96 protein-coding genes and 2 pseudogenes are annotated in these 109,767 nt (G+C 66.9%); 45 read left to right on the plus strand and 53 right to left on the minus strand.

Features of this window, described 5'->3' with window-relative positions:
• From G369_RS0131275 to G369_RS0131290, 4 genes are all read left to right on the plus strand, one after another.
• Window positions 1-656: LLM class flavin-dependent oxidoreductase (locus G369_RS0131275; RefSeq protein WP_026346790.1), on the plus strand; the 656-nt coding region annotated here is incomplete at its 5' end.
• Between the two features lie 24 nt (window positions 657-680).
• Window positions 681-1,469, plus strand: coding sequence for an SDR family NAD(P)-dependent oxidoreductase (locus G369_RS0131280; protein WP_038116495.1), 789 nt, complete (start codon window positions 681-683; stop codon window positions 1,467-1,469).
• 8 nt (window positions 1,470-1,477) lie between these two features.
• Window positions 1,478-1,846 (plus strand): VOC family protein, encoded by a 369-nt coding sequence (locus tag G369_RS0131285; RefSeq protein ID WP_038116479.1) that lies wholly within the window; start codon window positions 1,478-1,480, stop codon window positions 1,844-1,846.
• A complete protein-coding gene (locus G369_RS0131290) occupies window positions 1,843-2,799 on the plus strand; it encodes a flavin reductase (RefSeq protein ID WP_019658024.1) in 957 nt (318 codons plus the stop codon). The genes G369_RS0131285 and G369_RS0131290 overlap by 4 nt, the downstream gene beginning before the upstream one ends.
• A 10-nt stretch (window positions 2,800-2,809) precedes the next feature.
• On the opposite strand, the gene G369_RS0131295 is transcribed toward G369_RS0131290, so the two are convergent.
• Entirely contained in the window at window positions 2,810-3,847 is a 1,038-nt protein-coding gene (locus G369_RS0131295; RefSeq protein ID WP_019658025.1) for a tyrosine-type recombinase/integrase, read from the minus strand.
• Between the two features lie 448 nt (window positions 3,848-4,295).
• Complete coding sequence (locus tag G369_RS0131300; RefSeq protein ID WP_019658026.1) at window positions 4,296-5,192, minus strand: helix-turn-helix transcriptional regulator; 897 nt, start codon at window positions 5,190-5,192, stop codon at window positions 4,296-4,298.
• Window positions 5,193-5,368: 176 nt separating this feature from the next.
• Between G369_RS0131300 and iaaH the strand changes: the two genes are divergently transcribed.
• Genes iaaH through G369_RS0131325 form a run of 5 tightly spaced genes read left to right on the plus strand, consistent with a single transcriptional unit; the run spans window position 5,369 to window position 11,203 of the window.
• Complete coding sequence (gene iaaH / locus G369_RS0131305; RefSeq protein ID WP_019658027.1) at window positions 5,369-6,775, plus strand: indoleacetamide hydrolase; 1,407 nt, start codon at window positions 5,369-5,371, stop codon at window positions 6,773-6,775.
• 19 nt (window positions 6,776-6,794) lie between these two features.
• Complete coding sequence (locus G369_RS0131310) at window positions 6,795-7,946, plus strand: substrate-binding domain-containing protein (protein ID WP_019658028.1); 1,152 nt, start codon at window positions 6,795-6,797, stop codon at window positions 7,944-7,946.
• Window positions 7,947-7,948: 2 nt separating this feature from the next.
• Complete coding sequence (locus G369_RS0131315) at window positions 7,949-8,806, plus strand: branched-chain amino acid ABC transporter permease (RefSeq protein WP_020723392.1); 858 nt, start codon at window positions 7,949-7,951, stop codon at window positions 8,804-8,806.
• Window positions 8,784-10,520: a branched-chain amino acid ABC transporter ATP-binding protein/permease gene (locus G369_RS0131320; protein ID WP_019658030.1), complete on the plus strand. Its 1,737-nt coding sequence runs from the start codon at window positions 8,784-8,786 to the stop codon at window positions 10,518-10,520. The genes G369_RS0131315 and G369_RS0131320 overlap by 23 nt, the downstream gene beginning before the upstream one ends.
• Window positions 10,517-11,203, plus strand: a complete 687-nt coding sequence (locus G369_RS0131325; RefSeq protein ID WP_019658031.1) for an ABC transporter ATP-binding protein — start codon at window positions 10,517-10,519, stop codon at window positions 11,201-11,203. The genes G369_RS0131320 and G369_RS0131325 overlap by 4 nt, the downstream gene beginning before the upstream one ends.
• A gap of 42 nt (window positions 11,204-11,245) precedes the next feature.
• On the opposite strand, the gene G369_RS0131330 is transcribed toward G369_RS0131325, so the two are convergent.
• Window positions 11,246-12,148, minus strand: coding sequence for a LysR family transcriptional regulator (locus G369_RS0131330; RefSeq protein ID WP_019658032.1), 903 nt, complete (start codon window positions 12,146-12,148; stop codon window positions 11,246-11,248).
• A 118-nt stretch (window positions 12,149-12,266) separates the two neighbouring features.
• Between G369_RS0131330 and mdlC the strand changes: the two genes are divergently transcribed.
• The 7 genes from mdlC to G369_RS36615 all read left to right on the plus strand — a co-directional run bounded on the left by mdlC (window position 12,267) and on the right by G369_RS36615 (window position 21,403).
• On the plus strand, window positions 12,267-13,898 hold the full coding sequence (gene mdlC / locus G369_RS0131335; protein ID WP_019658033.1) for a benzoylformate decarboxylase: 1,632 nt from the start codon (window positions 12,267-12,269) through the stop codon (window positions 13,896-13,898).
• A gap of 68 nt (window positions 13,899-13,966) precedes the next feature.
• Window positions 13,967-15,415: an aldehyde dehydrogenase gene (locus tag G369_RS0131340; protein WP_019658034.1), complete on the plus strand. Its 1,449-nt coding sequence runs from the start codon at window positions 13,967-13,969 to the stop codon at window positions 15,413-15,415.
• A 146-nt stretch (window positions 15,416-15,561) separates the two neighbouring features.
• Complete coding sequence (locus tag G369_RS0131345; RefSeq protein WP_019658035.1) at window positions 15,562-16,539, plus strand: Bug family tripartite tricarboxylate transporter substrate binding protein; 978 nt, start codon at window positions 15,562-15,564, stop codon at window positions 16,537-16,539.
• Window positions 16,540-16,550: 11 nt separating this feature from the next.
• Complete coding sequence (gene pobA, locus G369_RS0131350) at window positions 16,551-17,741, plus strand: 4-hydroxybenzoate 3-monooxygenase (protein WP_019658036.1); 1,191 nt, start codon at window positions 16,551-16,553, stop codon at window positions 17,739-17,741.
• A gap of 145 nt (window positions 17,742-17,886) precedes the next feature.
• A complete protein-coding gene (locus tag G369_RS0131355) occupies window positions 17,887-19,320 on the plus strand; it encodes an MFS transporter (protein ID WP_019658037.1) in 1,434 nt (477 codons plus the stop codon).
• The gene (locus G369_RS0131360) at window positions 19,317-20,240 is read left to right on the plus strand and encodes a ketopantoate reductase family protein (protein WP_019658038.1); all 924 of its coding nucleotides are present in this window, start codon (window positions 19,317-19,319) and stop codon (window positions 20,238-20,240) included. The genes G369_RS0131355 and G369_RS0131360 overlap by 4 nt, the downstream gene beginning before the upstream one ends.
• 17 nt (window positions 20,241-20,257) lie before the next feature.
• Window positions 20,258-21,403, plus strand: a complete 1,146-nt coding sequence (locus tag G369_RS36615) for an alpha-hydroxy acid oxidase (RefSeq protein ID WP_019658039.1) — start codon at window positions 20,258-20,260, stop codon at window positions 21,401-21,403.
• On the opposite strand, the gene G369_RS0131370 is transcribed toward G369_RS36615, so the two are convergent.
• Entirely contained in the window at window positions 21,392-22,396 is a 1,005-nt protein-coding gene (locus G369_RS0131370) for an AraC-like ligand-binding domain-containing protein (RefSeq protein WP_019658040.1), read from the minus strand. The two genes, G369_RS36615 and G369_RS0131370, sit on opposite strands and share 12 nt — an antisense overlap.
• 273 nt (window positions 22,397-22,669) lie before the next feature.
• Between G369_RS0131370 and G369_RS0131375 the strand changes: the two genes are divergently transcribed.
• From G369_RS0131375 to G369_RS0131400, 6 genes are read left to right on the plus strand one after another with little or no spacing between them, the layout of a single operon-like run.
• Entirely contained in the window at window positions 22,670-23,983 is a 1,314-nt protein-coding gene (locus tag G369_RS0131375) for an ABC transporter substrate-binding protein (protein WP_244164409.1), read from the plus strand.
• Between the two features lie 9 nt (window positions 23,984-23,992).
• Window positions 23,993-24,736 carry an ABC transporter ATP-binding protein gene (locus tag G369_RS0131380; RefSeq protein WP_019658042.1) on the plus strand — a complete coding sequence of 248 codons (744 nt, stop codon included), beginning with the start codon at window positions 23,993-23,995 and terminating at the stop codon, window positions 24,734-24,736.
• Window positions 24,723-25,415, plus strand: a complete 693-nt coding sequence (locus G369_RS0131385) for an ABC transporter ATP-binding protein (RefSeq protein WP_019658043.1) — start codon at window positions 24,723-24,725, stop codon at window positions 25,413-25,415. Before G369_RS0131380 ends, G369_RS0131385 begins: the two co-directional genes overlap by 14 nt.
• Window position 25,416: 1 nt before the next feature.
• On the plus strand, window positions 25,417-26,283 hold the full coding sequence (locus G369_RS0131390; protein ID WP_019658044.1) for a branched-chain amino acid ABC transporter permease: 867 nt from the start codon (window positions 25,417-25,419) through the stop codon (window positions 26,281-26,283).
• Complete coding sequence (locus G369_RS0131395; protein ID WP_019658045.1) at window positions 26,280-27,281, plus strand: branched-chain amino acid ABC transporter permease; 1,002 nt, start codon at window positions 26,280-26,282, stop codon at window positions 27,279-27,281. The genes G369_RS0131390 and G369_RS0131395 overlap by 4 nt, the downstream gene beginning before the upstream one ends.
• A 44-nt stretch (window positions 27,282-27,325) precedes the next feature.
• Window positions 27,326-28,339, plus strand: coding sequence for a nitrilase (locus G369_RS0131400; RefSeq protein ID WP_019658046.1), 1,014 nt, complete (start codon window positions 27,326-27,328; stop codon window positions 28,337-28,339).
• Between the two features lie 75 nt (window positions 28,340-28,414).
• On the opposite strand, the gene G369_RS0131405 is transcribed toward G369_RS0131400, so the two are convergent.
• The 4 genes from G369_RS0131405 to G369_RS0131420 form a co-directional block, all read right to left on the minus strand.
• Window positions 28,415-28,792 carry a nuclear transport factor 2 family protein gene (locus tag G369_RS0131405; RefSeq protein ID WP_019658047.1) on the minus strand — a complete coding sequence of 126 codons (378 nt, stop codon included), beginning with the start codon at window positions 28,790-28,792 and terminating at the stop codon, window positions 28,415-28,417.
• A gap of 13 nt (window positions 28,793-28,805) precedes the next feature.
• Window positions 28,806-29,654, minus strand: coding sequence for a fumarylacetoacetate hydrolase family protein (locus G369_RS0131410; protein ID WP_019658048.1), 849 nt, complete (start codon window positions 29,652-29,654; stop codon window positions 28,806-28,808).
• Between the two features lie 150 nt (window positions 29,655-29,804).
• On the minus strand, window positions 29,805-31,316 hold the full coding sequence (mhpA, locus tag G369_RS0131415; RefSeq protein WP_020723395.1) for a bifunctional 3-(3-hydroxy-phenyl)propionate/3-hydroxycinnamic acid hydroxylase MhpA: 1,512 nt from the start codon (window positions 31,314-31,316) through the stop codon (window positions 29,805-29,807).
• Window positions 31,309-31,866: a VOC family protein gene (locus G369_RS0131420; protein WP_019658050.1), complete on the minus strand. Its 558-nt coding sequence runs from the start codon at window positions 31,864-31,866 to the stop codon at window positions 31,309-31,311. The genes mhpA and G369_RS0131420 overlap by 8 nt, the downstream gene beginning before the upstream one ends.
• Before the next feature lie 145 nt (window positions 31,867-32,011).
• Between G369_RS0131420 and G369_RS0131425 the strand changes: the two genes are divergently transcribed.
• Window positions 32,012-33,001 (plus strand): Bug family tripartite tricarboxylate transporter substrate binding protein, encoded by a 990-nt coding sequence (locus tag G369_RS0131425; protein WP_019658051.1) that lies wholly within the window; start codon window positions 32,012-32,014, stop codon window positions 32,999-33,001.
• A 343-nt stretch (window positions 33,002-33,344) separates the two neighbouring features.
• Here G369_RS0131425 and G369_RS0131430 read toward each other — a convergent pair whose 3' ends face one another.
• On the minus strand, window positions 33,345-33,653 hold the full coding sequence (locus tag G369_RS0131430) for a hypothetical protein (protein ID WP_019658052.1): 309 nt from the start codon (window positions 33,651-33,653) through the stop codon (window positions 33,345-33,347).
• 419 nt (window positions 33,654-34,072) lie between these two features.
• A complete protein-coding gene (locus G369_RS0131435; protein WP_026346792.1) occupies window positions 34,073-35,017 on the minus strand; it encodes a LysR family transcriptional regulator in 945 nt (314 codons plus the stop codon).
• Window positions 35,018-35,059: 42 nt separating this feature from the next.
• On the opposite strand from G369_RS0131435, the gene G369_RS0131440 reads away from it, so the two are divergent.
• Together G369_RS0131440 and G369_RS0131445 are read left to right on the plus strand one after the other, a co-directional pair.
• Window positions 35,060-36,193, plus strand: a complete 1,134-nt coding sequence (locus tag G369_RS0131440) for an NADP-dependent oxidoreductase (protein WP_244164410.1) — start codon at window positions 35,060-35,062, stop codon at window positions 36,191-36,193.
• Between the two features lie 5 nt (window positions 36,194-36,198).
• On the plus strand, window positions 36,199-36,552 hold the full coding sequence (locus G369_RS0131445; RefSeq protein WP_019658055.1) for a hypothetical protein: 354 nt from the start codon (window positions 36,199-36,201) through the stop codon (window positions 36,550-36,552).
• Window positions 36,553-36,673: 121 nt separating this feature from the next.
• Here G369_RS0131445 and G369_RS0131450 read toward each other — a convergent pair whose 3' ends face one another.
• From G369_RS0131450 to G369_RS0131460, 3 genes are all read right to left on the minus strand, one after another.
• Window positions 36,674-38,869, minus strand: a complete 2,196-nt coding sequence (locus G369_RS0131450; RefSeq protein WP_019658056.1) for a TonB-dependent receptor — start codon at window positions 38,867-38,869, stop codon at window positions 36,674-36,676.
• 201 nt (window positions 38,870-39,070) lie between these two features.
• Window positions 39,071-39,559: an AtaL-like protein gene (locus tag G369_RS0131455; RefSeq protein WP_019658057.1), complete on the minus strand. Its 489-nt coding sequence runs from the start codon at window positions 39,557-39,559 to the stop codon at window positions 39,071-39,073.
• Between the two features lie 39 nt (window positions 39,560-39,598).
• A complete protein-coding gene (locus G369_RS0131460; RefSeq protein ID WP_019658058.1) occupies window positions 39,599-40,480 on the minus strand; it encodes an SDR family oxidoreductase in 882 nt (293 codons plus the stop codon).
• A 99-nt stretch (window positions 40,481-40,579) separates the two neighbouring features.
• Between G369_RS0131460 and G369_RS0131465 the strand changes: the two genes are divergently transcribed.
• The 3 genes from G369_RS0131465 to G369_RS0131475 all read left to right on the plus strand — a co-directional run bounded on the left by G369_RS0131465 (window position 40,580) and on the right by G369_RS0131475 (window position 43,832).
• Window positions 40,580-41,476, plus strand: a complete 897-nt coding sequence (locus G369_RS0131465) for a LysR family transcriptional regulator (RefSeq protein ID WP_019658059.1) — start codon at window positions 40,580-40,582, stop codon at window positions 41,474-41,476.
• Between the two features lie 147 nt (window positions 41,477-41,623).
• The gene (locus G369_RS0131470) at window positions 41,624-42,793 is read left to right on the plus strand and encodes a PDDEXK nuclease domain-containing protein (protein WP_019658060.1); all 1,170 of its coding nucleotides are present in this window, start codon (window positions 41,624-41,626) and stop codon (window positions 42,791-42,793) included.
• Window positions 42,794-42,917: 124 nt separating this feature from the next.
• Window positions 42,918-43,832 carry a LysR family transcriptional regulator gene (locus G369_RS0131475; RefSeq protein WP_019658061.1) on the plus strand — a complete coding sequence of 305 codons (915 nt, stop codon included), beginning with the start codon at window positions 42,918-42,920 and terminating at the stop codon, window positions 43,830-43,832.
• Between the two features lie 127 nt (window positions 43,833-43,959).
• Here the strand turns inward: G369_RS0131475 and G369_RS0131480 are convergent, their stop codons facing one another.
• The 16 genes from G369_RS0131480 to G369_RS0131560 form a co-directional block, all read right to left on the minus strand.
• Window positions 43,960-44,391 carry a VOC family protein gene (locus G369_RS0131480; protein WP_019658062.1) on the minus strand — a complete coding sequence of 144 codons (432 nt, stop codon included), beginning with the start codon at window positions 44,389-44,391 and terminating at the stop codon, window positions 43,960-43,962.
• A gap of 245 nt (window positions 44,392-44,636) precedes the next feature.
• Complete coding sequence (locus G369_RS0131490; RefSeq protein ID WP_157773835.1) at window positions 44,637-45,200, minus strand: zinc metalloprotease; 564 nt, start codon at window positions 45,198-45,200, stop codon at window positions 44,637-44,639.
• A 54-nt stretch (window positions 45,201-45,254) separates the two neighbouring features.
• Window positions 45,255-46,763, minus strand: coding sequence for a sensor domain-containing diguanylate cyclase (locus G369_RS0131495; protein WP_038116484.1), 1,509 nt, complete (start codon window positions 46,761-46,763; stop codon window positions 45,255-45,257).
• Between the two features lie 276 nt (window positions 46,764-47,039).
• Window positions 47,040-48,317, minus strand: a complete 1,278-nt coding sequence (locus G369_RS0131500; RefSeq protein WP_019658066.1) for an NAD(P)/FAD-dependent oxidoreductase — start codon at window positions 48,315-48,317, stop codon at window positions 47,040-47,042.
• Between the two features lie 48 nt (window positions 48,318-48,365).
• Entirely contained in the window at window positions 48,366-49,271 is a 906-nt protein-coding gene (locus tag G369_RS0131505; protein WP_019658067.1) for a GNAT family N-acetyltransferase, read from the minus strand.
• Window positions 49,272-49,279: 8 nt separating this feature from the next.
• Complete coding sequence (locus tag G369_RS0131510) at window positions 49,280-50,605, minus strand: NAD(P)/FAD-dependent oxidoreductase (protein WP_019658068.1); 1,326 nt, start codon at window positions 50,603-50,605, stop codon at window positions 49,280-49,282.
• Between the two features lie 77 nt (window positions 50,606-50,682).
• Window positions 50,683-52,170 carry an aldehyde dehydrogenase family protein gene (locus G369_RS0131515; RefSeq protein WP_020723397.1) on the minus strand — a complete coding sequence of 496 codons (1,488 nt, stop codon included), beginning with the start codon at window positions 52,168-52,170 and terminating at the stop codon, window positions 50,683-50,685.
• A 46-nt stretch (window positions 52,171-52,216) separates the two neighbouring features.
• Window positions 52,217-52,570 (minus strand): cupin domain-containing protein, encoded by a 354-nt coding sequence (locus G369_RS0131520; protein ID WP_019658070.1) that lies wholly within the window; start codon window positions 52,568-52,570, stop codon window positions 52,217-52,219.
• A gap of 177 nt (window positions 52,571-52,747) precedes the next feature.
• A complete protein-coding gene (locus G369_RS0131525; RefSeq protein WP_019658071.1) occupies window positions 52,748-54,226 on the minus strand; it encodes an NAD-dependent succinate-semialdehyde dehydrogenase in 1,479 nt (492 codons plus the stop codon).
• Between the two features lie 46 nt (window positions 54,227-54,272).
• Window positions 54,273-55,361, minus strand: a complete 1,089-nt coding sequence (locus G369_RS0131530; protein ID WP_019658072.1) for a tartrate dehydrogenase — start codon at window positions 55,359-55,361, stop codon at window positions 54,273-54,275.
• Between the two features lie 130 nt (window positions 55,362-55,491).
• Entirely contained in the window at window positions 55,492-57,108 is a 1,617-nt protein-coding gene (locus G369_RS0131535; RefSeq protein WP_019658073.1) for an ABC transporter ATP-binding protein, read from the minus strand.
• Window positions 57,109-57,228: 120 nt separating this feature from the next.
• A complete protein-coding gene (locus G369_RS0131540; RefSeq protein ID WP_020723399.1) occupies window positions 57,229-58,143 on the minus strand; it encodes an ABC transporter permease in 915 nt (304 codons plus the stop codon).
• Window positions 58,144-58,159: 16 nt separating this feature from the next.
• A complete protein-coding gene (locus tag G369_RS0131545) occupies window positions 58,160-59,116 on the minus strand; it encodes an ABC transporter permease (RefSeq protein WP_019658075.1) in 957 nt (318 codons plus the stop codon).
• 171 nt (window positions 59,117-59,287) lie between these two features.
• A complete protein-coding gene (locus G369_RS0131550; RefSeq protein WP_019658076.1) occupies window positions 59,288-60,910 on the minus strand; it encodes an ABC transporter substrate-binding protein in 1,623 nt (540 codons plus the stop codon).
• A gap of 83 nt (window positions 60,911-60,993) precedes the next feature.
• Window positions 60,994-62,286 (minus strand): NAD(P)/FAD-dependent oxidoreductase, encoded by a 1,293-nt coding sequence (locus G369_RS0131555; protein WP_019658077.1) that lies wholly within the window; start codon window positions 62,284-62,286, stop codon window positions 60,994-60,996.
• A gap of 43 nt (window positions 62,287-62,329) precedes the next feature.
• Window positions 62,330-62,995, minus strand: coding sequence for a haloacid dehalogenase type II (locus tag G369_RS0131560; RefSeq protein ID WP_019658078.1), 666 nt, complete (start codon window positions 62,993-62,995; stop codon window positions 62,330-62,332).
• 604 nt (window positions 62,996-63,599) lie between these two features.
• Between G369_RS0131560 and G369_RS0131565 the strand changes: the two genes are divergently transcribed.
• The 7 genes from G369_RS0131565 (at window position 63,600) to G369_RS0131600 (ending at window position 71,504) form a co-directional block, all read left to right on the plus strand.
• Window positions 63,600-64,478, plus strand: coding sequence for a GNAT family N-acetyltransferase (locus G369_RS0131565; RefSeq protein ID WP_019658079.1), 879 nt, complete (start codon window positions 63,600-63,602; stop codon window positions 64,476-64,478).
• A 12-nt stretch (window positions 64,479-64,490) separates the two neighbouring features.
• Window positions 64,491-65,429: a 2-hydroxyacid dehydrogenase gene (locus G369_RS0131570; protein WP_019658080.1), complete on the plus strand. Its 939-nt coding sequence runs from the start codon at window positions 64,491-64,493 to the stop codon at window positions 65,427-65,429.
• A 185-nt stretch (window positions 65,430-65,614) separates the two neighbouring features.
• A complete protein-coding gene (locus G369_RS0131575) occupies window positions 65,615-67,018 on the plus strand; it encodes an aspartate aminotransferase family protein (protein WP_019658081.1) in 1,404 nt (467 codons plus the stop codon).
• 74 nt (window positions 67,019-67,092) lie between these two features.
• Window positions 67,093-67,587, plus strand: coding sequence for an Lrp/AsnC family transcriptional regulator (locus G369_RS0131580; RefSeq protein ID WP_019658082.1), 495 nt, complete (start codon window positions 67,093-67,095; stop codon window positions 67,585-67,587).
• Window positions 67,588-67,803: 216 nt separating this feature from the next.
• Window positions 67,804-70,203, plus strand: a complete 2,400-nt coding sequence (locus G369_RS0131590) for a DNA polymerase II (protein ID WP_019658083.1) — start codon at window positions 67,804-67,806, stop codon at window positions 70,201-70,203.
• A gap of 194 nt (window positions 70,204-70,397) precedes the next feature.
• The gene (locus G369_RS0131595; RefSeq protein WP_208604414.1) at window positions 70,398-70,955 is read left to right on the plus strand and encodes a hypothetical protein; all 558 of its coding nucleotides are present in this window, start codon (window positions 70,398-70,400) and stop codon (window positions 70,953-70,955) included.
• Between the two features lie 93 nt (window positions 70,956-71,048).
• Complete coding sequence (locus G369_RS0131600) at window positions 71,049-71,504, plus strand: hypothetical protein (protein WP_019658085.1); 456 nt, start codon at window positions 71,049-71,051, stop codon at window positions 71,502-71,504.
• Between the two features lie 28 nt (window positions 71,505-71,532).
• Here the strand turns inward: G369_RS0131600 and G369_RS0131605 are convergent, their stop codons facing one another.
• On the minus strand, window positions 71,533-72,435 hold the full coding sequence (locus tag G369_RS0131605; RefSeq protein WP_019658086.1) for a DMT family transporter: 903 nt from the start codon (window positions 72,433-72,435) through the stop codon (window positions 71,533-71,535).
• An 88-nt stretch (window positions 72,436-72,523) separates the two neighbouring features.
• Here G369_RS0131605 and G369_RS39755 point away from each other — a divergent pair, with 88 nt between their 5' ends.
• Together G369_RS39755 and G369_RS0131615 are read left to right on the plus strand one after the other, a co-directional pair.
• Window positions 72,524-73,375, plus strand: coding sequence for a LysR substrate-binding domain-containing protein (locus G369_RS39755; protein ID WP_019658087.1), 852 nt, complete (start codon window positions 72,524-72,526; stop codon window positions 73,373-73,375).
• Window positions 73,376-73,582: 207 nt separating this feature from the next.
• Entirely contained in the window at window positions 73,583-75,625 is a 2,043-nt protein-coding gene (locus G369_RS0131615) for a TonB-dependent receptor (protein WP_019658088.1), read from the plus strand.
• A gap of 10 nt (window positions 75,626-75,635) precedes the next feature.
• Here G369_RS0131615 and G369_RS0131620 read toward each other — a convergent pair whose 3' ends face one another.
• The 4 genes from G369_RS0131620 to G369_RS0131635 are packed head-to-tail and all read right to left on the minus strand — an operon-like array spanning window position 75,636 to window position 79,845.
• The gene (locus G369_RS0131620; protein ID WP_038116512.1) at window positions 75,636-76,799 is read right to left on the minus strand and encodes a HupE/UreJ family protein; all 1,164 of its coding nucleotides are present in this window, start codon (window positions 76,797-76,799) and stop codon (window positions 75,636-75,638) included.
• Window positions 76,786-78,012, minus strand: a complete 1,227-nt coding sequence (locus G369_RS0131625; protein WP_019658090.1) for a tetratricopeptide repeat protein — start codon at window positions 78,010-78,012, stop codon at window positions 76,786-76,788. Before G369_RS0131625 ends, G369_RS0131620 begins: the two co-directional genes overlap by 14 nt.
• Window positions 78,013-78,017: 5 nt before the next feature.
• A complete protein-coding gene (locus G369_RS0131630; RefSeq protein WP_019658091.1) occupies window positions 78,018-78,320 on the minus strand; it encodes a hypothetical protein in 303 nt (100 codons plus the stop codon).
• 13 nt (window positions 78,321-78,333) lie between these two features.
• Window positions 78,334-79,845, minus strand: a complete 1,512-nt coding sequence (locus tag G369_RS0131635) for a DUF4331 domain-containing protein (protein ID WP_026346800.1) — start codon at window positions 79,843-79,845, stop codon at window positions 78,334-78,336.
• A gap of 298 nt (window positions 79,846-80,143) precedes the next feature.
• On the opposite strand from G369_RS0131635, the gene G369_RS0131640 reads away from it, so the two are divergent.
• The gene (locus tag G369_RS0131640; RefSeq protein WP_019658093.1) at window positions 80,144-80,788 is read left to right on the plus strand and encodes a carbonic anhydrase; all 645 of its coding nucleotides are present in this window, start codon (window positions 80,144-80,146) and stop codon (window positions 80,786-80,788) included.
• 663 nt (window positions 80,789-81,451) lie between these two features.
• On the opposite strand, the gene G369_RS0131645 is transcribed toward G369_RS0131640, so the two are convergent.
• From G369_RS0131645 to G369_RS0131700, 12 genes are all read right to left on the minus strand, one after another.
• The gene (locus tag G369_RS0131645) at window positions 81,452-82,591 is read right to left on the minus strand and encodes an LPD7 domain-containing protein (protein WP_019658094.1); all 1,140 of its coding nucleotides are present in this window, start codon (window positions 82,589-82,591) and stop codon (window positions 81,452-81,454) included.
• A 69-nt stretch (window positions 82,592-82,660) separates the two neighbouring features.
• Window positions 82,661-84,619 (minus strand): type IV secretory system conjugative DNA transfer family protein, encoded by a 1,959-nt coding sequence (locus tag G369_RS0131650; protein ID WP_019658095.1) that lies wholly within the window; start codon window positions 84,617-84,619, stop codon window positions 82,661-82,663.
• Complete coding sequence (virB11, locus tag G369_RS0131655) at window positions 84,585-85,751, minus strand: P-type DNA transfer ATPase VirB11 (RefSeq protein ID WP_347876457.1); 1,167 nt, start codon at window positions 85,749-85,751, stop codon at window positions 84,585-84,587. Before virB11 ends, G369_RS0131650 begins: the two co-directional genes overlap by 35 nt.
• A complete protein-coding gene (virB10, locus tag G369_RS0131660; RefSeq protein WP_026346802.1) occupies window positions 85,699-87,048 on the minus strand; it encodes a type IV secretion system protein VirB10 in 1,350 nt (449 codons plus the stop codon). Before virB10 ends, virB11 begins: the two co-directional genes overlap by 53 nt.
• Window positions 87,045-87,884, minus strand: a complete 840-nt coding sequence (locus G369_RS0131665; protein WP_019658098.1) for a TrbG/VirB9 family P-type conjugative transfer protein — start codon at window positions 87,882-87,884, stop codon at window positions 87,045-87,047. The genes virB10 and G369_RS0131665 overlap by 4 nt, the downstream gene beginning before the upstream one ends.
• On the minus strand, window positions 87,881-88,603 hold the full coding sequence (locus G369_RS0131670) for a VirB8 family type IV secretion system protein (protein ID WP_026346803.1): 723 nt from the start codon (window positions 88,601-88,603) through the stop codon (window positions 87,881-87,883). Before G369_RS0131670 ends, G369_RS0131665 begins: the two co-directional genes overlap by 4 nt.
• 151 nt (window positions 88,604-88,754) lie before the next feature.
• Window positions 88,755-89,807 carry a TrbL/VirB6 family protein gene (locus G369_RS0131675; protein ID WP_019658100.1) on the minus strand — a complete coding sequence of 351 codons (1,053 nt, stop codon included), beginning with the start codon at window positions 89,805-89,807 and terminating at the stop codon, window positions 88,755-88,757.
• Window positions 89,808-90,067: 260 nt separating this feature from the next.
• Complete coding sequence (virB5, locus tag G369_RS0131680; RefSeq protein WP_019658101.1) at window positions 90,068-90,802, minus strand: P-type DNA transfer protein VirB5; 735 nt, start codon at window positions 90,800-90,802, stop codon at window positions 90,068-90,070.
• Entirely contained in the window at window positions 90,795-93,302 is a 2,508-nt protein-coding gene (locus tag G369_RS0131685; RefSeq protein ID WP_019658102.1) for a VirB4 family type IV secretion/conjugal transfer ATPase, read from the minus strand. Before G369_RS0131685 ends, virB5 begins: the two co-directional genes overlap by 8 nt.
• A complete protein-coding gene (locus tag G369_RS36620; RefSeq protein WP_019658103.1) occupies window positions 93,290-93,691 on the minus strand; it encodes a VirB3 family type IV secretion system protein in 402 nt (133 codons plus the stop codon). The genes G369_RS0131685 and G369_RS36620 overlap by 13 nt, the downstream gene beginning before the upstream one ends.
• A gap of 11 nt (window positions 93,692-93,702) precedes the next feature.
• The gene (locus tag G369_RS0131695) at window positions 93,703-93,993 is read right to left on the minus strand and encodes a TrbC/VirB2 family protein (protein ID WP_020723402.1); all 291 of its coding nucleotides are present in this window, start codon (window positions 93,991-93,993) and stop codon (window positions 93,703-93,705) included.
• Between the two features lie 6 nt (window positions 93,994-93,999).
• Window positions 94,000-94,572 carry a hypothetical protein gene (locus G369_RS0131700; RefSeq protein ID WP_019658105.1) on the minus strand — a complete coding sequence of 191 codons (573 nt, stop codon included), beginning with the start codon at window positions 94,570-94,572 and terminating at the stop codon, window positions 94,000-94,002.
• A 126-nt stretch (window positions 94,573-94,698) separates the two neighbouring features.
• On the opposite strand from G369_RS0131700, the gene G369_RS36625 reads away from it, so the two are divergent.
• A complete protein-coding gene (locus tag G369_RS36625; protein ID WP_019658106.1) occupies window positions 94,699-95,490 on the plus strand; it encodes a ParA family protein in 792 nt (263 codons plus the stop codon).
• Window positions 95,487-96,383, plus strand: a complete 897-nt coding sequence (locus tag G369_RS0131710) for a ParB/RepB/Spo0J family partition protein (protein ID WP_019658107.1) — start codon at window positions 95,487-95,489, stop codon at window positions 96,381-96,383. Before G369_RS36625 ends, G369_RS0131710 begins: the two co-directional genes overlap by 4 nt.
• A gap of 12 nt (window positions 96,384-96,395) precedes the next feature.
• On the opposite strand, the gene G369_RS36630 is transcribed toward G369_RS0131710, so the two are convergent.
• Window positions 96,396-97,328 (minus strand): GlxA family transcriptional regulator, encoded by a 933-nt coding sequence (locus G369_RS36630; protein WP_019658108.1) that lies wholly within the window; start codon window positions 97,326-97,328, stop codon window positions 96,396-96,398.
• Window positions 97,329-97,702: 374 nt separating this feature from the next.
• On the opposite strand from G369_RS36630, the gene G369_RS0131720 reads away from it, so the two are divergent.
• Window positions 97,703-98,413, plus strand: coding sequence for an autoinducer binding domain-containing protein (locus G369_RS0131720; protein ID WP_026346805.1), 711 nt, complete (start codon window positions 97,703-97,705; stop codon window positions 98,411-98,413).
• 44 nt (window positions 98,414-98,457) lie between these two features.
• Here G369_RS0131720 and G369_RS0131725 read toward each other — a convergent pair whose 3' ends face one another.
• The 4 genes from G369_RS0131725 to pabB all read right to left on the minus strand — a co-directional run bounded on the left by G369_RS0131725 (window position 98,458) and on the right by pabB (window position 102,185).
• The gene (locus G369_RS0131725; protein WP_019658110.1) at window positions 98,458-99,060 is read right to left on the minus strand and encodes an acyl-homoserine-lactone synthase; all 603 of its coding nucleotides are present in this window, start codon (window positions 99,058-99,060) and stop codon (window positions 98,458-98,460) included.
• A gap of 161 nt (window positions 99,061-99,221) precedes the next feature.
• Window positions 99,222-100,085, minus strand: coding sequence for a DMT family transporter (locus G369_RS0131730; protein ID WP_244164412.1), 864 nt, complete (start codon window positions 100,083-100,085; stop codon window positions 99,222-99,224).
• Window positions 100,082-100,213, minus strand: coding sequence for a hypothetical protein (locus G369_RS39760; RefSeq protein WP_019658112.1), 132 nt, complete (start codon window positions 100,211-100,213; stop codon window positions 100,082-100,084). Before G369_RS39760 ends, G369_RS0131730 begins: the two co-directional genes overlap by 4 nt.
• A complete protein-coding gene (pabB, locus tag G369_RS36635) occupies window positions 100,197-102,185 on the minus strand; it encodes an aminodeoxychorismate synthase component I (protein ID WP_208604415.1) in 1,989 nt (662 codons plus the stop codon). Before pabB ends, G369_RS39760 begins: the two co-directional genes overlap by 17 nt.
• 624 nt (window positions 102,186-102,809) lie before the next feature.
• Here pabB and G369_RS0131740 point away from each other — a divergent pair.
• The 3 genes from G369_RS0131740 to G369_RS38850 all read left to right on the plus strand — a co-directional run bounded on the left by G369_RS0131740 (window position 102,810) and on the right by G369_RS38850 (window position 107,327).
• Window positions 102,810-103,493, plus strand: a complete 684-nt coding sequence (locus G369_RS0131740) for a hypothetical protein (RefSeq protein WP_157773836.1) — start codon at window positions 102,810-102,812, stop codon at window positions 103,491-103,493.
• Between the two features lie 369 nt (window positions 103,494-103,862).
• On the plus strand, window positions 103,863-106,298 hold the full coding sequence (locus tag G369_RS0131745; RefSeq protein ID WP_157773837.1) for a hypothetical protein: 2,436 nt from the start codon (window positions 103,863-103,865) through the stop codon (window positions 106,296-106,298).
• A 3-nt stretch (window positions 106,299-106,301) separates the two neighbouring features.
• Window positions 106,302-107,327, plus strand: coding sequence for a hypothetical protein (locus G369_RS38850; RefSeq protein ID WP_157773838.1), 1,026 nt, complete (start codon window positions 106,302-106,304; stop codon window positions 107,325-107,327).
• A gap of 284 nt (window positions 107,328-107,611) precedes the next feature.
• On the opposite strand, the pseudogene G369_RS37890 reads toward G369_RS38850, so the two are convergent.
• Both G369_RS37890 and G369_RS38855 read right to left on the minus strand, forming a co-directional pair.
• Window positions 107,612-107,725: pseudogene (locus tag G369_RS37890) on the minus strand (transposase domain-containing protein); the annotation flags it as partial.
• Window positions 107,701-108,258: a hypothetical protein gene (locus G369_RS38855; protein ID WP_019658116.1), complete on the minus strand. Its 558-nt coding sequence runs from the start codon at window positions 108,256-108,258 to the stop codon at window positions 107,701-107,703. The gene G369_RS38855 and the pseudogene G369_RS37890, both read right to left, overlap by 25 nt.
• 332 nt (window positions 108,259-108,590) lie before the next feature.
• Between G369_RS38855 and G369_RS36645 the strand changes: the two are divergent.
• A pseudogene (locus G369_RS36645) lies at window positions 108,591-109,737 on the plus strand (IS3 family transposase).
• Window positions 109,738-109,767: the final 30 nt, after the last annotated feature.

The following is a 109,767-nucleotide window of genomic DNA, read 5'->3' on the forward strand; positions in this document are numbered from 1 at the left end:
AGGGCCTGACGCAGAAGATCGTGGCGTACGACGGCGAGCACCTGAAGCTGCCGCCGAGCTCGATCGCGGTGCGCTGCCTGCAGGACCCGATGCCGCCGCTGTGGATCACCTCGGGCAACCCGGTCACGCTGGGGCGCGGGGTGCGCGAGGGCCACAACCTGTTCGTGACCGCGCTGCTCAAGGGCAACGATGCCATCGGTGAGCTGCGCCAGAGGCTGGACAAGGTCGCGGGCGACAACGGCAAGGACCTGGACCGCGACGTGAAGTTCGGCTTCCTGCGCTGTGCGTACGCTTCGGACAGCAAGGCGGAGATCGATGCGTACCTGGACTGCGCGCGCTTCCAGCGTCGCATCTCCGAGAGCCTGAAGTTCCGTCGTTCGCAGTCGGACGACGGCTACATGATCAAGGAGGTGCCCTCGGAGACGGACCCGACGATGGAGCAGCTGCGAAAGAACCTGCCGGTGGGCTCGGTCAACGAGGTCATCGACAAGATGCTGGAGGAGATCAGCATCCTGCGCCCGAAGCACATCGCGCTGCAGACGCAGCTGGGCGACTTCGACCAGAAGACGATGCTCAGGCAGATCGAGCTGTGGGGCGAGAGGATCATCCCGGCGATCCGCAAGGAGGTCGAGTCGATGAACGCCGTGGCAGCCTGAGGCACGCACTCGCACATGTCGAGCATGACTGTTTTCGACGGCGCTTCGCTGCGCGGCCGCGTGGCCGTGGTCACGGGCGCCTCCAGGGGGATCGGCCTTTCGATCTGCGAGCACCTTCGCGCCATGGGTGCGCAGGTGGTGCAGCTGGACGTCCTCTTTCCCGAAGAGTCCGAAGTGCCGGTCGAGGCGAACGGCATGCTCGCGATGCGCTGCGACGTGGCCGATCCCGCGTCGGTCGCCCTCATGGCTTCGAGGGTGCGCACGGCCTTCGGTCGCTGCGATGTCCTGGTCAACAACGCCGGCATCACCGCGTCGCCCGCGGCGCTCGAGGACTTTCCCATCGACGAGTGGGACCGCGTGTTCCGGGTGAACCTGCGTGGCGCGCTGCTGTGCGCCCAGGCGCTGGTGCCGATGATGTTCGAGGCGCAGGCCGGCAGCATCGTCAACGTGGCATCCATCTCCGCCCGCTCGCCGACGCGCGCAGTCGCCTATGGCGCGACCAAGGCCGGTCTGCGCGCACTGACGCAGCAGATGGCGGTGGAGTGGGGACCGCGCGGCATCCGGGCCAACTCGGTGAGCCCGGGGATGATCCGCACGCCCCTCTCTGAGGTGCACTACAGCCAGGAGGGCATGCTGGAGAGCCGGGTCTCGAAGATCCCGGCGCGCCGCATCGGCCGGCCGGAGGACATCGGCGGCATCGTGGCGTTCTTCGCCAGCGATGCGTCCAGCTACATCAACGGCGAGGACATCGTGGCCGATGGCGGCTTCCTCAAGGCCTCGCTCAACAACCTTTACAACAACCCCGCACAGTGAGCCCAGCCATGGAATCGCCAAAGCGCCTGCAGAACGTGTTCGTGGTGGCCGAGCGGCCGGCCGAACTCCATTCCTTCTATGAGTCCGCGCTGGGACTGCAGCTGAAGTTCCGTGACAAGGATCGGTGGATCCAGTACGGCGTCGGCAACACGAGCGTCGCGCTCGCCTGCCGCGAAGAAGCGGCGCCCGCCGTCTCGGGCATGGTGATGGTGTTCGAGGTGGACAGCTTCGACGGCGCGCACGAGCGCATCGCGGCCAGCGGCGGCGAAGTGCTGGGAACGCGCGACATGGGCGCCCACGGCGCCGTGCTGTCGCTGCGCGACCCCGAAGGCAACATCGTTCAACTCTTCAAGCGCCAGGGGACGCCGACGCCATGAGCCTCGCCATGCCACAGGCCGATGAGGCCATCGACCCCAAGTTGTTCCGCCAGCTGCTCGGCTGCTTCCCGACGGGGGTGGCCGTCGTCACCACCTGCAAGGCCGATGGCAGCCCTGCGGGCTTGACCTGCAATTCGTTCAGCTCCGTCTCGCTGGAGCCGCCCCTGGTGCTGTTCAGCCTGCGCAAGGCCAGCAGCCTGCTGCCGACCTTCGTGGAATCCGGCGCCTTCGCGATCAACATCCTGTCGCAGAGCCAGGACGCACTCTCGGGCCGGTTTGCGTCGAGCAGGATCGCCGACAAGTTCGAGAGCGTGGCCTGGCGCAGGGGCCCGCTGGGCACGCCGCTCGTCGACGACTGCCTGGCCAGCTTCGAATGCAGCGTGCATGCGCGGCACGAGGCGGGCGACCATGTGATCTTCATCGGCGAGGTCAGGCACATGACGCCGGGCTGCTCCGACCATGCCCTCGTGTTCTACAAGGGCGCCTACATGATGCTGGCAGAGTCGCTGCGCAAGCTCGTCGTCGACGGCAAGCTCGGCACCGCCGACATCGACGAGGCCTACCGTGCGCTGTACGGCACGCTGCTGCGCCTGGCGTGCGAGCGGGCCACCGACGCCGAGGTGGATGCGATCGAGGCCGCCGTCGACGGCATCGAGAAGCACCAGGACGTCGGCGCGCTGCCGCAGCGCATCGATGCGATGGCGAGCTTCTTCTCGTCGATCGCGCAGGCGGGGCACAACGAGGCACTGCGCCTCATGGCCCAGACGATGACCGCCGTCTTGCGCGAACGCATGACGCACGTGATTCCGGCGCATCCACGCCCCGACGTGTTTCCGCTTCGGCGCAAGGTGGTGCAGCGCCTGCGGGCGCGCGATGCGGATGGCGCTGCGGGGGCGCTGGACGAACTCATCTTCGTGCTGCGCAAGGGGGATGGCGCGCAGCTGGCGTCTTGACGACCTTCGCTCAAACGACGTCGATCACTCCGGGCAGCACCCGCTCGTAGCGCTTCATCTTCGCCGCCTCGATCCCCAGCCAGGCTGCCACCTGCTGCGGCGACGTGCCCCGCCGCAGCTGCCGCAACGCGAAGGTATGCCGCAGCCGGAACGACCCGCCCTCGCGCGAGTCCATGCCTGCTTCCTCGAGCACGCGTTTTGCGCACTCGTATTGGGAGGGCTTCTGCCACTGTTTGCCGGTGCGCGTGGAAGGGAAGATGAATGGGCCCGTGATGCCGGCGTCTGCACGCACGGTGAGCCAGTGCTGAAGCAGTTCTCCGGCCCAGGGGGCGATGGGGGTCTCGCGGGCAGGTGAATTGCCGTTGCCAGGCACCAGCAGCTTCCACGGGCGTTCACTCACGCGGCCGGCATGCGCGATCACCGACTCCAGCGTCAGCGCGCGCACGTCCCCTGGCGTCAGGCCTGCGCCCAGCTGCAGGGCAACCGAAGCCCTGTTGCGCACTTCCTGCCACGTCATCGCGGCCAGTGCGTCTCGCGACGCTCCTGGCCGCGGCCGCGCTGCAGACAGGAATGCGATGAGCTGCCGGGCCTCTCCCACCGAGAGGTAGTCGGGCAAAGGATCGGCGTGCGCGGCATCGGCGTAGCGCATCTCGGGGTTCGCCTTGATCCAGTCCGCTGCTGCCGTGTTGGGTGGGGTTTCGTTGCGCGAGGCATGGTGGCGCAGGACCCGGTCGATCAGGCGCATCAGGCGCAACGCATAGCGCGGCGTGAGCGACAGGTCGGAGGTCTTGCGACCGAAGCGCGCCGCCTGGAAGGCCTGCAGGTCGGCCAGATCGAGCGAGGGCAGGGCGACCACCGGCGACTGGCCAAGGCACCATGCCGCGAACGCCTCCCACATGTCCTCGTACACGGCGACCGAGCCCTCGCGGCGAAGCAGCCCGGATCCACGCTGGTCTGCCAGCCAGGCCTCGAAGGCTTCCTTGAACACGGCCGCGTGCCGAGGCGGCGGCGCGTCATCGAAAAGGGAGAAGGTCAGGCCTGCCGGCATAGGGATGGGGGCGTCTTTCGGATAAACATACTAACGGCAGGCGTTTATTGGGTGGAAGTTGGATTGCCGTTTTGGGATGAGCAGCTTGTCTTTGGGTGTTCGACTAACTGTGTGTGCCGTTAGTCTAATTATTAGTGCCGCAGAGATGAGAACAGGTGATCCAGGGGCTTGGAAAGCACTCAGGAGAGGGTCGAGCCACACAACACGCAGTCAGAGCCGATCGGCAGGCAATGACACGCCCACGAGACCATCTCTGTCTTCGTATATCGATCGCTCCGACAGTGATGCGTGTGCAGTGGCCTTCGCACCAGTGCTTGCTGGCGGCCCTCTTCGACGTACACGCGCCCGGGGCATCACCGTGCGAACGAGTGCTGCCCAGCGACACGCAGCACCGTCAAGCCGATGCACGACCTGGCACCCGGGCCTGCGCCACACCAGGCGCAAGAGATCAGTTGGGGCGAATCTGTTGTGAGGCGCTGCGCTGTCGCATCACCTGCGTCGCGAATGCGGAAGGGGTCGCAAGGTCTTCTGCTGGCGCGGCAGGCATCGGCATGTCTGCCGCCGCGGCTCCATGCTCCTGGTGAGCCAGCAGCGCCCGAACCCGGCCGACGAGCGCCGATCGATTGGCCACGCGCAGTTTCTTGAACGCGTTGCCCAGATGGAAGCGGACCGTTGGATATTCGAGCCCGAGCCGGCTCTGGATCTCCTTGTCGGGACAGCCGCAACTGACCAGCCACGCCACCTCGGCCTCGCGCTTGCTCAGGCGTCCTTCGCGCTGCAGTGTTGCCTCTGCGGATTCACCTTGCTCGATGGCAGGTGCGGACTCCTTCCAGCCCAGCCGTGAAAGCGCGGCGGTGATGGCCGGCTCGACGAGGTTCAGGATCTCGATCTCGCCCGCATCGAAGTTCCCCCGCTCCCGATTACGCCAGATGCGAACGTCCCCGACGCACCGCTCGCGATCGTAGAAATAGACGTTCACTCCCCAGTACATGCGGTCGCGACGAAGGAAGTCGTTGAAGAACTCCGTGCGCGACAGGTCTGTCTGGCAGAGCACCTGCGTTGCCAGGGTCGGCTTGCGGCGCTGCATCATGGGGTAGGTCAGCGGGTCCACGAAGCGGAAGTAGTCGTCCCAGGACCTCAGGTTCTCCTCGGACATGTTGAGCGCGGTCGTCCGGCCGAAGCGCTGCCTTTCGCCGTCCCACACCATCGACACGTAGGTATCGGCACGAAGGAGATCGAGCATCGGCAGCGCCATGCGCTCGCGCAACTCGTCGCCGTCGGTCGCGTTCGCGACGAGGCGCATGAGGTCCGACAGGGCCCTGGTCTGGATGGTGGAGAGGTGCATGGTCGATTCCAAGCAAGCTTCATGCGCGGGGCGCCAATGCTAGGCAGCGCTGTGGTTTTCGCCAGTCGGGTCTGACCCTATGCTCCGCGCGGCGAGCGGCCCCCCTAACGATTTCTATAGGTCCCCGACAAAACCCCGCTGCGTACATTGAATCGTCACCAAACGCTGAACGAGCCATGCACGCGATCGACCTTCCTCTCTCTGCCATTCGCAAGCTCCTTGATGGAGCATCCGTTTCAAGCCTGGATCTGGCCGAGGCCTGCATCGCACGGTCTCAAGCCTTTAGCGACCTCAACGTGTGGGTCAGCTTCGATCCCGAGGCGTTGCGAAAAGAAGCACGCGACGCGGACCGCCGTCTTGCCGCCGGCGAGCGCCTCCCCCTGCTGGGCATTCCCATCGCGCTGAAGGACAACATCGAGGCGGCCGGCATGGCCTGTGGGGCCGGTACGGCGTCATTGAACGGAAAGCAGCCCCGGGCGGATGCGGAGCTGGTCGCGCGCCTTCGGGCCGCAGGAGCCGTGATCGCGGGCAAGGTGGGCATGCACGAGCTGGCGTTCGGCATCACCACCAACAACGCGGTCACCGGAGCCGTCAGAAACCCCTGGGACCGCACCAGGATCCCCGGCGGCAGCAGCGGAGGGTCGGGTGCCGTGGTCGGCGCGCGCATCGTTCCCGCCTCCATCGGAACGGACACGGGCGGGTCGGTCCGCGTCCCGGCGGCCCTCTGCGGGGTCAGCGGCTTCCGGCCGACGGTCGGGCGCGTGCCGGCCCTGGGCATCGCACCAATTTCGCTCACTCGCGACACTGCCGGGCCGCTGGCCTACACCATGGCGGACTGCGCCCTTCTCGACGAGGTGATGACAGGCGCCAAGGACGGCCGGATGAAACTGACGCTCCAGGGGCTGCGCCTTGGCCTCCCGAGGCGTCCGTTCTGGAACGACCTGGAGCCCGCAGTGGAACAGGTCGCCGAATCCGCGCTCGATACGCTGCGGCAGGCCGGTGTCGAACTCGTGGATGTCGACATGTCCGCCCTGAGCGAGCTCAATGCCAGTGTCAGCTTCCCGGTGGTGTTCTTCGAGTTCGTGCGTGACATGCGCAAGTATCTCGAGGCGCGCGGGCGCGGCGTCACGCTCGAGGAGATGATCGCAGCCGTCGGCAGTCCTGACGTGCGCGGTGCCGTCGGTACCCTCCTGACCGGCGGCGGCATTCCCGAGGACGTCTACGAGAGCGCTCTCCAGGCGAGGGCGAAGATGCAGGCGCTCTACGCGCAGGCATTCGAATCGCACCGGATCGAAGCGCTGGTGTTCCCCACGACGCCGCGGGTTGCTGCCCTCGTCGGCGAAGACGAAACGGTCGACCTGAACGGCACGCAGCAGCCCACCTTCGGGACATTCATTCGCAACACAGACCCCGGCAGCAACGCCTCGTTGCCCGGCGCGACCATCCCGCTGGCACTTGCGAACAACCTGCCGGTGGGCCTCGCGCTCGACGGCCCCATCGATTCCGACCGCCGGCTTCTGGCGATCGCCGAAGCCGTCCAGTCCGCGCTTGCGCCTGCCCCTCAACTCACAACGCCCAACTGAAATCCCGAAGGAGCATTCCATGGATCGTCGTCATTTCCTGCAAGCAACGCTGGCCGCAGGGGCAGCTTCCGCACTGCCCACGGCCTTCGCGGCCGACCCGCTCAAGGTGGCCGTGATGATTCCCCAGAGCGGGCCCGGGGGCTTGTTCGGTCCGTCATGCAAGGCATGCGCCGAGATGGCCGCTACGGCCCTGAACGCGCGAGGCGGTGTGCTGGGCCGCAAGATCGAGCTTCTCTACGGCGACGCGGGCCTCGCGCCTGCGGAAGCGGGCCAGGCTGCGCTGAAGCTCTGGAAGGGTCAGAAGGCGGGTGCCGTCATCGGCATGCACGACAGCGCAGTGCGCGGTGCGCTCGTGGGCCTCTTCAAGGGCCAGGTGCCGTACTTCTACACGCCCGTCTACGAAGGCGGGGAGTGCGCGAAGGGTACCTACGTCAAGGGCGAGACGCCGCAGCAGCAGCTCGAGCCCGTGATCCCATGGCTGGCGGCCGAACGCAAGCCGACCAAGTGGTACATGATCGGCAACGACTACATCTGGGGGCGCAACACCAACGCCACCGCCAGGGCCTACATCGAGAAGACCGGCGCCAAGGTGGTCGGGGACGAGTACCTGCCCTTCACCGTCGACAACTTCGATGCGAGCCTCGCGCGCATCCGCGACAGCGGCGCCGACGCCGTGCTCGTGTCGCTGGTCGGTGGCGCTTCGGTGACCTTCAACAAGTCGTTCGCGAGCTTCGGCCTTTCGGACAAGGCGATTCGCCTGGGCACGTTGATCGACGAGAACACGCTGGCAGGCATCGGCTTCGCCAACGCGCGCAATCTCTATTCGAGCTCAGGCTACTTCGCGAACATCGACACGCCCGCGGCGAAGGCCTTCGCCGCGGACTATGCCAAGGCCAACGGCGCGAACGCGCCGGCATTGAACGGCCTTGCCGAATCGACCTACGAAGGCTTCCTGATGCTCGAAGCGCTCGCGAAGAAGGCAGGCAGCCTGGAGCCGGCGAAGCTCGATGCCGCCTCCGAAGGAACGACCTACAGCGGTCCGAGGGGCGCGGTGACCGTCAAGGCGCGCCACGTGGAGCAGGACATCTACGTGGCCGACGTCACGGACAAGGGCTTCCGCGTGGTGAAGACCTTCCCGAAGGTCGGCGCGGGCCAGACGTGCAAGGTCTGAACATGCTCGATGGCAACATCCTGCTGCACGGCCTGAACCTGGCCTACGAACTGGCCACGCTCGCACTCACGACGCTGGGCCTGGCGATCGTCTTCGGCCTGCTCGGCGTCATGAACATGGCGCACGGGGAGTTCGTGATGCTCGGGGCCTATTCGGTGGTGACGGTGCAGAAGCTGGGGCTGCCGCTGGTGGCAGCGGTTCCCCTGGCGGTGGTGGTGTGCGGCACGCTCGGGTACGTGGTGGAGCGCTGGCTCATACGGCCGCTCTATTCGCGGCCCTTCGACACGCTGCTCGCGACCTGGGCGCTGGCCATGCTCCTGAGAAAGCTGGTCGAAGCAGTCTTCGGCAGGGAGTACCGGAACGTCGAATCGTCGCTGACCGAACCGATGATGGTCTTCGGTTCGCAGTACCCGGCCTATCGCCTCGCGCTGATCGCTCTGGCAGTGGTCGTGATGGCGGGGCTCTTCCTCTGGTATCGGCGCAGTGCGGCCGGGCTTCGAGTGCGCGCCATGACGGCGAATCCCGTTCTTGCGCAGGCGCTGGGCATCAATACCCGGCGGCTCGCTTCGCAGGCCTTCGTCATCGGGGTCGTGTTCGCCGGCCTTTCCGGCGTGCTGCTTGCGCCGCTGATCCGCATCGAACCGGGCATCGGTGTCGACTACCTGCTGGACGCCTTCTTCGTGCTGGTCGTCGGCGGGCTCGGGACCTTGGGCGGCATGTTCGGCGGCGTCGGAATCATCGGCGGCTCGCAGGCCATCGTCAGCAGCGTGGCAGGGCAGACCAGCGGCTACGCGGTCGTGCTGATGCTCTCAATCCTCTTTCTGTGGCTCAAGCCCAATGGCCTTTTTTCGCGACGCTAAATCGGCGGCCTTCCTGGCCGCGGTCCTGGTTGCGCTGCCGTTCGCGTCCAGCGAGTTCGTGGCGTACCAGATCGCCCTGTTCCTGATCTACGGGATCGCTGCGCAGGGCGTGGCCCTCTGCTGGGGGCGCCTCGGATTCCTGCCCCTGGGGCACGCGCTCTTCTTCGGGCTGGGTGCCTACCTGTTCGGCGGAATGCTCAAGGGCGCGGAGTCGAACCCCGCCCTGTACCTGGCGCTGCCGCTCGCCGTGGTGGCGCCGGCCTTGCTCGCCTACGTCATCGCGCGCCTGGTCTTCGCCAGAAGCTCGCGCAGCGGCCCCTACTTCTCGCTCATCACGCTTGCGCTGACGATGCTGGGCTTCCTGGCGGCGCAGCAGTGGAGCGGCCTCACCGGCGGCTTCAACGGCATGACGGACATTCCCGACATTCCCGGCACGGCCCGCTACGAGACCTTGTACTGGCTCGTGGCGGCGGTCGCGGTCATCTCGACGCTCGTTCTCGCGATGCTGGCGGCCCGGCCCATCGGGGTGATCTGGGAGGCGGTGGCGCAGAACGAGGAGCGGCTTCAGCTGCTCGGGTACGCAACGGACCGGGTCAAGGCGAACGCCTATGCGTTCTCCGGCTTGCTCGCTGCAGCGGCAGGTGCATTGTTCTCCGCCCACCAGGGCATCGTGACCCCGCAGGCGATGAGCTTCATCCTCTCGACCGAGTTCGTGATCTGGGCCGCCGTCGGAGGGAAGGGGAGTTCGCTGGGGCCGTTGCTCGGTGCCACCGTGGTCGGCTACGCGTCCGCCGAGCTTCGTGAGCAGTTCCTCTACTGGGAAGTCGCCGTGGCGGCCCTCTTCATCGTCGTGGTGCTGTTCCTGCCGAACGGCGTCGCCGGTCTGCTGAAGCGCCGGGCCGATCCGCGCCACAGCGAAGATTCACCCGCCCCCGCCACGCATGAAGCAGCCACGACCACGGCGCCCGTCTCCCTGACCCTCGATGGGGTGAAGACGGCCCAGTCGGGCGTGACGATTCTCGACGGGCTTTCCCTGGCCCTCAGCGGGCCCGGCATCCGCTGCGTCATCGGTCCCAATGGCGCGGGCAAGACTTCCTCGTTCAACGTCATCACAGGGCGACTTCCGCTTCTGGGCGGAGGCGTCACGCTCAACGGCCACGATATCGGCGGGTTGTCTGCATGGCGCGTGGCGCGCAAGGGCATCGGACGCAAGATGCAGGTGCCATCGGTCTTTCCCGACCTCACGGTGCGCGAGAACCTGGGCCTGGCCGTGTGGGCCGGACGGGCATCCGCCGTCGACACGCTGAGACGGGCCACGCTGGGGTGGCACACCAGCCTTCTCGCCGAGATCCTGCAGGAGTTTCCCGCCCTCGCGTCGCAACTCGACGCACCGGCCGGCACTCTGGCGCAAGGGCATCGGCAAGCGCTGGAACTGGCGATGACGCTACTTCCCGAGCCGAAGCTGGTGTTGCTGGACGAGCCCTGCGCGGGCCTGTCGCCCGGCGAGACCCATCAGATGATCGATGCCATCAAGGCCCTGGTGAGCCGGATCGGTGCGGCTGCGCTGCTGATCGAGCACGACATCACGGCGGTGGATGCCATGGGCGGCGACGTGTATGTGCTGCACCAGGGGCGCCTTCTCGACAAGGGTTCGCTCGCGGACATCCAGGCCAGCGCAGCGGTGCGGGCGGTGTATGCGGGAGGTCGCAAATGACTCTGGTCTTCAAGGAATTGGTATGCGGCTACGGCGACACCGTCGTGGTCCGCGGAGTGTCCGGAGAAATCCGGCCCGGTCATGCGCTCGCCATCGTGGGAAGAAACGGCGTCGGCAAGAGCACGCTGATGAAGGCCCTGGCTGGCCAGTTGCCGCTCACGAGCGGCGATATCGAATGGAAAGGCCAGGCTCTCGGCGACCGGCCGCTGCACGCGCGCCTCGGCCTGGGAATCGCATTCGCGCCGCAAGAGAACGTCGTGTTCGGCGAGCTGACGGTGGCGGACAACCTGTGGCTGCACCTCGACGACCGGAAGGCCGAACGGTACGAGGAGGTCTTCCAGCACTTCCCGCTGCTTCAGCGCCGGCTCGCCCAGCGGGCGGGCTCGCTCAGCGGCGGCGAGCGCAAGCTGCTGTCCTTCGCACGGACCATGGGACTGCAGGCCAGGCTCTCGATGCTCGACGAACCCACCGAGGGCGTCCAGCCGGAGAACATCGACCGGATGGCCGCGATGGTCAATCGCAGGAAGGCCGCCGGCGATTCATTCATCATCGTCGAGCAGAACCTGGAGTTCGTGGCGGCCTTTGCCGACTCGGTGCTGGTGCTGGACCACGGCGAGGTCGTCCTGCAGGGCAGCTTCGCCGCCCTGGGCCGCGAGCGGATCGAGCAGCACATGGTGGTGTGAGCGTCCTTGCTCGAGGCGCGACGCGTGTTGCCTACTGTTTCTTCAGGCTGCCGTCAGCGCGCGAAGCTCCTCGAGCAGCTTGACGGAGGGGCCCGGCAGCATGCCGGAGCGCCTGCGAAAGGCGGTCAGCATTCTCCTGTCGCTCGCGCCCGGAATGTCGAGCGCATCGATCAGCCCGGCCTTTCGCTCGGCGTCATACATCGGCGCCGGCATCCAGCCGAGAAAGCCCGAATGCCCGATCAGGCTCTTGAGCGCCATGACCGAGCGCGTCTCGACGACCACGTTGGGCAGCGCCAGGTTCTGCCGTGCGAACACGCTCTTCATGTGCTCGAACGGCCCCGTTCCCTTCGGAAGGATCGCCCAGCGCTCGCCCAGGGTGTCTGACAGCTTGAGCTTGCGTTTCTTGCGCAGCGGGTGGTGGCGGCCGGCCACGACGTAGCTGGTGTCCTCCCATCTGCAGTCCTTCACGGCAACGATCTCGGCCGTGTCCTCCGTGTCGACCCCGAGCGCCAGGTCGATCTCGTGCGAGACGAGCGCGTCCGCCAGCCGGTCCCAGACGCCTTCGATGATCTGGACCTGAAGGTTGGGCCACTTGCTGCAGGTCCGGCCAATGGCCGAAGGCAGCACGAGGCAGGCGATGCTGCCGACCGCGCCGACGCGGATCGTGCCCTTCGCCAGCCCGAGCATGGCCTTGATGTTCTCGCTCGCGTGCTCCGATTCGCGCTGCAGCAGCAGCGCATGCGGCTGCAGCGCGCGGCCCACGTCAGTGAGCTGCATCCCCTTCGAGTGGCGCTCGAACAGCGGCGCCCCGGCCTGTTCTTCCAGCCTGCGGATCGTGCGGCTCAGTGCGGGCTGGGTGATGTTGAGCGCGTCGGCCGCTCGCCCGAGGCTTCCCGACGAAACGATGGCGTTGAAGGCGACGAGTTGCTGTAGATCGAAAGTCATGCCAAACGGTAATGACTTTTTCTCGAAAAGGCAATTTTCAAGATGGGAGCGCGATTCCACACTCCCGCCATCGAGACAGCATTGCGAGTTCGCGGTGCACAGCAGGAAGAAACACGCAATGACCGGATCCGCACCGCACGCCGCTGCCGCGACGCCCGCACACCCCACCACCGCCGCGGGCAGCATCACCGTTCGCGAGGCCGTGTTCGACCTCATGCGCCGCTTCGGAATGACCTCCGTGTTCGCGAATCCGGGGTCGACCGAGCTGCCGATGTTCCGCGACTTCCCCAGCGATTTCCGCTACATCCTCGGCCTGCAGGAGGCCTGCGTCGTGGGCATGGCGGACGGCTACGCGCAGGCGACCCGGAACGCGTCGTTCGTGAATCTCCATTCGGCGGCCGGCGTCGGCAACGCCATGGGCAACATCTTCACGGCCTTCAAGAACCGCACGCCGATGGTGATCACCGCCGGGCAGCAGGCGCGTTCGATCCTTCCGTTCGACCCGTTCCTGTCGTCGGCCCAGGCCACCGAGCTGCCGAAGCCCTACGTCAAATGGAGCATCGAACCGGCCCGCGCGCAAGACGTGCCGCTCGCGATCGCCAGGGCCTACTACCTGGCCATGATGCCGCCTTGCGGTCCGGTGCTGGTGTCGGTGCCCGTGGACGACTGGGACCAGCACACCGAGCGGGTTCCGACCCGGGCCGTGAGCACCCGGACACGTCCGGAGCCCGAGCTCATCGCCCGGATCTCGGCCGCGCTGGAGGCAAGCGAGCGCCCGGCATTCGTGGTGGGCGCCGCCGCCGATCGGGACGGCGCGTGGAACGAAGTCGTCGCATTGGCGGAAGCCCACAACGCCCGCGTGTGGGTCGCGCCGATGTCCGGACGCTGCAGCTTTCCGGAAGACCATCGCCTGTTCGCCGGCTTCCTTCCCGCCATGCGCGAGCGCATCGTCGAACTGCTCGAAGGCCACGATCTCATCCTCGCCATCGGCGCGCCGGCCTTCGCCTATCACGTCGAAGGCGCGGGCCCTCATGTGCCCGCCGGCGCAGCGCTGTGCCAGTTGACCGAGGACCCGGACACCGCGGCCTGGGCGCCCGTCGGCATCTCGGCCGTCGGCAGCATCCGGCTGGGATTGCTGGACCTGCTCGCCGTGCCGCCGAAGAAGACGCGTCCTCTGCCCCCCGCGAGAAAGGCCGCAGCGCGTGCGGAGCCGACGCCGCTGATGTCGGTCGCCTACGTGCTGCAAACGCTCGCGGAAGCAAAAAAGCCGGAACACATCGTGGTCGAAGAGGCGCCGAGCGCACGGCCCGTGATGCAGGCCCACCTGCCCTTCACCCGCAGCGAGACCTTCTACACGATGGACAGCGGCGGCCTCGGCTACGGCATGCCTGCGTCCGTGGGCGTTGCATTGGGCAAGCCCGGCAGCCGGGTCATCTGCCTGATCGGCGACGGATCGAGCATGTACTCCATCCAGGCGCTCTGGAGCGCTGCTCAGAACAAGCTGCCGATCACCTTCGTGATCCTGAACAACCGGCGGTACGCCGCCCTGCAGGACTTTGCGCCGGTGTTCGGCTTCTCGCCCACCGACGTCGTGCAGGGCACCGAACTGCCCGACCTCGACTTCCCGTCGCTCGCCAAGGGAATGGGATGCGCCGCAGTGCGCGTGACCGACCCGGCCGATCTGCGCAAGGCGCTCGACGAGGCCCTGGCCAGCGACGTGCCCTGTGTCGTGGAGGTCCGGGTCGCCTGACCTTGCCGATCGTTCCCGCGTCCAAAGGCGGGAGGAATTTTTTCAAACCATCCTACGGAGACAAGCCGATGAAGATTTCGATGTTGATCAATGGCGAGCGCACGGACGCCCGCGACGGCGCAACCTTTGAGCGGCGCAACCCTCTGGACGGCAGCGTGGCGACGATCGCACCCGCGGCGACGACGCAGGACGCCATTGCCGCGGTGGATGCCGCAGCCGAGGCCTTCAGGACCTGGTCGACCACCGGCCCCAGCGAACGCAGGGCGCTGCTCATGAAGGCTTCGCACGCGCTGGAAGCCAAGGCCGAGGCCTTCGCCGCGGCCGTCGCCGCCGAGACCGGCGCATCGGCCATCTGGGCAGGTTTCAATGTCCACCTCGCCGCAGGCATGCTGCTGGAAGCCGCATCGCTCACCACCCAGATCAGCGGCGAGGTCATCCCCTCGGACGTGCCGGGCAACATGGCCATGGCCGTGCGGCAGCCTGCGGGTGTGGTCCTCGGCATCGCGCCCTGGAACGCGCCGGTGATTCTGGCCGTGCGAGCCATCGCGACGCCGCTGGCCTGCGGCAACACGGTGGTTCTCAAGGGCAGCGAGATCTGCCCCGCCACGCACGGGCTGATCATCGAGGCGCTGCAGGAGGCGGGGCTTCCCAAGGGCGTGGTGAACTTCGTGACCAACGCGCCCGCGGACGCCGCCGCCGTCGTCGAAGCGATGGTGGCGCACCCCGCGGTCCGACGCGTCAACTTCACGGGCTCGACCCACGTCGGCAAGCTCATCGCAGCCACCTGCGCCAAGTACCTCAAGCCGGTCGTGCTCGAACTCGGCGGCAAGGCCCCGCTGGTCATCCTGGACGACGCCGATGTCGATGCTGCCGTCAACGCGGCGGTGTTCGGTGCCTTCGCCAACTCCGGACAGATCTGCATGTCGACCGAGCGCATCGTCGTCGACGAGAGCATCGCCGACGAGTTCGTCGCCAAGCTCAGCGCCCGGGCCGCCAGCCTGCCGCTGGGCGATCCGCGGCAGGGGCCCGTGGTGCTCGGTTCGGTGGTCGACCTGAGCACGGTCAATCGCTGCAACGAACTGATCGACGATGCGCTTGCCAAGGGCGCCAAGCTCATCATCGGCGGCAAGGCGAAGGACACGCTGATGCCCGCGACGCTGCTCGATCACGTCACCTCGGAAATGCGCATCTTCCGGGAAGAGGCGTTCGGCCCCGTGAAGGGCATCGTTCGCGTCCGCGGTGTGGAAGCAGCGGTTGCCTGCGCCAACGACAACGAGTACGGCCTCGCAGCCGCGGTGTTCGGCCGCGACGTGGCGCGCGCCATCCAGGTGGCGGGGCGCATCGAGTCGGGCATCTGCCATGTGAACGGCCCCACCGTCCATGACGAAGCACAGATGCCGTTCGGCGGCGTCAAGGGCAGCGGCATCGGCCGCTTCGGCGGCAAGGCCGGCGTGGAGGCGTTCACCGAGCTGCGCTGGCTGACGGTGCAGACCACGCCGCGCCAATACCCCTTCTAGGACACGCACAGGCGCGCAAGCGCACAGACGCGCCGGCGTCATCGCCGGGCGTCATCTCACCGTCGGCAAAGCGCCGAGGTGAACGAGCGAAAGCATGCGGCAGCGACACCGCCGCACCCCGATTCCTAAAACCGGAGACAAGAGAAATGAAGTTTGCTTCGATGAGCCGCCGGGCACTCGCCTGCGCCCTGATCACCCTGGCCGCCGCACCCGCCGTGGCGCTCGCACAGGATCAAAAGCCGATCGAATGGGTCGTCGGCTATGCCGCCGGCGGCGGCTCCGACACCGTGGCGCGAACGATCGCCGAGGAGATGGGCAAGTCGTTGAAGCGCACGATCATCGTGAGCAACAAGCCCGGTGCCGCAACGAACATCGCCGCCGACTACGTGGCGAAATCGAAGGACTACGGGAACATCATGTTCACCGCCGACTTCGCCACGCTGGCGGCCAACCCGGCACTGTTCGCCAAACTGCCGTACGACGCGGAGAAGGACTTCGTGCCGGTGGGCATGCTCGCGAGATTCCCGCTGCTGCTGGTCGTTCATCCGAGCAACCCCGCGAACAACCTGAAGGAGTTCATCGCGTGGGTCAAGGCCAACCCCAACGGTGCGAACTTCGCATCGGCGGGAGCCGGCAGTCCCCAGCACCTGGCCGCGGAACTGTTCAAGGAACGCACCGGGCTCGCGCTGCAGCACGTGGCCTACCGCGGCGGCGCGCCGGCGGTCATCGATCTCGTGGGAGGCCAGATTCCGTTCGCGCTCATGGACAGCGCCACGGTCCAGCAATACGTGGTGTCGGGCAAGCTCAAGGCACTGGGCGTGGCCAGCAAGGAACGCCTGAAGAATTTCCCCGACGTTCCCACGCTCTCCGAGCAGGGCCTGAGCGGCTTCGATGCGTCCGCCTGGCAGGGGCTGGTCGTTCCCAAGGGGACTCCGCCCGAAACGGTCGCAGCACTGAACAAGACGCTGCAGGCCGCGCTCGCCTCCACGCCGGTGAAGGCGCGGCTGGAAACGCTGTCGCTCGAAGCACTGCCCGGCACGCCGCAGCAGATGACTTCCTATGTGCATGCGGAACGCGAGCGCTGGGGCGCGCTGATCCGCAAGAACCAGATCCGCCTCGACTGAAGGTCCACCTCATGAAAACGCAAGTCGCCATCATCGGCGCAGGCCCCGCGGGGCTGATGCTCTCGCAGATCCTCCACCTCCAGGGCATCGAGTCGATCGTCCTGGAAACGCGCAGCCGCGAGGCGATCGAGGCCACGATCCGCGCCGGCGTGCTGGAACAGGGGACCATCGATCTCATGACGGAAATCGGCGCGGGCGCCCGCATGCAACGCGAGGGCTTCCGGCATGAAGGAACGATCCTGCGTTTCGACGGCATCGACCGCCGCATCGATTTCCCGGAGCTGACCGGCGGCAAGGCCGTGATGGTGTACGCGCAGCACGAAGTCATCAAGGACCTGGTGGAGGTGCGCCTGGCATCGGGCGGCGACATCCGGTTCGAAGTGTCGGACGTGAGCCTGCACGGGCTGGACTCCACCTCGCCGAGCGTTCGCTTTCGGCAGCCCGGCGGCGAGCTGCAAACCATCGAGGCCGACTTCATCGCCGGCTGCGACGGCACACAGGGCGTCAGCCGGCCCTCGATTCCCAGGGGCGTGTTGAAGGGCTTCGAGCGGCTCTATCCGTTCGGCTGGCTCGGCATCCTCTGCAAGGCGCCGCCTTCCTCCGACGAGCTGATCTACGCGCTGAGCGATCGCGGCTTCGCGCTCGTCAGCACCCGTTCGCCCGAAGTGCAGCGCATGTACCTTCAGTGCGAGCCCACGGACAAGATCGAGAACTGGTCGGACGACCGCATCTGGAGCGAACTGCGCGCGCGCCTGGCCACCCGCGACGGCTGGGCGCCCATCGAAGGCGAGATCTTCAGCAAGACCGTCGTCGGCATGCGCAGCTTCGTGACCGAGCCGATGCAGTACGGCCGCCTGTTCCTGGCGGGGGACGCGGCGCACGTGGTGCCCCCGACCGGTGCGAAAGGCCTGAACCTGGCGGTCGCCGACGTGCGCGTTCTCGCTCGTGCGTTCGGGGCGTTCTACAAGTCGGGCCGCGAAGACCTGCTCGAACGCTATAGCGACATCGCGCTGCGGCGCATCTGGAAGGCGCAGCGCTTCTCCTGGTGGATGACCTCGATGCTGCATCGCTTCCCGGGTGCCGACGAATTCCAGCACAAGGTGCAGATCGCGGAACTCGACTACATCACCGGCTCGCGCGCCGCGTCGACCGCATTGGCGGAGAACTACGTCGGCATGCCGTTCGACGAACCCGCCCATTGACCCGTGCACGACCGTTCGCCAAGAAGCGGAAGCGGAAAGAGTCGACCCACCCCTGGGCGCCAGGCCATGCCGAACGCCCGACATGGAGACAAGACATGAACCATCACTTCCCTTCGGCGAATGCCGCCGGCTCGGGGGGGCGCCCATGAATGCCACTGCTGCGGCCTTCAAGGGCAATGCCGACATCGGCCGGCTGCTGGACGACGGCCCCTACACGACCATGCAGAAGCTCGTGGTCTTCCTGGCCGCCCTCTCGATCGTGATGGATGGATTCGACGGCCAGCTCATCGGGTTCGCGATTCCTTCGATGATCAAGGAGTGGGGCATCACGCGCGAAGCCTTCGTTCCGGCGGTGGCGGCGGGCCTGATCGGCATGGGCATCGGAAGCGCCTGTGCGGGGCTGTTCGCCGATCGCTTCGGCCGCCGCATGGCCGTCATCGCGAGCGTCTTCCTGTTCGGCGCGGCCACCTGCGCGATCGGCCTTGCGCCCGACGTGCTGACCGTGGCGGTGCTTCGATTCATTGCCGGCCTGGGCATCGGCGGTGCGCTGCCGAGCTCGACCACGGTCACGGCCGAGTTCACCCCGGCGCGCCGAAGGACGCTCGCCGTCACGGCCACGATAGTGTGCGTGCCCCTGGGCGGCATGCTGGCGGGCCTCTTCGCCGCACAAGTGCTGCCGGCCTTCGGATGGCGCGCGCTCTTCTTCATCGGCGGCACCTTCCCGATGGCCCTGGCGGTGCTCCTGTTCTTCACGCTGCCGGAGTCGCCGCGCTTCCTTGCCCGGCATCCGGCGCGCTGGGGCGAACTGGGCAGGCTGCTCGCGCGCATGGGTCGCCCCATGGCGCGAGACGTCCGCTATACCGATGCCACCGAGCAGGCCGCGGAGACAAACGCAGAGAAGAGCGCCGGCTTCGGCGCGCTCTTCTCGAACGGCCTGGCCCGCGACACGCTCGCGACCTGGGCTGCGTTCTTCATGTGCCTGACGGCCGTCTACAGCGCCTTCAGCTGGCTGCCGACGATGCTCGCCTCGGAGGGGCTTTCGATGAGCGTCGCCGGATCGGGACTGACCGCCTACAACCTGGGCGGCGTGATCGGCGCGCTGGGCTGCGCGGTGGCGATCTCCCGCTTCGGATCGCGCTGGCCGCTGGTCCTGTGCTGTGCAGGCGCGGCCGCCAGTGCGTTCGCCCTGCAGACGCTGAACGTCGGAAAGGAGACCAGCCTGCTCATCTTCGGATTCGGCGTGCACGGCATGTTCGTGAACGCGGTGCAGTCCACCATGTACGCGCTGTGCGCATTCATGTACCCGACCAGCGTCAGGGCGACGGGCACTGCATCCGCACTGGCCTTCGGGCGCCTCGGCGCCATCCTGAGCGCCTTCGCAGGGGCGGCCGTGATCACGGCGGGCGGGGCCACGGCGTATCTGGCGCTGCTGGGCTCGGCGATGTTCCTCGCCATGGTCGCGCTGCTCATCGTGCGCCGGCACATTCCCGGGCGCGACGTGCTGCTGCAACGCGGTCGAGGCCAGAGCCTGCCGGGCGTGTCGCCGCCGCAAGGAATTTCACAGAAGAGGTCATCATGAAAATCTCGATCGTCGGCGCGGGGGCGATGGGCTCCCTTTTCGGCGGCCTGCTCGCCGAGTCGGGCAACGAAGTCACGCTGATCGACGTGAACGACGCGCACATCGATGCGGTCCGCACCCAGGGGCTTCGCCTGGCGACCGACGGCGGTGACCGGCAGGTCACGGCGCTGAAGGCCGTGCGACCGGAAGACGCCACCGGCTTCCCCGATCTGCTCCTGGTGTTCACCAAGACACTGCACACCGGTGCGGCCCTGTCCGGGGTGAGGCACCTGATCGGACCGGGGGTGCATGTGCTGTCGCTGCAGAACGGCCTGGGCAATGTCGAGAAGATCGCGGAGTTCGTGCCGCTGGAGCGGGTGCTGATCGGCGTCACCACATGGCCAGCGGACATGGTCGGTCCCGGCCACGTGCACTCCCACGGCCAGGGCGTCGTGCGGCTCATGGCGGCCGACGGCGTCGAGCGCTGCTTCGTGTCCCAGGTCGCCGAAGTGCTCACGAAGGCCCGGCTCGATTGCACCTCCGACGGTACCGTGTGGGCGGCGATCTGGGAGAAGGTCGCCTTCAACGCCGCGCTGAACAGCATCTGCGCGGTCTCCGGCTGCACGGTCGACGAACTCGGCAGGTTGCCCGACGGCAGCCGCCTCGCGAACGAGGTCGTCACGGAAGTGCTGTCCGTCGCGCTGCGCCTGGGCATCGACGTCGACGCCGCCAAATGCCGGGCCAATGTGGCGAGCGCCATCGACCACCACAGGGGACACAAGCCCTCCATGCTGCAGGACGTGCTGGCCGGCCGCCGTACCGAGGTGGAGAGCATCAACGGTGCCGTCGTAGAACTGGCCGGCCCGCTGAACATCAAGCTGCCTGTCACGGAGACCCTGCTGTCTCTCGTTCGCCTCGCAGAAGCACGCTCCGTCGCCTGACGCCGCAATCGAATCCCATGCTGTTGAACATCGAAGACTATCGGCGCGCAGCCCGCGCGGTACTGCCGCGATTCGTCCATGACTACATCGAGGGCTCTGCCGACGATGGCCATTGCATGCGTCGAAACGCGGGCGATCTGTCGGCCATCGAACTCACGCCGCGCGTGCTGCGCGACACCACGCAGGTCGACACATCCGTCGAGGTCTTCGGCCGGAAATGGGCGCTGCCCATCGGCATTGCGCCGACGGGGCTCAACGGCCTGGTCCGGCCGGAGGGCGACCGGCTGCTGGCGGTCGCGGCTGCCGATGCGGGCATTCCCTTTTCACTGTCGACTGCTTCCAACATGCGGCTGGAGGATGTGCGCGCGGCCGCGCCAGACGGCGTGCAGTGGATGCAGCTTTACGTCATGCACCGCGAGATGGCGGGCCAGATCGTCGAGCGGGCCCGGGCGGACGGCTACCAGGCGCTGGTGCTGACGGTGGACGTTCCCGTCAGCGGCAACCGCGAGCTCGACCTGCGCAACGGATTTCGCATGCCATTCCGGCCGACACCTCGCCTGGCCTGGGACCTGGTGAGCCACCCCCGGTGGTCGCTTCGGATGGCACCTCGCGGCGCGCCGGATTTCGCCAACCTGACGCCCTCCGGCAGCGGCGCGGGTTCGACCAGCATGCAGGCGGCCTTGCTGGCGCGCGCCATGGACCGGTCGCTCGTCTGGGAATCGCTGGCGTGGCTTCGTGGAATGTGGAAGGGGCCGCTGCTTCTCAAGGGCGTGCTCCATCCGGACGATGCACGCATGGCGCTCGACCACAGCATCGACGGCCTGATCGTGTCGAACCATGGCGGCCGCCAGAACGATGCGTCGCCCTCGGCGATCTCCGCGCTGCCGCGCGTCGCGGGTGCGGTCGCCGGGCGCATCCCCGTGTTCATGGACGGCGGGATTCGGCGCGGCGGCGACGTCGCGAAGGCCCTGGCCCTGGGCGCCACGGCAGTGTTCGTGGGTCGGCCCACGCTCTACGGCCTGGCGGTGGGCGGGCAGCAGGGCGCAGCGGCCGTGCTCAAGATCCTGGCCGACGAGCTGGTGCGCAACATGACCCTGCTCGGCGCCACCACGGTGCGCGATCTGCCCGCGCGCCGGTTGGCGGTCAACGCTTCAGGCGGCTGAAGCCGTCGACGCCCCCGAGGCGATGCCGCTGGCGCGGTAGGCGCGGGGCGAGAGGTCGAACCGTTGCCGGAATGCCCGGCTGAAGTGGCTCAGGTCGTTGAATCCGTGCGCCATCGCGATCGCCGAGATGCCGAGGCCGGCACGCGCCGGATCCTGCAGGTCGGCCGCCGCACGCTCCAGGCGCCGGCGCCAGATGTACCGCGTCAGGGATGTGCTCTCGGCTTCGAACAGCTTGTTGATGTAGCGCGGCGACAGGTTCAAGGCGGTGCTCACCATGGCCGTGTCGAGTTCGCACACGTCGAGGTGGCGCTCCACGAAGTCCCTCACGCGCATCAACGCGGTTGCGCGGTATTCGGACAGCGGCAGCGGTGAGGCCAGGATGACTTCGTCGAGGGCTGCGGCCAGCAGCTCGGTGAAGTTCCTGACCACCTTCTCCGAGGCAGCGGGCGGCAGGAGCGATGCCTGCTTGCTGAAGCTCACCAGGTAGCCGAAAAGGATCGGGCACATCTGGCTCGATTCGCCGAAGCTCGTGGCCGTGATGCGATGGATGCTGCCGGCGCGGTGCGCGGTGGCCGAGCGCGCCAGCTTGATCGTGATGATCTTGAAGGTGTCGTCGAACCTGAGCGAGTAGGGCCGCTGTGCGTCGCAGACGGCGCCGTCTCCCGCCCTCAGCACCACGCTTCTTCCGTCCTGCTGCGCCATGGCCACGCCGGAGAGCACGAAATTGAAGATCAGCGACTCTTCGCTGGCACGCGCGATGGCCGAAGGCTGGCGCTCGACGCGGTGCGCCGAAGCTTCGATGCGGGCAACGCTCAGGCCCTCCAGGCGAGAGCCCTCGACCGAAGCCTCGAAGGCCATGCCGCTCATCGGCCGGCACTCCAGATCGACCAGCGCACGGCACACGACGTCCTGCCAATAGCCGAACTTGTCGTGCTGACGGAGGCCGGCGGTGGAAGCGAGGATCGAGGTCGAGGTGACGGTGGAGGTCGACATGGCGGCCCGCCTTGGGGCTGACGTTGCACTTGCTCGGTGCCCGGGCAGCGCAGGCCCGGTGCATGAGTCCGGATGCCCGGAGTTTGAGCGAAATCACGCAAGGTTGATGCCAAGAAAACCCTAGGTCGCGCCACGGTGGCGCAGGCGTTTCGGGCTCTGGGCAGGGCCGTTCCAGTCAACTTTTCCGGCCGCGCCAGCAAAGTCGCACGCGCCGGAAAAACGCAAAGTTCGGCCAGGCCTTCGCGGAGGGCTGTAACCGCAACGGAGCGCACCTTGAAGACATTCACTTACATGCACAACGCCGGCTCCACCGGCCTCCTCGGCGGCCGCCGCCAGCTGCTTCGCGGCGCGGCGGCGCTCGGCGCGGTGGCGGCCCTTGGCCAGGCCGGCAAGGTCTGGGCAGCCGACAAGGACACCATCAGGATCGGCTACATCAGCCCGAAGACGGGGCCTTTCTCTCCCTTCGCCGAGGCCGACGACTTCATCCTCGACCAGGTGCGCAAGTCGCTCGCGGACGGCCTCACCGTCGGCGGCAAGAAATACAAGGTGGAGATCCTGGCGCGCGACGACCAGAGCAGCCCCGACCGGCAGTCCAACATCGCGGCCGAACTCATCAACAAGGAGAACATCGACCTGATGCTGGCGCAGGTGGCGATCGGCCCCAACGCATCGCAGCAATGCGAGCTGAACGGCGTGCCCTGCATCTCGACGGTCGGCCCGTGGCAGGCGTGGATGTTCCCGCTCAAGGGCGATCCGGCCAAGGGCTTCAAGAGCGTATTCCACTTCTTCTGGGGCCTCGAGGACATCTCCGACGTGTACCTCGACATCTGGTCGGCCGTGCCGTCGAACAAGGCGGTCGGATCGGTCTTCAGCAACGACGTGCCGGGCAACGCCATGGGCGACATGAAGCTCGGCATGCCCGGCGCCTTCGCCAAGGCGGGCTACAAGGTCGTGGACATCGGCCGGTTTCCGGTGGGCGCCGACGATTTCTCCTCCTACATCCAGGCGTTCAAGAAGGACAACGTCGAGATCGTCACCGGCCTGTTCAACCCGCCCGAGTGGGCATCGTTCGTCAAGCAGTCCGCGCAGATGAACTTCAAGCCGAAGGTCGCGACGGTCGCCAAGGCCCTGCTCTTCCCGGGCGGGGTCGCAGCGCTCGGCCCGCGCGCCGACGGCATGTCCACCGAGATCTGGTGGACGCCCGCCTATCCGTTCAAGTCGAGCCTCACCGGCCAGACGGCCAGGCAGTTCGCCGATGCCTACACCGCCGCCACGAAGCGCGAGTGGACGCAGCCCATGGGCGTCGTCCATGCGCTGTTCGAAGCGGGCATCCAGGCGCTCAAGGCGAGCGGCAATCCCAAGGACCCGGTCAAGGTGGCCGACGCCGTGCGCGTGATGAAGCACGACACCATCATCGGCAGGCTCGACTTCACGTCCAGCGGCATCAAGAACGTCTCCAAGATGCGTGTCGTCGGCGGCCAGTGGCGGGTGAGCGCGGCCGGCAAGCCCGAGCTCTTCATCACGAACAACAAGACGGCGCCGGAGATTCCCGTGCAGCGCAAGTTCGAACTGCTGAAGCTGGGCTGAGGAACGGCCATGCTGCTCGAACTGCGCGACACGACCAAGCGCTACGGCGACATGATCATCATCCCGAAGCTCTCGCTTTGCGTCGAGGAGGGCGACTTCATCGGCGTGATCGGCCCCAACGGCGCCGGCAAGAGCACGATGTTCGGGCTCATCTCCGGCAGCACGCGCTGTGACGGCGGCAGCGTCTTCCTCGACGGCATGGACGTCACCGCGCTGGATGCGGCGCAGCGTTGCCGCGCCGGCATCGGGCGCACCTTCCAGATTCCGCAGCCGTTCGAGGGCATGACCGCCTACGAGAACGCCCTGGTCGCGGCGACCTTCGGCAGCAATGGAAACCGCAGCGCCGCACAGGCCCTGGCGGTGGACGCGATCGAGCGCTGCGGCCTCGCGCCCGTCGCGGACAAGCTGGCGGGCACGCTCACGCTGCTGCAGCGAAAGCGCCTCGAGCTCGCGCGTGCGATCGCCACGCAGCCGCGCCTGCTGCTGCTCGACGAGGTGGCCGGCGGGTTGATCGACGGCGAGATGCAGCAGCTGCTGCAGCTGATCGTCACGATCCATCAGAGCGGCGTCACCATCCTCTGGATCGAGCACCTGGTGCACGCCCTGGTGTCGGCGGCCGACCGTCTCGTGGTGCTTGCCAGCGGCGCCGTCATCTGCGACGGCGACCCCGGATCGGTCATGGGCGACCAGACCGTGAGGGACACCTACCTCGGCTCCGACATCGGCGAGGAGGTCGGCCATGCTGCGCACTGACCGTCTCGATGCGTACTACGGCCTGTTCCAGGCGCTGTTCGGCTTCACGTTCGAGGTCAGGCCCGGCGAGACCGTCGCCCTGATCGGATCGAACGGGGCAGGCAAGTCGACGCTGCTTCGATCGATCGTCGGTTCGGTGCGCACTCGCGCGGACGGGGTCCTGCTCGACGGCCGGCCCGTGGGCGGCGAGCCGGAGCGCAAGCAGCTTGATCGCGGCATTGCACTGGTGCCCGAAGGCCGGCGGCTGTTTCCCAGCCTGACGGTCCGCGAGAACCTCCAGCTGGCGATGCGCAACGGTCGCAAGGGGCCATGGACCGTGGAGCGGCTGATGAAGGAGTTCCCGGTGATGCAAGCGTTCCAGCACCGTCCGGCGACGGCGTTGTCCGGCGGCCAGCAGCAGCTCGTGGCCCTTTCGCGCGCGCTCGTCTGCAATCCCGACTACCTGCTGTGCGACGAGATCTCGCTGGGCCTGTCTCCGGTCGCCGTCAACGAGGTCTATGAACTCCTCGGCCGTGCACGCAGGGACGGCCTGGCGGTCGTGCTGGTGGAGCAGAACGTGAAGCGCGCGCTCTCCGAGTCCGACCGCTTCTATTGCATCCAGAAAGGGCGCGTGGTGCTGGAGGGCAGCTCCGAGCATGCGGACCACGCGCAAGTTGCCCACGCCTACTTTGGAATCTGACATGCAGGCACTCATCGAAACCATCGCGGGCGGGCTGATGCTCGGCGCGCTCTATGCACTCTTCGGGCTCGGCCTCAGCCTGAGCCTCGGCGTGATGAAGATGATCAACATCGCGCATGGCGACCTGATCGTGCTGGGCGCCTACCTGTGCAGCACGGTGATGCAGTTCCTGGGCATCGGGCCGTTCGTCTCGCTGCTCGCCGTGGTCCCCATGATGTTCGTCATCGGCTATGGGCTGCAAAGGGTGTTGCTCAATCGCGTGGTGGGCAGGGGCGCGCTTTCGCCGCTGCTGCTCACGTTCGGACTCTCGATCGTCCTGCAGAACGTGCTGCAGGAGTTCTACACGGCCGATACGCGCAGCCTTCAGGCTGGCGAGTTCGCGCTGCAGGGCTTCGACCTGGGCGGGGTGTCGATCGGGCTGCTTCCGCTCGTCTCGACGGTGATCAGCGTGGCGATCTTCGCGGGCACCAGCTGGCTGATCGGCCACTCGCACCTGGGCCGGCAGGCGCGCGCCGTGGCGGACGACCCCGGCACCGCGCGGCTGGTCGGCGTCAACGACCGCAACTTCTTCGCGCTGGTCACCGGCTTCGTGCTCGCCGTGATCGCGCTGGCGTCGGTGATGTACGGCATCAGGACGCCGTTCTCGCCCACGGCGGGGCCCGAGCGCCTGCTGTACTCGTTCGAGGCCGTCGTGCTCGGTGGCCTCGGCAATGTGTGGGGCACGTTCGTCGGTGGCTTGATCATCGGCGTGGCGCAGCTCCTCGGTGCCAAGGTGTCGTCGGGCCTCGGCCCGTTCTTCGGACACCTGGTGTTCCTGGTCGCGCTGCTGGCGCGTCCGCAAGGGCTTTTCGGAAAGGGTTCGCGATGAACTCGCTCGCATTGATGGAAGAGGCCAGGCCACGCAAGGCGGGCAGGGCGGCAGTCGGCGTGGTCCTGCTCGCCGTGCTCGGCGCCCTGGCCGTGGCGCCGTGGTTCACGAGCTTCGCAACCCAGCGGCTCCTCGTGGAGATCTTCACCGTCTTCGCGATGGCGCTGGCCTGGAACCTGCTCGCGGGCTACGGCGGCCTGGTGGTCGTGGGGCACCAGATGTTCGTCGGCGTGGGGGCCTATGCGCTCTTCGCGCTGTCCAACAGGCTGGGAATCAACCCGTGGATCATGCTGCCGCTCGCGACGGCGGCGACCGCGCTCTTCGCATTGCTGAGCGCGCTGCCGATGTTCCGCCTCAGCGGTGCGCATTTCGCGGTGGGAACATGGGTTCTCGCGGAGATGCTGCGGATCCTGACGCTCAACAACGAATGGCTGGGCGCGGGGGGCGGCATGCCGCTGGAGGCGCTCGCGAGCTTCGATCGCTGGACGCGCAACGCAGGTGTCTATTGGTCCGCGCTGGTCACCGGCGTCGGCGCGCTCGTCATCGCGCGCCTGATGCTCAGGGGCAAGCTGGGCCTGGCGCTGATGAGCGTGAGGGACTCGGAGGCTGCGGCGGCCGCATCCGGCGTTTCGATCCAGCGGGCCAAGCTCGCGCTGTGGGCCATCGCGGGCTCCATCACCGGACTTGCGGGCGCCGTGGCCTACATGAACACGCTGCAGGTGACGCCCGATGCGACCTTCTCGCTGAACTGGTCCGCCGCGGCCATCTTCATCGCAGTGCTCGGCGGCATCGGAACGCTGGAAGGCCCCATCCTGGGAACGATCCTCTACTTCGTCCTGCGCGAGTCCTTCGCCACGTACGGCTCGTGGTACTTCATCGGCCTCGGCTCGCTCGCCATCGCCACCATGGTGTTCGCACCCGGCGGAGCCTGGAGCCTCGTCACGCGGCGATGGGCCATCAATCCATTCGGCGTGCGGCGCGACATGCCCCGCCGCTGAGCCCCTTCCTCTTCACCCATTCACTCACAGTCAAGGAAATCCAGATGTCCGAAACAGCTTTCAAGGTCGCCGTCGTCCAGGCGGCCCCGGTGTTCCTCGATGCGAAGGCGTCGACGGAAAAAGCCATCGGCCTGATCGCCGAGGCGGGGGCCAACGGTGCGAAGCTCGTGGCGTTTCCGGAGGTGTTCATCCCGGGCTACCCCTGGTGGCTCTGGCTCGGCGCGCCGGCCTGGGGGATGCAGTTCGTCTCCAGGTACCACGCCAACTCCCTGCGGGCCGACGGGCCGGAGCTGGCGGCGATCGCCGCGGCGGCCAAGAAGTCGGACATCAACGTCGTGATCGGCTTTTCCGAGATCGAGGGCGGATCACTGTACCTCAGCCAAGCCCTCATCAGCGACAAGGGCGAGATGGTGTTCAAGCGCCGAAAGCTCAAGCCCACGCACGTGGAGCGCACCCTGTTCGGCGAAGGCGATGGTTCCGACTTCCGGGTGGTCGACACCAGCGTCGGCCGTCTTGGCGCGCTGTGCTGCGCGGAGCACATCCAGCCGCTTTCGAAGTACGCGATGTACGCCATGCACGAGCAGGTGCACGTGGCGTCCTGGCCGTCGTTCACGCTGTACCGCGGCAAGGCCTATGCGCTCGGGCACGAGGTCAACCTGGCCGCCAGCCAGATCTATGCGCTGGAGGGGGGCTGCTACGTGCTCCACTCGAGCGCGGTCACCGGACAGGACATGTTCGACGCGCTGTGCGACACGCCCGAGCGCGTGGCGCTGCTCAACGCGGAAGGCTGCAAGCCCGGCGGCGGCTACTCGATGATCTTCGGGCCCGACGGACAGCCCCTGGTGCCGCACATGCCGCAGGACCAGGAAGGCCTGCTCTACGCCGACATCGATCTCGCCGACATCGCCGTGGCGAAGGCGGCGTACGACCCATCGGGCCACTACGCGCGCGGCGATGTCGTGCGCCTCATGGTCAACAGGAACCCGCGCCGAACCTGCGTCGATTTCGGGGAAGGCGTGACCGACGGGGCGCAATGGACCGAAGCGAAGGTCGAGTGAGAACATCTCAGGCCGCAAGGCCCCGCGCTGCCGATCCGTGAGAGGCCTTAGCAAGCGTCACGCCATTGCGCGGTTTCAGCCGGCGGGCAGGGCGGTGCCCTGGCAGGCGGCCAGCTGCCAGCGCCGGTCCTGGCGCCGCCAGACGGCCAGGTAGCTGCTGCAGACCTGCCGCAGTTCGCCGCCACGCAGCACCTGTGCCCGCATCTCGCCCGCCACGATGAGCGCGTCGCCGCACGGCGTCACGGTGAGCGGCGCGAGCTCGAGCTCCCGGTAGGCGATGGCGCCGGCGGCGAGCTTGTGCAGCAGGCTGTCGCGCGAATCGACCGTGCCGGTGGAGTGCACATAGCGCAGCTCGGGCGCGAGCAGCTCGCCCAGGGCGAGCACGTCGCCGGCCAGCATGGCGTCGCGACGGCGCGCCTCCAGCGCGTGCAGTTCCTCGTCGGCAGCGCTCAAGGGGCGCGGCGCGTCATTCGTCGCGGATGCCGTTGCGCAGCACGCCGATGGCATCCACCTCGATCTCGCACACGTCGCCCGGCTTCATGAACACCTGGGGCGTGCGCTTGTTGCCCACGCCGCCCGGCGTGCCGGTGACGATCACGTCGCCGGGCTCCAGCGGGACGAAGGCCGAGATGTAGGCGATCTGGCGCGGGATGCTGTGCACCATCATGTCGGTGGTGGCGCGCTGCATCTCCTGGCCGTTCAGGCGTGTGACCAGCGTCATCTTCTGGTCGGGCGCGATCTCGTCGGCCGTCACCATCCAGGGGCCGAAGGCGCCCGTCTTCCAGAAGTTCTTGCCGGGCGCCCATTGCGAGGTGTGCAGCTGCCAGTCGCGCACGCTGCCGTCGTTGTAGCAGCTGTAGCCGGCGATGTGCGACCACGATTCGGCTTCGCCGATGTGCCGGCCGCCCTTGCCGATGACGATGGCGATCTCGCCCTCGTAGTCCAGCCGCTCGGAAACGCGGGGGCGCACGATGTCCTCGCCATGGGCCAGCTGCGAATCGGCCACGCGCAGGAAGATCACGGGCTTCTCGGTCACCTCCTTGCCGGTCTCGCGGATGTGCTCGCCGTAGTTCAGGCCGATGCAGAAGATCTTGCCGGGGTTGGGAATGACCGGCAGCAGGCGCACCTCCGACAGCGGCAAGGTGGCTCGCGCGGCATCGACCTGCGCCGCCGCCTTGGCGGTCAGTCCCGCGGCGATGAAGGCCTTGAGGTCCGGCGCCTGCGCGCCGAAGACTTCGCGCAGGTCGACCACGCGGTCGCCCACGACAGCGCCGTAGCTGTCCTGGCCGTTGTACTGGTAGCTGATGAGTTTCATGGTGGTTCCTTTGGATTGAGAAGGTGGGAGGCCAGGCCGTCCGACACGGGCACTGCGATCAGGCGGACTTTTTTCAGGGTCGACGCCCGCTCGGCGCAGAAGATCGAACGCGAGGAAGACGGACCGGGCGGATCACGGCGGCGTGGGTCGTCATGGCGCCACCGGCAGGTGCCGGGAGATGCGGTCGAGCTCGGCCTGCGTGCGCGCCACGCCGACGATGTAGCGGTCGGGCCGCAGGATCACGGCCTGCGCCTCGTGGCTGCGCAGCCACGCGTCGAGTTGGGCGTCGGGCCGGTCGATGACGAGCGCCTCGCTGCGGGCCCAGCGCTCGGCGGTGGCGGGCGCCGCGCGCGCCAGCAGTTCGCGCCGGCCGATGACGGCGCTGCGCCGGCCGAGCAGTTCGTCCAGCAAGCGGCCGTCGTCCAGGCGCGGCTGGGGGAAGGGGCGGCCGGCCAGGTCCTGCTGCTGCGCATCGAACGCGCCCTGGCCCAGCAGCTGCGGCGGAAGCTCGAAGACTTCGGGTTCGCCCTCGGCGAAGCGCGCGTCGCGTTCCTCCGCGGCGGCCGGATCGGTGGTCTGGATGATGCCGCCCAGGCGCACGGCCAGCTCGATCAGTGCGCGCACGTGCGGCTTGCGCTCGGATTCGTAGGTGTCGAGCAGTGATTCGGGAGCGCGTCCGGCGATCACCGCGTCCAGCTTCCAGGCCAGGTTGGAGGCATCGCGGATGCCCGCGCACATGCCCTGGCCCAGGAAGGGCGGCGTCTGGTGGCAGGCATCGCCCGCCAGGAACAGCCGGCCCTGGCGCCAGCCGTCGGCGATCACCGAATGGAAGGTGTAGATGGCCGCGCGCTCCAGCCGCGCCTGCGCAGGGCTGACCCAGGGGGCCACCAGCTTCCAGAGACTGTCGGGCTGCACCAGCGCCTCGCGGTCGTCGTCGGGCAGCACCATGATCTCCCAGCGGCGGCGATCGCCCACCACGTTGCAGTAGGTCATGGGCCGGCGCGGATCGCAGTGCTGCACCGTGTGCGGCGGCAGGTCGAGCGCCTCGTTCAGCACCACGTCGAACACCAGCCAGGGCTGGCGCAGGCCGAGGTCGACCATCGGGCTGCCGATGTGCTCGCGCACCGGCGAGCGTGCGCCGTCGCAGCCGACCACCCAGCGCGCGCGGGCCTCGAACGCCGGGCCGCCATTGCCGTGGCTGTCGCCCTCCCGGCAGTGAAGCGTCGCGCCGTCGTCGTCCGCTTCGATGGCGCTCAGCGTGGTCCGCAGCCGGACGTCCACCCGCGGGAAGCGCGCCAGGCCTTCGCGCAGCACCGCTTCGAGCTCGGGCTGGTGGAAGTAGTAGTTGTTGGCGCAGCCATGCGGCCCCAGTGCCGCGGTCCCGCCGCGGATCAGCAGGGTCTGCCCCGCGCCGTTGACGAAATGCATGCCCTGCGTGCCCGGCCGCGAGATGGCCAGCACCTGCTCGCGCAGCCCCGCCGCCTGGAAGATGCGCAGCACCTCGCCGTCGTAATGGATGGCCCGCGGCAGCGGAAAGATGCCAGCTTCCTTCTCGATCACCAGCACCGAGCGGCCGGCCGCCCCCAGCAGATTGGCCAGCGTGGCGCCGGTAGGCCCCAGGCCCACGATGGCCACGTCGTACACGGGCGGCCGCTCAGACATGCTGGTCTTCCTGCATGCGGCGGGCGACCTCGGCCTGCCACTCGGCACGGCTCATGAACTTGGGGAAGCGCTTCGCAATGGCTTCGGCCCGCGCCAGGATGGCCTCGTCGGACTGGGCCAGGTCGATCGGCTCGCGCAGCGGCTGGTCGCAGTACCAGGGCGTGTCCATGAACAGCTCCAGGCGGTTGCCCTCCGGGTCGCGGCAGTAGACGGAGACCGCGTTGCCGTGCGTCACGGGTTGCATGTCCGTGGCGCCTTCGTCCAGCAGCCGGCCATGGAAGGCACGCAGCGTCGCGAGGTCGGGCACCCGGAAGGACAGCTGGTTGACCACGTTGAAAGCCATGTCCGCGGGCCGGCCGGTGGCCAGCACCAGCTGGTGGTGCTCGCTCGGGTCGCGGCTGAGGAAGACCAGCTGCACCGGGCCCAGGTCGCCCGCGTCGGTCTGGGTGAATCGCAGGGCGCGCTTGTAGAAGCCGGCCATGCGGTCCAGGTCGGTCACATACAGGCCGATATGGCTGAACTGCAGCTGGAGGGGGAAGTTGGGTGGCATGGATTGTCGTCTTTCGATAACGGGGCGCAGCTTGTCTGGCTTCGAAGAACAAATAATATCTCAATTATCTTATTTTGATAATTGGCATGTTTTTCGTATGATCCGCCCGCGTGCAGCCTGCCCGCATTCGCAAACGGAGACATTCATGACCCCCATCCAAAAGCTCGCCGCGGCGGCCGCGGCCCTGCCGCTGGCGGCAGTGCTGGCGCTGTCGGGCACCGCCGCCAGCGCCCAGCCCGACTACCCCACCAAGCCCGTGCGCATCATTGCCCCCTTCCCCGCGGGCAGCGGACCCGACGCCAACGCCCGCGAACTGGCGGCGGAGCTGACGAAGATCCTGGGCCAGTCCTTCTACGTGGAGAACCGTCCGGGCGCCTCGAACATCATCGGCACCGAGGTGGCGGCCAAGGCGCCCAACGACGGCTATTCGCTCTACATCGGCACCACGAGCTCGCTGTCGGTGGTGCCGCACCTCTACGGCAAGCTGCCCTTCAATGCCGAGCGCGACTTCGCGCCCATCAGCCTGCTGGGCGTGCTCAACACCGGACTGATCGCCACCCCCTCGGTGACGGCGAAGGACGCGCGCGAGCTGATCGCGCAGCTCAAGAGCAGGCCCGATTCGATCAACGTGGCCACGCAGGGCATCGGCAGCTATTCGCACCTGTCGGCGGCGTGGTTCAACAGGGAGGCCGGCGTGAAGTCCAACCTGGTGCCCTACAACAGCAACAGCCCGTATGCCGACCTGCTGGCAGGGCAGATCCAGCTGATGTTCGACGGCCTGCCCGCCGCGGCCACCAACGTGCAGGCAGGCAAGCTCAAGCTGCTGGCCATCACCGGCCGCGAGCGGCATCCGAGCTTCCCCAGCGTGCCCACCTTCGCGGAGCAGGGCCTGCCCGAGTACACACCCATCGCCTGGCAGGGCCTGCTGGCGCCGGCAGGCACCGCACCGGCCATCCTGGAGAAGCTCAGCGGCGCGATGGCCAAGGTGTGCCAGTCGCCCGAACTGGCGAAGAAGTGGCGCGACTACGGCGGCGAGTTGCGCTGCAACACGCCGGCCGAATTCGCCGCCTTCATCCAGGCCGACCGGGCCATGTGGGGCAAGGTGATCCGCGCCGCAGGCGTCAGGCTCGACTGAGCGACCGCGGGCCTGGCTTCGGCCGAGCGGGCGGCGACGAAGTGCTGATCGACGCGGCCTTCGCCCGCGTCAACCGACACGACTGCAACCAGCGCGGGCGCGGGCCCACGCCCGCGCACAGCGACGTGCCCACTGGGAGTCAGCCGCATCATGTGTTGAGCCAGTGCGCGCGCCGAGGGCCTGCGCGCGGGCGATGCGGTGTGCACGCTGGAGCCGGCCCACGCCCGGCTCGAGTCGGGACAGGCGATGGCCCAGCTGGTGCTGGCGATGAAGGCGCGCTGACGACGCGCCGAGGTCACGACGACGGCGTGCCGGCGGTCCAGCCCGCGGCGCGGGCCCGCGATCAATACCGGTAGTGGTAACGGTAGCCGTAGTAGACGGGCGCCCCGTAGTAGACCGGGGCCGGCCGGTAGTAGACCGGAGCGGGCCTGTAATAGACCGGCGGAGGTGGTGCGTAGTAGACCGGGGCCGGCGGCACATAGACCGGCGCGGGCGGGTAGTACACCGGGGCCGGCGCGACGGCGACGCCAGGTACTCCGACACCGATGGACCAGCTGACGCCGGCCGTGGCTGCTGACCCCGCCAGCAGCGCCGCGGCGGCGATGACGCCGCCCACCATGTATTTCGAAAACTTCGAACGATCGAGGCTCATCTGAACTTCCTATCTTGAACAGACCCGATCCCCCTCCTTGACCGGTATCCAACGCCGCGGGCGCGCCGCTGGCCTACACGATCTGGTGACGATCGTTTCCAATCGTCACTGCGCCTGCAGCCCGCCGCGATGTGACGACCGGCCTGGCACTCCCAGTGATGGTCTGCATAACGCGTCGGCAACCGAGACCGATCGCGCAAATGCCTGGATCAGCGTCTGGCAATTCGCGCATGCCCACTTGCCTCGAACGTGCCGCCAGACGGTGGACACGCCGGCAGGCTGGCCTGGGCCGGATCGAGCTTCTTGCTGGCGTGCCCGGGCACAGGCGTCTCGAAGACGCGCGAACATCGGTGACGCGCGCGCACTCCAACAAGCCCGGAGACGCAAAGTTCAGCGAACACGCGCCGATAACGAGTCGATCACGACTCCGCGCTATAGGCAGTCGCTGGCGGTACAGGCGACGGAAACACCTCCTCCAGAAACGAGAGGAAAGCCTTGAGGTTCGGGCTCGCATGCCGGTTCCCGGGCCAAACCGCCGTGATCGGTGCGCCGTCGACGGCATATTCGGCGAGCAAGGGCAGCAGCAGTCCCCGCTCAACATACGGGGCCGCGATGAACGATGCCAGCATGCCGACCCCGCCACCGGCGGCGAGCACCTCGGCGACCGCATCGCTGGCATCCACCACGATGGCCGCATCGGGTGTGAGTTCGATCGCTCTGTTCCCGATTCGGAAACTCCAGGCCAGCGTCTGCCCCGACGCCTGGTACCGGAAATTCACGCAATCGTGATCCTTGAGTTGGTCGGGATGGCCGGGCGCGCCACGCGCTGCCAGATAGGCCGGTGAGGCGAATGCGCTGATGCGGGTTCGTGCAAGCCCTCGCGACATCAGGTTCGAGTCGGCGAGGTTCCCGATGCGAATCGCCACGTCGATCCCTTCCTCGACGAGATTGACGAAACGGTCATTCAAGCGAAGGTCGACGTGGAGCCTGGGATACCGGCGACGAAACGCAGGCAGCGCCGGTGCGAGCAGGCGTATGCCGATGGGCAGCGGCGCCGCGACTTTCAGCGTCCCGGAGGGCTCGGACCGCACCGCCGCAGCCGATTGGACGACGTCCTCGGCAGCGCGCAGCAGCAGCAAGGCCCGGCCATGCAGCTCTCGCCCCTCAGGCGTCAACACGAGGGAGCGCGTGGTCCGAGTGAAAAGGCGCACGCCCAGCCGATGCTCGAGGCGCTGGATCGTCTTGCTGACGGCCGAGGGCGAGACGGACAGCGATTGCGCCGCCGCAGTGAAACTGCCATAGGACGCCGCACGCGCAAACGCGACGACGCCGGTCAGGCTCTCCAGACTGATTTGTTCCTTCATGGCATCAAACAAGTGACTTGTTGATGGATTATCAAATACCCAATGAAGATCGACACTCCTATCGAGCAAGCCGCGGCACCCGGCTGCGTAGAGGGCGAGGCGCCGCACATCCATGGCTGGCGCTTGCAGCCGGTCAGATCTTTCAAAGGAACCCATATGACGACGAAGATGATGAAGGCGGTCAGGCAGCACGAATTCGGTGGTCCCGATGTGCTGCGTTACGAGGACGCACCGATGCCCGAGCTGAAGCCGGGGGAGGTGCTGGTGCGCGTACATGCGGTGGGCCTGAACCCTCCCGATTGGTACCTGCGCAATGGCTACAAGATGCTGCCGCCGGAGTGGCAGCCGAAGGTGGCTTTTCCCTTGATCCTCGGGACGGATGTGTCGGGCGTCATCGACGCCGTGGCCGACGATGTCGAGGACTTCGCCGCAGGCGACGCCGTGTACGCGATGGTCCGCTTTCCTGGTGGCCTTGCCGGAGGCAGCAAGGCCTATGCCGAGTGGGTCAGCGTGCCGGCGTCGGAAGTGGCGCGTAAGCCGCGCGGCATCGACCACGCGCATGCCGCTGGCGCGCCGATGTCGCTGCTCACTGCGTGGCAGTTCATGATCGAACTCGGGCACGATGAACCAAACCCGCTGCAGCCGAACAGACACGTGCCGGTCCCGCTGGAGGGCAAGACCGTCCTCGTCAATGGCGCTGCCGGCGGCGTGGGGCAGTTCGCGGTGCAGCTTGCCAAATGGAAGGGCGCGCGCGTGATCGCCGTGGCGTCCGGCAAGCACGGGACCTTCGTGCGCGATCTCGGCGCCGACGAGTTCATCGACTACACCCAGACAGCGGCCAGCGAGACGGTGCGGGACGTGGATCTCGTCGTCGATACCGTGGGCGGCCCGACCACGGGGCGCTTCCTGCGCACCCTCAAGCGCGGCGGCGCCCTGTTCCCGATCTTCCCTCTGGGCTTCTCCGGCGCCCAGGAGGCCGAGAAGTTGGGCGTCACGGTCTCGACGACGCAGGTCCGATCCAGTGGAGCGCAGCTTGCGCGGCTCGCGGACTTGCTCGACGCGGGAACGGTGCGTGTGGCCATCGACAGCACATTCCCACTCGCGGATGCACGAAGGGCGCATGAACGGGCGTCCGGTGGGAACATCCAGGGAAAAATCGTCCTCACGGTTCGTTGAAGCCCATGTCCACGATCGAGGCTGCGGTCGACGACCTTCTGAACAATCGGCAACTGACGGCGGCCGAAGCGCTCGACCGTCACTTCGGGCCCACCTTTCGCCAACGCACCAACGGAAGCTGGGACGACCGCGCCGCCGTTCTCGCGAGGGCCATCCAACTCCGGGACGTGGTCGAGCACGCCACGATCACCGTGCTCGACGAACTTGCCGTTGGCGACCGTTACGCCGAGCGGCACCTGATCGATTTGCGCCACCGCGACGGAACTCGGACAGTGCAGGAGGTCTACCTGTTCGCGGAACGCGACGCTGACGGGCGTTTCACTCGCATCGAAGAGGCGGCTGTGGTGTGGAGGGATTAGCCTCACGGCAACGATCAAGGCGCGGCCACTGGCATGAGACTCCATGGGGTACGCGTCTCCCTGATGGGATGACGCACGGCTTCAGATCATGCAAGGCTCGGACCGGTTTTGCAGACCACCGCTAGAACTTCGCGCGCAACGTCAGCTGCACTTCACGGCCCGGGCCCGGCAGGATCAGGTTGTCGACGCTGCCGTGGGCGGAGATGTAGTACTTGCGGTTCGCGATGTTCTTCAGGTTCAGCGAGATCTCGTAGCGATCCGTCTTGTAGCTGGCTGCCAGGTCGGCGGTCAGGTAGGAGGGCAGGGTCACGAGGTTGCTCAGCGAGGCGTAGCGCGCGCTGACGTAGTTCAGGCCGCCGCCCGCGCTGAATCCGTTGCCCAGGTCCTTCATGGCCCAGACGAAGGCCGAGTGGCGCGGCGTCAGAGAGGGGGTCTTGCCCTGCACCGGGATTGCCGCGCCCACGGGCAGCTGCAGCGAGCTCACCGTGGCCAGCGACTTCGTCATCTTCGCATCGAGGTAGGCATAGCCGGCGCTGACGTCCCAGCGCCCGGGCAGCCGGCCGTTGAGCGCGAGCTCCAGGCCGTTGGTGCGCTGCGTGCCGACGTTGATCTGGCGCCGCGGGTCGTTCGGATCGGTGTTCTTGATGCCCGAGCGCTCCAGGTTGAACAGCGCGGTCGTGAAGTTCAGCGCTCCGTCGAGCAGGTCGAACTTGGCGCCGATCTCCTTGTTGACCGTGATCTCGGGCGCGTTGTCGATGTTGCTGGCCGACAGCGCGAAGTTCTCGCCCGACGGCTGGAACGAACGGCTGTACGACACGTAGTAGGACTGCACGGCGTCGGGCTGCCACACGAGGCCCGCGCGCGGGCTGAACTTGCGGTCGGTGCGCTCCAGCGGCGCCAGCTTGCGCTCGAAGGAGGTGTCCTGCCTGAACACGTCGTAGCGCCCGCCGACCAGCGCCTTCCATTGCGGCGCCAGCGTGATCTGGTCCTGGAAGTACAGGGCGGCGGTCTTGAACTCGCTGTTGCTCGGGATCGCGCTGTCGGCCAGATAGTTCGCGACCGGAATCGGCAGCGGGTCGGCCACGGGGTTGAACAGGTTCACGCGCTGCGCGCCGGTGGCGGAGGACACCGAGTACAGGCGCTTGCGCTGCACGCCGAGCTCGGCGCCGATCAGCCATTCCTGCTTGAAGCCCCCGAGCTCGTTGCGCCAGGTCAGGTCGGTCTGGTTGAACCAGCCGCTCTCGTCGCGATCGACGAAACCGCGCGTGCGCCCCACCGTCAGGCGCACCGGGTCGGTGGTGCCGCTGGGCAGCGTGTTGTTGCGGTCGAGGTGATAGCTCGAGTAGCGCGTGGTGTTGCGCAGGCTCAGCGTGTCGTCGAACCGGTGGTTCAGCGTCGCGGTGAAGGTCTGCACCTTGCTGGTCACCGTGTCGTCGCGGCGGCCGTGCGCGGAGCCGTAGTAGGCACCGACGGGCACGTCGACCGGCCGGCCGTTGAGCGCGGGGATGCCGAAGTCGGTGAGGCGCTGGTCGCGCAGGTTCGTGTACTGCAGCAGCAGGTCTGTCTGCGGATTGAACTTGATCGCGAGCGAGGGCGCGATGTTGTAGCGGTCGGTGAACTGCTGGTCGCGATAGCTGTCGGACTTCTCGCGCGCCACGTTGAGGCGGAACGCCATGTTCTCGCCGATGGGCGTGTTCAGGTCGGCCGTGGCGCGCTTGTAGTCGTGGCTGCCGAGACCGAGCGAGACCTCGCCGAAGCGGTCGCCGAAAACCGGCTTCTTGGTCACGCGGTTGATCAGGCCCCCCGAGGAGCCGCGGCCGTAGAGCACGGCGGCCGGCCCCTTGAGCACTTCGATGCGCTCCGTGTCCGACAGGTCGCGGAAGTACAGCGCGTCATCGCGCACACCGTCGACGAACCAGTCGGAGATGGCGCTGAAGCCGCGGATCACGACCTGGTCGCGCTGCCCGTCGCCGTGGTTGAAGCTCACGCCCGGCGCGTTGCGCAGCGCGTCCTGCATCGAGGTGGCGCCCTGGTCGCGCAGCAGCTGTCCGCTCAGCACGTTGACGGCCTGGGGCACGTCGCGCAGCGGGGCGCTGCCCTTGGTGGCGGTGCTGGTGGCTGCCGGGGCATAGCCCTTGTCGTCCTCGGCGGTGACGGTCACCTCCTTCAGCGTCGAGGAAGGGCTTTCCTGTGCAGCGCTCTGTGCCAGGACGGCGCCCGACAGCGAGGCGAGCGCGGCACCGGCCAGAAGGGAAAGGCGCCGCAGCGGACGCGGGGAGGGAAAAGCGATGGCTGGGAGGCAGGAGGAGGGCGTCATGTTGTCCAGTTCTTTTTGCAAGGCGGCGCAGGCGCACGCGCGGCCGCACGACAGGCCCTTCCTCCACGGGGAAGAAGGGCGCGTGTCATGCCTTGCCTTGAAAGAATCTGGGTGAGGCGAGGGCCGCGAGGGCTTGGAAGAAGCCTCCTGCGGCACCTGGTGGTGACGGCCGCTGCACGCGGCGGCCCGGATTGTAAAGACTCACAGGCCGGCTGCTGCGAGCCTGCCCTGCGCGAGCAGTTCGCGGGTGCGCTTCAGCGTCGACAGCAGTGCGCTCCTGTAGCCGCCTTCGCCGTCCAGCCACGCCTGCTCGGCCTGCTCCTCGGGGCCGCCCGGCGTCTTGCCGCGCAGGCCGAGGTAGCCGTAGAAGCGAAGCTGCAGGGCACCCGAGGCGTCCTCGAATAGCTCGTTGACGATGGCGCCCTCGCGCGGACCGGCGGCCTGGAAGAAGGTCACCTTGCTTTGCGGCTCGAACGCGATGATCTCGCGCAGGTCCCCGCCGCCGATGGTGGCTTCGCGAACGATGTGGGTCGCGCTTTCCTGCACCACTTCGCATCGGGTGCACAGGCCCGGAGGAAGAAAAAGCCGGGCGTCGCGCGCCTTGAGGACGAGGCCGGCCCAGGCCTGCTCGCGGCTGAGCGCCAGTTCGCCTTCGGGGTTCACCGCAACGGTGGCGGTCGAATAGATCATGATGGTCTTTCTGCGGTTGGTTCGATCGATGGATGCCGCTCAGGCTGCGGCGGCGATGCTTGCGGCAGTACCTGCAGCGAAAGTGCGGTAGGAGCGCAGCGGGCGGCCCAGCAAGGCGGTGAGGCGCTGGACATCGCCGGCCTCGGGCACCATCCCGTCGCTCAGGAAGCGTTCGCTCATCAGCCGCATGTCGTAGGCCATCCACGGCGGCATGAAGTTCAGCAGGTTCTTCTCGAAGCCCGCGGTGTCGTCGCCGCCGTACGCGACGGGCCGGCCCAGCACCTCGGACCAGATGGCCGCGACCGCGTCGCCGGTGAGCGTGTCGGGCCCCACGAGGTTGATCCGCTCCAGGGGCTGCGGCTCGCCCGCACGGTCGCGGCGCAGCAGCTCGATCGCGGCGATCTCGCCGATGTCGGCCGTATCGATCATCGCGAGCCCCTTGGCGCCGATGGGCATCGGATAGACGCCATGGCCGCTCACCACGTCCTTGACCGTGAGATCGTTGTCCATGAAGTAGGCCGGGCGCAGGATCGTCGCTTCGAAGCCCATGGCTTCGAGCATCCGTTCGACACCGAACTTGCCCGCGAAGTGCGGCACGTTCACGTACCTGTCGCTGTGGATGACCGACAGGTACACGACACGCCGGACGCCGGCATCGCGCGCCGCATTGAGCACCACGAGGGCCTGGGTGAATTCGTCCGGGACGACGGCGTTGAGCAGGAACAGCGTGGACACGCCGGCGAAGGCGCCGCGCAGCGCCTCCACATCGAGCAGGTCGCCCTGCACGATCTCGACGGAAGCCGGCAGGTTTGCCTTGGCGGGATCGCGCACGATGGCACGCACGCCGGCGCCGCGCTCGATGAGGTTTTGAACGACTTGGCGGCCGACTTTTCCGGTTGCGCCGGTCACGAGGATGGTCATGGAAATACTCCTGTGGGTTGAAGAAGGCTCCATCGTGCTCGTTCCATTCAATGGCCGATAGCCGCTATATTTGGACTTGCTGTCTCTCTGGTGGAACACATGGACCTCCTTGCCCTGGCCGACTTCAATCTCGTGGCCCGACACGGCGGCTTCGGCCGCGCCTCGCGCGAATCCGGGCGCCCCAAGGCCACGCTCTCGCGGCGCGTGGCCGACCTGGAAAGCGGCCTGGCCCTGCGCCTCTTCGAGCGCGGGCCGCGCGCGCTCAAGCTCACCGAGGAGGGCCGCGCGCTCTTCGAGCGCACGGCGGTTCTGCTGACCGAGTTGGACGAGGCCGCCGCAGCGATCGCTTCGGGCGGCGCCGCACCGCGCGGCAGGTTACGGGTGAGCGCGCCGCTGCTTTTCTCGCAGGCCGCGATGGGCACGCTGGCGGCGCGCTTCGCGCTGAAGCACCGCGAGGTCCGCCTCGAGGTCACCACGGAAGACCGCGAAGTGGACATGGTGGAGGAGGGCTACGACCTCGTGATCCGCGTGAATCCGGCGCCGGACGAGCGGCTCGTCGGGCGCATCTTCCTGCGGGACCGCCTGGTGGCCGTGGCGAGCCCGGCCCTGAGGAAGCCCGCGGCGGGCAAGACCGCGCCGGCCGTCGTGCGGACGGGCGACGCACCGGCACACGCCGCTGCATGGGAGCTGTCGGCGCGCGGCCGCACGCGCACACTGGCGGTCGAGCCGGTGCTGCAGCTCTCGTCACTGTTCATGATCCGCGATGCCGCGCGCGCGGGCATCGGCGTCGCGTGCCTGCCGGCGTCGCTGGTCACACGCGATCTGGCGGCGGGGCGGCTCGTGCACTGGGGCGACGTCGAAGGCCCCGAGATCGCTCTGTGGGCCCTCTATCCCTCGCGCAGGCTGCTCAGCAGCCGTGTCTCGGCTTTCCTGGAATTCCTGCGGGAAGCCTTTCCTCAGGGAACGCCCGACGAGCTCGCGGCCTTCGTGGACTGACGTGCGCGGGTGGGGCCAGTTGCTAAGATGCCCGACCATGCCAAGGCGATCGAGACCTCCCATGAATCGCCCCTGCGGATCCACCGTCCTGCGGGCCCCGCGCCGCGTCGTTGAAGGCGATCCGTTCCTGTTCGGCGAAATGACGGCATGACGGCGATCACCCCCGTGCCCGGCGGCTACGCGGGCGTCCATGCCGACATCGTCTCGCTGCTGGAGGCTGCGCGCCAGGCTGCTGCACGCAGCGTCAACGCGCTGATGACCGCCACCTATTGGGAAATCGGCCGCCGGATCGTCGAATTCGAGCAGGGCGGGCAGGAACGCGCCGCCTATGGCGAAGCGCTGATCGAGCGCCTGTCTGCGGACCTCTCCACGCGTTTCGGCCGTGGGTTCAGCCGGCAGAACCTGTGGCAGATGCGGCTTTTCTATGCCGCCTGGTCCACGGCATGGGTTCCGTCGCCGTCCTCCGCCCCGGCGCGCACCCGCCGGATTCCCCAGACACCGTCTGGAGAATCGGTTTCCGCCCGCAAACTCCAGACGGTGTCGGGGACATCGCCCGACCTGCAGGCGATCGCCCAGGCCTTTCCGCTTCCCTGGTCGGCCTACGTGCGCCTACTGTCGGTCAAGAGCCCGCAGGCGCGCGCCTTCTACGAGACCGAAGCCCTGCGAGGCGGCTGGTCGGTGCGGCAGCTGGATCGCCAGATCGGCAGCCAGTTCTACGAACGCACCGCGCTGTCCGCCAACAAGGCCGCCATGCTGACCAAGGGCGCGGTGGCCGAGCCCGCGGATGCGCTCACGCCCGAGCAGGCCATCAAGGACCCGTTCGTGCTGGAGTTCCTCAACCTGAAGGACGAATACTCGGAGTCCGACCTCGAAGATGCCCTGGTCCAGCACCTGGCCGACTTCCTGCTGGAGCTGGGCGACGACTTCGCCTTCGTCGGCCGGCAGCGGCGGCTTCGCATCGACGACAGCTGGTTCCGGGTCGACCTGCTGTTCTTCCATCGGCGGCTCAAATGCCTGCTGGTCATCGACCTGAAGGTCGGGAAGTTCAGCTACGCGGACGCCGGGCAGATGCACCTGTACCTGAACTACGCCCGGGAGCACTGGATGAAGCCCGGGGAGAACCCGCCGGTCGGGCTGATCATGTGCGCGGAGAAAGGTGCCGCCGAAGCCCGCTACGCGCTGGAGGGCCTGCCCAACAAGGTGCTGGCGGCCGAATACCAGACCATGCTGCCCGACGAGGCGCTGCTCGCCCAGGAGCTGGACAGGACACGGCGCGAACTGGAGGCACGGCAGCACAGGCGCACCGCGCCCGACTGATCAGGCTGTGGCCCGTGCCGTCCGTCGGGGTGGTCAGCGCGGGTGGCGCCGCTGGCGGAGACGATCGTGCGAGCAGCCGACGGACAATCGAAGCCATCCTCGATCCTCGACGTGGAAGAGACCATTGATCAGCGAACTCAAGACCTTCATCGCCGTCTGCAAGCACGGCACGTTCGCGGCAGCGGGCGAAAGAATCGGCCTCACGCAGTCGGCCGTCAGCAGCCAGATCAGGCGGCTCGAGGAGTCCCTGGGCTTTGCGCTGTTCGACAGGACCGGTCGCTCCGCCACGCTCAACGAGCGAGGCCAGGGCACGCTGGAGCGCGCGAAGGAGATCTGCGCGCTGTACGAGAAACTCGGCGACGCGCCGGACGACGCCTCGTTGAACGGCCTGCTGCGCATCGGCGCCATCGCCTCGGCGCAGCCGACACTCCTGGCGCGTGCGCTCGAGCGGCTGCGCCAGATCCATCCCAGGGTCCGCGTGCATGTGGCGCCCGGCGTGTCGATGCACCTGATGGACGACCTCGACACCGGCAAGATCGATGCGGCACTGATCATCCGGCCGCCGTTCGGCATGCTGCCCGACCTGACATGGCAGCCGCTCGTTCAGGAGCCCTTCGTGCTCGTCGTGCCGAATGCGGTCCGCGGCAAGGACTGGCGCACGCTCATCCAGACGCAACCCTTCCTGCGCTACGACCGCGCGTCATTCGGCGGCCGGATGGTGGAAGGCTTTCTTCGTCGCGAAGGCCTGTCGGTCAACGACGCGGTCGAGATCGACGAGATCGCGGGGCTGATCCACCTGGCGTCGAAAGGGCTCGGCGTGGCCCTCGTCCCGCTGGTGGAGGCGCACGTGCCGCTGCCGCCGGGCGTGCGCGCCGTATCGCTCGGGGAATTCACCTTCTACCGCGAGATCGGCCTGCTGCGCCGCAAGCCTCGGCTGACTCCGCCCATCGTGGCGCAGTTCGCGGAGTGCCTGCTCGAGGCATCGCAGACGAGGCCGACAACGCAGGCACGCAGGAAGAAGACGCCGGCTCCGCGCTGAGCGTGGAACCGGTCCGTGCCTCGCAGCCGACGGGCCGCAGGCACACGACGCAGGTGATCCTTCGCTCAGTCGCCGAGCCCTCGGTCCTTGGCGTACCTCGTCGGCTTCGAGCGAAACGCCACCAGGCTCACTTGGCGAACAGCGACCCGAGATCCGCGAAAGACTTCATCTCGATCGCGTTGCCCGACGGATCGAGGAAGAACATCGTCGCCTGCTCGCCCACTTCTCCCTTGAAGCGGATGTAGGGCTCGATGACGAACTTGGTGCCGCGCGCGATCAGCTTGTCGGCCATCGCCTGCCACTGCTCCATCGGAACGATGGCACCGAAGTGGCGCACCGGCACATCGTGGCCGTCCACTGCGCTGCTGCTGCGGTGGCCGCACTCGTCGGGTGCGAGATGCGCCACGATCTGGTGTCCATAGAAATCGAAGTCGACCCACTCGGGGGCGCTGCGGCCCTCTGGGCAGCCGAGCAGTTCGCCGTAGAACGCGCGCGCTTCCGCGATGTCGCGGACCGGAAAGGCCAGGTGGAAGGGGATTCGAGTGGTGCTGGAAGTCATCGTGAATGCCGGTGGGTTGGAAGCAGGTCACTGTAGGAAACTGCACCAACGATGAAAAGCAATATGTTTTGCTTGTGAGCAAGATGAATTTCGATGAATCGAGCATCGACACCATCCATCGGCCGTGTTCCTTCTACTCGCTCAAATCGCCACTGGACCGCTGAAACTTCGCTGCCGATGACTCGATCTTCAGCACCCTAGCCTCCGAGGCCTTCGGAAATTCGCTTGCGACGATGCCCATCCGACTACTTGATCCGCCGCAGGAGATCCTTCGTTTTCTTCTTCGAGGTGAAGCGGTTGCGCAGATCGCGCAGCAGGACCGGCACCAGCTTCCACGCCGATGCCCCGTCGAGCCCGCGCGCCGGGGCGAGGTTCAGCAGGGCGATGAACAGGCTCATGTAACCGAGTATCGCGACCGCGACAGGGAACACGGGCGCGGCGCCGAGTGGCGTCGTCTGCGCCAGCACGATCAGCGGTATCGCGACCGCCAGCTGCACCAGCACGCCGCCCCAGGCGACCAGGGCGGCCTCTCTTACGCTGCCCGGCTGCTCGTAGACGCAGACTCCGTGAATGAAGGTCAGGTAGATGTCGGTGGCCGGATAGCCGAGCCGCCTGGCCACGAGCGCATGACCTGCCTCGTGCAGGAGGATGACCAGAAAGTACGCGGCGACGGCAACGAAGGCGTGGAGCGGTTGCCGGATCAATACGCCGAGCAGCACGCCTGCCGCGACGAGCGCCGACCAATGGACATGCAGCCGTGCGCCCAGGATCCGGGGCCTGCGGAGAGTGATACAGCCGCGCATATGCATGTGCTCCTCCGTGTTCGAAGAGCGCGATTCTAGAAGCGGCTGCGCGACGGCAGGCTACGGCTGGGCTGCAGGCTCGACAGCCGTCCAGACAATGCAGTTTCTCCCGCTGCCCTTGGCACGGTAGAGCGCGTCGTCCGCCGCCTTCGTCAAGGCTTCGAGCGAGGTGTGATTCGACCGGCGGACCGTGGTGCAACCGATGCTCACGGTCACGGGTGGCAGGTCTTGGTTGCCGTCGCGCAGGCGGGAACGCTCGGCCTCGACGCGTATGGCCTCGGCGACCTGCATGGCACCCGATTCGTCCGTGTCGGGCAGAACCACCACGAACTCCTCTCCGCCATACCTCGCCGCGAGATCGCCCCGCCGACGGACGTGCCTTGCGATGCAGGCCGCGAGATGCTGCAGCGCGACGTCGCCCTGGGCATGCCCGTGCTCGTCGTTGTATCGCTTGAAATTGTCCGCATCCACGAAGAGCACCGAGAGGCAGCTGCCGCTTCGCTGCAGCCGGTCCCACTCGTTTTCCAGCGCCGCATCGAGTGCGCGCCGGTTCTTCAGGCCCGTGAGCGGATCGGTCTGGGTCAGCTCCCTCAGGTGCTCCTCCGCCATCACACGGCCTCGCAAGGCGAAGGCGAGGAGCCACACGCCCGCGCAGAAGGCGCTGCCCACCAGCAGCGACGAGAGGCCCACGATCCACGAGAGCTTCTTCCACGATTCCAGCGCGTCGTCCATCGCGGGTGCGACCACCGCGATGAACGGCGTCCCGGGTACGCGCCGGAAGGTGTACAGGCGAAGCGTCCCGTCGATGACCGACGGGGCCGCATAGAAGCCCGACTCCCGATCGAGCATGCGCGGAAAGGTCGGCGACTCCTTGACGCTGTATTTGCCCATGGCGGGCGTCCGCGCGACCAGCGTTCCGTCCGTTCGCACGATCGACGCCACGCCATGCGGGCCGATGTCGAGCTTGTCGAGCAGCTGCGTGAAATACTCGAGGTCGATGGCCACGAGCGCCGTCCCGGCGAAGGCCCCGTCCGGACGATTGATCCTCCGGCTCAGCGCGACGGCCTCCACACCCCCGCGCGAGCGGGCGCGATAGGCCTTCGACACATAGAGGCCGACCTCGGGAGAATCGCGATGCACGGTGAAATAGTCCCGGTCGCTGAAATCCCACCGGTGCGTGCTGGAACAGCAGCCATCGATGAGCCGGCCCTTGTCGTCGGTGACGCCCATGCCGGTGACGTAGCGGGCGGACAGTGTGGAGCCGAACAGCAGTTCGTGCCGGACGTCCGGCTTCAGGTCGCGGATGGCGGGCTTGTCCAGCGCAGCGATCAGCATGAGCAGCGATTGATCCGCCGACTCGATGGTGCGCGAGATGTTGCCGGCGAGGACGGCGGCCACGTTCCTCGACATGCCGTGCGCATGCTCGATGGCCGTCTGGCGGTCATTCCACAGCGTGAAGGCGCTGATGGACAGCACGACCAGGGTCAGCAATGTCCCGAGCGCACCGACGACGAGCGGGTGACGGCCCGCCGATGTGGCAAGTCTCGAAGAGCTGGCGCGAGGGGGCATGAGGATCTCTTGGCGATGGACGGCGCCGGCGCTTCCCGAGTCATCGTCTCCCGGGTATCGATGCCTGAACCGACTCGCATCTCTTCGCGGGGCGACGGGAGAACCGGCTTGCCGCGACATCGCCTTCTCGGGGCCCGCATCGCGCTGTCGGTCGTTTATACGTGCGACTCGGTTGGTTGAACTAATCAACTACATGCGCCGAAACGACAAGGGCGTACCGGGCCTCATCCGTCGCCATGGCACGAAGCCGGCATCTGGCCAGTCTATCGACGGATTTCAGCGCACCAGGTCCTGGAATCGGTAGTACGCACCGACGATGGGAAGAAACCAGGGCTTGCCGAAATGGCCGGGGATCGCCGGCCAGTCGAAGTCGCGCCATGGATTCAGGTCCGCACGGCCGTTCATCACCTCCGCCATGATCGCGCCCATGTAGGTCGACATATGGGTGCCATGGCCGCTGTAGCCCATGGAATAGAAGAGCCCGTTGCGCTCCCCGGCGCGGGGCAGGCGGTCGCGCGTCATGTCCACCATGCCGCCCCAGCAGTAGTCGATGCGGGTGTCCCTCAGTTCGGGGAATAGCTCCACGAGCGAGCGGTGCAGGATGGCGCCGCTCTTCCTGTCCGAGGCGGGGTTGCTCGCCGCGAAACGCGCGCGGCCGCCGAACAGGAGGCGGTTGTCGGGCGTGACGCGGAAGTAATTGACGAAGTTCTTGGTGTCCGTCGTCATGCGGCGCCGCGGCGTGAGGCGGTCGAGCACCTCGACCGGCAGCGGCTCGGTCACGATGATGAAAGCCCCGACGGGAACGATCCGGCGACGGATCCAGCCCAGAGGCCCCACGGCCGAGGTGCCGGTCGCCAGCAGCACCTGCCGGGCGAGGATGCTGCCGCGAGGCGTTTCGACCCGATGCGCCGAACCGCCCTGGCGTTCGAGGCCGATGACGGGCGTGTTCTCATGGATGTGCACGCCGCGCCTTGCCGCCGCCACGGCCAGGCCGTGGCCATAGCGGCCCACGTGCATGCCGGCGCTCTTGCGGAAAACGAGGCCGCCGAAATAGCGATCGGAGCCGATCTCGCTGCGCAGTTCTCCCCGCGTGACCATGTGGGTGTCGGGATCGCACTCCTTCTGCATCAGCGCCTGCGAGCGCGCAAGCTTGTCGTAGTGCGCCGGCTTGGCAGCGAGCTTGAGCTTGCCGACGCGCCTGAAGTCGCAGTCGATGCCTTCTTCGGCGATCAGCGATTCCACCTTGCAGACACCCGCGTCGAACGCGCGATAGAGCATGTTGGCGCGCTCGCGCCCCAGCCGTCCCGCCAGCGCGCAATAGTCCTGCGCGAAGCCGTTGTTGCACATTCCGCCGTTGCGGCCGGAGGCGGCGCTGCCCACGGTCGCAGCCTCGAACACCGCGACGCTCGCCCCCTTCTTCGCCAACGCGATCGCCGCGGACAGCCCGGTGAAGCCTGCGCCCACGATGGCGACATCGACACTGCCGCTGGGCGCCTCCGTCTGCCCGCCGGTGAATCGGGGGGCTGTATCGAGCCAATAGGGCATCAGTTTCATGGGCGAACTTCCGGCGCCTTCGCAGACGCATGCGGGTGGATCTGAGGGTCAACCGAACGACTGGTTGGACAGGGCGAACAGGCGCGCCTGCGCATCGGTATCGAGCGAGCGCGACGAGGCTTCGCGCACCATGCCCACGGCATGGTCGACGCATGGCAGGCCCGATTTCTCGAGCCACGTGGACAGGCCGCCGGCTTCCGTCACGTCGATGCGCACGAAGCGGCCACGGGCGCTGCGCGCGAGCGCGACGACGAGGTCCGTTGCATCCGCTGCGGCGTCGGCGCCGGACGCGACCACCGGTCCGATCACCAGGCCGCGACCGAACTCCCGCATGCAGGCGTAGGCCGACGCGCCATTGCCATGATCGAGGACCACCGTCGTGCACACGCGCAAGAGCGCATCCAGCAAGGCGCTCCTGTCCATTCCCGTGGCGGCGAGATCCAGCTGCCGCACCTTGGCGGCATCCGCCGCATGCATCGAGCGCACGCCTGCCGGCGCGGCTGCATGGGCCAGGGCGACTTCTCCGGTCATCACGGCCTGATGCTGGAACACCCGGCCTCGGGCAGCGAACCCGAACCGGGCGTAGAGCGGCAACCCTTCCCTGGTGGCGTTCAGCAGCACCGTGCGGTCGCACGCGGCGTCGAGCAGATGCTCCATCAGGGCGCGGCCCAGCCCCTGGCCCTGCATCTTCGCGTCGACGATGATCATCCCCGCCGAGGCATGCGCCGGACCGAAGGGCCACCACATCGCCGTGGCGACCAGCCGCCCGTCGGCTTCCGCCGCAAAGCCATGGCCCAGTTCGAAAGCGAAGCGCCAGTCGGCCTCCCGATAGGGCCAGCGCAAGGCAGCGGATTGCCCGAGCGCCTGCGGCAGGTGGGCTTCGCGCAGCGCTGTCAACTGCGCGCCGATCCTGGGCATGGGCGTGCGAAGGTCGCTGGAAGTGCCGAAGACCATGGCGCCTCCTAGAAGTCGGCCACCTTCCCACGGGCCGAAGCCAGGAATCTGTCGGGGTGGTAGGGACGGGGATCGACGAGCGGGGATGCGCCGCTGACGATGTCGGCGATCAGGTGCCCGGCGCCAGGGCCGATGCCGAAGCCGTGGCCGCTGAAGCCGGCGGCCAGCACGAGCCCGCGCAGGCTCGGCATTTCGCCGATGCCGGGGACGCCGTCGGGCGTGCTGTCCACATAGCCGGCCCAGGCCGCGGTCACCGAGCTGTCCGCCAACGCCGGCACCAGCTCGACCGCGCGCCTGTACGTCAGGTTGACGGCCGAGGCGTCGGCCTTCGGATCGAGGATGCGCATGCGCTCCATGGGCGTCGTTTCGTCGAGCCGCCATCGGGCGAAGCCTTCATGGCCGCAGCGGATGCCTTCGAGCCCGCCAGGTGCGAGATTGCGCCAGCGCCGCTGGAACATCGGCAGGAACTGCGGCGCGAAACGCAGCAGCTGCGGCGTCGGGTCCACACGCCCGCGTCCGCTGATGGCCAGCGTGTAGCCGCCGTCGGCGCGGCGCGTCATGGACACGCCAGTGGTGTGGAGCGCTGCGGGAACGTCCTTGCCCGAGGTGGTCACCGACAGCGCCGTCTGGCGGATCGCAGCCTGGGGAAAACGGATGCCATATTGGCGACAGAACGAGGATGCCCACGCGCCGCCGGCGAGCACCGCGACCCGGGTGCGGATCGTCCCGCTCTCGGTGACCACCGCGCAGACCTGGCCGCCTTCGGTTTCGAGGCCGCGCGCCGCGCAGCCCTGGTGCACGGTGCCGCCGAGCTTCATGAAAGCCCGCGCCACGGCCGGTGCGGCACGCGAGGGGTCGGCGGTGCCATCCGTCGGGGCGAAGACGCCGCCTTTCCATGCCTTGCCGGTGGCGTGACCGCGCTGCGCGGCTTCACCCGCGCTCAGCATGCGCGTCTGCACATTCACGGAGCGTGCGAACTCGCCCCAGCGCGCCCAGCCGTCGAGTTCCTTCTCGCTGTTGCTGAGATAGAGCAGCCCGCATCTGCTGAAGCCGGTGACTTCGCCGGTGTCCTGCGTGAATCGCTCCCACAGGTCCAGGCTCTTCGTGGCCATCGGCAGTTCGCGCGCATCGCGGTTCTGCTGCCGGCACCAGCCCCAGTTGCGGCTCGATTGCTCGGCACCGACGCGCCCCTTCTCGACGAGCGCGACCTTCAGGCCGCGCCGGGCCATGTAGTACGCGGCGAAAACCCCGATGATGCCGCCGCCGATCACGACGGCGTCGGCATGCGTCGGCAGTTCAGGACTGGATTCGACGGCGGATAGAGGCGCAGGCATTCTGGGTATGTCCCTTGGACGTCAGTGAAAACTTGAAGGCATGCTCGATGGCGATGGCGGTCGATGCCGGAAAGCGATCAGTAGCCGACGATCGCCTTGGTCTCGAGGTATTCCTCGAGGCCGTGGACGCCGTACTCGCGTCCGTTGCCGGAGCGCTTGTAGCCGCCGAACGGCGCGTGGCTGTTCCATGGCGGATAGTTGATGTGCACCTGGCCCGCGCGCAGCTGCGAAGCCACGCGCCGCGCCCGCTCGCGATCGGCGGACTGCACGGCGGCGCCGAGTCCGTAGACCGTGTCGTTGGCGATGGCGATGGCCTGCGCTTCATCCCGGTAGGGCATCAGCACCAGCACGGGGCCGAATATCTCTTCCTGCGCCACGCGCATGTCGGGCGTCACGTCCGAAAAGACCGTCGGCCGTGCGAAGTAGCCACGGGCCAGGCCGTCCGGCCTGCCCGGGCCGCCGCAGACCAGCCTGGCGCCTTCTTCGATCCCGCTGGCGATCATCGCCTGCACCCTTGCGTACTGCGCGGCGTTCGCGATCGGCCCCATCGATGTCTTCTCGTCGCGCGGATCGCCGAGCCTGATGCCGGCAACCGCCGCGCGGACCAGCGACTCCACCTCGGCCAGCCGCGACGCAGGCACCAGCATGCGCGTCGGCGCGCTGCACGACTGGCCCGCATTGCGCATGCCTGCCAGCACGCCCTTCGCCACGCCTTCCTCGAAATCGGCGTCGTCGAGGAACAGGTTCGGCGACTTGCCGCCCAGCTCCTGCACGACGCGCTTGACGCTGACGGCCCCCGCCTGCGCCACGAGCACGCCGGCACGCGTGGAGCCGGTGATGGAGATCATGTCGACATCGGGGTGTGCGGCCAACGCAGCGCCGACCACCTCTCCGGTGCCGCCCACCAGGCTGAAGACGCCGGCCGGCGTGCCGGCGTCGTGCATCACCTGCGCGAAGAGCCGCGCGCTGAACGGCGACAGCTCGCTGGGCTTCAGGACGACCGTGCAGCCGGCGGCGATCGCCGGCGCGACCTTGGCGGTGACCTGGTACAGGGGCCAGTTCCACGGCGTGATCAGCGCGCACACGCCGATCGGTTCCTTGGAGATCGCGAAGGCGCCCTCCGGGGAGAGAAACTCGTATCGCCGCAGCACTTCGATCTGCGCGCGCACGTGGGCGATCCCGAACGGCACATGGGCCGTCCTCGCGAACCCGATGGGCGTCCCCATCTCCGTCGTGATCGCTTGCGCGAACTGCTCCGCCCGCTCTTCCAGCAGCGCGAGGATCCGGCCCAGCAGCGCCATGCGCTCGTCGACCGTGCTTCGAGAGAACGAGCTGAAAGCGCGGCGGGCCGCGGCGACGGCGAGGTCCACGTCCGCCGATGAGCCGGCCGCGACATGCCCGACGACCGCCTCGGAGAACGGATCGACGACGGCTATGCGTGGCGCTTCCGCGCGATCCTGCCAGCGGCCGTCGATATAGAAGCGCAGGTCGTCGCCACTGTCGCCGACATTGCCGCCGACACTGCTGATGCCGCCGGCGCCGCGGACGTTGTCAGTTGCCGTCATCGGGTTGCGCTCCACCTGCAGTTCGTCCGTTCGGAGGGAACGCGGCTCAAGCGGTCACCCACACCTTGCGCACGGTCTCGATGGTGCGCCAGGTTCCGACGTAGCCGGGCTTCATGATGAAGCAGTCGCCGGCCCGGTAGGTGATCGGCGCGTGGCCCTGCTCGGTGATCTCCACCACGCCGGAGAGGATCAGGCAGAACTCCCAGGTCTCGCCCTTGATGGAGTGATTGAGGCCGACCGTCGATTCGAACACTCCCGCGCGCACCTTGCCGTCTTTCGCGCTGTCGACGTCCCAGTTGCGGCACACGATGTCGCCCTCGATGACCCGCTCCGCCGGCGGACGGTATTCGCGCGGCGCGCCGAGCTTGTCGAGTTCGAAGGGGATGAGAAGCCTGGACATTGAAAGCCTTTCTTGAGGGTCCGATGCCGATCAATGCTAAGGAAAACACTGCCGCATCGATGCTGAACCACGCAGGGCTAAAAGCGGGAAATGTGCGTTTGCAGGGGCCTCTTGGTGGATCGTGCCGCAGCGCCGGTTCGTCACCGGCCGCGCGGGTTCATCCAAACTTGCGAGGTGCTACAGCTGCCCCTGGCACACGTACTTGATGTGCATGTAGTCCTCCAGGCCGTGCACGGAGCCTTCTCGGCCGTAGCCCGATTCCTTCACGCCGCCGAAAGGTGCGGCCTCGGCGGCCAGCGCGCCTTCGTTGATGCCGACGATGCCGGTCTCGAGTGCGTCTGCCACGCGCGAGATGCGGCGCACGTCCGTCGAATAGAAGTAGGCGGCAAGGCCGAACGGCGTGCCGTTGGCCGCGGCGATCACCTCGGCTTCGGACTCGAAGCGCGTGATCGGCACGACCGGCCCGAACGTCTCTTCGCAACTGCATTCCATGGTCGCATCGGCGTTCACCAGTACGGTGGGCGCGAAATAGTTGGGACCGTCGCAGCGCGCGTCGCGAAGCCGCTTGCCACCGACCACGACGCGCGCGCCCCTGGCGACGGCGTCCTTCACGTGGCGCTCGATCTTGTCCACCGCACGTGCATTGATCATCGGACCGATCTGCGAATCGGCCTGCGTGGCGGGGCCCACCTTGAGCGCGCCCACCCGCGCCACCAGCCTGTCGACGAACGCATCGTGCACGCGGGCCTGCACGAACACACGGTTCGGCGACACGCAGGTCTGGCCGCCGTTGCGGAACTTGGCGGCCATCAGGCCGTCGACCGCCGCATCGAGGTCCGCATCGTCGAACACGATGAAGGGTGCGTTCCCGCCGAGCTCCAGCGAGAGCTTCTTCAGCGTGTCGGCCGAGCGGCGGGCGAGGTGCTTGCCCACGGGCGTCGAGCCGGTGAAGGTGATCTTGCGCACGCGCACATCGTCGAGCCATGCATCGACCACTTCGGGCGTGCGCTCCCGCGAGGCGGTCACGATGTTCAGCACGCCGGAGGGAACGCCGGCCTCGGCAGCCAGCTTCACGAGCGCGAGCGAGGTCAGCGGCGTGTCCTCGGCGGGCTTGCACACCACCGTGCAGCCCGCGGCGAGCGCTGGTGCGATCTTGCGCGCGATCATCGCCGCCGGAAAGTTCCACGGCGTGACCGCGGCGACCACGCCCACCGGCTCGCGCAGCGCGAGCATGCGGCGGCCCGCCACCGGCGCGGGGATGATCTCGCCGTTGGCGCGCGTCGCCTCCTCGGCGAACCATTCGATGTAGCTGGCCGCATAGGCGACCTCGCCGCGGCCTTCGGCCAGCGGCTTGCCCTGCTCGCGCGAGATGAGCCTGCCGAGGTCTTCCTGGTGCGCCATCACGAGGTCGTTCCAGCGCTTGAGGATCTGCGCGCGCTGCTTGGCGGGCACGGCGCGCCAGGCGGGAAAGGCCGCGTGGGCCGCATCGACGGCAGCCCGTGCATCGGCGGCCGTGCCGTCGGGCACGCTCGCGAAGATGGCGTCGGTGGCCGGGTCGCTCACGTCCAGGCGGCGTGCGTCGGCGGCTTCGCGCCAGTCGGTGCCGATGAGCATGCGGCGGGGCATCAGGTCCGGGCGTTCGATATGGAGAGGCATGGTGGTTGTTTGATGGTTCTTGAGAGGGAATGGGAACGTGCCCGGATCAGCCGGCGGCCACGCGCTCGGCGATCGCCATGCCGAGCTCCGTGGTGGAAGCCGTGCCGCCCAGGTCGCGGGTGCGCGGTCCGTCGCGCAGTACGGTCTCGATGGCCGCCAGGATCGCGTCGTGCGCGGCGCGCCCCGGACCTTGCCCCTGCGTGAGGAAATCCAGCATCAGGGCCCCGGACCAGATCATCGCGATCGGATTGGCGATGTTCTGGCCGTAGATGTCGGGCGCCGAGCCGTGCACCGGTTCGAACAACGACGGAAACCTGCGCTCCGGGTTCAGGTTGGCCGAGGGCGCCAGGCCGATGGTGCCGGTGGTCGCGGGCCCGAGGTCGGAGAGGATGTCGCCGAACAGGTTGCTAGCCACCACCACGTCGAAGCGCGTGGGCTGCAGCACGAACCGCGCCGACAGGATGTCGATGTGCTGCTTGTCCACCGTCACCTCGGGGTAGTCGGCACCGACCGCATCGGCGCGCGCGTCCCACCAGGGCATGCTGATGGCGATGCCGTTGCTCTTGGTGGCCACCGTCAGGTGCCTGCGCCCGCGCGCACGCGCGGTCTCGTAGGCGAAGCGCAGCACGCGGTCGGCGCCGTGGCGCGAGAACACCGACTCCTGGATCACGATCTCCCGCTCGGTGCCTTCGTACATCACACCGCCGAGCGAGGTGTACTCGCCCTCGGTGTTCTCGCGCACCACGAGGTAGTCGATGTCGCCCGGGCTGCGGCCGGCCAGCGGACAGGGCACGCCCTCGAACAGGCGCACCGGCCGCAGGTTGATGTACTGGTCGAACTCGCGCCGGAACTTCAGCAGCGATCCCCACAGCGACACGTGATCAGGCACCGTCGCGGGCCAGCCGACGGCGCCGAAGTACAGCGCGTCGACGCCCTTGAGCTGCTCCTTCCAGTCGTCCGGCATCATCCGGCCGTGCGCCGCGTGGTAGTCGGCGCAGGCCCAGTCGAGGTAGCGGCAATCGAGTTCGAAGCCGAAGCGCTCTGCGGCGGCCTGTACCACGCGCACGCCCTCGGGCATCACCTCCTTGCCGATGCCGTCGCCGGGAATCACTGCGATGCGGAAGGTGGGTGTCATCTCGGTTCTCCATCAAGCGGGCGGGGTTCTTCCAGGAACACCAGGAAACCGTCTTTGCCGGGCCGTTGGTGTTGCCCCCGGAAGAGGGGGTCGGCAGCCACGCGAAGCGGGCAGAGCCTGGGGGCGAAGCTCATGCCCTGCGGTCCATCTCGTCGAGCCAGCCCTGGCGCAGCTCCGGCACGGAGCGCGCGAGCAGCTCGTAGTAGGGGTGGTGCGGGCCCCGGTCGTAGTCGGCGCGTGCCACCTGCGCGAGCTTGCGGCCGTGCTGCATCACGACGATCTCGTCGCACACCGCGCGCACCGTGTGCAGGTCGTGGCTGATGAAGAGGTACGACACGCCCAGCTCGCGCCGCAACTCCGCCATGAGGTCGAGCACCGCCGCACCCACCACGGTGTCGAGCGCGGAAGTCACCTCGTCGCACAGGATCAGGTCGGGCTCGGCCGCGAGCGCCCGCGCGAGGTTCACGCGCTGCTTCTGCCCGCCCGAAAGACCGCCCGGCAGGCGCCCGGCCACGGTCTGCGGCAGCTTCACCAGGTCGAGCAGCTCGTGGATGCGCCTGCGCAGCGGCTCGCCGCGCAGGCCCTTGTAGAACTCCAGCGGCCGCGCCAGGATGCGCTCGATGGACTGCGACGGGTTCAGCGCCGTGTCGGCCATCTGGAACACGATCTGGATGCGGCGCAGCTCGTCGCGCTCGCGCTGCTGCAGCGTCGGCTTCAGTTCACGGCCGCGGAACAGCACGCTGCCGCTGCCGGGCTTGAGCAGTCCCGCCACCGCGCGCGCCAGCGTGGTCTTGCCCGAGCCCGATTCGCCGATCACGCCGATGGCCTGGCCGCGGTAGAGCTTCAGGTCGATGTCCTGCAGGATCGGCTTGGCGCAACGTCCCTGCGCATCCACCGGGCCGTAGCCGGCGCAGAGCTGCCGCACCTCGAGCAGCAGCTCCCGGCCGTCGTTCGCGGCATCGGCGGGCGGGCGGGCCTGCGGGCGCGCCGCGGCCAGCAGGCTCTTCGTGTAGTCGTCGGCCGGCGCGGCGAGGATCCGGCCGGTCGCGTTCAGCTCGCGCATGCTGCCGTTGCGCAGCACCAGGATGTGGTCGGCCATCTGCGCCACCACCGCGAGGTCGTGGCTCACGTACACCGCGGTGGCGCGGCGCTCCCGCACCACGCGGCGGAAGGCGCGCAGCACCTCGATCTGCGTGGTCACGTCCAGCGCCGTGGTCGGCTCGTCGAGGATCACGAGGTCGGGGTCGCCGATCAGCGCCATCGCCGCCATCAGCCGCTGCAGCTGGCCGCCCGAGACCTGGTGCGGATAGCGCGTGCCGATGCGCTCCGGATCCGGCAGCGCCAGCTCGCGGAAGAGCTGCACCGCCTTCGCCTCGGCCTCGGCGCGCCTGCACAGGCCGTGGATCACGGTGGGCTCCACCACCTGGTCCATGATCGTGCGCGAGGGGTTGAACGAGGCCGCGGCGCTCTGCGCGATGTAGGCCACGGTTCGGCCGCGCAACGCACGCTGCGCCCGCGGATCGAGCGCCAGCACTTCCGTGTCGCCGATGCGCACCCGGCCGCCGGAGATGCGGCAGCCGTGGCGCGCATGGCCCATCAGCGCGAGCGCGGTGGTTGTCTTGCCGGAGCCCGATTCGCCGATCAGCGCCAGCACCTCGCCGGGCTGCACGGAGAAGCTCAGGTTGTCGACCAGCATGGCGGCACCCGCATGGATGCAAAGCCCTTCGACGATCAGGTTCGCGCCCATGTCATCGGCTCCCGTCTGCGCCAGGAACAATGCGGAGCCGGCCTTGCCGGGCCACCGGTGTCGCCGCCGTCGTGGAGGTCGGCTGCCGCACGAAGCGGGCAAGCCTGGGGATGGGTTTCATCAGCGTGCTCCTCGTTCGCGGGCCTGACGCCCCGGAAGGTTGTCGATCACCAGGTTGACCGCGATGGTCAGGCTCGCGATGGCGAGCGCCGGCACGATCACCGAGGCGCCGCCCATGGCCAGCGCGCCGATGTTCTCTCGTACCAGAGAACCCCAGTCGGCGGCCGGCGGCTGGATGCCCAGGCCCAGGAAGCTCAGGCTCGCCAGCAGCAGCACGATGTAGACGAACCGCAGCCCCAGGTCGGCCAGCATCGGGCCGACGATGTTGGGCAGGATCTCGCGCAGCATGATGTAGAGCGTTCCTTCGCCGCGCGCGCGAGCCACCGTGACGTAGTCGAGCGCATTGATGTTCACGGCCAGCGAACGCGCGATGCGGTAGGCACCGGGAACGTAGATGATCGCCGCCGTGACCACCAGCATCGGCACCGACGAGCCGAAGCCCGCCACCATGATGAGCGCGAACATCTTGCTCGGGATGGCGGTGAGCGTGTCGAGGACGCGGCTGAGCGTCGCGTCGATCCAGCGGCCGCTCGCGGCCGCCAGCAGCGCCAGGACGGTGCCCGTGCCGCTGGCCAGCAGCGTCGCCAGCAGCGCCACGCCGACCGTGTAGCGCGCGCCCTCGATGATGAGCACGAGCATGTCGCGGCCCAGGTAGTCGGTGCCGAGCCAGTGCGCCGCGCTGATCGGCGCGAAGACGTTCGAGGTGCCGGCGCCCGCCGGGCGCAACGAGAGCAGCCAGGGGCCGAGCGCCGCCGAGAGCACCCAGAAGAGCAGCACCGCGAGGCCGATCAGCCCCGAGGGGCCGAATCCTGCGAGCCAGCGCAGCGGCCCGCCGTGCCGTGCGCTTCCCGTGGTCGGCGGCGTCACCGGGGCGGCTGCGCTCAGGCGAGTCGAAGGAGTGGAGGACGATTCCATGATGGCTTCTCCTTGGTCAGCCATGCCGCAGGCGCGGATTGGCAAGGATGCCGCAGACGTCGGCGGCGGTCACCAGGAGCAGGTAGGCGCCGCAGAAGATCATGGCGCAGGTCTGCACCAGCGGCATGTCGCGCTGCGAGACGCCATCGACCATCAGCTTGGCGATGCCCGGGTAGTTGAAGATGGTCTCCACGATGATCACCCCGCCGAGCAGATACGACAGGCTCAGCGCCACGGCGTTGGCGATCGGCCCCACCGCGTTGGGCAGCGCGTGCGCCAGCACCGTGCGCATCGGCGATGCGCCCTTGAGCCGCACCATCTCGATGTAGGGCGCCTCCAGCTGGTCGATCACGGCGGCGCGCGTCATGCGCATCATCTGCGCGACGATCACGCAGCACAGCACCAGCACGGGCATCGCGAAGGCCTGCAGCATCTGGCCGAGCGAATCGATGTCGCTGACGAAGGACAGCGCCGGCAGCCAGCGCAGCTTCACCGCGAACACCAGCACCGCGAGCGTCGCCACCAGGAACTCCGGCACCGACACCACCGCCACCGCCGAGGTCGAGGCCGCGCGGTCGAACCACGAGCCGCGCCACACCGCCGAGGCGATGCCCAGCATGAGCGCGATCGGCACCGAGAACAGGGCCGTGACGGCAGCCAGCAGCAGCGAGTTGGGCAGCCGGCTCGCGACCAGCTCCGACACCGGCATCTGCGTCGTGGACGAGCGCCCCATGTCGCCCCTGGCCATGCCCGCCAGCCACTGCGCATAGCGCTTCGGCGCCGGCACATCCAGCCCCATCTGCGCACGCAGCGCGGCCAGCGCCTCCGGCGTGGCGTCCTGCCCGAGTTGCTCCTCGGCCGCGTCGCCGGGCAGCACCGCAGTGATCGAGAACACGATCACCGACACCGCCAGCAGCGACAGCAGCGCGAGCGCAATGCGCTGGGCAAGGAGCTTGAGGATCACCTGATTCATGTCAGCTGCTCCGGTCAACCATCGGCCACTTGCCACCGTGCGCCGCCGTAGGCCGGCGCAGCCCCGCCGGTTCGCGGGACACCGCGGAACCGGCTTTGCCGGGCCGCAGGTGTCGCCCCCTGCAAGGGGGTTGGCGCAGCGACACGAAGTGCGCGAAGCCTGGGGGTGTGCTCATGCCTCCAGCCACACGTTCTCCGCGAAGTTGTAGCCCATGAGCCCGCCCAGCGGAATCGGCGACAGGCCCTTGAGCTTGGAGGTGTGGCCGTCGATGCTGGCCAGGAACATCGGAATGCCGAGGCCCGCGTCCTGGTGGATCATGGTCTGCATGTCGGCGTACATCTGCTTGCGCTTGGCCAGGTCGGTTTCGGCGCGCGAGGCCAGCAGCAGCTGGTCGAACTTCTCGCTCTTCCAGCGCGACTCGTTCCACGCCGCGTTCGACTGGAAGAACTGCGTGAGCAGCACGTCGGCACTGGGGCGCGGGTTCACGTTGCCGAAGCCGACGTGGCTGTTGAGCCAGTGGTTCGACCAGTAGCCGTCGGCCGGCATGCGCTTGATGTCGAGCTCCAGGCCCGCGCGCTGCGCCGCCTGCTGCAACAGCAGGGACATCTCCACCGAGTACAGCGCCGCGGGCGACGCCACCAGCGGCACCTTGCCGGTGACGCCGGACTTCTGCAGGTGGAACTTCGCCTTCTCCGGGTCGAAGGGGCGCTGGGGCAGTCCGGCGAAGTGGAATCGGTTGGTCGGATCGATGGGCTGGTCGTTGGCCACCACCGCGTAGTCGAGCGCGATGGTCTTCTTCATCTGCTCGCGATCGAACAGGTGCTTCATGCCGAGCACGAAATCGGGGTTGGCGCCGGGGCCCACATCCTTGCGCATGATCAGGTCGGAATACTGGCCCGACTGGGTGACGAAGATGCCGAAGCCCGGCGTGCCCTTCACGCGTTCCACCGAACGCGGATTGACCGAGCCCACCAGGTCCATGCCGCCCGACACCAGCGCGTTGACGCGCGCGCTCTCGTCGCCGATGCCCACGAACTCGATCTCCTCGAGGTAGGGCTTGCCGGGCTTCCAGTAGGCCTCGTTGCGCACCACCACCGAACGGATGCCGGGCTTGAACTCCTTGAGCTTGTAGGGGCCCGTGCCGATGCCGGCGTTGAAGTCGGTGGTGCCGTCCTTGACGATGTGGAAGTGGTAGGTGCCGAGGATCACCGGCAGGTCGGCGTTGGGCGCGCTAAGCACGATCGTCACTTCGTTCGGACCCGTGGCCTTCACGCTCTCGATCTGGTCGGCGAGCACCTTGGCCTTGGAGGCGGTGGCCGCGTCCTTGTGGCGCATCACCGAGAACACCACGTCGGCGGGCGCGAGCGGCTTGCCGTCGTGGAACACCACGCCCTTGCGCAGCGTGAAGACCCAGACCTTGGCATCCTTGGTGGTGAACGATTCGGCCAGCGCGGGTTGCGGCGTGAGGCTGCCGTCGAGCGAGGTCAGGCCGTTGTAGACCATGTTGCAGCGCGAGTAATCGGTCTGGTTCGACTGCTTGGCCGGATCGAGCGTGTCGGTTGCCGCAGCAGTGGCGCCCGCCACGCGGATGCGCCCGCCGCGCCTCGGCGTCTGCGCGTGGGCGGACACCGCCATGCCCGCGAGGCTGCCCGCCAGCGTGACCTGCATGCCGCCGGCCATCAGCATCGCAAGCACGTCGCGTCGCGACGCGCCGCGTTTCAACGCGCTCATCACGCGAAGGCTTTCGCCGGGACCGACGAGGTCTTCGAACCTCTTGTTGCTGCTGTCGCTCATGATGGGTTACTCCTGTGTGGCCGGTGACCGGGGTTGAAGAACAAAACGAACGCTGAACGAAACGGGTCGGACTCGCTGCGCGCTCAGGCCAGCTTGTCCTTGAGCGAGTAGTAGAGGCCGACGGCCGGAAGGAACCACGGCGGGCCGAAGTGCCCGGGAATGGCGGGCCAGGCCCGGTCGCGCCAGGGGTTGGCGCCGGCATCGCCGTTCATCACGGCGGCAATGCGCTCGCCCATGTGCACCGACATCTGCGTGCCGTGGCCGCTGTAGCCCATGGCGTAGTAGAGGCCGTCGCGCTCGCCGGCGTGAGGCAGGCGGTCCTGCGTCATGTCGACCAGCCCGCCCCAGCAGTAGTCCAGGCGCACGGCACCCAGTTGCGGAAAGGTTTCCGCGAGCCCGGCGCGCAGGATCTCGCCGCTCGCGGCATCCGACTGGGGGCTGGAGATCGCGAATCGCGCGCGCCCGCCGAACACCAGCCGGTGATCGGCCGTGAGCCGGAAATAGTGATGGATGTTCGCGATCGTCGTGTACGTGCGCCGCGCCGACAGCAGCGCCTGTGCGCGCTGCGCGCCGAGCGGCTCGGTCACGACGATGAAGCTGCCGATCGGAACGATGCGCCGGCGCAGCCAGCCGAAGCTGCCGTAGCCGCCATGGCGCGTGGCACCCGTGGCCAGCAGGACCTGCTGCGCGGTGACGGTGCCGCGTGAGGTGTGCAGCCGGTGTGCGTGGCCCTGGCCGAGCCGCTCGAGCCGGTTCACCGTCGTGGCGGTGTGGATCTGCGCGCCGTGGCGCTGCGCCGCCTCGGCCAGGCCATGGGCGAAGCGGCCCATGTGCATCTGGCCGCTGCGCTTGTAGAGAAGGCCGCCGTGGAAGCGCTCGCTCTGCACCTCGGCGCGCACCCGCGCCGCATCCAGGAGTTCGACGTCGGTGTCCACGCCGTCGTCGATCAGGCGCCGAGCGCTGCGCTCGAGCGCCTCCATCTGGCCAGGCCGCGTGGCGAGCTTGAGCTTGCCGTGCCGCAGGAAATCGCAGTCGATCGCCTCGTCGCGTACCAGACGCGCCACGGTGTCCACTGCGGCGTCGTAGGCCCGATACCAGGCGCGGGCCTTTTCGACGCCGACCTTGGCGGCCACATCGGCATAGTCCACGGCCAGCCCGTTGTTGACATGCCCGCCATTGCGGCCCGAGGCCTCCGCCGCCACGCGCGCACCGGCCTCCAGGACAGCGACGCGCGCGCCGCGCTTCGCCAGCGCCAGCGCCGCGGACAGGCCCGTGAACCCGCCGCCGACGATCGCGACGTCGACCTGTTCCGGCAGCGCATGCGCTGCAGGCGTGAAGGCTGCAGCGCTATCGGTCCAGTAGGAGTCGAGCTTCATGGCGGGGCGGGCAACGGGGCGAGGCAGGGAGACCGCGATGCGATCAAAGACCGACGACGCCGGGAAGGCCGCCGATGTCCTTGATCTCGGTGTAGCGATAGGCCGGGTTGCCCGGGCCGTGGCCGCGGTTGACGAAGACCTTGTTGACGATGCCCAGGTCGTCCGCCGACATCAGGTCGTAGCGCATGCTGGACGAAACGTGCAGCACGTCCTCCGGGTTGCAGCCGAGCGAGTCGAACATGTACTCGAAGGCCTTCAGCCGCGGCTTGTAGGCCTGCGCCTGCTGCGCGGTGTAGACGCGGTAGAAGGGCGCGCCGAGCATCGCCACGTTCTTCTGGATCTGGTCGTCCGAGGCATTCGAGAGGATCACCAGCGGGATCTCCTTGGCGACTTTCGCGAGGCCGGCCGGCACGTCGTCATGCGGGGTCCAGGTCGGTACGGCGTCGTAGATCTTCTGCGCGTCCGCGTCGAAGTACTGGATCTTCCATTTCTTGCAGAGGCGCCGCACTGCGTTCTTGAGCACGACCTCGTAGGGCTTCCAGTCGCCCAGCACCTCGTCGAAGCGGTAGGCCGTGAAGTCCGCATGGAACTCCTCCATGCGTTCTGCGGGGATGCGGTCGGCGAACAGGTCGGCGGCCATCTCCTTCATGCGGAACCGGGTGAGGGTGCCGTAGCAGTCGAAGGTCACGTATTTGGGACGGAAGCTCATGGTGTCGGGTCCTTTTCAAAGGGAGGGCAGGGAAGGCAATTGCGACAAGCTCATTACGGATTGATTGCAGCACGCAGCTGCATGACGTATGTAGGGAAAACAGGTGCCGTCGAAACCAAAGCTGCGGTTTGTGGTAGCGGCAACAGCATGGCGTGCGGTCTGCCCCGCGCACGTGCGGACATGCACCTTGGCGCGCCGCCGCGAGGCTGTTGCGCACGTTCTTGATGCACGCTGCGTGCGCATGCCGGACTGCGCCGCCATGAGGTCGCCGTCCCGCGTCGAAGGGCATGAAGCGTGCTTCGAGGATGCGGTGCAAAGGCGCTTGTGAGGGGGTCGACCGGAGGCTCGCATGGCGATGGGCTGCATGGAAGTTGGCGCGGCGTGGGGAAGTGACCGGGACGGCCGAGACGGCCGGTCGATGCTAGGCAAACCGTCGCGGCATTTGTGTTCGTATGCGGGCGCGCCACCGCAGCAAATTGCGGGAAGAGGGCGCCTGGCAGGCGAAGCTTGCGAGTTGCAGCGAAAGCGCCATCCGGTCTGGTGCGGCGCCGCAATGTCGTCCAAGATGGAGCGAATTCCCGTCGCAACATACAGAGAGATTCCGATGTCCGAAGCCCCTGAGAACGCACCGACCACGGATGGCGTGGTGCTCAGACCGATGACTTCCGCCGACCTGCCGCAAGCGCACGCGCTGTCTGCCGATTTGCGCTGGCCGCACCGGCTGGCAGACTGGGAGCAGGTCTTCGCGCATGCCGAAGGCATCGCGGCCGAGCGCGACGGCGAGCTCGTCGGCACCGGCCTGCGGTGGCGCTGGGGCGAGCGCCACGCCACCATCGGCCTGGTGATCGTCACCCCCGCATGCCAGGGACGCCGCATCGGGCATCGGCTCATGCGCTCGCTGCTCGACGGCATGGAAGACCGCTCGCTGCTGCTGCACGCCACCTCGCAGGGGCGCGGACTCTACGAGCGCCTGGGTTTTGTGCGGACCGGCGAGGTCCGGCAGCACCAGGGCATCGCCCAGCCCGCACCGCTGATCGCGCTGCAGCAAGGCTGGCGCCTGCGCCCGGCGGGCCTCAACGAACTGCCCGCGCTGCAGGCCCTGGACACCGCAGCGCGGGGCATGCCGCGAGAGGCGCTCATCGCCGAACTGCTGCAGGGGGCCGACGCCTGCGTGGTGCTCGACCACGACAACACCGCGAAGGGCTTCGCCATGCTGCGCCGCTTCGGCCGGGGCCATGCCATCGGTCCGGTGGTCGCGCCCGATGCCGAGGGCGCGAAGGCCTTGATCGCGCACCTTGCCGGCCTGAATGCGGGCAACTTCACGCGCATCGACATCGATTTCGACAGCGGCCTGGCGGAATGGCTGGAAGCGATCGGCCTGCTGCGCGTGGATGCGCCCACGACGATGGTGCGCGGCGCGCCCCTGGCCAGGCCTGCGGAAGCGCCGGCCCTGTTCGCGCTCGTGACGCAGGCCGTGGGCTGAAGGAGCACCCCTGTGGACACCTCCTTCACCTTCCTCTACAAGTCCGATCCCGTCCGGGGACGCCAATGGGCCGAAGTGTTCGGCCGCCGCCGGCCGGACATCGACTTCCGCATCTGGCCGGACGTCGGCGATCCCGCGAAGGTGCGCTTCCTCGCGGCATGGGAGCCGCCCGACGACCTGGGCACGCGCTTTCCGCATCTGAAGGTGCTGTTCTCTTCCGGCGCAGGCGTCGACCAGTTCGACTTCGCGTCGTTGCCGCCCGCGCTGCCGGTGGTGCGCATGGTCGAACCCGGCATCGTGCGCGGGATGGTCGAGTATGTGACGCATGCGGTGCTCGGCCTGCACCGCGACATGCCGCAGTATCGGCGCCAGCAGCAGGAGGCGCGCTGGAAGCCGCTGCCGGTGCGCACGGCGGGCGAACGGCGCGTGGGCGTGCTCGGCCTGGGATCGCTCGGGCAGGCCGTGCTGGCGCAGCTCGTCGCGCTGGGCTTCGACTGCGCGGGCTGGAGCCGCTCGCGCCACGAGGTCGATAGGGTGCAATGCCACGCCGGTGCCGATGAGCTGCCGGCCTTCCTCGCGCGCACCGACATCCTCGTATGCCTGCTGCCGCTGACCGACTCGACGCGCGGCTTTCTCGACGCGCGCCTGTTCTCGCAGCTGCCCGAGGGCGCTTCGCTCGTGCACGTCGGACGCGGGCCGCAGCTGGTCGATGCCGACCTGCTGGCCGCACTCGAAGGCGGACGCATCGCAGAGGCGGTGCTCGACGTGACCGACCCCGAGCCTCTGCCGCCCGGGCACGCGTTCTGGCGGCATCCGCACATCCAGCTCACACCGCACATCGCGAGCATGACGCAGCCGCTGAGCGCTGCCGAGGTGCTGCTCGACAACATCGAGCGCTTCGAGGCCGGCGAGCGGATGCTCGGGCTGGTCGACCGCGCACGCGGGTATTGAGAAGAGAAGCCGCGACGAGAAGCGCAGAAGGACGGGGTCGCCGCGTCGACCGCACGATCTGCTGTACGCGGCGCAACAACCGCAGCGTGCTTCGTGCGACACCCTCAAAGCAGCATCACCTCGTGCGGGGTGCCGCCTAAGCTGAAGGCATCGAAAGCTTCCCTCGCTCTCGCATCTTCACACCCATGACGCACCCCACCGCACTGCCCCAGCAAGCCGCGCTCGACGCGATCGACCGCGCCCACCTCATCCACCCCGTCTCGCCCTGGCGCATGCACGAGCAGCGCGGGCCCACCGTGCTGGCCTCCGGAGAGGGCGCATGGCTCACCGACACCAACGGCCACCGGCTGCTCGACGCCTTCGCAGGCCTGTGGTGCGTGAACGTGGGCTACGGCCAGGAGAGCGTGGTGCAGGCCGCGACCGAGCAGATGCGCCGGCTGCCGTACGCCACAGGCTACTTCCACTTCAGCAGCGAGCCTGCCATCCGCCTCGCGCAGAAGCTGGTGCAGATCACGCCGGCATCGCTGACCCGCGTGTACCTCACGCTGGGCGGCTCCGATTCGGTGGATGCCGCCGTGCGCTTCATCGTGCAGTACTACAACGCCATCGGCCGGCCGTCGAAGAAGCAGTTCATCTCGCTGGAGCGCGGCTACCACGGCTCTTCGTCGACCGGCGCGGGCCTCACAGCGCTGCCCGTGTTCCATCGCGGCTTCGACCTGCCGCTGCCCACGCAGCACTACATCCCCTCGCCGTATGCCTACCGCCACGAGCACGGCGCCGATCCGCAGGCGCTGATCGCCTCCTCGGTCGCGGCGCTGCGCGCCAAGGTGGCCGAGCTGGGCGCCGACAACGTGGCGGCCTTCTTCTGCGAGCCGATCCAGGGTTCGGGCGGCGTCATCGTGCCGCCCAAGGGCTGGCTCAAGGCCATGCGCGACGCCGCGCGCGAGCTCGACATCCTCTTCCTGGTCGACGAGGTCATCACCGGCTTCGGCCGCACCGGTCCCATGTTCGCCTGCGAGGCCGAAGGCGTGGAGCCCGACCTGATGACCGTGGCCAAGGGCCTGACCGCCGGCTACGTGCCGATGGGCGCGACCCTGATGTCCGAGAAGGTCTACGCCGGTATCGCCGACGGTGCCCCTGCGGGAGCGCCTGTCGGCCACGGCGCGACGTACTCCGCGCACCCGGTGGGTGCCGCCGTCGCGCTCGAGGTGCTGCGGCTCTACGAGGAGGGCGGCGTCCTCGCCAACGGCCAGCGCGGGGCGGTGCATTTCGCGGCCGGGCTCGACGCGCTGCGCGCGCATCCGCTGGTGGGCGACGCTCGCCACCGCGGCCTGGTGGGGGCGCTGGAGCTGGTGAGCGACAAGGCCAGCAAGCGCCGCTTCGACCCGGCGCTGGGGCTGTCCGACCGCATCTTCGCGGCCGGCTACCGCAACGGCCTGGTGTTTCGCTCCTTCGGGGACCACATCCTCGGCTTCGCGCCTGCGCTCACCTTCACCGAGGACGAGTTCGCGCAGCTCTTCGCACGGCTTGAGAAAACGCTCGACGACGTGCTCGACGCCCCCGACGTGCGCGCCGCGCTGGCCGCCTGACCGGGAAAGCACTGACCCGGCGCCGCGTCGGCAAAGCAGAATCAGGACCTGTTTCGCTTTTTTTCAGGACTGCCATGTCTGAAGCCTTCAAGATCGACCGACTCGACCTGCGCATCCTGGCCCAGCTGCAGAAGAACGGGCGCATGACCAACGTCGATCTCGCGGACGCGGTCGGCCTGTCGCCCAGCCCATGCCTGATCCGAGTGAAGCGGCTGGAGCAGGCCGGCTACATCGCCGGCTACGGCGCGCACCTGCGGCTGGAGAAGCTCGGCGATGCGCTGACGGTGTTCACCGAAGTCACGCTGCAGGACCATCACCGCGAGGATTTCGTGCGCTTCGAGGCCGCGATCCGCGAAGTGGACGAGGTGCTCGAGTGCCACCTGGTGAGCGGGGGCTACGACTACCTGCTGCGCTTTCTCACGCGTGGCGTGAACCACTACCAGGAAGTGATCGAGGGGCTGCTCGAGCGCAACATCGGCATCTCCAAGTACTTCAGCTACATCGTGATCAAGTCGCCGTTCATCAAGACGCATTGCCCGATAGAAAGGCTCTTTCCTCACCCCCGTTGAATCGTGCCGGCGCCGCCCGGGCGGTTTCTGGCGGGTTGAAAACATCGACCCGCGCCTGGAGGCTCCGGTAGATCGGTGTTTTGCGGCCGGTCGGGCTGCCCCCGGCATTCCGCTCGGGGCCGCAGGTGCGAACGCCTGCCATGGATGCGAGGCCCGCGAAAGGTCGCGGCGACTGCGCAAGAATCGGTTGTCACCGAGCCTGCCTTTCTCATTTCCATGCCTCTGCCTCCCACGGCGCCCACCGAACTCAAGGGCTTCATCCTGACCCGCCATTGGCGGGACGCCGCGGCGGGCACGGAGATCGAATACTGGCTGGCAACGGACGCCGGGCCGCTGAAAGTCGTGCTGACCGCCCAGACCTCCGTCGCGTTCGTCGCCGCCCGGCACCGCGCGGCGGTGGAGGCGGCGCTTGCCGCCATGCCAGGGGTGGAGATCCGCGAGCTCGATCTCAAGACCTTCCAGCAGGAGCCGGTCGTCGGCCTCTATGCGAAGCACTTCCGCCAGATCGGCCGGCTTGCGCGCACCCTTCGCGCGCAAGACATTCCGCTGCTCGAGGCCGACGTGCGCCCGCCGGACCGCCATCTGATGGAGCGGTTCATCACGGCAGGCGTGGCGGCGGAAGGAGGGCGCCTCGACCGCGGCGCGCTGGTCGATTGCCGGCTCAGACCGGCGCCCGACTACCGCCCGGCGCTGAAGATGGTGTCGCTGGACATCGAGACCAGCCAGTACGAGGCGCTCTATTCGATCGCACTGGACGCCGCGCAGGATCGCACCGTCTTCATGCTCGGCGACCCGCCAGCCGGGCAGGGCGGGGAAGAGGAGCGGCAGGACTTCTCCCTCGTCTACTGCCAAAGCCGCAAGGCCATGATCGAACGGCTCAACGACTGGTTCGAGCGCAACGATCCGGACGTCATCGTCGGCTGGAGCGTGATCCAGTTCGACCTGCGGGTGCTGCAGAAGACCGCCGACGATTGCGGCGCGCCCTTTCTGCCGGGACGGGAGCGGCGCCCGCTGGACTGGCGCACTCATCCCGGAAAGCAGGGCTATCTGTTCGCCTCCACGCCGGGGCGGGTGATCGTTGACGGCATCGAGGCACTGCGGGCCGCGATGTGGAGCTTTCCCTCCTTCAGCCTGGAGAACGTCTCGCAGTCGCTGCTGGGCGAAGGCAAGGCCATCGGCGACGAGTACGACAAGATGGCCGAGATCGAGCGGCGCTACCAGGAAGACAAGCCCGCACTCGCTCACTACAACATCCGCGATTGCGAGCTGGTGCTGCGCATCTTCGAGAAGGCGAAGCTGCTGCAGTTCGTGATGGAACGCGCCCAGACCACGGGCCTGCAGATGGACCATTTCGGCGGCTCCATCGCGGCCTTCAGCCACCACTACCTGCCGCGCATGCACCGCCTCGGCTACGTGGCGCCGAACGTCGGCGAGATCCCGAGCAAGGCCTACCCCGGGGGCTACGTGATGGACTCGAAACCGGGGTTCTACGACTCCGTCGTGGTCCTGGACTACAAGAGCCTCTATCCATCGATCATCCGGACCTTCCTCGTCGATCCCGTCGGCCTCGTGGAAGGCGGCAGCGCCGGAGGCGATCCGCGCCTGATCGTGCGCGGCCCCCAGGGCACCACCTTCTCGCGCACCAGGCACTGCCTGCCGGAGATCGTGACCACGCTCTGGCGCGCGCGGGACGAAGCCAAGCGGGCCCGGAACGAACCGCTGTCGCAAGCGCTGAAGCTGCTGATGAACTCGTTCGCCGGCGTGCTGGGCGCGTCCGAATGCCGCTTCTTCAATCCCAAGCTGGTGTCCGCCGTCACCCTGCGCGGGCACGAGATGATGAAGCTCACGCGCGAATTCGTGGAGCGCAGAGGCTACGAAGCCATCTACGGCGACACCGACTCCATCTTCATCTGGCTCGGCCGCACCCACACCAACGAGGAGGCGCATGCCGTTGCGGCAGGCCTGGTGAAGGACATCAACGACTGGTGGACGAGCACGCTTCGCGAGACCCACGACCTCGAGAACTTCCTGGAGATCGAGTTCGACACCCACTACAGCAAGTTCTTCATGCCCACCATCCGCGGTTCGGACGTGGGCAGCAAGAAGCGCTATGCCGGCCTGAGCAAGGACGCCGACGGCAAGGAGGAGATGATCTACCGCGGCCTGGAGATGGCCCGCAGCGACTGGACGCCGCTGGCACGGCAGTTCCAGGAAGGGCTGCTGTCGCGGATCTTCCGGGGCGAGCCCTACGAGGAGTTCGTGAGGGAGTACGTGCGCTCGACGCTTTCCGGCGCCAAGGACGAACTGCTCGTCTACAGGAAGCGCCTGCGCCATCGCCTGGACGCCTACCTCGTCAACGTGCCGCCGCAGGTCCGCGCCGCGCGCCTGGCCGACGAGCACAACGACCGCCTCCATCGGCCGAAGCAATACCAGAACGGCGGCTGGATCCAGTACGTCATGACCCGCACCGGCCCAGAGCCGCTGGAGGCCCGCCATTCACGCATCGACTACGACCACTACCTGGGCAGGCAGCTGCAGCCGATCGCCGATGCCATCCTCCAGCCGATGGGGGCCAGCTTCGCGGCGTTGACGAGCTCGCAGCAGCATCTTTTCTGACACCGGACGAGCGTGGGTTCGACCGCCTGCGACGAACGCGCTCGATCAGCAGCCGCATGCCTGATGAGGGCCGCGAGCCGTGGATTGCCGAACGGCGTGCCGGCTCCCGGCGCTTTGGAGGCCCGTGTGGCGATGCTAGGATTCAAGACCACCCGCCCTCTTGCTTCTGCAATCCACCAGACATGCGTTCTTCGATGAAGAAGTTGCTGCAGCTGCTTTTTCTTTCTGCACTGTTCGCTGGCCACGCCCACTCGGCACAGCCTTATCCGTACTCTGCCGATCAGGCGAGAGCGTTGCTGACGCAGCTCGGCGCACATGTGCTGGTCATCAACTCCGACCTCACGCTGATCAAGAAGAAGCCGGCGAGAGAGTTCGACCTGCTGGCTTACTACCCGCTGCCCAAGATCAAGCTCGACGAGTACAAGCGCAACGGCCACATCACCAACAAGAACGACGACATCGCCGACTTCGTGACCTACGAGATCAAGGATTACGAACTCATCAACGAGAAGAATGAGAAGCTGCAAGTGAAGGAGAGCAGCAAGGCGGCGGCGTTGCAGGATTTCGCGCTCTGGACCTACGACCATGTCCTGAGCAGTCAACGGGGTTTCCACGTGAAGCTGGACAAGCCTTTCGAGCGCGTCAAGGGCCACATCACGCTGGTCTTCGAGATGCCCGGACGCATCACGCGCGAAGTCCGGGTTCTGGTCGATCTCTCCGTCACAGACGAAGACCCGCGGCCCGATACCTGAAAGTGCGCCAACGCAGCTTGGATGTGACCACGAACGCGGAAATCCCTGGCGGAACCGTCGATATCCACAGGCGTTGTCACCTCGCCAAACCCGATGAACGACGTTTCTGCCGATACCGTCGCACGAGCCATCGAAATGCTCGCAGCAGACAACGCAACCGACGAACTCCTCGAGGTCCAGTTCCATGCGCTGGTAGGCAACGAGCTTGATGCGTGCCGCTTGCGCGACTGCATCCCAGAGGCGTTCGGCCTCGTCTTGGCCGCGCACCTGTGCCCGACCTTGAAGCTGCCGGACTGCTTCCAGGCAAGGGATGAGAACGGTGTCTGGCAACACATCCCCCTGAACGCCGAGCCCGTTTTCGTGCATGCATTGCCTATTGCGCTGCGCACTTTCCACGATGGACCCCGGGCACGCTTTCAAAACATTGCAGAGATGAGCTCCGTGGTCGACGCCTTGAAAAATGCGCTCAATGCGGGTGGATCCCTCGACGGCTGCACGCTCGGCGGTCCCCAGATAAACGGCTTGTCGGCCAGCCTCTACAGAGGGTAGCCATCGGCACAGCGAGGCCGTCTAAACGCTAGCCTTCGACCCGCACGTTCGCCCCGCCACTCGCCGCGATCACGATGCCTGCCAGCACCGCCAGCAGCCCGACCACCAAGCCCCAACGCAACGGCTCCGCCAAGAGCCAGGCGCCGACCAGGCCCGCGGCGACCGGATTGACCGTCACCGAGATCGCCACGCGCGTGGGTGTGGTACGCCCCAGCGCAAAGGCCCAGAGAAAGAAACCGATGGCGCCGCCGAACACGCCGAGGTAGGCGACAGCCAGCCACTGGGCCATGCCGAAGCGGGCCACGGGCGCGAAGCTCCCCGCATGCCAGGCGATGCTCGCGAGGCACAACGCGCCGGCCGCCATCGCCAGGACGGTGAAGGAGAGCGGCCCCGACCGACGTATCACCGCGCGCGAGCCGACGCTGTAGAAAGCCATGCACAGCGCCGCTGCCAGCATCAGCAGATCGCCTCGCCACGCGCCTGGCGGCGCCGTTCGCAGGTCCGAGAACAGGGACAGGGCCACGCCCGTCATGGCGACCAGCACACCGACCGTCTTGCGGCGGGTGAACGGTTCGATGCGCAGGACACCGGCCACGGTCATGGTCAGCAGCGGCAAGGCGGACAGCGAGAGCGCCCCGCGCGCAGCCGAGGTGTAGTGCAGCGAGGCGTTGAAGAGCAGCGGGAAGAGTCCGAAGAACAGCAGTCCCAACGCAACGGTCGCCGGCCAGTCGCGTCGCGCAGGCCAGCGCTCGCTGCGGCTGCCCAGCAGCGCCATCGGCAGCAGCAGGCAGAAGCCGATGCCGAAGCGGAACGCGCCGAGAGCGATCGGGTCGACCGCTCCGGCCACGTAACGCGTCCCGCCCACCGCTGCTCCGCCCAGTGCGCTGGACAGCACGGCGGCCGCGACGCCCGCAAGTTCTCCCACGTTCATGCTCCAGGTCGTTGTCGTGGCGGCAGCGTAGAAGCCTCACTATCATCAATCAATCGAATTAATTTGATGCATCTCATCAGGGAATGAAATGACTCTTCCATCGCTCGATCCCGATCTGCTGAAGGCGTTCGTGGCAGTGGCCGAACACCGCTCCTTCACCCGTGCGGCGACGGCGCTGAACCGCACGCAGTCCGCAGTGAGCATGCAGGTCATGCGGCTGGAGGAGCGGGTGGGCACCGCTCTTTTCCATCGCACGAAAGTCCATGTCGAGTTGAGCCTCGCAGGCGAAAGACTGCTCGGCTACGCGCGCCGGATCCTGCAACTGGGCGACGAGGCCGTCGGCCAACTGCAGCAGCACAAGGTGGAGGGCAGGGTACGCCTGGGCGTCATGGACGACTACGGCACACACGTCATGCCGCCGGTGCTCGCGCGCTTCGCGGCCGACTATCCGCACATCCGTGTCGAAATGGAAACCGGCCTCACGGCCCGCATGCCGCAGCGCCTGGGCAAGGATTTCGACGTCGTGATCGCGATGCATCCGCATGGCCAGGGCGGCGGCGAACTGCTTCGGCAGGAGCAGGCCGTGTGGGCCACCTCGGCCTCGCACCCGGTGGAGTTGCAGCATCCGCTGCCTGTCGCCCTCTATCCCCGGGGATGCCTGTTCCGCGAATGGGCCACCGAAGCGCTCGACAGCGCCAGGATTGCCTGGCGGCTTGCATTCGTCAGCCACGGGCTTGCGGCCGTGGAATCCATCGCAGCGCAAGGCCTGGCGGTGACGGTCGTGAAGTCAGGGACCTTTCCGGCAAGATTGCGGGCCTTGTCCGAGGCCGAGAACCTGCCGCGGCTGCCTGCGGCGGATATCCGGCTGCACCGCGCGCGCAACCTGCCCCGTGCGGCATCGCTTCTGGCCGAGCAGATCGTGCAGGCCGTCGGTCGCTGAGAGCAGGCCCGGAAAGGGGCGCCTTGTCGATCGGCTCCGTGCGTCTTTCGGTCGCCCGGAGAATTTCTCCGATCGCTCCTGGCTTTTGAATCCGATATGAAGAGGTCCCCGTATGGAAAGGAAGTCGCGCCATGGATTCGCGGCTTTTCTTCGATTGGAGCGTTGATGCGAAGGCTGGCCGCCGTGTCTCATTCAGTTTGGATCGGCATGCTGGCTGGCTGCCCTGTCGCCCATGCACAGGAAAACCATCTCCCGGAGATCCAGGTGCAAGGGCCGCGCGATGCAAGCATTGGCAGTGCCGATAGCGCGAGCGAGGGCGCGGTGGAGCGGGAGTCCTATCAGTCGCGACCGAAGCTGCGCCCGGGCGACATCGTTGAAGCGGTGCCCGGTGTGGTGGCCACTCAACACTCGGGCGACGGCAAGGCCAACCAGTATTTCCTGCGCGGCTTCAACCTCGACCACGGTACCGACTTCGCGGTCACGGTCGACGGCATGCCGGTCAACATGCCGACGCACGGCCATGGCCAGGGCTATGCGGATCTGAACTTCCTGATTCCCGAGCTGGTGTCCGGCGTGCGCTACCGCAAGGGCCCGTACTTCGTGCACAGCGGCGATTTCTCGCTTGCGGGCAGCGCCTCACTCGACTATTTCAGCGCGCTCGATTCGCCCTTTGCCGAGATGACGGTGGGCTCGCACGGCTTCCGCCGCCTGCTGGCCGCAGGCTCGCGCACCGTGCAGGACCAGACCTGGCTCGGCGCCGTCGAACTCGAAGGCAACAGCGGCCCCTGGAACGTGCCGGAGAAGCTGAGGAAGGCCAACGCCGTGCTGCGCTATTCGCAGGGCTCGCAGACGCGCGGCTTCAGCGTCACCGCCATGGCCTACAGCAGCCGATGGACCTCGACCGACCAGGTGCCGCAGCGACTGATCGACAGCGGAGAACTGCAGCGCTTCGACAGCCTGAATCCGACCGACGGTGGAAAGACCCGGCGCATCAGCCTGTCCGGCAAGTGGTTCGACAAGGGGCCAAGCGGCGATACCGAGTTCAGCGCCTACGCCATCGACTACCGCTTCGATCTGTTCTCCGATTTCACCTACTTCCTCGACAACCCGGACAACGGCGACCAGTTCGAACAGACCGACCGCCGCCGCGTCTTCGGCGCGCAGGGCTCGCACACGATGGCCAACAGGATCGCCGGTCTCGACGGTGTGCTGAGTCTGGGGGCGCAATGGCGCGGCGACCGCATCGGCGAAGTCGGCCTCTACGACACGGAGGCGCGCCGGCGCTTGGGCACGGTGCGCAACGACAAGGTTTCGCAGGATTCGTTCGCCGTGTACGGGCAGCAGCTGGTCAGTTTCAGCGACCGTTGGCGCGGCTACGTGGGCCTGCGCGGCGACGCGCTGCGCTACGACGTCCAAGGCCGCGAGCCCGTCTTCGGCCCGCTCAACAGCGGCAGGGGGCACGACGCGCAGCTAAGCCCCAAGTTCGGTCTGGCCTTCGCGCCCACGCCGGCTCACGAGTTCTATTTCAATGCGGGCGTGGGCTTCCACAGCAACGACGTGCGCGGTGCCACCATCACCGTCGACCCGAAGACCGGCGACGCGGCCGATCGCGTGCCTGCGCTGGTGAAAGGTCGCGGCGCGGAAGTCGGCTGGCGTTTCCAGCCCCACGAAAATCTCACGGCCACCGTGGCGCTGTGGAAGCTCGACCTGGCTTCCGAACTGGTCTACGTCGGCGACGCGGGCACCACCGAGCCGGGCCGCGCGAGCACGCGCCGCGGACTCGAGGCCACGCTGCGGTGGAACTTCGACCGCGCCTGGCGCCTCGAGGTGGACGCCGCCGTGTCGCGCGCCCGTTTCAAGGGCGTGGCGCCGGAAGGCGAGGGCAACCATGTGGACAACGCCATCGAGCGCGTGCTGGCGGCCGGCATCACCTACATCGAGGGGCCGCTGACCGCGTCATTGCGGCTGCGCTACATGGGGCCGCGCGCGCTCGATACGCTGAACGCCGTGCGCTCGCGCGCCACCACGCTGCTCAATTTTGGCGCGCGCTATGCAGTCAACCGGCAGCTCACGCTGGGATTGGACGTGTTCAACCTGGCCGGGCGCAAGGGCAACGACATGGAGTACTACTACGCTTCGTGCACGGCGGGCGAGGTGGTCAGCGGCAGCTGCAGCGGCGGCGTGAACGACCGCCATGTGCACCCGACGGAGCCGCGCAGCGTGCGCATCAGCGCGCGGTACACCTTCTGAGCCCCGCGCTTCAGGCGAAAGGCAGCACCTTCACATCGAGCACCCGCTCGCCGAGCCAGATGGCCGCCACCAGCACGGCCAGCGCCGAGCCACCGCGCAGCACCAGGACCGGATAGCGCTGCCAGTTGCGCAGCGCCAGCAATACGACGAGCACCACGGCCACGACCATGAGCTGGCCGGCCTCCACGCCCAGGTTGAACTGCAGCAGCGCGATCACGAAATCGCGCAGCGGCAGCTCGAGCTCGGCCAGCGCCCCCGCAAAGCCGAAGCCATGAATGAGGCCGAACAGGAAGCCGAAGAGCTTTCGGCGCCCGCGCAGCACCGGATGGATGTTGTCGATGGCGGCGAGCATGATGGTGATCGCGATGCCGGGCTCAATGATGCGCGGCGAGATGGTCACGATCTTCAGCCCCGCGAGGGCCAGCGTGATCGAGTGCGCGATGGTGAACATGGTGACGATGCCCAGCATCGGCCACACCGCCTCGCGCCAGGCGAGCACGGGCTCCCAGCCGCCGCCGCGACGGCGCAGCACGGCCGGCAGCAGCAGGCAGATCAGGAACAGGATGTGGTCATAGCCGATGAGAATGTGATGAATGCCGTCGCGAAAGAAGCTGCCGTCGGGACGCGTGGCCGTGTCCGCAGCACCCTGCGAGCCCGGCCAGGCCAGGGACACCGGTCCCGCCGACGGATCGAGCGACAGCACCACGGGCTGTGCTCCGCCCGCCGCTTCGACGCGCAGCAGGCCGCGATGCGTGGGATCGACTTCGCGGAACAGGCGGTAGTCGATGTCGAGCGCGGCGCCAGCCTCGCAATGCGCCTGCAGCTGGAGAACGAGGTAGGCACCGTCGATGCGGTCCTCGACCGCGGGTACCTGCGCTTCAACCAGCGCGCACCGGCCCTGCTGCAGACGCAGGCGCGCGAGCGCATAGGCCCGGATGTCCGCCAACCGGGTGCGCACTTCACCCCAGCTGAGCTTCCGGTCGGCGTTGGCGTCCAGGTCGAGCATCGCGTCGAGGTCGCGCAGCGCAATGTCCCAGCGCAGGTCGATCGTGTCGCCGGTGCGCTGCAACTGCAGGTAGGCATCGCTCGCCTTGTGGGCGTGGGCCGCCGCCGACCCGAAAAGCAGCGCAGTCACCAGCAGCACGAAGAGCGCGACGCGTTCACGGTGTTGCATCGACACGGGCATCCTTCAGTCCGATCTGCTGCATCAGAGCCTTCACTTCCCCGCGGGCTGCGCTGTCATTGGCGGCCGACGCGGCTCGCGCGAACACCAGCAGGTCGATGGGCTCGCGCTGCAGCCTGACGTTCACGCGTGCGAGTTCGAGCGCGCGCTTCGGGTCGTTCTGCACGTCGAGGGCGAACATGGCTTCTTCACGCGCATGCAGTGCGGTGGTTCCGGGGCGAAGCGCGGCTGCCTCGAAGCGCTGGCGCAGTTCTTCGGCCGCGTCGTGGGCAGCCTGGGCACTCTGGGCACTCTGGGCACTCTGGGCACCTTGGGCGCTCTTGCCGCGCGCGGCGGCGCCGGCGATGGCCAGCCGCAGCAGCACCGCGTCGCTGCGCGCCTCGTCGGCCAGCAGTTTCGGGATCTCGGCGTGGCGCCCAACGCGCTGCAGATAGTCGCTGTAGGCCAGCAGCAGATAGCCGGAGCGCTGCGCCGCCACGGCCTTGCGATAGGCCGCGTCGGCTTCTGCCTGGCGGCCCGCCAACTCCTCGACCTCGGCAAGACTGGTCAGCAGCCATTGGCGAGTCCCGGCTTTGTCTGCATCGCGCAGCGCCGGTTCCGCCAGAAGGGCCTGCAGTGCCTGTCGGGCGTCGTCGTGGTTGCCGCGCAGCCCGGCGTTCTCGGCAAGGCAGGCGACGCCGTACAGGGCCGGGCCCACCCGCCCGAGCGAGCGGCAGGCGGCATCGGATTCGTCGTAGCGCCCGCGCACGCGAAGAATGGTGGCGAGCGTGATCCAGGCCTGCGCATCGTTTGGACGTCGGGCGAGCGCCACCTTCAGGGTGGCCTCGGCGCCATCGAAGTCATGAAGGAACTGCGCGATGGTGGCGCGCATGACCAGCACGGCGGGCGGCGTCTGTGCCGGAGGTGCGGCCTCCCAGGCCTGCAGTGCGCCCATGGCGTAACCGGCGTAACGCGCATCGCCTTGTTCACGTGCAAGTTCAAGGTAGGCCGAGGCCGCAGCGATGGCCGTAGCCTCGTCCTTCGGTCGCTGTGCCAGTTCGCGGCGCAGCCGGTGTTGCTGGCTCGACCATCCAGCGACGACGGGCAGTGTCTCCACGACCTCGTCGTCGCTCGCGGGTACGCGCGGCACCGCATGCGCCGCGAGAGCGGCCACGGCGAGCACGGCGATTGCCGCCCATGCTTTCGCGGATGCGGCCAGGCGCATGTCGGCTACTGCGTGGCGACCGGCTCTTTGGTCTCCGACGTCGGAGGCGGGTCGAAGGCCGCCACGTCGGTCGGTTCGCTCGTGTCGAGCATGGTCGCCACCATGGCCTGCACGTAGGCGACGAACAGGTCGTAGGGGTCGGCAGCCCCGGGCGGCGTGTTTTGCGGCGGGCTCTGTGGCGACGTGTTTCCGCCGACCGGCAGCGGGAACGGATAGAACCCGCCCCCGCCGCCACCTCCGCCGCCGCAGCCCGCAAGGGCCGTGGCCAGCAGCAGGGCGGCGCCAATGCGATGGATGTTCCGGTTCATGCCGTGCTCCCGTTCACGGTGCCGCGGCGGCGTTGACGGCGCCGGGCAGCGGGGTATTGAGGTACGGGAAAGCGGCGGGGAACTGCGACGGGCTCTGCAGCGCGCCGTCGGTGATGGCCGCACCGCCGGCCGGTGCATCGCTCGGCTTGCAGCCGACCTTGAGCGCATCGTTGGCGCCGGTCAGGACGCACAGGGCGCCCATGGCCACGCGCAGTTCGATGTCCACCACGTCGTCGCCCGGGCGGCGTCCGTTCGGGAAGCCCGCGTTGTCGCCGCCGGCCACGCCGAGGTTGCTCTGGTTTGCCATCGCGGTCGGAGCGATGCTGGTGTTCAGGCGAAGCATTTCCGAGGCCTTGACGTTGGCGGGCTTGTTCAGGCCGTCGATGCCCGTCAGGAATGCCGCGACCAGGTCGGTGCGCGGAAAGTTCGTCGGTGCGGGTGCACTGGGGTACAGCGTCTGGATCAATGCCGGCAGCGTCGGATTCGTCACGTAGGTTGCGAACTGGCCGTCGTCCATCGGCCTGGAGCTGTTGAACCTGTCCTTGTCCTTCAGGCCGATGACGACTTCGTTGACCAGCGGCATGCCCAGGCGGGAGACCTGTGCCCAGGCGCCGCCGTTGAGCGTCGTGGTGCCGTGGCCGCTCTTGGGCGGGCTGGCGATCAGTCGGCCCTGGCGCGCGCTGGCCGTGGTCCAGCCGCCGATGATCGGGCCGGTACCGCCCGCAGTGAGACAGGCGATCGGCACTTCAAGCGCCAGGGTGCTCACGTTGCGCGTGGCCAGCGTGCCTGCGCCGTAGGCGCTGGTCGAGCCGAGCGGGTTGAGGTTGATGAGGTCGAACACCTGGCCCAGCGCGACCGCGAACGGGTCCTGGCGCTGGCCCGCGAAGACGCGGCCACCCCCGGCACAGCCCGGGATGTTGATGTTGTAGATCTGCTGGGCCGCATAGGCGGCATAGCCGTTCGGGCCGCCGAAGGTCTTCTCGCCGATGTTGTCCGTCGGCCGGTCGAACACGGTGCTGCCGTTGGCCGCGTTGGTGACGGCAAACGCCTGCCCCTTGCGGCGGTCGCCGCGCACGACGGTGAGCGTGAATGTCTCGCGCAGATTGCTCGTGGCCTGGTTGGGCGCCGAGATCTGGCCGGCCTGCACCAGCGGGATCGAGACCTGCTTGCCCGAGATCGGCAGCTGGATATCGCGCAGCGTGTTGGTGAAGCGGAACTGGAAGGTGAGGGCTTCCATGGCGCTGCCGGTGTTGTCGATGTGGATCTCGTAGAGCCCGTTCGGGTCCATCGTGAAGTAGTTGGGGCCACCGTACGGGCCCTGGTCGGGCTGGTAGTTGGCGATCAACGTCACGAAGTCCTGGCGGTTGGGCTCGTAGCTTCGGAACATGTAGAAGTCGGTGCCGTCGAGCTTGGGCATCCCGGCAATCGAGGGCGCCTCGCGGTGGCTGGAGGCGAATGCGCTGACGGCGGCGGCCGCACTGAGCGCAAGAACACAGGCATTGACAGGCGTTGGAAGCAATCTCATCGGCGTCACCTCGATAGTCAAATGTTGGAATGAGCGGCAGCGACTTGCGCAAGGCGAAGCCGTGCGCACAACCCATACGCCGAGAAAGTTCGGCTGGATTCAGCGGCAACGGGATGGGTAATCCCTGATTGCAGGGCCTGCGCTGGCCGTAAGAGGGCCTCTTTCCCCGGCGGGATGAAAGGGCGGCGAAACCTGCCTTTTGATGCAGCGATCACATCACCTTGACAGCGCGGCCGATGAACCAGCTCGGCCCGGCCTGGGCGTCCGCGAGAGCTCCGAGTCAGATTAGACTTCGCGCATGCAAGACATCATTGCCGGTTTTCTCCGCTTCCAGGCGGAAGTCTTTCCCAGTCGCAAGCAGCTCTTCAAGGAACTGGCAACGAGCCAGACGCCGAAGGCGCTGTTCATCTCGTGTTCGGACAGCAGGATGGTGCCCGAGCTCGTCACCCAGCGAGAGCCCGGGGATCTGTTCGTCATCCGCAATGCGGGCAACATCGTTCCTTCCTTCGGTCCGGAGCCGGGCGGGGTCTCGGCAACGGTCGAGTTCGCCGTGTCGGCGTTGAAGGTCAGCGACATCGTGATATGCGGCCACTCCGATTGCGGTGCCATGAAGGCAATCGCGACCTGCGCCTGCCTCGACACGATGCCTGCCGTGAAGAACTGGCTGCGCTATTCCGACGCCGCGCGGATGATCAACGAAGCGAAGCCGCACGCCGATGAACGCTCGCGCGTGGACGGCATGGTGCGGGAAAACGTGATCGCCCAACTGAACAATCTGCGCACGCACCCGTCGGTGGCGCTGGCATTGGCCCAGGGCAAGCTGAATCTGCACGGCTGGGTCTACGACATCGGGAGCGGCTCGATCGAGGCGCTGGACATGGAAACGAACGCCTTCGTGCCGCTGGCGAGCCATCCATCGGCCAGAAAGCCGGACGGCGCCTGACTCGCTGCCGCAAGGATGCAAGCAGTGCGCGGAGGACGATGTAGAGCGAACGCACGGGCTGCTGGATTCCTGTCAGTAGGCCGAGTGAGGCAAACATGAACGGCGATGCGCGCAACGGCAGCGGCGCCCATGCAACGGGGAGCGTGAAGCTGCTCCCGCAGAGCGCTTTGTCGTCATGGCGTCTGGGAGCCATCCACCGAAGACCTCTCGCGTGCGAGGTCGCGATACTTGTTTGCCAGTGCCCGCAGATCGGCAGCGCTGACAACTCCCCGGGATAGGTGAAGTACCGGCAAGGGAGAGACATATGCTCCCTGAAGTTTCTGCCTTGTATCCGGAGTGGCGATTCGCGCCCCGATCCACAAGACATCGAATCCGCTTATGCGCTCAGGGCTGTGGCCGCGAGCCGATTGAAGGCAATTCTGGCGGCGGTCGAAGAAGCCAGTCGCGCATGCGGGGCCCGCTAGCATCACCCACTTGCATGCCCCGCACGCCGAGTGCCACGGACCTCCGGCCCCCTGGGCCGCGCACCCGCTGCGGGTTACGACACCTTCCCGGTCTCGTGTTGATGGCCTGACCGTCCTGCGATCTTCGCCAAAGCGTCAGCAACTTGTTGTCGCCGGAAGGCTGGCGCAGCCGAACATGATTTTCGGGCGTGGACACCCGCTAAGCGCGCTCATGGTCGGGCTCGTCGTGGACTCGGCCGCCGCGTACGCGAATCCGCAGGGGCGTCGCACGTGGGCGTCGTGCCGGCAGACGGATCGAACGGCCTTGCTCCAGCGCATCGGCCATCCGTTCCCGGATCAGGTGCATCAGCCCTTGCTGCGAGGCCCGGTCGGGGGTGACGCGCCGCGCGTACTGCGCGGCGAGCTCGAGGACCGCCGCGGCCGCGGCCAGCCCGGGTTCCTGGCGCAGCGACGTCTCGAAGAGAGGTCCTCCTGTACGCATGTGTTCGGCGTGGCGCTTCATGGCACGCAGGTGATCCGCGGTTTCGACGCGCCACCTCGCGCGCTGCACGACGAGGGTCCTTTCGCTGATGGCGTCACCCGCCATGTCGCGGGAGGCGTCCCGGATCTTGACCGGATGGGTGCCCTCCTGGCGCAGCACCACCTCGTCACCGAGGCGTGGACGGGAGGCCGATTCGGCAAGGGCGCGCTCGAGATCCGCGCCCCAGACGGTGCGCTCACCGGCTTCCGAGCGGACCGTCGCGTAGAAGGACATGCGCTGTGTCGCGTCGAACCGGTACGGCGCGGCCCCCGCGGCGACGAGCAGGCCCTGGATGGGCGGGCGCGAGCCCTCGCGCGATCGCGGCCCGTCTTTGAATTGCCGGCCTGGATCGGGGCCGCCGTCCGGGGCTGCCGGCCCCTGTCCGGCGCCACGCGACGGATGCCTGCGCACCTGCATCCGCTGCAGCTGCTGGATTTCGGCCGGCGTCGGCTCATAGCCTCCGACCTCGATCCCGCGCAGCGTGGCCTCGCGCCACAGGTTCTGCCGGAAAGCCTCGGTGCCTCTGAGCGAGATGGCCTGCCAGCCGCGCGCTTGCGCGATCGCGACGACGTTGCGCAGCACCTCGAGGTTCTCGGTCCCTACACGGATGCGATGGCCGTCGTCGATGAACGCCAGCGTGCGATCCGGGAAGAAATAGCGGTCGTCGACGCGCAGGTAATTCCGCTCGATGGCGTCGGGGACACGGGCGTGTGTGCCCTGGGCGGGCGCAGCGTCCGCTTGGACAGTGCCGGCCAAGTCCCCGGACATGCTGCCCTCGCTGTCGGTGGCGAGGCCTGCAGGGGGTTCGATGCGGGACATGGTGGCATCCTTTGTGATGAGGGAAGGGGACTGGCGCGGCTGCTGGAGCGGCTTCAGGTTTTCGGGGCTTCAGTCGAGGACCTGCGCCATGAAGGCGTCGGCACAGCGCTGGAGGTCCTCCTCACTGAGCTTCTCGACGGGGATTTCCACGTCGTCGAAGTCGAACGAAAAGTCCTCCAGCCTCCATTCATCGTCCTGTTCACCGCCGCGCCGGACATCCGCATCTTTCGTTGACGCAGGGCGGCCGCGCGGCCGCAGCGCGCCGGGATCGGCGGGCAGGGCGGGACACTCCCCCGCGGCAGCGGCCTCGCTGTCGGCGGGTACCGCCCCTGCGGCTGTGACGGCGCACCCCGATCGGGCCACGTCCAGCTTCGGCACCGGCGGGGGAGGCAACTCCCTGCTCGCGAAGACTTTGTCGCGGAAGTAGAAGATGCGCTGCGCGAGCACGGGGCGCAGTCCTTCATAGAAAAGGATCATCCGGGAGGAACCGAGCTCCTTGATTTCCTGTGGCAGCAGCAGGCGGCGAGGCTGGTCGCTGATGGTGACGGAGGCAGACTTGCCCGCGCCGCCCCACATCGGACGGCTGATGCTCCTTTGCCGGACCGTGCGGGTGCCCAGTTCGCGCGAGATGGCTTCTGCATCGTCGTATTCCCTGGGCGGGAACACGATGCGTGCGGCCAGCATCTTCCGGATGGACTTGGCGCCTTCGAGGCCGTACTTCTCCACGAGCTGGGAGTTGGACTGCACGATGATGACCGTGCGCACGTTGTACCCTGGCAGGAAGGCGGTGGACTCCGCGATGACCGGAATCCGCCCCAACGCCGGAAACTCGTCGAGCATCAGGAGCAGCTGGTGGCGCAGCGCCGGGTTGTGCTCCGGCAGCTCGCGCGTCTGCAGGCCGATGGCCTGCTGGAAGAAAAGATTGAGCAAAGGCTGCAGGCGAGCGATGTTGTCCGGATTGATCTGCACGTAGATCGAGATCGGCCGCTTGCGAAGCTCGCGCAGATCGAAGTCGTTGGCGGACGTGGCTGCGTCGATCATTGGGTTGAGCCACAGGTCCAGGCGGCTCGTGAAGGTCTTGCGGATGCTCGAGGCCGTCGTCGGGGCGAGGTCGATGACGTCGTAGAGACTCTGGACCGCCTCATGGGACAGCGGATAGCCGGCCCGGTCGCAGGCGTCGATCACCCGCTTCCAGTGCTTCTGGAAACCTTCGTCGTCGCTGGCCATGCCCTGGCGCAGCACTTCCCCCAGGGTGCGTGGGGCCCCCTCGGTCTCGAACAGGTAGAGGGCGATGCCCAGGAAAAGCGAGCGCGCCGAGGAGGTCCAGAAAGGATCTCCCGCCAGCGGATCGGGAAACAGCATCGTGCCGATGCGCTGCAGATCGTCGATGCAGCGGTAGGGCGACTCGGACACGTAGCCCAGCGGGTTCCAGCGCGCGGAGCATTCGCGCTCGGACAAGGGGTCGAACAGGTGGACGGCCTGCCCGTGCGCCGCGCGAAAACCCGCGGTGCGCATGAAGTTCTCGCCCTTGACGTCGCTGACGATGGTCGAGCCGGGCCAGTTCAGCAGGTTGGGAATCACCACGCCCACACCCTTGCCGCTGCGAGGGGGCGCTTCCAGCGCGGCCCCCTGCTGGCCCGGCAGGACCAGATAGCGCCCGCCCAGGCGTCCGAGGATGATGCCGTGTTCGTCGAGCAGGCCCGCCTTCGCGATCTCGCGCCGGCTGGCGAAGCGCGCTTCGCCATAGAGCGGGCGCCGCCTCGGCAGCATCGCGAGGCCGACGAGACCCAGCGTCAGGCCCTGCGAACCGACCAGCGAGGCCAGGAGCGTGCGCCACACCGCGGGACGCTCGCCTTCGGCCGCCCAGTACTGGTAGATGGTCAGCAGCGTCGCATGCTCCGGTGGCAGTTTCATCGCGACGAGGAAGACATAGCCGGCCAGATACAGGCCGAGCGTTGCCGCTGCAAGCAGCGCGACCGCGATCCTGAAAGGGCTAGGCCAGGCCTCGGAGCTTGGTGCCTGGTTCATGCCAGATCTCCCGCACGATCCGGTGCTGCCGCTCGCGTGCGCACTGCACCACCACATCCACGCTCAATTGGGCCAATTCAACGCCTTCGCGCGTGCTCATGCCCCGGCCTGCAGGGCTGCGTCTCATGAGCTGGGCCAAGGCCACGAAGGCCATCTCGGCACTGTCCGCATGCACGCTGGTGATCGAGCCGGGATGGCCCGTGTTGACGGACACCAGGTAGTCGTAGACCTCCTCGCCGGTGCGCAGCTCCGACACGAAGACCCGGTCGGGGCGCTGCCGCTTCGCGCTTGTCAGCAACTGGCCGGGCGTGACCTCCGCCTGCCCTTGCGCACCCTGCGAATAGAAGAGCCGCACATGGTTGGGCTGGTTGCGCAGCGACAGCTCCTTCACGTCCTCGATGGTGATGAGCCGGTCCTGCGCAGGCACCTCGAGGATCAGCGCCTTGCTGACCGTGGTCTTGCCGGACCCGGTGGCGCCGGACAGGAGGATGTTCTTGCGCAGTTGGACGGCCCGGCGCAGGAAAGGCACGAACTGCCCGCCCTCGAGAAGCGCCGCGAGCTCGCGGTCGTCGGCGCGCAGCTCTTCAGAGGCCGCCTGCGGCGCTCGCACCCCGGGTGCGCGGCGTGTCTGCGCGAAGACGTGGCGTTGCTCGAGTTCCTCCAGGGTCCAGATGGCGCCTGACGGCCGCCGGATGGTGATCGATACGGTGCCTTCCAGGGTGGCCGGCGGCAGCACGATCTGGATGCGTTCGCCGCCGGGCAGTGTGGCGGACAGCAGCGGTTCCCTCGCAGAGACGCGCTGGCGCGTGAAGTTGGCCACCAGCTTGGCGATGGACATGCACCATTCGAAGCTGGCGAACGCGAGGGCCTCGCGCGTCCAGCCCGTCTGCCGTTCCACGAAGGCCGCGCCCGGCGCGTTGATGCAGATCTCGGTCACTTCCGGGTCGTTCAGCAGCGGCTCGAGCGGGCCGAGAAACAGCGCCAGCGACGAGGGTGGGGTCGTTGCAGGGCCAGGCGGCGCCGCACCCGGAGGCTGACCTGCAGGCTGAAGGCCGCTGGGCGTCGCGCCGGACTCGCGTTCAAGGAGGGGTGGAGACGGTCCGAAGGGCATAGACGCTCCTGAAATCCACATCGCGGGCGACCAGGATCTGGATGCGCTCGCCCTGGTTCTTGATGACGGTGGGTGGCATCGAGACCGTGCTTCGCAGGATCTCGGTGAGTACGTCGCGGCTGCCCTGCGGCGCCAGCACCACGCCGGTGCCACCGCCGACGGTGGAGCCGCCTTGCCGATGCGCGGCGAAGGCCTGCATGGTCCCGTCGATCACCGAGACCAGGATGGCCGCGCCGAAGCGCTCCCAGAAATGGGTATCGACGAAGCCGGGCAGGCCGTTGCGGCCGAGTTCGTCCGTACCGGGCGATGCGAGCTGGACGACGACGCCGGTGGGCGTGCGCGCCTCGCTCCAGAGGATGAAGACGCGCCCCTGGCCCTGCCGGGGAGCCCCGCGTTGCTCGCCCACGTACTTGGTACCGCGTTCCAGGAGGACGACCTTGCCGTCCGCACCGTAGATGTCGTTCGCACCGATGCAGGTGGTCATGCCTTCGTAGGTCGAGTCGATCGCCGTTTCCAGCGTGCAGTCGATGAAGGCCCCCCTGGGCAGCAGCAGGCGCCGGGTCGCGAGCATCGTGGCGGCGACGGCGGGCGTGGGCGTCGGTTTGAGGTTCGCCGCAAGCGGAGTGCTCCCGCTGCTTGTGGTCGCTGACCCGGAGGCCGGGGCGGCGCCAAGCAGTTGCGCCATGTGGGGCACGCTACCGATCCCGCTGAAGGAAGGCGTGTCCGTGGCGGCTCCCAAGGATGCATGCGCGGGTGCGTTGCCGCCCTGCAGCATTGGCGCACGCCGCAGGACCGGGGCGGCCAGCTGCCGTTCAAGGGCCAGCTCTTCGGGTGTCTTCGGGGCAGGTCCGCTGTTGGCCGCTGCGGCTGCAGGCGCGGGGGGCTGCCCCGCGCTGGCTGCCGAGGCTGCATCGGACGCGCGGGGCGGCTGGATGTGCCCCAATGGCGGGACCTTCATCTCGCCGCCGGCACGGGCCATGGCCGTCCTGCGCGCAGCTTCCAGGCTCTCGCGGTTGCGGGAATACTGGGTGCCGTAGTACCAGAAGAGAAACCCGGCGCCAAGGAGAAGGATGGTGGAAAGGGCCAGCGAACTCCTGATCCTCGATTGGATGGATCGCTCGCGATTGACCGAGGGAATGGTGCGCTCTCCCTCGACCGACGCGCCCTCGCCGTCTGCCGGGCGTTCGGCGCGCTCGTGCATGTCGCGTGGGGCGAGGATCTCCCCGGTCGCCGGGTCCACCTCGCCGGCTGCACCGCAGGGGCGTCGGTTCCCGGGTTCGAATGAAGAGGGTTGTTCCACGCCGCTGCGCGAGGTCATGGGCCGTCTCCGGCGGTGAGGCGCTGGACGCCTTGCACGCTCGTGTGGGTCGGGGTGCGGGCACCGTCGCCGTGGAAGGACCGGTTCACGACGCAACCCACCAGCCTGCCGCGGCGCAGGATGACCCGTCGTGCGAGCCGGTGGATGACCACCTCGTCGTCCTCGACGTTGAAGTTCAGCAGCGACTCGGATCCGTCGTCGTTCTGCACGAACAGGGCCGGGAATTCGGCACGAGCCTGGAAGCTCAGTCGGGTCTGGATGCCGTCGTCGGAAGCGCTCAAGGGCTTCAGCGACCCGCTGCCGCAGAACCAGTAGTCGCTGTTGCGAGGCCCTTCAGGTGCCCGGCGCATGAGCGCTTCGGCACGGCGACGTTCCTCGTCGGCTGCCGCCGCACGCGCTTCGTCCTCGGGATAGGTGAAGCGAATCGAATACACCATGCGCCGCGCCGCAGCCCCCGAGGGCGCACGGGCGGAGACCACGTAGTCGAAGTGATAAGCCCGCCGGTTGGTGAGCACGGTGAGGTTCGTGGCGGCCCGTGCTTCCCTCGGCTTGATGAAAAAATGGTTGCGCTCCGCGCCCACATCGAAGGCGCCGTTGTCGCCCGAGCCGAGGTTCACGAACTCCTCTCCCTCGGCGAAACGCAGATGAATCTGATAGCCCACGTAGCCATGCAGCGCGACGACGTCATCGGCGTTGTAGGCAACGACCCGAACGCGCGCATCCACCTTGCCCACAGGGGGCACGGTCACGGCATCCGCGAAAGGCGCCGCGAAGCATAGCAGCGAGGCCATGCCAGTTTCCAGCGCCACGCGCCACGGGCAGCGGTAGGGCTTCATCGCGCATCCTGCGGGTGGGCCGGAACGCTCGCGGTGGCGACCTCGGGTTCGCGGCGGTACTCGACGATGCGGAAACCTAGTGGATTGAGCGAGCGCCATTTGTTGTCCTTGGAAGGCTGGACATATGCAAACTCCACGGTCGACACCCAGGGACTCGCCTGCTCGTCACCGGTACCGCCGGCGCGGTTGTATCGGGTGAACCGGACCTGGGCCAGCCTGTCCCTGCCGCTTTCCAGCTTGAGAAAGCTGACGGAGCGAATCTGCGTCCGTATGGTCGTGCCGTCCTTGTAGGCGTTCAGGGGAGAGGCCGGATTGTTCGCGGCCCACAGGGCGGCCCATTCCTGGTTGAGACGAGGCGAATTCTGCGAAGCGACCAGTTCGTAATCCGTCTCCGCGATCCCATAAAAGTAGCGCTCGCGCGCCACCACATAGTTCTGCAGCAGATTGCGCGTCACCACCTGTTCGATGTCGGTCGTCCCCTCGTAGGCCGGAACGATGTCGACGATGCCGGTGCTGCTGTCGACACGGATCAGAACGGGGACAGGCTGCTTGAGCGGTGTGAGACCGGCAACGGCGGCCACCGAGAGCACCGCGATACCGGTTGCGATGGCGGTCAAGACCCACGCGAGCCTGGCTGAACGCTCCGACCGGCGAGCGCGGTCGAGCTCCCAGTTCCGGGCTTCTTCCAGGTAGCTTTCAATACCGGCGTTGCGATTCATTGAGCGCTCCCGGGATGGTGGTGCCTGTCGCGGCATTGATCGGCGTGAGCGGCCCTTCGCACTCAGGCGGCAGCGGCGGGTGAGTGCCGCAGGAAGAAATCAGGGCCGATGCAAGGAGAGTGACCACGAGTCTCATCGAACGCTCCTTCGATCAGTCCATCCGGCGGTGATTCGGCATGGCCCGTTCGCGCGGGATCACCGTGCCGCCGCGGCGCGATGTCCCGTCGCGAACCATCGAGGCGATCCCGGAGCCGATGCGGTGACCTGCCTGGCGTCGGAAGGAGTCCCACCGATTTCCGGGTTGTCGACCCATGCCGTCGAGGACGCCACGCCCGACCTCGTAGCCGGTGCGTTTGGCCCCGCCCATGGCCCACTGCGCCATCCCGCTGACCACGCCGAACGAGGAGAGCGCGACACCACTTGCAAGGCTCGCAGCAATGGGCATGACCTGGCGCATGACAAGGAAGATGAACGCGGAGGCCAGGCACACTCTGGCGCCTTCTGTGACGGTGACCGCGCTTCCCAGCGAGACGGCATTCTGGGTGTATGAGCGAAGAACATGCAGAAGAAGTGCCGCCGTCAGCGTGGCGAGCACCGTGATGAGTGCGTAGTTGGCGAGCTGGGCGAGCCACGCCTCGAAGAAGCGCTTGGTGGCGTCGAAGAACAAGAGGCCAATGAATAGCGGGCCCAGCGCGAGGAGCAGCGCCAGGGCGACCTTGGACAGTGCCAACAAGAATGCGGTGACGACGACCGTCAGCCCAATCAGCAGATAGACAAGAAATCCTGCGAGATAGTAGGCAAAGTTTTCGTTGAGGACGCTTCCCTTGCTCAACAACTGCTCTGCGATCGAATTTCCGTCCGTCCAGATCTGGTCGACCGTGGATACAGTCGAGCCTGAACCGAGAATGGCTGCGGCCAGCTGGTCAGGGCCTCGCGTAAATGTGTCGACGGCAACGTCGTTGTACATCCAGAGTCTCAAACTGAGACCCAGCACGATGCCGACCATGAAAATGCGCTTCACACCCTCCCAGAGGGGTTCTTGAATTCGTCCGGAAAGGCTCAGGAAGCCCCAGAGCATCACATAGACAGTCGCGAGCGTGACCACCGCAGGTTCGATTGCCGAGGCGATTCGGGCGGCATTGGTGCTCACATAGACGCTTAGCTGCGCCGTCAGCCAGGTGAAGAATTGCTCGAAGAATCCCATGTGAAGCTCCGGCTCACTCAATGTTCGGGAGTCGATGGCAAGGGGACGGACTTCAGATCCTTGAAGTGCCCGATGCCCTCCAAGATCCTGCGAGTCGTGTCTTCATTCCTGGACTCCGATCGCATCCGTGCTGGAGGGTCGGCGGGCGTTGCAGGGTGGCGTCTTTCACTCACTTGTGCGACCGCGTAGATTCCTGCGGCCAAGATGGCAACTAGAGCGTAGGCCCATTTGCGTCCAGGCATTTCAGACTCCTTCCTTGCTCAGTAGTTGACCGCTGAGATCGTCTTGATGCTGCCGATGTCGCTGGCAGCTTTCTCGCGGATGCGTTGAGTTCGGATAGCCTCTTCGGCCTGCGCCATCTGATAGAGCGCCTGCAGCTTCGTCTGCTCGTTCGTGAGCATGTTCTGCTCGGCCTGGATCCTGGCCTGCAGATCCTGGATGGCCTTCGGGTCCTGGGCGGAGGCAATGCGGTCGATCAGCTGCTGCAAGGCGGAGAAGCGCTGGCTGGTGTTCTGGTAGGCGCTTCGGGTCATGCCGTTGAGCATGGCTGCCGATCGTCGCCCCTGCTCGACGACCTGTCGAAGCTCGGGACTGAGTGCGTCCAGCTGGGTGCTCGACAGCACGCTGTTGGCCTTCATGACGGATTGCACGAGGTTGCTCAGGCCGGCGTAGCTGGTCGACGATCCATTGACCGTGCCCATCAGGTCGCCGTAGCTGGTTGGGAGATAGTTGCGCGCCGCATCGGAGGTTTGAAGCAGTTGCTCCATGCCTCGGGGACCCGTCATCGCGTTGTACGTCTGCGTGAGCTGGTTTTTCGTCTGCTGGAGTTGTTCGTACTGCTTTTGCATCGCAGAAATCTGCTGCTGCCAGTACATGACCTGCTGGATGAGATTGGCGATCGCCGTGAAGTCGATCACCGGGATGCCGGCCCTGGCCTGCAGCGGCGCCAGAAAGGTGGCGCCGGCGATGAAGAGGGCGAGAAGATGTCTACGCATGGGAGCTCTCCTGAGAAGACGTTGACGGGGAAGGCCCTCCTGCCAGCGTCGTTCGGAAAGGCGCCAGCCATTGATCCGGATGCGGGCCCAGCATCCTGATGAATTCGCGCATGAGGCGGACATTGCCGGTGCGCCCCGAGATGACGTGCAGCGCATCGTCGAAGCCCCTGAGGTCGAGCTGCGCCACGACGCTCACATGGTTCTGCTTGATCAGAAACTGCCGCGAACCGGGTTCGAGTTCCTGCTTGATCAGTGCGAACTCCCGGTCCGCCAGATTGAAGCCCTGCGTGTACTCGTCATGGTCCGCTTCCGGATTCGGAAACAGGATCTTGGTCGGAGTCTGCTCGACGATGGCCCGGGCGATGCTGGAATCGAGCACGTGGCTGGTGCTCTGCGTGAAGGTGGCGATGCTGGCGTTCTTCTTTCGCCAGGTTTCCAGGCCGTTCTTGGCGAACGTGGCGAAGGCGGGATCGTCCAGAAGCTTGGCGAATTCGTCCATCCAGCACACCAGGGGACGTCCGTCCACCATCGTGTGGACCAGATGGAAGAGATACATGGTCAACGGCGCGCGCACGACCTCGTTGTCCAGGAAATCCGTGACGTCGAAGCCGACCAGCGCGTGGCCCGAAAGCAGGGGCGCCACGCGGTCTTCGTCGTTGTCGAAGACCCAGCCATAGGCGCCGTTCTCCGACGAACACCATCTGCGCAGCCGCGCGTGCATGCCTTCGGGGTCGGTGACGTCCAGAAAGGAGACCAGCCGAGAGAGGCACCGAAAGGGGCGCGCCAGGCGCAGCGTGCCTTGGAGCGCCTGGTCGAGATCATCCTCCTGGCGCACCGTCAGGCTGTCGCCGGGCGTGCGCAAGACCAGGCGGCGCAGCCAACGCCGCATGAATTCGACGTTGTCGGGCATCGAGTCGTCAAGTTGCAGGGGATTGCAGCCCGTCGGCGCGCCGCTCTTGAGGGGCAGGTACTGGCCGCCGAGTGCCCGCACCAGGATGTGCAGGCCTTCGTCCTTGTCGAAGATGATCTGGGTGGCATCGAGGCGGTTGCAGATGGCCGCCATGCAGAAACCCAGCAGGGTGGTCTTGCCCGTACCGACCGGACCCACGCCGGTGACGTGTCCCACGTCGCGTCGGCTGCCGCCATCGGGACTGCGCGGGTCGCTCGCGTGCAGCGAGAAATAGTAGGGAGACCCCGCGCGGGTCATGAACATCGTCAGCGCGCTGCCCCAGTAGTTGCCTGTCGCGCGGCCCGTGGGAAAGTTGTGGAACGGCGACATCGCCGCGAAGTTGCGGCTCGTGATCGGCGCCTTGCGGCTGCGGTAGCCGAAGTTTCCCGGCAGCTGGGCCCAGAAGGCTGCCTCCAGCGCGAGGTCCTCGCGGGCGACGACCATCCCCGTGTCGCCCAGCAGGTAGCGGGCACGGGCCATGTGGTCGTTGAGCTGCTTCAGGCGGGGCTGGTGCGCACGCTCGCCGACGCCGTCCTCGGCATCGGCCAGCACGTGGAGGCTGAGATGATGGTCCCCCGCGACGAACCGGTTGCTCGCGAGGTCGTCCAGGGCCTCCTTGAGCTCTTCCGCCTGGGACAGCGCCAGATCCCCGGCGGCTGCCATCCGACGGTATTGGCGGCTCATCATGTCCGTGGCGCTGCCCTTGGCGAGGAAGGTGAAGCTCTGGGTCAGCACGAACGGAAACGGGGCCGTCAACAAGGCGTCGAGCATGCCCGGCGCCGTGGGGGTCGGGTACTCCTTGATGCCGAGGAAGGCGCCGATCCGGGTTTGGGTGCCCGTGCGGTATTCCATGGCTTCATGACCAAAGAACGGACGCGTGGTCGCCAGCACCTCGTCAAGAGGCGCCCGTGGCAGCGGCATGCGCTGCCACTCCCCGTTGATCAGCAAGCCGTAGAACTCCGCGAGCGAGGAACAGAGAATGTCGCTGTCTTCGGGTTGATAGATGCCCAGGGGCTGCGGATCGTAGCGCTCCAGGGCGACAAGCAATTCCTGGCGCAGCTTGTCGCAGAGGTCCAGGGAGTCGCGAAGCTCCGCGCGCTCGCCTTCGGTGTCGGTGCGCTTGAGCAAGCGCAATGCGGCATTGCCCACCCGCGTGGACTGGGGCCGAAAGACGGTCGACAGGTAGAGCTCATTGACCATCAGCCTTTCGCGCGCCATCTTCTGCCGATAGCGTTGTTCGACCTCGCCCGCGAAACCCGGGACCGTCCGGCCCGTGGGATAACCGAGCTCGCGGCGTCGCACCACGTGGGTCCACAGCGCCAGGTGGGGAGAGGCGATGTTGCGCAGCAGGACGTTGAGTCGTTCATGCCAGTTGTTGATGTCCTCGTCGTCCGCGCTCTCGAAGCTGATGCCGCCCAGGCGCAGCGTCTGGACATAGTCCCCGGCGCGCGTTCTCGCGACGTGCGCATCGACATGGGCGGTCAGGGGAATCATCGCGGCGGCGCTGAGTTCGCGCTGCAGCGTTCTTTCGGTGCGGCTCAGCAGGTGCATGGCTTGCCCCTTTCGGGCCGCGCCCGATAAAGCACCTCGACCGGGCGTGAGCGCCGCCGTCCGTGCGCGTCCGGGAGATCCACCGCGAGGGGGCTGTACGAGTTGGCACGCCAAAATCGCAGATTGCCGTTGACCATGGCCGGCAGCCGGGTGCGTCCCCACAGCTGCAGCAGGTCAAAGAAGCGCGGCTCATGCAGGCAGACCAGGAAGAGCATGCCGTGGATCGGCAAGAACGCCAGCAGCCATGCGAGGTTCTTGGTCACGATGAAGGATTCGCTCGTGATCACGATGTTGAACATCATGGCCGAGTAGGTGACTCCCCAAACCATCGGGGGCCGGGTCATGCCGACGAACAACGCGTCGACGACGATGCCTTGGTTGCGGCTCATGGCACCTGCCTTCAGACCCCGAACAGGCCCCGGATCCATGTCACGATCTGCGGACCGCCGAAGACCAGCACGGTCCCGATGACCACGGCAACCATCCACCACCAGCTCAGGCGCCCGAACCAGGCCATGGCCCCGGAGACCATGACCGCGACGGCTGCCAGCGGGGTGAGGATGGTGACGAGTTGCTGCTGCGTGGCGTTTGCACCCCTGGCGAACGGACTGCTGGCGATGGCCAGCTCCGGCAGCACGATCAAAAGGCCCACGAGCAGCAACGGCCACGCTCGACGGATTCCGGCAGGCATGATGGCTTACTCCTTTCTGGCGGCGCCCACGGCGTGGACATCCAGTGGCTGTTGCGGTGCGCTCGGAAGCGGTGCGGGTCTTTCGGCCTGGCGACGGGCGCCGTAGACGTCCCACCACCGCAGCGCCGGCGCGGCGGTGCTCGCGATCGCCGACAGGCGGCCCGCACCCGCCCGGTCGCTGGCCGGGGGCTGCGCCGGCGTCCCATCGAGATTGCGCGTCGCCGAAGCCAATTCACGCTTCAAGGCGGCGATGTCGGCGCGCAGCCGGGACTGCTGCCGCGCGGCTTGGTTCGCAGCCTCCGGGTCGGATGCCCCGAGGTGTTCGGCGCGGCGTCTCTCGAGGCCTTCGAGCTCCTCCTCGGACCTCTTCAACTCCTGCCGGAGGATCTCGGTCCGTTCACTGTCGCGCTCGCCTTGCTCGGACGGGGTGACGATGCGCCGAGACGCGGAGGAAGCCTGGGCCTGCGCCTGCACACTGCCCGTGCAGGCCGCGCCAGACGCGATGACCACGAAGGTGGCCAGGGCGGTCCGGATGCCCTTGCGCGCCAGGTCGCCGCGTTGAAAGTCCTTGAATCGCATGGGCGCACTGTCTGCCCATGCTGGCTGGCTGGTCTACTGGCTCTTTTGACAGTGGCGCTCCGAGCGAGCGAGGTGCGAGATTCCGCATTGCGATGCCATGAAGTTCCGCATCGCGAGGAGCGGATCATGGGCAACGTGGTGGTCTTCGGCAATCAGAAGGGTGGCGTCGGCAAGTCCACACTGAGCGTGTTGTATGCGCATTGGCTGGCCGATCTGCGGCGGCAGGCCGTCTGCGTGATCGACCTGGACGGTCAATCCAACAGCACCAAGTCGTTGCGCCGGTACCGCGCGGACAGCGGCGCCCGGGCATTGTTTGACTCGGGCGCGATCCCGGCCCTCCCACGCAACGAGTCTTCCATCGTGCTGATGGCCGGATGCAGGCAGTTGGCCGACGTCGAGCTTGCGAGGCCGGAGGTGGTGATTCCCGCATTTCGCAGAAGCGTCGCCGACTTGGCACGGGCGTTCGATACCGTGGTCATCGACACCCCGCCGGCGCTGGGCCTGCGCATGACGGCAGCGCTGATGGCTGCGACGGCGGTGGCGTGTCCGATCGAGCTGGAGGAGTACAGCATCGATGGCGTGACGGACATGCTCAAGACCGTCTTCGGCATCAAGCACCGCTACAACGCGCAGCTGCGGCTGGCGGGGATCGTGCTGAACCGGTTCAATGCCCATTCGTCGCGGCAGAAGGCAGCGATGCAGGAACTGGTGGCGAACTTCCACGAACTCGTGATCCCCGCGCGGATCTCGACACGCTCCGCCATCCCCGAGGCGCTCGCCACGGGTGTGCCGCTGTGGCGTTTGCCCAGGAGCGCGGCGCGCGAGGCGAGCCTCGAGGTGATGAAGGTGTTCGGCTTGCTCCAGCAGCGCATTCTCGCGCCGGAACCCGCCGCGGGGGCGCCGGAGGAGAGCGCATGAGCCCAACGAAGGAGCTGGACCTGAGCTCGCTGTCCCGCTTCAAGGCGACGGACCTGCTGGCCGAAGGGACAGACCGTCTTGCGCCCGCAGCGCCGAGCCAGGTGGCGCTGGATGCGATCGACCTCGATCCCTGCCAACCGCGCAGGGGCATGCGGACGGAGGGGATCGCCGAGCTGGCCGAATCGATACGCAGGCATGGCGTGCTCGAGCCCGTCTCCTTGCGCAGCCACCCCACTCATGTGGGCCGGTACATCGTCAATCGAGGCGAGCGCAGGGTGCGTGCCGCCCGACAAGCGGGCCTGCTGAGCGTGCCGGGCTTCATCGACGAGCGCGTCGATCCTTTTGCGCAGGCGGTGGAGAACCTGCACCGCGAAGACATGTCGCCCTTCGATCTGTCCACCTTCATCGCCGAGCGGGAGAGGGAAGGGCATACGCGCGCGGAGATCGCGCGCAGGCTGGGCAAGCCGCGCTCTTTCATCACCGAGGCGGCCAGTCTCAACGACGCGCCGACGGAGTTGCGGCAAGCCGTGGAGGAAGGCAGGATCGGTGGCGATGTGCGCACGCTGTACCGGCTGGTGACGACGGTGCGCGACCGGCCGCAGGCGGTGCAGGAGCTTCTGGCGCAAGGCCACACGATCAATCGATCGAAGCTCGACGAAACGATGGAGCGCACGGATCCCTCGCGTGCGACATCGCCGGCGCGCACCCATCGGGCGGCACCGGTCGCCAGTGGCGGGCGCACGGTACTGGTGGTGGATCACAAGGGGCAGCGCGGTTCTCTGCGTCTCAAGGCCTGCGGCAGCGATGTCGGCGAAGTCTGTTTCGCCGATGGATCCCGCGTCTTGCTGCCGCTGGCAGAGCTGCGCCCCGTGTGCTGGGCCACGGAGGGATAGCCGCCGCAGTGATCACCGGGAAGCGCCCGGCTCGCTCCTTGGGATCATGTGGTGTTGCCGGTACTCGCGGGGTGTCATGCCCAGGACGCGCAGGAATGTCCTGCGCATCACCTCCTGCGAGCTGTAGCCGCATTGCGCCGCAATGGTCTTGAGGGGGCGTGTGCCCGCTTCGATGAGGCGACATGCCGTGTCCAGACGAATCTGCTGCACGCCATGTGCTGGCGTGAGCCCCGTCGCGCGACTGTAGAGGCGGGTGAACGAGCGCGTGGACATGGGAAATCGCTGCGCCAGCCGGGCCACATCGAGCTTTTCGTGCAGGTGTGCGGCGATCCACGCGTGCAGCATGGCGATCCGCGGGTCCGGCGCAGGATGATCGATCAGGCTGCTGCGGTAGCGCATCGGTCCGTAGCGCCGACTGCGCGGTTCTGGCAGGCGCTCGGCCAGCGTGTCTGCGAAGGCAGATCCCTGATCCGCCTCGAGCCATGACAATGCGAGGTCCGTTCCCTGGCCCGCCTCGATGTACCGCCAACGCGGTGAGACCGGGGAGGCGGCGGTCCAGTCCGAACGCCTTGCCTTCAGGGCCAGCCAGCTGGCGGACACAGGATTTGCCCGCTGGCGCGCCGGGGCAGACGTCGGTGCCAGCGCGAGCGCGTCGACATCGACAGCCGCGCAGCGAACCAGGTGCTGCTGGTTGTTCGAGAACCATCCCTGAAGACGCCGTACATCGCTCCCGCCAGCGGGTTCACTCCCAGCCCCGGGCCCACCCGCGATGACGAGCGAATTCGCATTCCCTTCGAGCCGATGCGGCAATACCTGCGTTGCCAACAGGACGCCGCTGGAACTGCAGGCCGCGCGGCCTTCGATGGAGACCAGCTGCACGGAATAGGCGGCGACCTTGTCTTCGTCATGGCGCAGCGCGTTGGCGCCCTCGAAGACCGCAAGCATGCTGCTGACGTCGACGAGAGGAATCCCGGCAGCAGCAGAAACCAGACCGTGTGCATCGCTCAGGGGTATGGATCCCTAGATCGGGACGTGCGTCGTGGTCATCCAGCGAAGCTCCCTTCGAGGCTGCCCAGGCTTGCATGCTCGAGCCCCGCGAGATTGGCAGAAATGGTGGTCATTTCGCTGTCATAGGGGGGAACATCACTTCTAGACTGTTGGTCCTTGCTTCAACGGCACACCTGGAAGGTGTCGCCGAGCTCGGTAAACATGGCGAGGCAACGCAGCGACCGCAGCCTACAGGCGCTGCATCAAGATTCCGTTGAGGCCACGCGCCGCGATCGCTGGCGGCGCCCCCGGGGATGTAGGAAAGGGCATCCATGAATGATTGGACACAAGATGTTCTCGGCCGATTGGCCGAAGTGAGCGAGACATCCCAGGCGCTCGAGTTGATCCACGTGGCGGCGAGGCATCTCGGCTTCGAGAGCTGTGCCTACGGACTGCGCGTCCTCTTTCCCTTCACCCGCTTCGAGGCCCGGATGCTCAGCACCTACGATGCGCAATGGAATCGCCGGTACCTGGAGCAGGGCTACCTGGGGATCGATCCCACCGCCATTCACGGTTCGCGCAGCCGGGCACCGGTCATCTGGAGCGATGACGTCTTTCGGGACACGCCGAAGATGTGGGATGAAGCGCGCTCTTTCGGGCTGCGCGTCGGATGGGCGCAGTCGGTCTTCGACGCCGATGGCCGCGTGGGCATGCTGTCGCTTGCGCGCTCGAGCGAGCCGCTCACGGCCGCAGAGCTGCGCGCCAAGGATCCCTTGCTTCAGTGGCTTGCCAGCACGGCCCACCGGGTGCTTTCGCCCCGTCTCGGAGAAAGTCCCTGGCTCGAACTCGCGCCGTTGACCGGCCGCGAGGTGGAGGTGATGCGATGGACGGCCGACGGCAAGACGAGCGAGGAAATCGCGATCATCCTGGACATCTCCGAGCGGACGGTGAACTTCCATGTCAGGAATGTGATGGCCAAACTGCATGCCAACAACAAGAGTTCGGCGGTGGCGCTTTCCTCGCGCCTCGGGGTCCTGAGCTGAGCTGAGCGTGCCTTCGCGGCCGGTGCATGACACGGTGCGCCTGCTCATCGGTGGGCGCCGTCCTGGCGACCGGGCACCGGACGCCAGGTGCTGTCCACGTCGATCGCGCAGGCGAACAGATGCCGGCGACCGATGCGCACCGGCGGAGCCAGGCGGCGCGCACGCAGACCCGCTTGGCGCAGGATGCGCTCCACGCCCAACGGCGAGACGCTGATCAGTCTCCGACCTCCTTCCTGCGCGACGGTGCGCATCGCCACGCTCAGCATCTCCAGCGCCAGCGACGATCCGAGGAGATCCTCATGGGTCGCACCCGGCTGGGCGTCCAGATCCACGGCCGCGAACCGCGACAACTCCCAGATCTTCGGCGAGCACGGCGCCGGCTTGCTGCCCAGCAGCTCGGGGAACACGGTGGCCAGAAGATAAGGCCGATGGGTCGAGAGCAGGCGGGCGGTCCCGACGATCTGGCCGCCGGCGTTGCGGGCAATCAGATAGGCGGTGTCCTTGCGATCGAATTCGTCCAGCTCGAACCGCGCGCGCGTGTCCAGATCCCAGCCCAGCTTCTCGACGAAGACCCGGTGCCTGTAGCGAGCCATGTCGAACAGCATCTCCGCGGAGAACGAATCGACGGTTCCGGTGATGATCTCCATGGCGCGCTCTCGCTCAATGAAGCCGCATTACAGCGCGACGGAAAACGCCAGTGCACTGGCAGAACTGGCAGTTGCCGAGGGCGGCGAAACGATCCGAAGCAAGGCGGCAGTGCGAGGAGGGCAACCCCGCTGACCGCTCGCCGGAGATCGCGGGCGCTCGTTCAGGAGCGTCGCATCGTCCAGAGGGCGCACACACCTGCCGCGGCAATGAGGAGGACACCGACGATGGCGCCTGGGCGGGGCGTGTCATGCCAGATGAAGTAGCCCAGCAGCATGGCCCAGACGATGAGGCTGTAGCGAAAGGGCATGACGACCGAGAGATCGACGCCGCGGCAGGCGGCGATGAGCGCGTAGTTGCCCAGCGCGGCGCAGGCGGCCGCCCCCGCCAGTGCCACGACGTCCCGCTGGCGCAAGACGCCCCAGTGCTCGACGCCGCTCAACAGCAGTCCGACCAGGCCGACGGCGAAGGTGGTTGCGACCGCGATCGCCGCGGATGGAATTTCCGCCGGGATGCGACGCGCCAACAGATCGCGCGCGGCCAGCGAAGCGGCGCACAGCAAGGCACAGACGTGCCCGGCGGCCGAAGCATCCGGTCGCGCCGTCGGCTGGATCACCAGCAAGACGCCGGCGAAGCCGATGCCGGCCGCGAGCAGGCGCCCGCCTTGCCAGGGCTCCCAGCGCAGCGCCATGGCCGCCAGCGCAATCATCAGCGGCGCGGTCATCATCAGGGTGCTCACGGTGGCCAACGAGGCCAGCGAGAGCGCCAGCACGGAAGTGAAGGCGGTGCCGACCTCCAGGCCGCAGCGCGCGAGGACGATCGGTTCAAGCGCATCGCGCCAGTTGCCTCGCGCTCTCCAGGCGAGGGGCAGGACGAGCAGGCTGGCAAAGGCGCCGCGCACGGCCAGGACTTGGCCCGGCGGCAGATCCCGTGCGCACAGCTTGACGAGGGCATCGTTGAGCGCGTAACAGCCCATGGCCGCCAGCATGAGGACGATGCCCCTGCGATGGGCACGCGCCGATTTCATGGCGCGGGCGAGGAGGGCGGCGGCATGCCCGGCACCGCGCCCAGAGGGGCGCCGCATTGCCTGAGCACGTCCCACAGGGCCTGGGCCTTGAGGACGATCTCCGCGACCTCGTCATCGGGGTCGGACATCGCGACGATGGCGCCCCCCCGCGCCGATGGAGATCCGGCCGTTGGCCGCCACCAGGGTGCGGATCACGATGTTGAGCTGCGTTGTGCCGTTGAGTGACAGATAGCCGATGCTGCCGGAGTAGATGCCGCGTGCAGCACCTTCGATCTCGTCCAGGATTCTCATCGTGCGCACCTTGGGCGCCCCGGTCATGGAGCCGCCGGGAAACGCGGCGCGCACACAGTCCACCGCGCTGAGGTCGGCGCGCAACCGGCCCCGGATGGTGCTGACCAGCTGATGCACCGTGGCGTAGGTTTCCACGGCGAACAGGCTCGGGACATGGACACTGTCGATCTCGCAGACCCGATTGAGGTCGTTGCGCAGCAGGTCGACGATCATCAGGTTCTCCGCGCGGGTCTTCTCGTCGGCGGTCATCGCCTCGGCGATCGCAAGGTCCTCCTCGGGCGTTGCGCCGCGCGCGGCGGTCCCCTTGATCGGCTTGGACTCCACCGCGCGGTCGCCGGAGATTCGCAGGAAGAGTTCGGGGGAGGCGCACAGCACCGTGCAGCCGCCGATGCGCAGGTAGGCGGCATAGGGTGCCGGATTGTGCCGGCGCAGGACCCGGTAGATGTCCAGCGCACGGATGCGCCCCTCGCCCACCAGTTGATTCGTGAGGCAGACCTCGTAGGTCTCGCCCTGCAGGATCTCATGCTGGCATCGAAGGATGAGGTCCCGGTAGGTCTGCAGGTCCAGACGCCATGCCAGCGGCTGCAGGTCGCGGGCTGCGTCGTTGCTGGAGAGGGCGGCTTTCGGTACGCTGGCGAGGCACTCGCGCATGGCCTGCATCCAGCGGCGGTTCTCATCGCCCGGCGTGGCCTCGTCCAGGCAGGCGATCCAGACCTGTTGCTCCGCATGGTCGAACGCGAGGAAGCGATCGGCGAGGATCCATGCGGCGTCCGGTGTGTCCGCACCGTGCGCGCGAGAGCCATCCAGCTCCCGCTTGAGCTCGTAGCCGAAGTAACCCACGAAGCCGCCGGTGAAATCGAACGGAAGCCCGGGGGATTGGAGCGGCACGTCGGGGATGTGCGTGCGCAGGTAGTCGAAGATGCTTTCGTCGCGTACCTGGACGACGCCCCCCCGGCGCACCAGCAGCTCGCGCGGCGCCGTGCAGTAGGTCAGCACCTGGGCGCGCGGCCCGCTGGCATCCCCCATGAACGAAAAACGTGCCCGCCCGGCTTCGGCGAGGCTGCTGTCGAGCCAGAACGCGCAGTCGCTGTGCCCGAAGGCGTTCACGAACACGTCCTCCGCGTCGGCCGCCGTATCGACGCACTCGGCGTGCAGCGAGAGTGCATGGGGCCCTTCGAACCTGAGGGAGGCGCCGGCGCCGTCGCGAAGCTCTCGCCGCCTCGCCTGCGCGTACCACTCCTGCGTCAACTCCCGGAAGTTGCGCAGCAGCCGCGCGCCGAATTCCGTGCAGATTGACTCCGGATGAAACTGCACGCCCCACCAGGGGCGTGCCACGTGGCACAAGGCCATCAGTGTGCCGTCAGACGTCCAGGCCAGCGGTTCCAGGGACGATGGCAGCTGAGTGACCGCCAGGGAGTGATACCGCACCGCCTCGAAGCGGTCGGGAATGCCACGAAAGAGACTGCGCTGCGAATGGGAGATGCGGTCCAAGCGCCCGTGCATCGGTCGCATCGCGAGGTCGACTTTCGCGCCGCAATGGTGGGCGATCGCCTGATGGCCCAGGCAAACGCCGAGTACGGGCTTGCGGGAGTGCCGCAGCGCGTCCGCCGAGATCCCCAGGTCTGCGGCGTGTTGCGGGCGCCCGGGGCCCGGCGAGATCACGATGTTGTCGAACGGCAGGCGTTCCACTTCCTCCCAGGGCTTCTCGTCGTTGCGCAGGACGATCGGTGGCTGCGCGTTGCAGGCGGCCAGATACTGGTAGAGGTTGTAGGTGAACGAATCGTAGTTGTCGATCAAGAGGGTGCGCATGAGAGGCTCCTGGATGGGTGGGAGGCCTCTGCATCGTTGGGGAATCGCACGACTGGCACAACTGAGCAATCTGCCAGTTTCCAAAAAGGGCGCTGCGGGCCACTGCGGCGAGCGAGGACCGATGCCAGCGCCGAGGCATCCGTGCCGAGCAAGCGCCGAGGGCCGCAGCGTTCATTGCGCGGCCGGCCTGGCGCTGGCCATGGAGCGCCTTGACGCCCTCAGCGGCGACTCAGCCCTGCGCGCATCACACCACTTCCACCATGCCCGGCAGCACCCGGGCAATACCGATGTTGTCCCCGGGGGCCAGCCGCAAAGGCTCCCACAGACGCGGGGAACAACTTTCCGTCTGCGGATCCTGGCACGGCATTGGCCAAGTCGTCATTGCTGTCACTCGACGGATGAGGCGATCGTCAACGGCCAATCTGCCTGTAATGGCGTGAAATGGATCGGCGCGAGAAGAAGCGTCACAGTGCCTCGACTGCTTGGTGGGGGAGAGGACGCCTGCGCGCATCTGGGATTTCCAAGGCTGGTTTCGACCCCGTCGGTTGAAGCGCGCCAAGCCATGCTCGCCGCCGCCGGCCTGCAAGGCCCGGGCAGTCCAACGGCCGTCACGGAGGTTGCAACATGCCGAATTCGGCGCTCATCGTCTACGTCTCGGGCAACGACAGTTCATCCGCACTGAAAGCCCGCCTGATCTCCAAAGGCTACGATGTTCACTGCATCGCCATCGATCCGGCCAACGGGCGAATCCAATGGCATCCCGACAACGGGCCTGCACCCCGCCCTCGACCTTTGGGCTCCGTGGTCTATCACAAGGTGTTCATCGTAGGCCACCACGCGTTGACTCGGGGTATGCCTACGCGCAGAGGCGTCGCGCTCGGCGACCGATTGCTGCCGACTTCTCACCTGATCGATATGCTGGTCGCAGCCGGGCTCCACGAGCCATCGCGCTTCATCCTGATCGTGTGCAATGCCGCAAGGGGTTCGAGCACGGGCAATGTCATGCAGGACGACATCGGCTATTCGACGGGCCACAATTTCGCGAGCCGATTGAGCGAGATTGATTGGTTCACTGCCGAGGTCCATGCCTACACGCAGGAAGTCGGGGTGATTGATGAAGGCACCCATGCGCTGATGCAAACTGCGGCACGCCATGGAATTATCCAGGCCAACCAGGTCTTGCCGTTGGGAAGCCGCTATCACATGTCTGGCTCAAACCTTCCTCCGCCACGTCCCAGGGCGGTGGCCGGATCCAAGATGCGCTTCTATTTTCAGAACAGGGTTCTCTGCTGTTCGGCCATCTACTGAAGGCCAAGTCCTTGAACGCACGCGAAAAGAGAATTTGGCGGCGTTTGGGGTCTCGGACCACGCCTTAAGAAGTTGCCGGTGCTGTGGCCACTCGCTTACCGCGGTTGCGATCAAGCTGCCCCTGGGGTGCTCAAGATGGCTGCTTCAGACTGGTTGCAGGCCTTCGACTGGGGCGCTCGCCTAGTCCGATGAGAGGCAGGGAGCTGCAGTGCAAGTGCGCTCTGAAGGATCATCCATGGCGACGCGGATGTCCGGTGTTTACACTCCTTCGAATTTCACGGGCTGCTGGTGTTCCCGGGGATCGACAGCCTTGGCTCTTCGCAGGGGAGAATTACCTGTTCGCATAGACTGCTGGTAAGGATCCAACTCATGGCCGTCTCACCACTTACAAGAAGCACGTTGACCGAAATTTCGGCGCTCCTGTCGGAGCACCGAGTCCAAGACGCGGACGCCAAAACACGCGCTCTGATCAAGCGCCTCGGCCCTTCCGAACTGACGCTTGCGTCGTCTGATATTGAAGCCCAGATCGAGCGGTTCATGAAGCAGCGACGACGGGAACTGAGTCTTTTGCTCAAGTCTCGACAAGAGCGAGTCGCCGCAGGAAGCTCGTCTCCCGAGGAGGAAGTCGTGGTCCGGCGCCCCCTTTCTCTCCTAGAAGCGGGCGAGCCGTTGAGCCTACGCGTCCGGCAGCAATTGCACTATCTGGCCTCCAACTTCATCTTCAAGTGGACACCCAACTATCGCGACGTCTTGAAGCTGATATTCTCGCGCTCAATCGAGGAACTGCCTCTGTCGGGGGGGCTCGAGAGCCAGGTAGCCAGTATTGGGGATGAGTTCGCGATCCACGCGCGTGACATCTTCGCGCGTGGATATTCCTACCAAACAAGCAGAGGCTTGTCGAGGGACGTGGCCGAGGTCAAATCTATCAGCGGAGTTCAGTCGTTTCTCGATTTGCTGGTCTCGCTGTATTTGGAAGCCAGACCTCGAATGGACCACGCAGCGCAGGCCAACGCGCTATGGGGTGTTACGTCGGCCGCAATCGGCGGTGTCCTACGGGGTTACGGGCGCGCAGAGTTCGGGGGGGTTCAAGGTTGGGCGTTGTTGCAGAGGCATCCTGCCGCCTGGATTCCTCCCATTGGTTTCTGCCGCGGCACAGAGTTATCTGCGCTGTTCGACGAGTTTCCGGATACCGCAAGCCAGACTAATCTCCAATTGATCCTCGGGGCATCCGCCTTGGCCGTAGAGCGCATGGCTCACAGCTTCCACGGTTCTGAAACTCTTCTGCCGCGCCTGAGCCGCATGTCGATCAATCGCCCTGAGCGCCTCGACGTGACCTACTCCGCAAAGCGGGGGGCTCTCAATCAGGATTTGCTTGTCAGCTGCTTCTGGCGCGGGATCATTGACGGGCAGGCCAGCATACGCACCGCGCAGGGAGTGCGTGCCGCAGTTATTGTTGCCCAACTCGGGCCGACGAATCAGGCATGGGTTGAGAGCGAGGGCATCGCGGCGGTGATTGATGCGTCAGGTTTTCACACCGAGCAGCAGCAAATTCACCACCTTTCCGAACTGGTCCTCGGCCGCCTGGAGGCGGTGAGCCTGAGCGCGGCGGATCATGACCCGGCTGCGATCTCACACAACTTCGCCAGCGACTTTCCACTGGACGATCCCGATTTCCGACGCCAGTTTCTGGTCGAACGATACAGCGTCAAGAGGCTCCTCCAGGACTTCGAGGACAACACCGGTATTCATCTCTGGTGCAGCGTGCGCCGCTCCGGGAAGACGACCGCCGCCCAAGAGCTTGCCGGTGTTGGCGGTACGTCCCTCGTGATCTCTCAGACCATGGATCGCCAACTGAGGCAGCCAATTCAAAACATCTTCTCGCGGCGAGTGCGAGATGCGTTCAAGACCGGGGAAGACCTTAGCGACGATTTCTTTGTCGATGTTGTTCGGGAGTGCGCACTCGCCGCGACGGCAAGCGATGTTTCCGACTCCCGTATCGTATTCATTATCGATGAGTACGAAAGCCTGTTTGGACTCATCGACTCTAATGTTCGAGATGACAAAGGGATCAAGTACAAGGTTGCCCTTCCGCTATTGAGCCAGATGGTGGACTTCGCCACTCGTCATCTATTGATCTTCATGGGCCAAAGGCCGGACGCATTCCTGACGCTCGCTGCGGATAGCCAGCTCGCGCCACTGGTAAAGCAGAAGAGCTTTCCGCTATTCGAGCATAGAGAGAATGCGCCGGTTACCGAGTTCACTCAATTCTTGTCTAGGGTATTGTCGGACAAGCTTCCGTTTGATGGTGCTTTCGCACATGCCGTGTTTGTTGAGACCGGGGGCCATCCCTATCTCACTGTCAATTTGATGGAAGACTTCAACGACTGGCTCATTGAGAACAAGTATCGGCTGGGCGTCGCCCCTCTGTCGGTTGAGAGCTTCATAAACTTCGAAAAGGACCGGCTAGGACAGGCGGCCCTCAAGCGAAGCTCCTTCTATGGCTTTTTCAGCGGCCAGATGAGTCAATACCTCAGCGAGGCTGGTCGATCAGATGAGCCGTGGCTGTCCGCTGTGGCGCAGACACTCAAGGCAATTGCTAACAAGCATCCCAAGACGTTTACGTGCTCGGTGAGCAGTTTCGAGGCGTTGGTTTCGCCTATAGCTGCTGATGCGCGGCAACCACTCGGAAGACTGCTCACAACCGCGACTCAGGCGAACTTCCTTCGCGACAAGGATGGCCAAGTTTCTCCCGGAATTCGTATTCTGGCTCGTCTTGCTGCATCGGCCGCGATGGTCGTCAACTAAGCTATGGATTACTCAGCCTCCCGCATCATCGAACTTGTTCGAGCCGTGCCGTGGCAGCCTGGTGCGTGCCTTCGACTCTTCTGGATCCGCTACCCCGAGGGTTCACGCGACCAACTCGCCTCGGAGTTGACGAGCGTGGTCGGTAGTGAAGCGGTGGTCCCGCTTATCTTGCGGACCGCTGCGTTTAACAATGCCAATTCAGTGCTGTCAGATGTCCTGGAGTTATTCGAGCTGAATCGAACCGCATTCGAAGCACTTACTCCAAGCACGCTGGAGCAAGTGACTGTACTGGTGCTCGCTCGAGATGAATTCCGCCTTGTCCAAGCCGGTTCTCCAATCACGCTTCCAGGGTGGTTCCCAGTTCATCCAGGAAAGGAGAAATCCTTCCTGGTTTCCGACCTCGGGCAAACTGCGGAGCTCAAGCCAGTGAATTGCCCCGAAGCACGTCTTCAGCATGTCGCAGAACTGGCATTTCGTTTGGAGGAGGCGATAGTCAGTGCACTTCGTCAGATGGAGGGGTCCGATGCGGCAAGACTGGTTGGTGTAATGCAAGCCTTGATGCCGGGTACTGCCGTCGATGACGCAAGTGCCCGGGCCGCGCTCCGTGCATTTGAAGCTCATATTGCAGCCTCGGCCGGCGAGCCCCGGGCCTACCGCCCAAATGCTGCCGACGGTTCAAAGTTTCTGGGGGCGAGGATGCTGCGCCTAGCGCTGAACATGTCGCCTAAGCAGCTTGCAAATGTTGCTTCAATACTCGCATCCGGTTTCCAGGACAGAGGAGGGCGGATCCTCAAACAACCGTACTTTGGTATCTTCTGGCGGCCGGCCGCGCCAATTGCGGTTGGTGTCGCAAATTGGCATGGCATCTTGACGGGCTACTTCGAGGCCTATCAACTGATTAATGCGGGATCGCATGCTGGAGATTTTCCGACGTTCCCAGTCGCGCTGCAGTACGCTCATTCGCTGGATCTTCGAAGATTCCTTCTCGCAGCGATCGAGCACGTCCGAGGGATTTCGGGACAGAGTTAATCACCAGCGCCCTCATCGCGGGAATTTTCGGGCTCCGGTCAATGGTCCGCGGCAAGGTGATGAATACGGCGATCATTTTGCACTCCAAGGTTGAAGGCGTGACCAGGACAGGGATGACCTGCAAGTCACTCGCTAGCAAGTGAACACAGCAGCAGCATCGCCGGCAAATCACCCGCGTCACCTGCGTTTTCTCACTCTCCGAAATTGCTAAGCGCCCAGCAGTGGAATTCAGGGTGCGGGCATTGGGAAGTAAGCGCGCGGTGATCCCGTCTTGACGGCGGCCCTCAGGATGCTGCCGCCGGTTGCCAGCGATGAGGTAGCAACTCTGCGATACGACTGGCCGGTTGCGTTGGCAGTCGCTCGAGGATGTCCTTCAGGTACGCGTGTGGTTCATGGTTCGATAAGTAGCGGTTGTCCCGGCAGCGTAAGAGCCGCCATGCCGGAAGTCGAAGTCGCACGTGTCCTTGGAGTATTGGTCCCATGTGACGTAGTGCGGATGGTCGGTGGCCACGATCATGAAACACTGATCCGCGATTGCGCCGTAGTTCTCCAGATTGTGAAGATCGGCGAATACGTCATACCGATTGTTCGGCTCGCGCTGGTTCTTCTTCTTGAAAAACTTCATCTCGATAGCGCATCCGTGCTTCTCCTTGGTGGATGCGTTTGTGAAGGCGCAGTAGACGTCTATCTTTGCCCTATCTGACCCACTCTTACCGAAAAGTGCCTCGGCGTGTGTGATGGGCTTTTCCAATTCGATTGTAAAAAACTCGTCTCGTTCTGCTTCCAGCAACTCGCCCACCACCTTGAGCATGGAGGCGAACTGGAGCTGCAACGACGCCTCGGTCTCGACAACGATTCGGCCGCCGTTAACCTTCCGCATCATTGCGGCGTAGGCGAGGTCAACGGCTTGGGTGAGTCTCTCTTTGGACATCGGGCAAAGGTATCACGGAGACAGCAATTGCCGGAGCTGCTAAGAGCTATCGGAGATCACTATTCCCTAAGGCGGGCACAATTCTTGGCAAAGTTCAAGACCTCTATCGCGTAAAACCCTGCCGAGTCTGCTTCAGACTGAGAGTTGCCGGTCACACATTTGGCGGCGAACGACTGCTGCGATCATGAGCGGCGGCTCTACCTCCTGTTCGAAATTCAGATTCGCAGAAAATCCTGGTACAGAGCGTTGGTCGATACCGCCTTGCCGATAGTGGGCTGCTGCCGGTTTCAAAGACACCTTGTTAAGGTGTGAAATGAAACTGGAGGTGGGTCATGGGAACGAGAAGGCAATTCAGCCGAGAGTTCAAGCTTGAGGCAGTCAAGCTGGTGAAGGAACGAGGCGTGTCGGTGGCGCAGGCTGCGCGCGACCTCGATGTGCACGAGAACGTGCTGCGCAAATGGGTACGTGAGGCGACGGCGGACCCGCAGCAAGCGTTCCCTGGTCAGGGCGTGATGAAGCCCGAACAGGCTGAGCTGGAGCGTTTGAGGAAGGAGAACGCCAAGCTGCGCATGGAGCGTGACCTGTTGAAAAAAGCGGCGGCCCACTTCGCCAAGGAGTCGATGTGAAGTTCGGCTTCGTTGCGAAACACCGAGGGCGTGGCCGTTGGCAATGATGTGTGAGGCGCTCGGTGTCTCGCGAAGCGGCTTTCATGCGTGGCTCAGCAGGCCCCGAAGCCAACGCAGTCTGGAAGACGAGGTGCTCGGCAGCCAGGTGCGTCAGAGCTTCCTGGGCAGCGACCGCACCTATGGCGCCCGGCGCGTGTGGCATGACGTGCTGGCACTGGGTCAAAGATGCGGACTGCATCGCGTTGAACGGCTCATGCGTGAACAAGCCCTGCGTGCGAGGCCACGACGCCGAGGCTTTCCGCAAGACCGAGGTCAGCGCGGCGCTATCGCCGACAACGTGTTGGACCGTCAGTTCCAGGCTGATGCGCCCAACCAGAAGTGGGTGGCCGACTTCACGTACATCTGGACGGCCGAGGGCTGGCTGTATGCCGCTGCGGTGCTCGACCTGTACTCACGTCGCATCGTCGGCTGGTCGATGCAGGACAGCATGACCTCGCAGCTCGTGGCCGATGCGCTGATGATGGCAGTGTGGCGCCGGGGCAAGCCGGTCGCGTTGCTGCATCACTCCGACCAAGGAAGCCAATACACCAGCGAGCGCTTCCAGGAGCTGCTCAAGGAGCAAGGCATCACCTGCAGCATGAGCCGCGCGGGCGAGGTCTGGGACAACTCGGCCCTGGAGAGCTTCTTCAGTTCACTGAAGACTGAGCGCACAGCCAGAAAGGTTTACCGGTGCAGAGAACAGGCCCGCGCCGACGTGTTCGACTACATCGAGCGGTTCTACAACCCGACGCGCCGTCATTCGACGCTCGGCTACGTCAGTCCGGTAGAGTTCGAGAAAGCTCAAAAAGCTTAGGTCGGTGTCTATGAGACCGGCAGCAGCCCA

The sequence above is a fragment of the Variovorax atrisoli 110B genome, from assembly GCF_000382045.1.
Taxonomy (GTDB): domain Bacteria; phylum Pseudomonadota; class Gammaproteobacteria; order Burkholderiales; family Burkholderiaceae_C; genus Variovorax; species Variovorax atrisoli.

Bases quoted from the DNA above. Each gene is read 5' to 3' on its own strand.
- G369_RS0131280 (WP_038116495.1), top strand. From the start codon at position 681: ATGACTGTTTTCGACGGCGCTTCGCTGCGCGGCCGCGTGGCCGTGGTC.
- G369_RS0131285 (WP_038116479.1), top strand. From the start codon at position 1,478: ATGGAATCGCCAAAGCGCCTGCAGAACGTGTTCGTGGTGGCCGAGCGG.
- G369_RS0131290 (WP_019658024.1), top strand. From the start codon at position 1,843: ATGAGCCTCGCCATGCCACAGGCCGATGAGGCCATCGACCCCAAGTTG.
- G369_RS0131295 (WP_019658025.1), bottom strand. From the start codon at position 3,847: ATGCCGGCAGGCCTGACCTTCTCCCTTTTCGATGACGCGCCGCCGCCT.
- G369_RS0131300 (WP_019658026.1), bottom strand. From the start codon at position 5,192: ATGCACCTCTCCACCATCCAGACCAGGGCCCTGTCGGACCTCATGCGC.
- iaaH (WP_019658027.1), top strand. From the start codon at position 5,369: ATGCACGCGATCGACCTTCCTCTCTCTGCCATTCGCAAGCTCCTTGAT.
- G369_RS0131310 (WP_019658028.1), top strand. From the start codon at position 6,795: ATGGATCGTCGTCATTTCCTGCAAGCAACGCTGGCCGCAGGGGCAGCT.
- G369_RS0131315 (WP_020723392.1), top strand. From the start codon at position 7,949: ATGCTCGATGGCAACATCCTGCTGCACGGCCTGAACCTGGCCTACGAA.
- G369_RS0131320 (WP_019658030.1), top strand. From the start codon at position 8,784: ATGGCCTTTTTTCGCGACGCTAAATCGGCGGCCTTCCTGGCCGCGGTC.
- G369_RS0131325 (WP_019658031.1), top strand. From the start codon at position 10,517: ATGACTCTGGTCTTCAAGGAATTGGTATGCGGCTACGGCGACACCGTC.
- G369_RS0131330 (WP_019658032.1), bottom strand. From the start codon at position 12,148: ATGACTTTCGATCTACAGCAACTCGTCGCCTTCAACGCCATCGTTTCG.
- mdlC (WP_019658033.1), top strand. From the start codon at position 12,267: ATGACCGGATCCGCACCGCACGCCGCTGCCGCGACGCCCGCACACCCC.
- G369_RS0131340 (WP_019658034.1), top strand. From the start codon at position 13,967: ATGAAGATTTCGATGTTGATCAATGGCGAGCGCACGGACGCCCGCGAC.
- G369_RS0131345 (WP_019658035.1), top strand. From the start codon at position 15,562: ATGAAGTTTGCTTCGATGAGCCGCCGGGCACTCGCCTGCGCCCTGATC.
- pobA (WP_019658036.1), top strand. From the start codon at position 16,551: ATGAAAACGCAAGTCGCCATCATCGGCGCAGGCCCCGCGGGGCTGATG.
- G369_RS0131355 (WP_019658037.1), top strand. From the start codon at position 17,887: ATGAATGCCACTGCTGCGGCCTTCAAGGGCAATGCCGACATCGGCCGG.
- G369_RS0131360 (WP_019658038.1), top strand. From the start codon at position 19,317: ATGAAAATCTCGATCGTCGGCGCGGGGGCGATGGGCTCCCTTTTCGGC.
- G369_RS36615 (WP_019658039.1), top strand. From the start codon at position 20,258: ATGCTGTTGAACATCGAAGACTATCGGCGCGCAGCCCGCGCGGTACTG.
- G369_RS0131370 (WP_019658040.1), bottom strand. From the start codon at position 22,396: ATGTCGACCTCCACCGTCACCTCGACCTCGATCCTCGCTTCCACCGCC.
- G369_RS0131380 (WP_019658042.1), top strand. From the start codon at position 23,993: ATGCTGCTCGAACTGCGCGACACGACCAAGCGCTACGGCGACATGATC.
- G369_RS0131385 (WP_019658043.1), top strand. From the start codon at position 24,723: ATGCTGCGCACTGACCGTCTCGATGCGTACTACGGCCTGTTCCAGGCG.
- G369_RS0131390 (WP_019658044.1), top strand. From the start codon at position 25,417: ATGCAGGCACTCATCGAAACCATCGCGGGCGGGCTGATGCTCGGCGCG.
- G369_RS0131395 (WP_019658045.1), top strand. From the start codon at position 26,280: ATGAACTCGCTCGCATTGATGGAAGAGGCCAGGCCACGCAAGGCGGGC.
- G369_RS0131400 (WP_019658046.1), top strand. From the start codon at position 27,326: ATGTCCGAAACAGCTTTCAAGGTCGCCGTCGTCCAGGCGGCCCCGGTG.
- G369_RS0131410 (WP_019658048.1), bottom strand. From the start codon at position 29,654: ATGAAACTCATCAGCTACCAGTACAACGGCCAGGACAGCTACGGCGCT.
- mhpA (WP_020723395.1), bottom strand. From the start codon at position 31,316: ATGTCTGAGCGGCCGCCCGTGTACGACGTGGCCATCGTGGGCCTGGGG.
- G369_RS0131420 (WP_019658050.1), bottom strand. From the start codon at position 31,866: ATGCCACCCAACTTCCCCCTCCAGCTGCAGTTCAGCCATATCGGCCTG.
- G369_RS0131425 (WP_019658051.1), top strand. From the start codon at position 32,012: ATGACCCCCATCCAAAAGCTCGCCGCGGCGGCCGCGGCCCTGCCGCTG.
- G369_RS0131430 (WP_019658052.1), bottom strand. From the start codon at position 33,653: ATGAGCCTCGATCGTTCGAAGTTTTCGAAATACATGGTGGGCGGCGTC.
- G369_RS0131435 (WP_026346792.1), bottom strand. From the start codon at position 35,017: ATGAAGGAACAAATCAGTCTGGAGAGCCTGACCGGCGTCGTCGCGTTT.
- G369_RS0131440 (WP_244164410.1), top strand. From the start codon at position 35,060: ATGAAGATCGACACTCCTATCGAGCAAGCCGCGGCACCCGGCTGCGTA.
- G369_RS0131445 (WP_019658055.1), top strand. From the start codon at position 36,199: ATGTCCACGATCGAGGCTGCGGTCGACGACCTTCTGAACAATCGGCAA.
- G369_RS0131450 (WP_019658056.1), bottom strand. From the start codon at position 38,869: ATGACGCCCTCCTCCTGCCTCCCAGCCATCGCTTTTCCCTCCCCGCGT.
- G369_RS0131455 (WP_019658057.1), bottom strand. From the start codon at position 39,559: ATGATCTATTCGACCGCCACCGTTGCGGTGAACCCCGAAGGCGAACTG.
- G369_RS0131460 (WP_019658058.1), bottom strand. From the start codon at position 40,480: ATGACCATCCTCGTGACCGGCGCAACCGGAAAAGTCGGCCGCCAAGTC.
- G369_RS0131465 (WP_019658059.1), top strand. From the start codon at position 40,580: ATGGACCTCCTTGCCCTGGCCGACTTCAATCTCGTGGCCCGACACGGC.
- G369_RS0131470 (WP_019658060.1), top strand. From the start codon at position 41,624: ATGACGGCGATCACCCCCGTGCCCGGCGGCTACGCGGGCGTCCATGCC.
- G369_RS0131480 (WP_019658062.1), bottom strand. From the start codon at position 44,391: ATGACTTCCAGCACCACTCGAATCCCCTTCCACCTGGCCTTTCCGGTC.
- G369_RS0131490 (WP_157773835.1), bottom strand. From the start codon at position 45,200: ATGCATATGCGCGGCTGTATCACTCTCCGCAGGCCCCGGATCCTGGGC.
- G369_RS0131495 (WP_038116484.1), bottom strand. From the start codon at position 46,763: ATGCCCCCTCGCGCCAGCTCTTCGAGACTTGCCACATCGGCGGGCCGT.
- G369_RS0131500 (WP_019658066.1), bottom strand. From the start codon at position 48,317: ATGAAACTGATGCCCTATTGGCTCGATACAGCCCCCCGATTCACCGGC.
- G369_RS0131505 (WP_019658067.1), bottom strand. From the start codon at position 49,271: ATGGTCTTCGGCACTTCCAGCGACCTTCGCACGCCCATGCCCAGGATC.
- G369_RS0131510 (WP_019658068.1), bottom strand. From the start codon at position 50,605: ATGCCTGCGCCTCTATCCGCCGTCGAATCCAGTCCTGAACTGCCGACG.
- G369_RS0131515 (WP_020723397.1), bottom strand. From the start codon at position 52,170: ATGACGGCAACTGACAACGTCCGCGGCGCCGGCGGCATCAGCAGTGTC.
- G369_RS0131520 (WP_019658070.1), bottom strand. From the start codon at position 52,570: ATGTCCAGGCTTCTCATCCCCTTCGAACTCGACAAGCTCGGCGCGCCG.
- G369_RS0131525 (WP_019658071.1), bottom strand. From the start codon at position 54,226: ATGCCTCTCCATATCGAACGCCCGGACCTGATGCCCCGCCGCATGCTC.
- G369_RS0131530 (WP_019658072.1), bottom strand. From the start codon at position 55,361: ATGACACCCACCTTCCGCATCGCAGTGATTCCCGGCGACGGCATCGGC.
- G369_RS0131535 (WP_019658073.1), bottom strand. From the start codon at position 57,108: ATGGGCGCGAACCTGATCGTCGAAGGGCTTTGCATCCATGCGGGTGCC.
- G369_RS0131540 (WP_020723399.1), bottom strand. From the start codon at position 58,143: ATGGAATCGTCCTCCACTCCTTCGACTCGCCTGAGCGCAGCCGCCCCG.
- G369_RS0131545 (WP_019658075.1), bottom strand. From the start codon at position 59,116: ATGAATCAGGTGATCCTCAAGCTCCTTGCCCAGCGCATTGCGCTCGCG.
- G369_RS0131550 (WP_019658076.1), bottom strand. From the start codon at position 60,910: ATGAGCGACAGCAGCAACAAGAGGTTCGAAGACCTCGTCGGTCCCGGC.
- G369_RS0131555 (WP_019658077.1), bottom strand. From the start codon at position 62,286: ATGAAGCTCGACTCCTACTGGACCGATAGCGCTGCAGCCTTCACGCCT.
- G369_RS0131560 (WP_019658078.1), bottom strand. From the start codon at position 62,995: ATGAGCTTCCGTCCCAAATACGTGACCTTCGACTGCTACGGCACCCTC.
- G369_RS0131565 (WP_019658079.1), top strand. From the start codon at position 63,600: ATGTCCGAAGCCCCTGAGAACGCACCGACCACGGATGGCGTGGTGCTC.
- G369_RS0131575 (WP_019658081.1), top strand. From the start codon at position 65,615: ATGACGCACCCCACCGCACTGCCCCAGCAAGCCGCGCTCGACGCGATC.
- G369_RS0131580 (WP_019658082.1), top strand. From the start codon at position 67,093: ATGTCTGAAGCCTTCAAGATCGACCGACTCGACCTGCGCATCCTGGCC.
- G369_RS0131590 (WP_019658083.1), top strand. From the start codon at position 67,804: ATGCCTCTGCCTCCCACGGCGCCCACCGAACTCAAGGGCTTCATCCTG.
- G369_RS0131595 (WP_208604414.1), top strand. From the start codon at position 70,398: ATGAAGAAGTTGCTGCAGCTGCTTTTTCTTTCTGCACTGTTCGCTGGC.
- G369_RS0131600 (WP_019658085.1), top strand. From the start codon at position 71,049: ATGAACGACGTTTCTGCCGATACCGTCGCACGAGCCATCGAAATGCTC.
- G369_RS0131605 (WP_019658086.1), bottom strand. From the start codon at position 72,435: ATGAACGTGGGAGAACTTGCGGGCGTCGCGGCCGCCGTGCTGTCCAGC.
- G369_RS39755 (WP_019658087.1), top strand. From the start codon at position 72,524: ATGACTCTTCCATCGCTCGATCCCGATCTGCTGAAGGCGTTCGTGGCA.
- G369_RS0131615 (WP_019658088.1), top strand. From the start codon at position 73,583: ATGCTGGCTGGCTGCCCTGTCGCCCATGCACAGGAAAACCATCTCCCG.
- G369_RS0131620 (WP_038116512.1), bottom strand. From the start codon at position 76,799: ATGCAACACCGTGAACGCGTCGCGCTCTTCGTGCTGCTGGTGACTGCG.
- G369_RS0131625 (WP_019658090.1), bottom strand. From the start codon at position 78,012: ATGCGCCTGGCCGCATCCGCGAAAGCATGGGCGGCAATCGCCGTGCTC.
- G369_RS0131630 (WP_019658091.1), bottom strand. From the start codon at position 78,320: ATGAACCGGAACATCCATCGCATTGGCGCCGCCCTGCTGCTGGCCACG.
- G369_RS0131635 (WP_026346800.1), bottom strand. From the start codon at position 79,845: ATGAGATTGCTTCCAACGCCTGTCAATGCCTGTGTTCTTGCGCTCAGT.
- G369_RS0131640 (WP_019658093.1), top strand. From the start codon at position 80,144: ATGCAAGACATCATTGCCGGTTTTCTCCGCTTCCAGGCGGAAGTCTTT.
- G369_RS0131645 (WP_019658094.1), bottom strand. From the start codon at position 82,591: ATGTCCCGCATCGAACCCCCTGCAGGCCTCGCCACCGACAGCGAGGGC.
- G369_RS0131650 (WP_019658095.1), bottom strand. From the start codon at position 84,619: ATGAACCAGGCACCAAGCTCCGAGGCCTGGCCTAGCCCTTTCAGGATC.
- virB11 (WP_347876457.1), bottom strand. From the start codon at position 85,751: ATGTGGATTTCAGGAGCGTCTATGCCCTTCGGACCGTCTCCACCCCTC.
- virB10 (WP_026346802.1), bottom strand. From the start codon at position 87,048: ATGACCTCGCGCAGCGGCGTGGAACAACCCTCTTCATTCGAACCCGGG.
- G369_RS0131665 (WP_019658098.1), bottom strand. From the start codon at position 87,884: ATGAAGCCCTACCGCTGCCCGTGGCGCGTGGCGCTGGAAACTGGCATG.
- G369_RS0131670 (WP_026346803.1), bottom strand. From the start codon at position 88,603: ATGAATCGCAACGCCGGTATTGAAAGCTACCTGGAAGAAGCCCGGAAC.
- G369_RS0131675 (WP_019658100.1), bottom strand. From the start codon at position 89,807: ATGGGATTCTTCGAGCAATTCTTCACCTGGCTGACGGCGCAGCTAAGC.
- virB5 (WP_019658101.1), bottom strand. From the start codon at position 90,802: ATGCGTAGACATCTTCTCGCCCTCTTCATCGCCGGCGCCACCTTTCTG.
- G369_RS0131685 (WP_019658102.1), bottom strand. From the start codon at position 93,302: ATGCACCTGCTGAGCCGCACCGAAAGAACGCTGCAGCGCGAACTCAGC.
- G369_RS36620 (WP_019658103.1), bottom strand. From the start codon at position 93,691: ATGAGCCGCAACCAAGGCATCGTCGTCGACGCGTTGTTCGTCGGCATG.
- G369_RS0131695 (WP_020723402.1), bottom strand. From the start codon at position 93,993: ATGCCTGCCGGAATCCGTCGAGCGTGGCCGTTGCTGCTCGTGGGCCTT.
- G369_RS0131700 (WP_019658105.1), bottom strand. From the start codon at position 94,572: ATGCGATTCAAGGACTTTCAACGCGGCGACCTGGCGCGCAAGGGCATC.
- G369_RS36625 (WP_019658106.1), top strand. From the start codon at position 94,699: ATGGGCAACGTGGTGGTCTTCGGCAATCAGAAGGGTGGCGTCGGCAAG.
- G369_RS0131710 (WP_019658107.1), top strand. From the start codon at position 95,487: ATGAGCCCAACGAAGGAGCTGGACCTGAGCTCGCTGTCCCGCTTCAAG.
- G369_RS36630 (WP_019658108.1), bottom strand. From the start codon at position 97,328: ATGCTTGCGGTCTTCGAGGGCGCCAACGCGCTGCGCCATGACGAAGAC.
- G369_RS0131720 (WP_026346805.1), top strand. From the start codon at position 97,703: ATGAATGATTGGACACAAGATGTTCTCGGCCGATTGGCCGAAGTGAGC.
- G369_RS0131725 (WP_019658110.1), bottom strand. From the start codon at position 99,060: ATGGAGATCATCACCGGAACCGTCGATTCGTTCTCCGCGGAGATGCTG.
- G369_RS0131730 (WP_244164412.1), bottom strand. From the start codon at position 100,085: ATGAAATCGGCGCGTGCCCATCGCAGGGGCATCGTCCTCATGCTGGCG.
- G369_RS39760 (WP_019658112.1), bottom strand. From the start codon at position 100,213: ATGTCCGACCCCGATGACGAGGTCGCGGAGATCGTCCTCAAGGCCCAG.
- pabB (WP_208604415.1), bottom strand. From the start codon at position 102,185: ATGCGCACCCTCTTGATCGACAACTACGATTCGTTCACCTACAACCTC.
- G369_RS0131740 (WP_157773836.1), top strand. From the start codon at position 102,810: ATGCCGAATTCGGCGCTCATCGTCTACGTCTCGGGCAACGACAGTTCA.
- G369_RS0131745 (WP_157773837.1), top strand. From the start codon at position 103,863: ATGGCCGTCTCACCACTTACAAGAAGCACGTTGACCGAAATTTCGGCG.
- G369_RS38850 (WP_157773838.1), top strand. From the start codon at position 106,302: ATGGATTACTCAGCCTCCCGCATCATCGAACTTGTTCGAGCCGTGCCG.
- G369_RS38855 (WP_019658116.1), bottom strand. From the start codon at position 108,258: ATGTCCAAAGAGAGACTCACCCAAGCCGTTGACCTCGCCTACGCCGCA.